Origin of the sequence: Oxalobacter vibrioformis, from assembly GCF_027118995.1 — a bacterium.
Classification (GTDB): domain Bacteria; phylum Pseudomonadota; class Gammaproteobacteria; order Burkholderiales; family Burkholderiaceae_D; genus Oxalobacter; species Oxalobacter vibrioformis.
In genome coordinates this window covers 510,694-626,036 of record NZ_CP098242.1, presented here as the reverse complement: position 1 = coordinate 626,036, position 115,343 = coordinate 510,694, and the positions used below count along the sequence as shown (strand labels likewise).

108 protein-coding genes, 1 tRNA gene and 2 pseudogenes (2 of these 111 only partly in view) are annotated in these 115,343 nt (G+C 49.8%); 63 read left to right on the top strand and 48 right to left on the bottom strand.

The window, feature by feature from the left end; all coding sequences use genetic code 11:
* The 3 genes from NB640_RS03135 to gloB all read right to left on the bottom strand — a co-directional run.
* Positions 1-227 carry the 5' portion of a CBS domain-containing protein gene (locus NB640_RS03135; protein WP_269309702.1) on the bottom strand. Its footprint begins 226 nt before the window's first position, so only the first 227 of its 453 coding nucleotides appear in the window; its start codon is at positions 225-227; its stop codon lies beyond the left edge, outside the window.
* Between the two features lie 96 nt (positions 228-323).
* A complete protein-coding gene (locus NB640_RS03130; RefSeq protein WP_269309701.1) occupies positions 324-779 on the bottom strand; it encodes an OsmC family protein in 456 nt (151 codons plus the stop codon).
* Between the two features lie 99 nt (positions 780-878).
* Positions 879-1,673 (bottom strand): hydroxyacylglutathione hydrolase, encoded by a 795-nt coding sequence (gene gloB, locus NB640_RS03125; protein WP_269309700.1) that lies wholly within the window; start codon positions 1,671-1,673, stop codon positions 879-881.
* Positions 1,674-1,757: 84 nt separating this feature from the next.
* Between gloB and rnhA the strand changes: the two genes are divergently transcribed.
* Entirely contained in the window at positions 1,758-2,198 is a 441-nt protein-coding gene (rnhA, locus tag NB640_RS03120) for a ribonuclease HI (RefSeq protein ID WP_269309699.1), read from the top strand.
* 7 nt (positions 2,199-2,205) lie between these two features.
* Here rnhA and NB640_RS03115 read toward each other — a convergent pair whose 3' ends face one another.
* From NB640_RS03115 to dapC, 5 genes are read right to left on the bottom strand one after another with little or no spacing between them, the layout of a single operon-like run.
* Positions 2,206-4,155 carry an ATP-binding cassette domain-containing protein gene (locus tag NB640_RS03115; protein ID WP_269309698.1) on the bottom strand — a complete coding sequence of 650 codons (1,950 nt, stop codon included), beginning with the start codon at positions 4,153-4,155 and terminating at the stop codon, positions 2,206-2,208.
* An 11-nt stretch (positions 4,156-4,166) separates the two neighbouring features.
* Positions 4,167-5,057, bottom strand: coding sequence for a 50S ribosomal protein L3 N(5)-glutamine methyltransferase (prmB, locus tag NB640_RS03110; protein ID WP_269309697.1), 891 nt, complete (start codon positions 5,055-5,057; stop codon positions 4,167-4,169).
* Positions 5,054-6,184 (bottom strand): succinyl-diaminopimelate desuccinylase, encoded by a 1,131-nt coding sequence (dapE, locus tag NB640_RS03105; RefSeq protein WP_269309695.1) that lies wholly within the window; start codon positions 6,182-6,184, stop codon positions 5,054-5,056. The genes prmB and dapE overlap by 4 nt, the downstream gene beginning before the upstream one ends.
* A 6-nt stretch (positions 6,185-6,190) precedes the next feature.
* Positions 6,191-7,030 carry a 2,3,4,5-tetrahydropyridine-2,6-dicarboxylate N-succinyltransferase gene (dapD, locus tag NB640_RS03100; protein WP_269309694.1) on the bottom strand — a complete coding sequence of 280 codons (840 nt, stop codon included), beginning with the start codon at positions 7,028-7,030 and terminating at the stop codon, positions 6,191-6,193.
* A 30-nt stretch (positions 7,031-7,060) separates the two neighbouring features.
* Positions 7,061-8,260, bottom strand: coding sequence for a succinyldiaminopimelate transaminase (dapC, locus tag NB640_RS03095; protein ID WP_269309693.1), 1,200 nt, complete (start codon positions 8,258-8,260; stop codon positions 7,061-7,063).
* Between the two features lie 251 nt (positions 8,261-8,511).
* Here dapC and NB640_RS03090 point away from each other — a divergent pair, with 251 nt between their 5' ends.
* Together NB640_RS03090 and NB640_RS03085 are read left to right on the top strand one after the other, a co-directional pair.
* Entirely contained in the window at positions 8,512-8,748 is a 237-nt protein-coding gene (locus tag NB640_RS03090) for a hypothetical protein (RefSeq protein WP_269309692.1), read from the top strand.
* A 69-nt stretch (positions 8,749-8,817) separates the two neighbouring features.
* Positions 8,818-9,360, top strand: coding sequence for a cupin domain-containing protein (locus NB640_RS03085; RefSeq protein ID WP_269309690.1), 543 nt, complete (start codon positions 8,818-8,820; stop codon positions 9,358-9,360).
* Positions 9,361-9,379: 19 nt separating this feature from the next.
* On the opposite strand, the gene NB640_RS03080 is transcribed toward NB640_RS03085, so the two are convergent.
* From NB640_RS03080 to NB640_RS03065, 4 genes are all read right to left on the bottom strand, one after another.
* Positions 9,380-11,632: an arginine/lysine/ornithine decarboxylase gene (locus NB640_RS03080; RefSeq protein WP_269309689.1), complete on the bottom strand. Its 2,253-nt coding sequence runs from the start codon at positions 11,630-11,632 to the stop codon at positions 9,380-9,382.
* A gap of 298 nt (positions 11,633-11,930) precedes the next feature.
* Entirely contained in the window at positions 11,931-13,544 is a 1,614-nt protein-coding gene (locus NB640_RS03075; RefSeq protein ID WP_269309688.1) for a GGDEF domain-containing protein, read from the bottom strand.
* A gap of 177 nt (positions 13,545-13,721) precedes the next feature.
* Positions 13,722-14,372 (bottom strand): response regulator, encoded by a 651-nt coding sequence (locus NB640_RS03070; protein WP_269309687.1) that lies wholly within the window; start codon positions 14,370-14,372, stop codon positions 13,722-13,724.
* A 36-nt stretch (positions 14,373-14,408) separates the two neighbouring features.
* On the bottom strand, positions 14,409-15,911 hold the full coding sequence (locus NB640_RS03065) for a PAS domain-containing sensor histidine kinase (protein ID WP_269309686.1): 1,503 nt from the start codon (positions 15,909-15,911) through the stop codon (positions 14,409-14,411).
* A 338-nt stretch (positions 15,912-16,249) separates the two neighbouring features.
* On the opposite strand from NB640_RS03065, the gene NB640_RS03060 reads away from it, so the two are divergent.
* Complete coding sequence (locus NB640_RS03060) at positions 16,250-17,158, top strand: CheR family methyltransferase (RefSeq protein ID WP_269309685.1); 909 nt, start codon at positions 16,250-16,252, stop codon at positions 17,156-17,158.
* Positions 17,155-17,763, top strand: a complete 609-nt coding sequence (gene cheD / locus NB640_RS03055) for a chemoreceptor glutamine deamidase CheD (protein WP_269309683.1) — start codon at positions 17,155-17,157, stop codon at positions 17,761-17,763. Before NB640_RS03060 ends, cheD begins: the two co-directional genes overlap by 4 nt.
* Positions 17,764-17,884: 121 nt before the next feature.
* On the opposite strand, the gene NB640_RS03050 is transcribed toward cheD, so the two are convergent.
* The 5 genes from NB640_RS03050 to NB640_RS03030 all read right to left on the bottom strand — a co-directional run bounded on the left by NB640_RS03050 (position 17,885) and on the right by NB640_RS03030 (position 21,894).
* On the bottom strand, positions 17,885-18,478 hold the full coding sequence (locus NB640_RS03050; protein ID WP_269309681.1) for a lactate utilization protein: 594 nt from the start codon (positions 18,476-18,478) through the stop codon (positions 17,885-17,887).
* A gap of 80 nt (positions 18,479-18,558) precedes the next feature.
* On the bottom strand, positions 18,559-19,335 hold the full coding sequence (locus tag NB640_RS03045; RefSeq protein ID WP_269309680.1) for an EFR1 family ferrodoxin: 777 nt from the start codon (positions 19,333-19,335) through the stop codon (positions 18,559-18,561).
* A 39-nt stretch (positions 19,336-19,374) separates the two neighbouring features.
* Positions 19,375-20,319, bottom strand: coding sequence for a transporter (locus NB640_RS03040; RefSeq protein WP_269309679.1), 945 nt, complete (start codon positions 20,317-20,319; stop codon positions 19,375-19,377).
* A gap of 93 nt (positions 20,320-20,412) precedes the next feature.
* Positions 20,413-20,880 carry a lactate utilization protein gene (locus NB640_RS03035; protein ID WP_269309678.1) on the bottom strand — a complete coding sequence of 156 codons (468 nt, stop codon included), beginning with the start codon at positions 20,878-20,880 and terminating at the stop codon, positions 20,413-20,415.
* A 36-nt stretch (positions 20,881-20,916) separates the two neighbouring features.
* The gene (locus tag NB640_RS03030; RefSeq protein WP_269309677.1) at positions 20,917-21,894 is read right to left on the bottom strand and encodes a 2-dehydropantoate 2-reductase; all 978 of its coding nucleotides are present in this window, start codon (positions 21,892-21,894) and stop codon (positions 20,917-20,919) included.
* A 113-nt stretch (positions 21,895-22,007) separates the two neighbouring features.
* Here NB640_RS03030 and NB640_RS03025 point away from each other — a divergent pair, with 113 nt between their 5' ends.
* Together NB640_RS03025 and NB640_RS03020 are read left to right on the top strand one after the other, a co-directional pair.
* Positions 22,008-22,883 (top strand): LysR family transcriptional regulator, encoded by an 876-nt coding sequence (locus tag NB640_RS03025; protein ID WP_269309676.1) that lies wholly within the window; start codon positions 22,008-22,010, stop codon positions 22,881-22,883.
* Positions 22,884-22,938: 55 nt separating this feature from the next.
* Positions 22,939-23,856: a 23S rRNA (adenine(2030)-N(6))-methyltransferase RlmJ gene (locus NB640_RS03020; protein ID WP_269309675.1), complete on the top strand. Its 918-nt coding sequence runs from the start codon at positions 22,939-22,941 to the stop codon at positions 23,854-23,856.
* Positions 23,857-23,881: 25 nt separating this feature from the next.
* Here the strand turns inward: NB640_RS03020 and NB640_RS03015 are convergent, their stop codons facing one another.
* Both NB640_RS03015 and NB640_RS03010 read right to left on the bottom strand, forming a co-directional pair.
* Positions 23,882-24,634, bottom strand: a complete 753-nt coding sequence (locus tag NB640_RS03015) for an SAM-dependent methyltransferase (protein ID WP_269309674.1) — start codon at positions 24,632-24,634, stop codon at positions 23,882-23,884.
* On the bottom strand, positions 24,631-25,254 hold the full coding sequence (locus NB640_RS03010; protein WP_269309673.1) for a Maf family nucleotide pyrophosphatase: 624 nt from the start codon (positions 25,252-25,254) through the stop codon (positions 24,631-24,633). The genes NB640_RS03015 and NB640_RS03010 overlap by 4 nt, the downstream gene beginning before the upstream one ends.
* A 92-nt stretch (positions 25,255-25,346) precedes the next feature.
* Between NB640_RS03010 and NB640_RS03005 the strand changes: the two genes are divergently transcribed.
* From NB640_RS03005 to NB640_RS02885, 25 genes are all read left to right on the top strand, one after another.
* The gene (locus NB640_RS03005; RefSeq protein WP_269309672.1) at positions 25,347-25,859 is read left to right on the top strand and encodes a YceD family protein; all 513 of its coding nucleotides are present in this window, start codon (positions 25,347-25,349) and stop codon (positions 25,857-25,859) included.
* Positions 25,860-25,949: 90 nt separating this feature from the next.
* Entirely contained in the window at positions 25,950-26,132 is a 183-nt protein-coding gene (gene rpmF / locus NB640_RS03000) for a 50S ribosomal protein L32 (RefSeq protein ID WP_269309671.1), read from the top strand.
* Positions 26,133-26,233: 101 nt separating this feature from the next.
* A complete protein-coding gene (plsX, locus tag NB640_RS02995; RefSeq protein WP_269309670.1) occupies positions 26,234-27,349 on the top strand; it encodes a phosphate acyltransferase PlsX in 1,116 nt (371 codons plus the stop codon).
* Positions 27,346-28,332, top strand: coding sequence for a beta-ketoacyl-ACP synthase III (locus tag NB640_RS02990; protein ID WP_269309669.1), 987 nt, complete (start codon positions 27,346-27,348; stop codon positions 28,330-28,332). Before plsX ends, NB640_RS02990 begins: the two co-directional genes overlap by 4 nt.
* A 45-nt stretch (positions 28,333-28,377) precedes the next feature.
* Positions 28,378-29,310: an ACP S-malonyltransferase gene (gene fabD, locus NB640_RS02985; RefSeq protein ID WP_269309668.1), complete on the top strand. Its 933-nt coding sequence runs from the start codon at positions 28,378-28,380 to the stop codon at positions 29,308-29,310.
* Entirely contained in the window at positions 29,307-30,062 is a 756-nt protein-coding gene (gene fabG, locus NB640_RS02980; RefSeq protein WP_269309667.1) for a 3-oxoacyl-ACP reductase FabG, read from the top strand. Before fabD ends, fabG begins: the two co-directional genes overlap by 4 nt.
* 149 nt (positions 30,063-30,211) lie before the next feature.
* Positions 30,212-30,451 (top strand): acyl carrier protein, encoded by a 240-nt coding sequence (gene acpP, locus NB640_RS02975; protein ID WP_269309666.1) that lies wholly within the window; start codon positions 30,212-30,214, stop codon positions 30,449-30,451.
* Positions 30,452-30,478: 27 nt separating this feature from the next.
* Entirely contained in the window at positions 30,479-31,726 is a 1,248-nt protein-coding gene (gene fabF, locus NB640_RS02970; RefSeq protein WP_269309665.1) for a beta-ketoacyl-ACP synthase II, read from the top strand.
* Between the two features lie 83 nt (positions 31,727-31,809).
* Entirely contained in the window at positions 31,810-32,307 is a 498-nt protein-coding gene (locus NB640_RS02965) for a protein YgfX (protein ID WP_269309664.1), read from the top strand.
* 80 nt (positions 32,308-32,387) lie between these two features.
* Positions 32,388-32,990, top strand: coding sequence for an RNA polymerase sigma factor RpoE (rpoE, locus tag NB640_RS02960; RefSeq protein ID WP_269309663.1), 603 nt, complete (start codon positions 32,388-32,390; stop codon positions 32,988-32,990).
* 21 nt (positions 32,991-33,011) lie between these two features.
* The gene (locus tag NB640_RS02955) at positions 33,012-33,302 is read left to right on the top strand and encodes an RseA family anti-sigma factor (protein ID WP_269309662.1); all 291 of its coding nucleotides are present in this window, start codon (positions 33,012-33,014) and stop codon (positions 33,300-33,302) included.
* Positions 33,303-33,717: 415 nt separating this feature from the next.
* Positions 33,718-34,143, top strand: a complete 426-nt coding sequence (gene ndk, locus NB640_RS02950; RefSeq protein ID WP_269309661.1) for a nucleoside-diphosphate kinase — start codon at positions 33,718-33,720, stop codon at positions 34,141-34,143.
* A 49-nt stretch (positions 34,144-34,192) separates the two neighbouring features.
* A complete protein-coding gene (gene rlmN / locus NB640_RS02945; RefSeq protein WP_269309660.1) occupies positions 34,193-35,338 on the top strand; it encodes a 23S rRNA (adenine(2503)-C(2))-methyltransferase RlmN in 1,146 nt (381 codons plus the stop codon).
* A 127-nt stretch (positions 35,339-35,465) separates the two neighbouring features.
* Entirely contained in the window at positions 35,466-36,635 is a 1,170-nt protein-coding gene (locus tag NB640_RS02940; protein WP_269309659.1) for a RodZ domain-containing protein, read from the top strand.
* A 6-nt stretch (positions 36,636-36,641) separates the two neighbouring features.
* Positions 36,642-37,895: a flavodoxin-dependent (E)-4-hydroxy-3-methylbut-2-enyl-diphosphate synthase gene (gene ispG, locus NB640_RS02935; RefSeq protein WP_269309658.1), complete on the top strand. Its 1,254-nt coding sequence runs from the start codon at positions 36,642-36,644 to the stop codon at positions 37,893-37,895.
* A 37-nt stretch (positions 37,896-37,932) separates the two neighbouring features.
* Complete coding sequence (gene hisS / locus NB640_RS02930; protein ID WP_269309657.1) at positions 37,933-39,321, top strand: histidine--tRNA ligase; 1,389 nt, start codon at positions 37,933-37,935, stop codon at positions 39,319-39,321.
* 17 nt (positions 39,322-39,338) lie between these two features.
* Complete coding sequence (locus NB640_RS02925; protein WP_269309656.1) at positions 39,339-39,983, top strand: YfgM family protein; 645 nt, start codon at positions 39,339-39,341, stop codon at positions 39,981-39,983.
* Positions 39,984-39,991: 8 nt separating this feature from the next.
* Entirely contained in the window at positions 39,992-41,161 is a 1,170-nt protein-coding gene (gene bamB, locus NB640_RS02920) for an outer membrane protein assembly factor BamB (RefSeq protein ID WP_269309655.1), read from the top strand.
* Between the two features lies 1 nt (position 41,162).
* Positions 41,163-42,509 (top strand): ribosome biogenesis GTPase Der, encoded by a 1,347-nt coding sequence (der, locus tag NB640_RS02915; protein WP_269309654.1) that lies wholly within the window; start codon positions 41,163-41,165, stop codon positions 42,507-42,509.
* A 134-nt stretch (positions 42,510-42,643) separates the two neighbouring features.
* A complete protein-coding gene (gene hfq / locus NB640_RS02910) occupies positions 42,644-42,883 on the top strand; it encodes an RNA chaperone Hfq (protein WP_269309653.1) in 240 nt (79 codons plus the stop codon).
* The gene (gene hflX / locus NB640_RS02905; protein ID WP_269309652.1) at positions 42,867-44,036 is read left to right on the top strand and encodes a GTPase HflX; all 1,170 of its coding nucleotides are present in this window, start codon (positions 42,867-42,869) and stop codon (positions 44,034-44,036) included. The genes hfq and hflX overlap by 17 nt, the downstream gene beginning before the upstream one ends.
* A gap of 77 nt (positions 44,037-44,113) precedes the next feature.
* Positions 44,114-45,331: an FtsH protease activity modulator HflK gene (gene hflK / locus NB640_RS02900; protein ID WP_269309651.1), complete on the top strand. Its 1,218-nt coding sequence runs from the start codon at positions 44,114-44,116 to the stop codon at positions 45,329-45,331.
* On the top strand, positions 45,331-46,194 hold the full coding sequence (gene hflC / locus NB640_RS02895) for a protease modulator HflC (RefSeq protein WP_269309650.1): 864 nt from the start codon (positions 45,331-45,333) through the stop codon (positions 46,192-46,194). Before hflK ends, hflC begins: the two co-directional genes overlap by 1 nt.
* A 72-nt stretch (positions 46,195-46,266) precedes the next feature.
* A complete protein-coding gene (locus tag NB640_RS02890; RefSeq protein WP_269309649.1) occupies positions 46,267-47,427 on the top strand; it encodes an ATP phosphoribosyltransferase regulatory subunit in 1,161 nt (386 codons plus the stop codon).
* 10 nt (positions 47,428-47,437) lie between these two features.
* Positions 47,438-48,739, top strand: coding sequence for an adenylosuccinate synthase (locus tag NB640_RS02885; protein ID WP_269309647.1), 1,302 nt, complete (start codon positions 47,438-47,440; stop codon positions 48,737-48,739).
* A gap of 68 nt (positions 48,740-48,807) precedes the next feature.
* On the opposite strand, the gene NB640_RS02880 is transcribed toward NB640_RS02885, so the two are convergent.
* Positions 48,808-49,947, bottom strand: a complete 1,140-nt coding sequence (locus NB640_RS02880) for a serine hydrolase (protein ID WP_269309646.1) — start codon at positions 49,945-49,947, stop codon at positions 48,808-48,810.
* Positions 49,948-50,201: 254 nt separating this feature from the next.
* On the opposite strand from NB640_RS02880, the gene smc reads away from it, so the two are divergent.
* From smc to NB640_RS02850, 6 genes are all read left to right on the top strand, one after another.
* Positions 50,202-53,747, top strand: a complete 3,546-nt coding sequence (smc, locus tag NB640_RS02875; RefSeq protein ID WP_269309645.1) for a chromosome segregation protein SMC — start codon at positions 50,202-50,204, stop codon at positions 53,745-53,747.
* The gene (locus tag NB640_RS02870) at positions 53,744-55,069 is read left to right on the top strand and encodes a cell division protein ZipA C-terminal FtsZ-binding domain-containing protein (RefSeq protein ID WP_269309644.1); all 1,326 of its coding nucleotides are present in this window, start codon (positions 53,744-53,746) and stop codon (positions 55,067-55,069) included. Before smc ends, NB640_RS02870 begins: the two co-directional genes overlap by 4 nt.
* Before the next feature lie 3 nt (positions 55,070-55,072).
* A complete protein-coding gene (ligA, locus tag NB640_RS02865) occupies positions 55,073-57,127 on the top strand; it encodes an NAD-dependent DNA ligase LigA (protein WP_269309643.1) in 2,055 nt (684 codons plus the stop codon).
* Positions 57,111-57,998: a UTP--glucose-1-phosphate uridylyltransferase GalU gene (galU, locus tag NB640_RS02860; protein WP_269309642.1), complete on the top strand. Its 888-nt coding sequence runs from the start codon at positions 57,111-57,113 to the stop codon at positions 57,996-57,998. The genes ligA and galU overlap by 17 nt, the downstream gene beginning before the upstream one ends.
* Before the next feature lie 9 nt (positions 57,999-58,007).
* Positions 58,008-58,535 carry a peptide deformylase gene (gene def / locus NB640_RS02855; protein ID WP_269309641.1) on the top strand — a complete coding sequence of 176 codons (528 nt, stop codon included), beginning with the start codon at positions 58,008-58,010 and terminating at the stop codon, positions 58,533-58,535.
* Between the two features lie 396 nt (positions 58,536-58,931).
* Positions 58,932-59,507: a hypothetical protein gene (locus NB640_RS02850; RefSeq protein ID WP_269309640.1), complete on the top strand. Its 576-nt coding sequence runs from the start codon at positions 58,932-58,934 to the stop codon at positions 59,505-59,507.
* Positions 59,508-59,532: 25 nt separating this feature from the next.
* Here the strand turns inward: NB640_RS02850 and NB640_RS02845 are convergent, their stop codons facing one another.
* The 3 genes from NB640_RS02845 to map are packed head-to-tail and all read right to left on the bottom strand — an operon-like array spanning position 59,533 to position 63,690.
* On the bottom strand, positions 59,533-60,279 hold the full coding sequence (locus NB640_RS02845; RefSeq protein ID WP_269309639.1) for a pseudouridine synthase: 747 nt from the start codon (positions 60,277-60,279) through the stop codon (positions 59,533-59,535).
* A gap of 17 nt (positions 60,280-60,296) precedes the next feature.
* Complete coding sequence (locus NB640_RS02840; RefSeq protein WP_269309638.1) at positions 60,297-62,861, bottom strand: [protein-PII] uridylyltransferase; 2,565 nt, start codon at positions 62,859-62,861, stop codon at positions 60,297-60,299.
* Positions 62,862-62,880: 19 nt separating this feature from the next.
* Positions 62,881-63,690, bottom strand: coding sequence for a type I methionyl aminopeptidase (map, locus tag NB640_RS02835; RefSeq protein WP_269309637.1), 810 nt, complete (start codon positions 63,688-63,690; stop codon positions 62,881-62,883).
* Between the two features lie 141 nt (positions 63,691-63,831).
* On the opposite strand from map, the gene NB640_RS02830 reads away from it, so the two are divergent.
* Positions 63,832-63,922, top strand: a tRNA-Ser gene (locus NB640_RS02830).
* 95 nt (positions 63,923-64,017) lie between these two features.
* Here the strand turns inward: NB640_RS02830 and NB640_RS02825 are convergent.
* The 3 genes and pseudogenes from NB640_RS02825 to NB640_RS02820 form a co-directional block, all read right to left on the bottom strand.
* Complete coding sequence (locus tag NB640_RS02825; protein WP_269309636.1) at positions 64,018-65,007, bottom strand: tyrosine-type recombinase/integrase; 990 nt, start codon at positions 65,005-65,007, stop codon at positions 64,018-64,020.
* Positions 65,008-65,063: 56 nt separating this feature from the next.
* A pseudogene (locus NB640_RS13010) lies at positions 65,064-65,123 on the bottom strand (hypothetical protein); the annotation flags it as partial.
* Positions 65,124-65,166: 43 nt separating this feature from the next.
* Positions 65,167-65,418 carry a hypothetical protein gene (locus NB640_RS02820; protein ID WP_269309635.1) on the bottom strand — a complete coding sequence of 84 codons (252 nt, stop codon included), beginning with the start codon at positions 65,416-65,418 and terminating at the stop codon, positions 65,167-65,169.
* A gap of 66 nt (positions 65,419-65,484) precedes the next feature.
* On the opposite strand from NB640_RS02820, the gene NB640_RS02815 reads away from it, so the two are divergent.
* A complete protein-coding gene (locus NB640_RS02815) occupies positions 65,485-65,808 on the top strand; it encodes a YmfL family putative regulatory protein (protein WP_269309634.1) in 324 nt (107 codons plus the stop codon).
* Positions 65,809-65,816: 8 nt separating this feature from the next.
* Here NB640_RS02815 and NB640_RS13005 read toward each other — a convergent pair whose 3' ends face one another.
* Positions 65,817-66,113: a DUF4145 domain-containing protein gene (locus tag NB640_RS13005; RefSeq protein WP_408637952.1), complete on the bottom strand. Its 297-nt coding sequence runs from the start codon at positions 66,111-66,113 to the stop codon at positions 65,817-65,819.
* A 485-nt stretch (positions 66,114-66,598) separates the two neighbouring features.
* Here NB640_RS13005 and NB640_RS02805 point away from each other — a divergent pair, with 485 nt between their 5' ends.
* The 4 genes from NB640_RS02805 to NB640_RS02790 all read left to right on the top strand — a co-directional run bounded on the left by NB640_RS02805 (position 66,599) and on the right by NB640_RS02790 (position 68,518).
* Positions 66,599-66,823, top strand: coding sequence for a hypothetical protein (locus NB640_RS02805; protein ID WP_269309632.1), 225 nt, complete (start codon positions 66,599-66,601; stop codon positions 66,821-66,823).
* Positions 66,813-67,166, top strand: a complete 354-nt coding sequence (locus NB640_RS02800; protein ID WP_269309631.1) for a hypothetical protein — start codon at positions 66,813-66,815, stop codon at positions 67,164-67,166. The genes NB640_RS02805 and NB640_RS02800 overlap by 11 nt, the downstream gene beginning before the upstream one ends.
* A gap of 447 nt (positions 67,167-67,613) precedes the next feature.
* Entirely contained in the window at positions 67,614-67,835 is a 222-nt protein-coding gene (locus tag NB640_RS02795; RefSeq protein ID WP_269309630.1) for a helix-turn-helix domain-containing protein, read from the top strand.
* Positions 67,836-67,837: 2 nt separating this feature from the next.
* Positions 67,838-68,518, top strand: coding sequence for a hypothetical protein (locus NB640_RS02790; RefSeq protein ID WP_332880235.1), 681 nt, complete (start codon positions 67,838-67,840; stop codon positions 68,516-68,518).
* Positions 68,519-68,532: 14 nt separating this feature from the next.
* Here NB640_RS02790 and NB640_RS02785 read toward each other — a convergent pair whose 3' ends face one another.
* A complete protein-coding gene (locus tag NB640_RS02785; RefSeq protein ID WP_269309628.1) occupies positions 68,533-70,449 on the bottom strand; it encodes an N-6 DNA methylase in 1,917 nt (638 codons plus the stop codon).
* Positions 70,450-70,641: 192 nt separating this feature from the next.
* Here NB640_RS02785 and NB640_RS02780 point away from each other — a divergent pair.
* Positions 70,642-70,740 (top strand): annotated as a pseudogene (locus tag NB640_RS02780) (transposase); the annotation flags it as partial.
* Positions 70,741-70,770: 30 nt separating this feature from the next.
* Here NB640_RS02780 and NB640_RS02775 read toward each other — a convergent pair.
* Both NB640_RS02775 and NB640_RS02770 read right to left on the bottom strand, forming a co-directional pair.
* Positions 70,771-71,715 carry an IS481 family transposase gene (locus NB640_RS02775; protein WP_269309627.1) on the bottom strand — a complete coding sequence of 315 codons (945 nt, stop codon included), beginning with the start codon at positions 71,713-71,715 and terminating at the stop codon, positions 70,771-70,773.
* 300 nt (positions 71,716-72,015) lie between these two features.
* Entirely contained in the window at positions 72,016-72,477 is a 462-nt protein-coding gene (locus tag NB640_RS02770; protein ID WP_269309626.1) for a hypothetical protein, read from the bottom strand.
* Positions 72,478-72,801: 324 nt separating this feature from the next.
* On the opposite strand from NB640_RS02770, the gene NB640_RS02765 reads away from it, so the two are divergent.
* Both NB640_RS02765 and NB640_RS02760 read left to right on the top strand, forming a co-directional pair.
* The gene (locus NB640_RS02765) at positions 72,802-73,038 is read left to right on the top strand and encodes a hypothetical protein (RefSeq protein ID WP_269309625.1); all 237 of its coding nucleotides are present in this window, start codon (positions 72,802-72,804) and stop codon (positions 73,036-73,038) included.
* A 199-nt stretch (positions 73,039-73,237) separates the two neighbouring features.
* Positions 73,238-74,677 (top strand): DEAD/DEAH box helicase, encoded by a 1,440-nt coding sequence (locus tag NB640_RS02760; RefSeq protein ID WP_269309624.1) that lies wholly within the window; start codon positions 73,238-73,240, stop codon positions 74,675-74,677.
* 54 nt (positions 74,678-74,731) lie between these two features.
* Here the strand turns inward: NB640_RS02760 and NB640_RS02755 are convergent, their stop codons facing one another.
* Entirely contained in the window at positions 74,732-75,637 is a 906-nt protein-coding gene (locus NB640_RS02755) for a hypothetical protein (protein WP_269309623.1), read from the bottom strand.
* Positions 75,638-75,782: 145 nt separating this feature from the next.
* On the opposite strand from NB640_RS02755, the gene dnaE reads away from it, so the two are divergent.
* The 4 genes from dnaE (at position 75,783) to NB640_RS02735 (ending at position 83,257) form a co-directional block, all read left to right on the top strand.
* On the top strand, positions 75,783-79,259 hold the full coding sequence (dnaE, locus tag NB640_RS02750) for a DNA polymerase III subunit alpha (RefSeq protein WP_269309622.1): 3,477 nt from the start codon (positions 75,783-75,785) through the stop codon (positions 79,257-79,259).
* A gap of 25 nt (positions 79,260-79,284) precedes the next feature.
* Entirely contained in the window at positions 79,285-80,565 is a 1,281-nt protein-coding gene (locus NB640_RS02745) for an O-antigen ligase family protein (RefSeq protein ID WP_269309621.1), read from the top strand.
* A gap of 46 nt (positions 80,566-80,611) precedes the next feature.
* On the top strand, positions 80,612-82,363 hold the full coding sequence (gene msbA / locus NB640_RS02740) for a lipid A export permease/ATP-binding protein MsbA (protein ID WP_269309619.1): 1,752 nt from the start codon (positions 80,612-80,614) through the stop codon (positions 82,361-82,363).
* A gap of 126 nt (positions 82,364-82,489) precedes the next feature.
* A complete protein-coding gene (locus NB640_RS02735; RefSeq protein ID WP_269309617.1) occupies positions 82,490-83,257 on the top strand; it encodes a polysaccharide deacetylase family protein in 768 nt (255 codons plus the stop codon).
* 47 nt (positions 83,258-83,304) lie between these two features.
* On the opposite strand, the gene NB640_RS02730 is transcribed toward NB640_RS02735, so the two are convergent.
* Positions 83,305-84,081 carry a glycosyltransferase family 25 protein gene (locus NB640_RS02730; RefSeq protein WP_269309616.1) on the bottom strand — a complete coding sequence of 259 codons (777 nt, stop codon included), beginning with the start codon at positions 84,079-84,081 and terminating at the stop codon, positions 83,305-83,307.
* 160 nt (positions 84,082-84,241) lie between these two features.
* Positions 84,242-84,802, bottom strand: a complete 561-nt coding sequence (locus NB640_RS02725) for a hypothetical protein (RefSeq protein WP_269309615.1) — start codon at positions 84,800-84,802, stop codon at positions 84,242-84,244.
* 349 nt (positions 84,803-85,151) lie between these two features.
* On the opposite strand from NB640_RS02725, the gene NB640_RS02720 reads away from it, so the two are divergent.
* Together NB640_RS02720 and galE are read left to right on the top strand one after the other, a co-directional pair.
* Entirely contained in the window at positions 85,152-86,198 is a 1,047-nt protein-coding gene (locus NB640_RS02720; protein ID WP_269309614.1) for a glycosyltransferase, read from the top strand.
* A gap of 32 nt (positions 86,199-86,230) precedes the next feature.
* Positions 86,231-87,250 carry a UDP-glucose 4-epimerase GalE gene (gene galE / locus NB640_RS02715; RefSeq protein WP_269309613.1) on the top strand — a complete coding sequence of 340 codons (1,020 nt, stop codon included), beginning with the start codon at positions 86,231-86,233 and terminating at the stop codon, positions 87,248-87,250.
* A 54-nt stretch (positions 87,251-87,304) separates the two neighbouring features.
* Here the strand turns inward: galE and NB640_RS02710 are convergent, their stop codons facing one another.
* Genes NB640_RS02710 through NB640_RS02695 form a run of 4 tightly spaced genes read right to left on the bottom strand, consistent with a single transcriptional unit; the run spans position 87,305 to position 91,335 of the window.
* Positions 87,305-88,000: a hypothetical protein gene (locus NB640_RS02710; protein ID WP_269309612.1), complete on the bottom strand. Its 696-nt coding sequence runs from the start codon at positions 87,998-88,000 to the stop codon at positions 87,305-87,307.
* 4 nt (positions 88,001-88,004) lie between these two features.
* Positions 88,005-89,093 carry a glycosyltransferase gene (locus tag NB640_RS02705; protein WP_269309611.1) on the bottom strand — a complete coding sequence of 363 codons (1,089 nt, stop codon included), beginning with the start codon at positions 89,091-89,093 and terminating at the stop codon, positions 88,005-88,007.
* Positions 89,090-90,130 carry a lipopolysaccharide heptosyltransferase II gene (gene waaF / locus NB640_RS02700; protein ID WP_269309610.1) on the bottom strand — a complete coding sequence of 347 codons (1,041 nt, stop codon included), beginning with the start codon at positions 90,128-90,130 and terminating at the stop codon, positions 89,090-89,092. Before waaF ends, NB640_RS02705 begins: the two co-directional genes overlap by 4 nt.
* A gap of 26 nt (positions 90,131-90,156) precedes the next feature.
* Positions 90,157-91,335 (bottom strand): nucleotide sugar dehydrogenase, encoded by a 1,179-nt coding sequence (locus NB640_RS02695; protein ID WP_269309609.1) that lies wholly within the window; start codon positions 91,333-91,335, stop codon positions 90,157-90,159.
* Between the two features lie 198 nt (positions 91,336-91,533).
* Between NB640_RS02695 and NB640_RS02690 the strand changes: the two genes are divergently transcribed.
* On the top strand, positions 91,534-93,447 hold the full coding sequence (locus NB640_RS02690; RefSeq protein WP_269309608.1) for an LTA synthase family protein: 1,914 nt from the start codon (positions 91,534-91,536) through the stop codon (positions 93,445-93,447).
* A gap of 21 nt (positions 93,448-93,468) precedes the next feature.
* Here NB640_RS02690 and rng read toward each other — a convergent pair whose 3' ends face one another.
* From rng to NB640_RS02655, 7 genes are read right to left on the bottom strand one after another with little or no spacing between them, the layout of a single operon-like run.
* The gene (rng, locus tag NB640_RS02685) at positions 93,469-94,932 is read right to left on the bottom strand and encodes a ribonuclease G (RefSeq protein WP_269309606.1); all 1,464 of its coding nucleotides are present in this window, start codon (positions 94,930-94,932) and stop codon (positions 93,469-93,471) included.
* Complete coding sequence (locus NB640_RS02680) at positions 94,929-95,552, bottom strand: Maf family protein (protein WP_269309605.1); 624 nt, start codon at positions 95,550-95,552, stop codon at positions 94,929-94,931. The genes rng and NB640_RS02680 overlap by 4 nt, the downstream gene beginning before the upstream one ends.
* A gap of 7 nt (positions 95,553-95,559) precedes the next feature.
* Complete coding sequence (gene rlmH, locus NB640_RS02675; protein ID WP_269309603.1) at positions 95,560-96,030, bottom strand: 23S rRNA (pseudouridine(1915)-N(3))-methyltransferase RlmH; 471 nt, start codon at positions 96,028-96,030, stop codon at positions 95,560-95,562.
* A gap of 8 nt (positions 96,031-96,038) precedes the next feature.
* Positions 96,039-96,629, bottom strand: a complete 591-nt coding sequence (rsfS, locus tag NB640_RS02670) for a ribosome silencing factor (RefSeq protein WP_269309602.1) — start codon at positions 96,627-96,629, stop codon at positions 96,039-96,041.
* Positions 96,630-97,283 (bottom strand): nicotinate-nucleotide adenylyltransferase, encoded by a 654-nt coding sequence (gene nadD, locus NB640_RS02665; protein ID WP_269309601.1) that lies wholly within the window; start codon positions 97,281-97,283, stop codon positions 96,630-96,632.
* Between the two features lie 24 nt (positions 97,284-97,307).
* On the bottom strand, positions 97,308-98,591 hold the full coding sequence (gene purD / locus NB640_RS02660) for a phosphoribosylamine--glycine ligase (protein ID WP_269309600.1): 1,284 nt from the start codon (positions 98,589-98,591) through the stop codon (positions 97,308-97,310).
* A gap of 32 nt (positions 98,592-98,623) precedes the next feature.
* The gene (locus NB640_RS02655) at positions 98,624-99,355 is read right to left on the bottom strand and encodes a YebC/PmpR family DNA-binding transcriptional regulator (RefSeq protein WP_269309599.1); all 732 of its coding nucleotides are present in this window, start codon (positions 99,353-99,355) and stop codon (positions 98,624-98,626) included.
* Positions 99,356-99,508: 153 nt separating this feature from the next.
* Here NB640_RS02655 and NB640_RS02650 point away from each other — a divergent pair, with 153 nt between their 5' ends.
* The gene (locus tag NB640_RS02650) at positions 99,509-100,501 is read left to right on the top strand and encodes a glucokinase (protein ID WP_269309598.1); all 993 of its coding nucleotides are present in this window, start codon (positions 99,509-99,511) and stop codon (positions 100,499-100,501) included.
* 27 nt (positions 100,502-100,528) lie between these two features.
* On the opposite strand, the gene ispH is transcribed toward NB640_RS02650, so the two are convergent.
* Entirely contained in the window at positions 100,529-101,461 is a 933-nt protein-coding gene (gene ispH / locus NB640_RS02645; RefSeq protein WP_269309597.1) for a 4-hydroxy-3-methylbut-2-enyl diphosphate reductase, read from the bottom strand.
* A gap of 153 nt (positions 101,462-101,614) precedes the next feature.
* Between ispH and radC the strand changes: the two genes are divergently transcribed.
* The gene (radC, locus tag NB640_RS02640) at positions 101,615-102,289 is read left to right on the top strand and encodes a RadC family protein (RefSeq protein WP_269309596.1); all 675 of its coding nucleotides are present in this window, start codon (positions 101,615-101,617) and stop codon (positions 102,287-102,289) included.
* Positions 102,290-102,641: 352 nt separating this feature from the next.
* On the top strand, positions 102,642-104,519 hold the full coding sequence (locus NB640_RS02635; protein ID WP_269309595.1) for an EAL domain-containing protein: 1,878 nt from the start codon (positions 102,642-102,644) through the stop codon (positions 104,517-104,519).
* A 63-nt stretch (positions 104,520-104,582) separates the two neighbouring features.
* Here the strand turns inward: NB640_RS02635 and NB640_RS02630 are convergent, their stop codons facing one another.
* Complete coding sequence (locus NB640_RS02630) at positions 104,583-104,948, bottom strand: FKBP-type peptidyl-prolyl cis-trans isomerase (RefSeq protein WP_269309593.1); 366 nt, start codon at positions 104,946-104,948, stop codon at positions 104,583-104,585.
* 144 nt (positions 104,949-105,092) lie between these two features.
* Between NB640_RS02630 and NB640_RS02625 the strand changes: the two genes are divergently transcribed.
* The 4 genes from NB640_RS02625 (at position 105,093) to ntrC (ending at position 110,116) form a co-directional block, all read left to right on the top strand.
* On the top strand, positions 105,093-105,881 hold the full coding sequence (locus NB640_RS02625) for a competence/damage-inducible protein A (RefSeq protein ID WP_269309591.1): 789 nt from the start codon (positions 105,093-105,095) through the stop codon (positions 105,879-105,881).
* Between the two features lie 210 nt (positions 105,882-106,091).
* On the top strand, positions 106,092-107,507 hold the full coding sequence (gene glnA / locus NB640_RS02620; protein WP_269309590.1) for a type I glutamate--ammonia ligase: 1,416 nt from the start codon (positions 106,092-106,094) through the stop codon (positions 107,505-107,507).
* Between the two features lie 78 nt (positions 107,508-107,585).
* A complete protein-coding gene (gene glnL / locus NB640_RS02615) occupies positions 107,586-108,647 on the top strand; it encodes a nitrogen regulation protein NR(II) (RefSeq protein WP_269309589.1) in 1,062 nt (353 codons plus the stop codon).
* Between the two features lie 53 nt (positions 108,648-108,700).
* Complete coding sequence (gene ntrC / locus NB640_RS02610) at positions 108,701-110,116, top strand: nitrogen regulation protein NR(I) (RefSeq protein WP_269310381.1); 1,416 nt, start codon at positions 108,701-108,703, stop codon at positions 110,114-110,116.
* Positions 110,117-110,162: 46 nt separating this feature from the next.
* On the opposite strand, the gene cysK is transcribed toward ntrC, so the two are convergent.
* On the bottom strand, positions 110,163-111,092 hold the full coding sequence (cysK, locus tag NB640_RS02605; protein WP_269309588.1) for a cysteine synthase A: 930 nt from the start codon (positions 111,090-111,092) through the stop codon (positions 110,163-110,165).
* 251 nt (positions 111,093-111,343) lie between these two features.
* Between cysK and NB640_RS02600 the strand changes: the two genes are divergently transcribed.
* Positions 111,344-111,940: a C40 family peptidase gene (locus NB640_RS02600; protein ID WP_269309587.1), complete on the top strand. Its 597-nt coding sequence runs from the start codon at positions 111,344-111,346 to the stop codon at positions 111,938-111,940.
* Here NB640_RS02600 and NB640_RS02595 read toward each other — a convergent pair.
* Positions 111,937-113,556: an NAD(P)/FAD-dependent oxidoreductase gene (locus NB640_RS02595; RefSeq protein ID WP_269309586.1), complete on the bottom strand. Its 1,620-nt coding sequence runs from the start codon at positions 113,554-113,556 to the stop codon at positions 111,937-111,939. The two genes, NB640_RS02600 and NB640_RS02595, sit on opposite strands and share 4 nt — an antisense overlap.
* 208 nt (positions 113,557-113,764) lie before the next feature.
* Here NB640_RS02595 and NB640_RS02590 point away from each other — a divergent pair, with 208 nt between their 5' ends.
* Positions 113,765-115,343 carry the 5' portion of an ABC transporter permease gene (locus tag NB640_RS02590; RefSeq protein ID WP_332880223.1) on the top strand. Its footprint extends 920 nt past the window's final position, so the window shows 1,579 of its 2,499 coding nt (coding positions 1-1,579); its start codon is at positions 113,765-113,767; its stop codon lies off the right edge, out of view.

Below are 115,343 nucleotides of genomic sequence, written 5' to 3'. Positions count from 1 at the left end.
ATGATATCCATGACCTTGATGCTTTTGGGGTCAAGGCTTTCGGCGAGCACAATCACCACAATATCGCGATCCGTGACGATTCCCTGGGGAACACGCATGCCATTGATCTCTTCTACCACAATCAGTGTGCCGACATGATATTGGCGCATCATTTTTGCGGCTTCTAAAATAGTGGTTTCTGCTGAGCAGGTAACCGTATTTGTTGTGCAGATATGGCCAATTTGCATGGTTTTCTCCTATCGTAAAACAAGCTATACGATAACAGGCTTTTGCCTGCTATCGTAAAAAAGAAAGTCCGGATAAAACGGATAGTGTATAACGCATTATTTCAGTTTTTTGCCCGTTCCATCAAGAACAGTTGTCTCAATCGGTATACCTTCCAGTACGCTTCGTGAAACGGTACTGATTCCCTCAAAGCGGGAAAGAATATCTTCCAGTTCGCCGATTTCAGCGGCTGCCTTGCCGGTCTGGATTTCAATGTCGATTTTGACCACACGGAAATGCCGGTTTTCGTTGCGTCCAATGTGGCAGGTTGCCTTGGTTGTCAGGCCGCCTGCATCCTGCTTGGCGCGGTTCACCGCAAACAAAAAACTGGCAGTAACACAGTTTGCCACCGCTGCAATCAGCATATGCGGCGGCGTCGGTCCCTGGTTCGTTCCCAATGGTTCAGGCTCATCAGAGAGAAACGGGCCGAAATCCGGAAACTTGTCTTCAAATTCGATTTCAAAACGATAATCGTTTTTATGGGTGAGTGTGACGGAAAAACTTTCTCCGGCCATGGCAAACCTCCTTGCTGGTTACAGGTGCCGATTTTATTACACCATGAAATAAAACCGGACACCATAATGAAAGACAACAGGGTGAAAAATAAATCGTTTTCACCGGTAAATATTTTTCCATTCCCGCATGGCAGCAAACGCATCCACTGGTTTTTTGTCCTTGATGAGACCCAAAGTCAGCAGGCGTTCCAGTACATCGGGTTCCCTGTTACGCAAAAACGGATTGGTCTTTTTTTCCAGTCCGATGGTTGATGGCAGTGTTGGCTGATTTTTGTCGCGTCTGGCGGAGTCTTCCTGTACCCGCCTGATGATATCCGGATTGTCCGGCTCGATTTCAAGGGCAAATTTCAGGTTGGACAGCGTGTATTCGTGGGCAGCAAACACCAGTGTGTCATCAGGCAGTGCGGCAAATTTGTCCAGTGAGGCGGTCATGATTTCCGGTGTGCCTTCAAACATTCTGCCACAGCCGGCGCCAAACAGCATGTCACCACAAAAGAGCCATCTTCTCATACGGGCATAATAGGCTATATGCCCATGGGTATGTCCCGGGACATCCAGTACCGTAAATGAAAGGCCCAATGCCTCAATCGTCAGCGGATCACCTTCTTCTACCGGGTGACTGACCCCGATAATCTCATCATTTTTCGGGCCGTAAACCGGTACATCATATTCGGAAAGCAGCCTGGGGATACCGCCAATGTGGTCATCGTGCCGATGTGTCAGTAAAATGGCATTCAGTGACAGATTTCGCTTTTGCAGCGCTGTCATCACAACAGCAGCATCACCTGGATCAATAACGACGGCAAGCGTGCCATTGTCGATCAACCAGATGTAATTATCATTAAAAGCCGGCAGTGCCGTCACGTTAAGCGTTTGTTCTGACAGATCAGCCATGTTTGCTCCCGTGGGTGAAAAACTGCATTATAACCGTGCAGGGCAATCGGTGTTGAATGTGGCACAGTTGGAGAATTGATAAAAATGAACGAAGTGGAAATTTATACAGATGGTGCCTGTCGCGGCAACCCCGGCCCAGGTGGCTGGGGCGTCATTCTGATTGCAGGAAAGCATCGAAAAGAACTGTATGGCGGAGAACCGGAGACGACCAATAACCGCATGGAACTGATGGCTGTTATTGAAGCGTTGCGAGCACTGAAACGCCCCTGTCGTATTATTTTGTATACTGACAGCCAGTATGTGAAAAAAGGTATTACGGAATGGATTCACGACTGGAAGCGGCGAGGATGGAAAACAGCGGCAAAAAAACCGGTCAAAAATGCCGATCTCTGGGAAATACTGGATGATGCGCAGTCAACGCATGACATTGAGTGGCGCTGGGTAAAGGGGCATGCAGGCCATCCGGAAAATGAGCGGGCCGATGAGCTGGCGAATCTCGGCGTGGAGGCGGTTCTGGATACGTAAATTCGCTTTAGCGGACGATTTTTTCCAGTTCTTCCTGCCTCTGCAGCCATTCTTCTTCCAGGTCGCCAAGTGCTTTGGCATAGTAAGCCTGGTCAACCAGAAGCTGTTTCAGCTTTTCCTTGTTTTGGGCAGCATAGATTTCCGGACTGCTCATCTGATCGTCAATGGCCGCCTTGAGCGGCTGGAGCTTTTCCATCTCCCGTTCAATCCGTTTGAGCCGTTCTTCGATGGGTTTTTTCAGCGCGGAAAGCCGCTGGCGTTCCTCTGCTTCCTGGCGCCGCTGATCCCGGCGGCTTATCTCGCTTTCTGACGAAGAAGCCACCGTTTGTGCCGGCAGATCAGGTTCCTTTCCCTGCCGTGTCTGGTAAAGCCAGTTTCTGTAGTCATCCAGATCACCATCAAAAGGTTGCAGCGACCCGTTTGACACGATCAGAAAACTGTCAGTTGTCGCGCGCAGGAGATGGCGGTCATGAGATACCAGCACCAGTGTTCCTTCAAACTGCGCCAGGGCATCGGTTAAGGCTTCACGAGTCTGAAGATCCAGATGGTTGGTCGGTTCATCCAGTAAAAGCAGGTTGGGGCGCTGCCAGACAATGATGGCCAGGGCAAGGCGTGCCTTTTCACCGCCTGATAAAGGTGCTATCGGAGTGGTCGCCATCGTGCCGGGAAAGAGAAATCCGCCGAGAAAATTACGCAGGTCCTGTTCTCTTGCTTCCGGTGCGATCCGGGCCAGATGCCAAAGGGGAGATTCATCGTTGCGCAGCATGTCAACCTGGTGTTGCGCAAAGTAGCCGATATTCAGTCCTTTTCCTGTGGTGAAGCGCCCTGTCAGGGGAAGCAATTCACCGGCAATGGTTTTGATGAAAGTCGATTTGCCGGCGCCGTTGACGCCAAGCAGGCCAATCCGCTCACCGGTTTGTAGTGAGAAATTGATGTCAGTTAGAATCGTTGTTGCTGCGCCTTTTTCATCTGATGCAGGATATCCGGCGTTGATGTCTTCCATGACGAGCAGTGGATTGGGTGAACTTTCCGGTTCACGGAATTCAAAGGAGAATTCCGCCGCAGCCCGCAAAGGTGCCAGCGCTTCCATTTTTTCCAGTGCTTTCAGTCGGCTTTGTGCCTGGCGCGCCTTGGTGGCCTTGGCGCGGAAGCGCCGGACGAAGGATTCCAGATGCGCGCGTTTTTTTGTCTGTTTTTCAATCGCGCTTTGCATGAGAACAAGCTGTTCTGCGCGCTGGCGCTCAAAGGCGGAATAATTGCCGTTGTACCGCCGCAGCTTCTTGTCGTCTATATGTAAAATGACGTTGACGATACCATCCAGAAAATCCCGATCATGGGAGATGATGACTAACGTGCCGCTATAGCGTTTCAGCCAGTCTTCCAGCCAGATGATGGCATCAAGATCCAGATGGTTGGTTGGTTCATCCAGCAGCATCAGGTCAGATGGTGCAATCAGTGCCTGTGCCAGATTCAGGCGCATACGCCAGCCCCCCGAAAAGGTGGAAACAGGCTGGCCCAGTTCCTCCTGCGTAAAGCCCAGCCCAAGCAGCAATTGCTCTGCGCGGGAGTGGACGGTGTAGGCATTCGCTTCTTCCAGGCTGGTATGCAGTTCGGCTATTCTCAGGCCATTGCCGGTGCTGTTTTGTGCGGTTTCGAGCCGGGCCAGTTCTGATTGAAGTTCCCGCAAGTGGGTATCGCCATCAATGACATATTCCAGTGCCGGCTTTTCAAGGGCCGGAATTTCCTGCCTGACGTATGAGATGCGCCAGCTTGCCGGAAAATCCACTTCTCCCTGATCCGGATGCAACTCGCCATTCAGGAGGGAAAAAAGGCTTGTTTTCCCGGCACCATTCGGCCCGATCAGGCCGATTTTTTCACCTGGATTGAGGATGGCGTCGGCCTGCTCCAGCAGGGATTTTGTCCCTCGCATCAGGTTGACGTGCTGAAAGCGGATCATGATCGTCGGCGTTAACGCAATTGGGAGGCTTCAACAAGAAAAACGCGATCATCACCACCGCTGGTAGAAATCCAGGTCAGCGCCAGATCAGGGAAGGCGGCTTCGGCATGTGCGGCTTCATTGCCGATTTCCACAATCAACAGGCCTTTTTCATTCAGATGCTGTCCGGCTTCACGTACGATTTTCCTGACGAGATCCATACCATCATCGCCGCCTGCCAGTGCCATTTGCGGCTCATGCTGATATTCAGGCGGCAGCTTTTTCATGGACGCGCTGTTGACATAAGGCGGGTTGGTGACAATCAGATCGTATTTTTTTTGCCCAATCGCCTGGTACAGGTCAGAGTGGATCAGGTTGATCCTGTCGGCCATTTCATATTCGGCCACATTGATCCGTGCAACATCGAGTGCCTCAGTTGAAAGATCAACGGCATCAATCACCGCATGCGGGAAAGCATCTGCCATCATGATGGCAAGGCAGCCTGATCCGGTACACAGTTCAAGAATGTCATGCGGTGTTTGAGGATCGTCAACCCATGGCGCAAACTGTTCCATGATCAGTTCTGCGATAAATGAGCGCGGGATAATGACGCGCTGATCCACGTAAAAGCGATAGCCCTGCAACCAGGCTTCTGTTGTCAGATAGGCAGCCGGCATGCGCTCGGAAACACGCCGGTCAATCAGCCTGCGGATGCGGCTGATTTCTTCCGGTGTCAGTCTTGCATCCAGAAAAGGTTCCAGTGTGTCAAGCGGCAGGGACAGGCTCTTTAAGATGAGGTAAACCGCTTCATCAAAAGCGTTGCTGTTGCCATGACCGAAAAAAAGCCGGGCCTCGTTGAATCGTGTCACGGCCAGGCGCAGCATGTCACGAATGGTATGAAAAGCGGGAGATGCAGTACTCATTTTAAAAGCAGGTTTTCCAGTGTGCGTCGATAAATATTTTTCAGTGGTTCGATGTCGGCGATGGGCACATGTTCGTCAATCTGGTGAATCGTTGTCATCAGTGGGCCGAACTCTGCCACCTGGGGGCAGATTTGCGCGATAAAGCGCCCGTCCGAGGTGCCCCCTGTGGTAGACAGTTGAGGTATGACACCCGTTTCATCGGTAATGGCCTTAGACAGCGCTTCACATAAAGTGCCTTCCGGCGTAAGGAATGGCAGGCCGGACAGGCTCCAGTCCAATTCATATTCCAGTGCATGCCTGTCTAAAATGGACTGAACGCGTTGTTGCAGACTGTCTACCGTGTTCTCGGTAGAAAAACGGAAGTTAAAATCAATCACTACCTCGCAGGGAATCACATTATACGCTCCCGTTCCCGCATGGATATTCGAGATTTGCCAGGAGGTGGGATCGTAATACGCATTGCCGCTATCCCATTTTTCCATGGCCAGTTCGGCCAGCGCAGGCAGTGCCAAATGAATCGGGTTTTTTGCGATAGCAGGATAGGCAATATGTCCCTGAATACCCTTGACAGTCAGTCTGCCAGATAATGATCCGCGACGGCCATTTTTGATAATGTCACCCTGTTTCTGCAGGGAGCTTGGTTCGCCAACGATACAGAAATCCGGTTTTTCCCCGCGTTTTTTCAACAGGTCGCAGACAAGGATTGTACCGTCTGTTGCCGGCCCTTCCTCATCGCTGGTGATCAGAAAAGCAATGGAACCTGTGTAATCGGGGTGTTTCTCAATGAATTCTTTTGCGCCAACAACCATGGCTGCAACCGGTACTTTCATATCCGCCGCACCGCGTCCGTACAGTTTGCCGTTGCGTTCTGTCGGAGAAAAAGGATCAGAAGCCCACTTATCCAGCGGGCCGGATGGCACCACATCCGTGTGTCCGGCCATGATAACGAGCGGGGCGGTGTTCCCGTGTTTTGCCCACAGATTGGTCACGCCATTGGACATGATGGTTTCACAGGTAAAACCCAGCGGTTCAAGCACTTCAACCAGCAGTTTCTGGCAGTCATGATCATCCGGTGTGACAGAAGGCTGCGCAATCAGTTTTTTGGCAAGTTCCAGCGTGGTGCTCATGGTTTTCTATGCCTCCCGCAAGAGATCATTAATCGCGGTTTTGGCGCGTGTTTTCGCATCGACCCGTTTCACAATGACAGCGCAGTACAGGCTGTATTTGCCATCTTCAGACGGCAGGTTGCCCGGGACGACGACAGACCCCGATGGCACCCGTCCATAGAGGATACGGTCATTTTCGCGATCATAAATGCGGGTGGACTGGCCGATATAGACACCCATTGAAATCACGCTGTTTTCTTCGACAATCACGCCTTCGACAATCTCGGAGCGCGCACCGACAAAACAGTTGTCCTCAATAATGGTCGGATTGGCCTGCATGGGCTCCAGCACACCGCCTATACCGACACCGCCTGACAGATGCACATGCTTGCCGATCTGCGCGCATGAGCCGACAGTAGCCCAGGTGTCGATCATGGTGCCCTCGTCCACGTAAGCGCCGATATTGACGAAGGACGGCATCATCACCACATTTCTGCCAATAAAGCTGCCTCGGCGCGCGACAGCCGGAGGCACCACCCGGAAACCTCCGCGGGCAAAATCCGCATTCGTATAGGTGGCAAACTTGCTGGAAACCTTGTCATAAAAATGCATGGCATGCGCACCGGATACACCGACAGGCATGGAGACGTTTTCCTCCATCCGGAAAGAAAGCAGGACAGCCTGCTTGGTCCATTGATTCACGATCCATTCGCCATTGTGTTTTTCGGCAACACGCAGACTGCCCTGATCCAGGCGGGTAATGACTTCATTAATGGCTTCGCGGATTTCGGTGGAAGATGACAGAGCGGCCAGGTTGATACGGTTTTTCCAGGCATCTTCAATGGTTTTTTGCAGGTCTTGTGTCATGGGGTTTACTGGTTATTACAAAAAAAGTCATTATAAACGTCTGACGAAGTCTGTGATGCGGTTCATCGCTTCCAGGCATTCATCCTGTTCGGCTACCAGTGCTATCCGGATACGGTTGCTGCCCGGATTGATGCCATGTGCTTCCCGGGCAAGGTAACTTCCCGGCAAAACAGTCACATGGCAATCCGCATACAGTTTTCTGGCAAATGCGGTATCGGTCAGTCCCGTTTTTTCGAAGACCTCAGCCCAAAGATAAAAGCTGGCGTCCGGCAGGGCAACATCAAGCACTTCCTGAAGCAAGGGTGTGGCCTTGTCGAATTTTTCCTGGTACTTTGCACGGTTTTCCCTGACATGATTTTCATCCTGCCAGGCAGCAATCGAGGCATTTTGCACCGTCAGGCTCATGGCGCTGCCATGATAGGTCCGGTACAGGAGAAATGATTTCAGGATGGACGCATCGCCTGCGGCAAACCCGGATCGCATACCCGGCACGTTGGAGCGTTTGGACAGGCTGGAGAGCATGACCAGCCGCCGGTAATCGGTTCTGCCGAGGCGATGTGCCGCTTTTAGCCCGCCCAAAGGCGCGTTGTCACCGAAGTAGATTTCAGAGTAGCACTCATCCGAGGCAATGATAAAGCCATAGCGGTCTGACAGCGCGAACAGTTTTTCCCACTGCGAAAGCGTCAGAACCGCGCCTGTCGGGTTTGCTGGCGAGCACAGATAAAGCAGCCGGGTTTTTTCCCAGATGGCCTCTGGCACACTGTCGTAATCACCATTGAAGTTGCGCTTCGGGTCGGCGTTGACAAAGTAAGGGGTTGCACCGGCCAGCAGCGCAGCACCTTCGTATATCTGATAAAACGGATTCGGGCAGACAACGATGCCATGCTCTGCCGGATCCAGCACCGCCTGTGCCAGCGAAAAGAGTGCCTCCCGGGAACCAAGCGTTGGAATGATCTGTGTCGCATGATCGGGCATCGGAATGTCATAACGTTGTGTTAACCAGTGGGCAATCGCCAGTCTCAGGGTTTCCTGTCCGATGGTGGCCGGGTAAGCCGCAAGTCCATCCAGATTGTCGCAGATTGCCTGCCGGATAAAAGCGGGTGTCGGGTGCCTGGGTTCACCAATACCCAGATTGATGTGCGGGCAGGAGGTATTCGGCGCCGTATCAGAAAAAAGCTGACGCAGCTTTTCAAATGGATAAGACTGCAGCCGGTTCAAGTATGGATTCATGGTGATGCCTGGAAACAGAGGGGGAAAACAGGCAGATATTATGAGGGATGAAAAAGGATTATGCATCCTTCCCGTGTTTTTCATTAGGGCAAAGACGCAATGTCATCGGGTCCTTTTCTCATGTCATCACATGCAGCCTTGTCACGCGCCTGTAATAATCAGCCGGTATCCTGAATGTATCGGAAAACGCTGTTCAAAAGACAGCCGGGTTCCGAAACATTGATCTTTTATACTCACGAAAGGAAATGATCATGAGATATTCGGGTATAAGCCGGAAGGCGGGAAAAACAGCCGTATTTATTGCACTTCCGGTCTGTATTTTTGCGACCGTGTTATTCCGGAGTCCGGCAAATGCGGTGATAACGGCAGATATGCCTGGCGGCACCAGCCGCTATTCGAACAAAAGCCGTGAGGTTCGTACACTGTCGGAATATGTGCATGGAGAAACCGGCGTTCAGAAAAACGGTTTTTTTGCCAAAGACGCATAACGGCATGTTATGTTGATACAGCCTGATATCCGGTATGCTGTCCGGATAAGGGAAAACCAGGGAAAGCATATGATCTGGCATCATCAGGAAAAAAAAGCAGAAGAAATTATTTCACATTACCGGTTAACCCCTCATCCTGAAGGCGGGTTTTACCGCGAAACCTACCGGTCATCCGAGGTGATACCGGTTCATTGCCTGCCGGAAGGCTTCATGGCCGCCCGAAATGTTTGTACGGCCATTTTGTATCTGCTTGAAAAAAATGATTTTTCGGCGCTTCACCGCATCCGGCAGGATGAGATGTGGCATTTTTATCTCGGGGGCGCTTTACATCTGGTGATGATTTCGCCCGAAGGCCGCTTTACCGAAGTGCTCCTTGGGCAGGATATAACAGCGGGTGAATATGTGCAGTATGTTGTGCCGGCCGGCTACTGGTTTGGCGCCCGGCCTGTGGAAGGTTGCGCATTTTCTTTTGTCGGATGCACGGTGGCGCCGGGTTTTGATTTTGATGATTTTGAACTGGGCAAGCGGGCAGAATTACTTGACAGCTTTCCCCGACACAAGAACCTGATTGTTGCCTATACCCGGCAGGAGGAAGGGACCTCATCAGTTTGATGCTGATGAGGCCAGCTATTCAGTCAATCACACAGTCAACAAAATAACCGCGCTTGCCATCGACTTCACGCGATATCAGGCCGTGAACATCGGTTTCAAATCCCGGGAACTTTTCGTTGAAATCCCGGGTGCATTTGAGATAGTCCACAATCGTTTTGTTGAAACGCTCTCCAGGGATGAGAAGGGGAATACCCGGCGGATAGGGTGTCAGCAAAATGGCGGTTACCCTGCTTTCCAACTCATCGATGGGCACCCGCTCGATTTTCCGGTGTGCCATTCTGGCAAAAGCGTCAGCCGGTTTCATGGCCGGCACCATATCGGAAAGATACATTTCGGTTGTCAGACGGGCGACATCATATTCCCGGTAAAAATCGTGGATGCTCTGGCAAAGGTCTTTCAGACCCAGCCGTTCGTACCGTGGTGAGCTTGCCGCAAATTCCGGCAGGACCCGCCAGATGGGCTGATTTTTATCGTAGTCATCCTTGAATTGCTGCAATGCGGTCAACAGCGTGTTCCAGCGGCCCTTGGTAATGCCAATGGTAAACATGATGAAAAAGGAATACAGGCCGCATTTTTCGATAATCACGCCATGTTCGGCCAGATAGGTTTTGACAATAGAGGCCGGGATGCCGGTTTCCTTGAAGTCGCCATCCAGTGAAAGACCGGGAGTGATGATCGTTGCCTTGATGGGATCAAGCATATTAAAGCCGGGGGCAATATCACCAAATCCGTGCCAGTTGTCTTCTGCACGAAGTAGCCAGTCTTCGCGCTCTCCAATATCATCTGCTGCAAATTTGTCCGGGCCCCAGACTTCAAACCACCAGTCCTGACCGAATTCCTGAGAAACCTTTTTCATGGCACGTCTGAAATCCAGTGCCTCGAGCAGGGATTCCTCAACCAGGGCGGTTCCGCCTGGGGGTTCCATCATGGCAGCTGCCACATCACAGGAGGCAATGATGGCATACTGTGGTGAAGTGGAGGTATGCATCAGGAAGGCTTCATTGAAGACATCCTGGTCCAGCTTGACCGTTTCTGACTCTTGAACCAGGATCTGCGAAGCCTGCGAGAGACCGGCCAGCAGTTTGTGTGTCGACTGTGTCGAAAAAATCATGGATTTTTTGGCGCGGGCCGAGTCTTTCCCGATGGCATGCATATCCTTGTAAAACGCATGGAAAGTGGCATGTGGCAGCCAGGCCTCATCAAAATGAAGCGTGTCAATTTCGCCGTCCAGCATTTCCTTGATCGTTTCCACGTTATAGATGATGCCGTCATAGGTGGACTGCGTCAGCGTCAGCACGCGCGGCTTCCTGATCTGCGCATCGCGCGCAAAAGGATTGGCTTCGATCTTGCGCCGGATGTTTTCCGGCTCGAATTCTTCTTTGGGAATCGGGCCGATGATGCCGTAATGATTGCGTGTCGGCATCAGGAAAACCGGTATGGCGCCTGTCATGATAATGGCATGCAGAACGGATTTATGGCAATTGCGGTCCACCACGACAATATCACCGCTGGCGATGGTCGAGTGCCAGACGATCTTGTTGGAAGTGGAGGTGCCGTTTGTGACGAAGTAGCAATGGTCTGCATTAAAGATGCGCGCCGCATTGCGCTCACTTTGTGCAACCGGACCGGTATGGTCAAGGAGCTGTCCCAGTTCTTCCACCGCATTGCACACATCGGCACGCAACATGTTTTCGCCGAAAAACTGATGGAACATCTGTCCTATCGGTGATTTGAGAAAGGCCACACCACCTGAGTGTCCCGGGCAGTGCCAGGAATAAGAGCCATCCTGGGCATAGTGCATGAGGGCACGGAAAAAGGGCGGGGCCAGCCCGTCCAGATAGGATTTGGCTTCCCGGATAATATGGCGCGCAACAAATTCAGGCGTATCCTCAAACATATGGATAAAACCGTGCAGTTCCCTCAGCAGGTCATTGGGGATATGGCGTGAGGTGCGGGTTTCACCATACAGATAAATCGGGATGTCTGCATTCTTATAGCGGATTTCTTCAACGAAAGCACGAAGCGGCTTTAAGGCATCATTGCTTTCGGCTTCGGTTCCTTCGCCGAATTCTTCGTCATCAATCGAAAGAATGAAGGCAGATGCCCGTGACTGCTGCTGGGCGAATTGGGAAAGATCGCCATAGCTCGTGACACCCAGCACTTCCATACCCTCATCTTCCATGGCTTTGGCCAGCGCCCGGATGCCAAGTCCTGAGGTGTTTTCGGAACGGTAGTCTTCGTCAATGATGACGATTGGAAAGCGGAATTTCATCGCGGTCTCCAGGTGATAGGGGGTGCAAAAAAACAGGAGAATTTTCTGGTGATCTCTCCTTACGCTTCATGGGGTCAGGTCGGTATGAAAAAAGAACTGCGTATGCAGGGTACCCTCTGCGTAGACAGTTCAGTTTGACGCCGGCTTTTTGCCATTATCGGCAGACAGGCTGCACGGTTTTGTTTTTCCGGTTTTTCTGACGGAAAGGATTTACTAAAAAAAGCGCATTCTCGCAGAAATCTGCGGTTTTGGGGGGGTTCTGAAATTTTTTTTCGGTCTGCCGGTATTGGCCGGCAGGTTATTCAGCAGCAAGCACCCGGTTTTTACCGGATTTTTTTGCGGCATACATTGCCTTGTCTGCGCGGTGAGTGACGGTATCCCAGTCCTCATTGGGCTTGTGCAGGGCGACACCGGCGCTGAACGTAATCAGGATACGTTCGTTGTTGTGCATAAAGAAATGCTTGGTCAATTCTCTTTGCAGTCGCTGCATGGTGAATATGGCATCGTTGAGCTGCGTTTCCGGGAAAAGGATGACAAATTCCTCGCCGCCATATCGCGCAATGACATCAGTCGGCCGCAGTGTCTGCTTGACAACACGAACCAGGTGTATCAGTGCGTCGTCCCCGGCCAGGTGTCCATGGGTATCATTGAGTATCTTGAAGTTATCCAGGTCCAGCATTGCCACACACAACGGCGTTTGCTGTCTTTCCGCGCGGGCAATTTCGCGGTCAAACGCATCTTCCAGCCCACGGCGGTTGAGACTGCCGGTCAGCATGTCTTCGCGAACCAGTTCACTCATCTGTTCCAGTTGGCCTTCCAGGTCTCTGACACGCGTTTCGGCTTCTTCCACCCTTTTGCGGGTAGACTGCATCTGATTGAGGGAAACCAGCGTATCCGTCTGGATGGCGTTGGTTTCATACATAATGGTTTCCAGCAGGGAATTTAACTCAATGACATTATCGGTTTTGCTGATTTTTTCAGAAAGCCCCTTGATACGGTCATGGTAGTTGCCTGTGCTTTCTGTCATGAAGCCCAGGCGTTCTATGAAACTGATCATCATCTGTTTCATGCTTTCCTTGGCTTCATTCAGGCTATGCTTCAAGAGGCCCTGCTTGTAGATGACCTCTTTCAGATTCGTCTCGGTATCTTCCAGTGCCCGGAAACTGACCGGGCCTGATATCAGTTCCTGCATGACGTCAATCTGGCCCCTTAACCAGTTGTCATCTTCCAGCAGCTCCCCGATGTTATTGAGTAACAGCCGGAAAAGACGCAGCAGCAGTTCCTGTTGTTCCGCGCTGGTGGCACCTTTCATTTCAACCTTGAAACAAAGCTGATTTAAGCGTTTGCTGATGCCTTCAAACGCTTTTTCGTCCTGGGCGGTTTTTAATGCCTCTCCCAGGTTTTCGGCTTCATTGGCGAGTTCAGGGGCGTCATGCAAAAGGGTGGCCAAACCGAAGGAAAGCGTCCTGACCAAAAGCTCCCGCAATTCATAGGTGATATTTTTTGCCGGCTCCTGGTCAACAAGCGGTGTTCCTCTGGAAACCGGTTTCAGATATTTTTCAGCCAGATCACCCAGTGTTTTTTCGTATTTTTTAAAATCTTTTTCCTGTATGGCCATCAGGAGATGGTGCCCACAGTCGGCAATTTCATCATGCAGCCGGATCAGTCGCTGTGCAAAATCCTCCAGGACCGCAGTGGCTTCGGTGTATTTCTGATCGTTTTCCTTCTTCTTTTCTGCCGGTTTCTTTATGGCTGGCGTTTCTTTGGGCGATTCGATTCCTGCAACCTCATAAAAGGCTGTCTTATAGGCGTCGGGAGTCGGGGCAGCACGTCTTGAGCCAAGCAGACGAAAAGCCTCTCTGGCAATATCCGCAATGGATTTTTCTGATTGTGGCGGTGCTTTCTTGTTCATTTTTTTACGATTCAGGGGGCAGCCGTCCGAACTTGTCATGAACGGGGATAAAGTTTCTTTTCATCCACACATGGGCAAAATACATTATTTCATGTTTTGAAGGAATGATGAATGTTTTTGTCTCCATTTGCATACAGCCCCGCTATCACGGAGGGCATGATGAAGAAAAACGAAGGGTCATTCCGTAACCAGCTTGTGCCGTATGGCGTAATGCATCAGTTCGGCATTGTTTTTCAGGCTCATTTTTGACAGGATACGGGAGCGGTATTCGCTGACGGTTTTGACTGACAGGGAAAGCTCGGTTGCGATATCCGATACGGATTTGCCGCCGGCTATCATCATCAGCGTCTGGAATTCCCGGTCTGACAGGGATTCATGCGGCGCTTTTTGCGTGTCTTCTGTCACATGGCGGGCCAGTTCCTGGGCTAAAACAGGGCTGATGTATTTGTTTCCTGATGCAACCTGCCGTATCGCCTTGACCAGTTCATTCGGCGCACTCTGTTTGTTAAGGTATCCTACCGCACCGGCTTTGAGAGAACGGATGGCATACTGGTCTTCGCGGTGCATTGACAGCATCAGGATGGCAAGCTCGGGTTTTTCCTTGTGAATCTGTTTCAGGACTTCAATGCCGTTTTTATCGGGCATGGTGATGTCCAACAGCATGATATCGCCTTTTTCTGTTCTGGACAGCCTGATTGCTTCCAGCCCGTTTTCTCCTTCGGCTGTGACAACGATATCATCCGTATCCGCGAGAATCTGTTTTAATCCTTCCCGGACAATGGCATGATCATCAACGATCATGACGCGGATGGAGTTTTTTTCGTTCACGGTATTCCCGTCAAAAGGTCGATAGAAAAAATATACTCAGTTTTTCACCGGCAGGCTTATTTCTGAATCAAACAGCATGTCGGTAAACGGTATCACGACAGTAATGGCATTCCTTTTTTTGGGGACCGAATCGAAAGACAGTTTTCCTCCCAGCGAGTGCGCCCGCTCTATCATGCCACGAATGCCGAAGGATTGCGGTTTCATGCGATCGGCCACCGTGATGCCTTTTCCGTTATCGATAATTTTAAGCTGAACATGCGCCTTGCTGGCGGTCAGTTGGATGGATACTCGGCTGGCTTCAGCGTGCCGTGCAATATTGGTCAGGGCTTCCTGTGCAATGCGGAAAAATGCAGTGGATTGTGCCGGTTGCAACTGTATATCCGGAGCTGTTGATTCAAATTTGCAAAGGATGCCTGACTGGCGGGAGAATTCATCCGCCTGCCATTCCAATGCAGCCACAATGCCGATATCCAGAATACTCGGACGCATGTTGCTGGCAATACGGTGGGCGGCTTCAATGGTCCTGTCCACCAATTGGTCCACATATTCTGCTTTTTCAGCCAGCTCCGGCTGATTGTGGGGAAGGCGTTTTGCAAGCAGTGCCAGTGCCATTTTGATGGCCGTCAGGTTGCCGCCCAGGTCATCATGTATTTCACGTGATATTTGCGTTCGTTCCTGCTCCTTGACTTCTTCAACGTGTGCAGACAGTTCGGCAAGCCGGTTTTTGGAGAGCTTGATCTCCATTTCTTCCTGTTTGCTCTGGGTGATGTTCGTCATGATACCTTCCCATTGCACACGGCCATTATCAAGCTGGTGGGGAGCTGCCAGCAGGTTGATCCAGCGGATTTCCTTGATGGAGTCCACCCAGATCCGGCCTTCCCAGTTCCAGCTTTTCATATAAATGGCGGAATCGGTCATGGATTCAATATACGAATCGCGATCCTGCGGGAGAACCAGCGAAAGGAAAAGGTCCGGATTGGTGTGAAGCTGGTCCTGGGTGATACCCAGAAGATTTTCGCATCCGCCGCTCAGGTGGGGAAAGGACACGCTCCCATCATTTTTCCGGATGATCTGGTAAACCAGCCAGGGCGTGTTGATATCTGAGGGGATATCGCTGGTTTTGAAAGGATTGGAGACGGGGCCGGTTTCTTCATCCCCTTTTTTTGAGGCGCTTTGTGGTTGCCCAACGGCGATGATGGCGGATATCTGATTAATTTCACATTTTTGCAGACGAAAAAGAATGGGATAAGCCGTTCCGTTTTTTCTGACCAGAACCGCGCTGAAACTCACTGGCTCCTTGTCTTTTTCCTTGTTGCGTGTTTGTCTGTTTAATGATCGCAGGCGACGCTCAAGCTGTGTTTCTGCCGATGATGCCGCCAGAGCAGGAAAGGGCAGGCCCCGCAATTCCTCAAATGGTCTTTGCAGATTGGCACAGGCTGACTCACTGGCATGAATAATGCGTGATGTCTGGGCATCAATGACGTAAATTTCATCAAATGATGTCTGTAGAATAGCTGTGAGCCACTGACTGTCTCTCATCGATATATGCTTATAAAGAAAAAAGGGTAATTGGCCGAATATTTTTCAGGGCATGGCGGCAAATTGTGCGTTTTTTTCTGAAAGCGCTCTGGCATAACATGGTTCGTGCCGCCCAAGGCTTCATTTTAACGGGTTATAACCACAAATATCTGCCTTTATTTTTATTTTAAAGAAAATAAATGAGCAACTTTTAACCAATTCCTGAGAAACAGGTTAAGATGTTAAAAAGTTGGCGTTAGGCAATATTTTGGAAAAAGCCGTACAATAAGTGTAAAGCCTGTCGAAAAATATTTTTGTTATGAGACAGATTCCTGAGCTGATTAAGAGACTGACAAGAAATGACGAAAGAAGACAGCAGCAATAACCTGCGTACACCAAAAGAATTTGATTTCACGACCGGTGATTTCAGACGTATCCGTTCGCTGATATACAAGCGCGCAGGCATTACCCTGGCTGACAGCAAGGAAGAAATGGTTTACAGTCGGATCGCGCGGCGGTTGCGTGCAACGGGTTACAAGGATTTTGGCACTTATCTTGATCGGCTTGAAGGCGGCAAGATGGAAAATGAGTGGGAGTCATTTACCAATGCGCTGACAACTAACCTGACTTCGTTTTTCCGCGAGTCACAGCATTTCCCGATTCTGGCTGAACATGCGCGGAAAAAACGGGGAGATGGACTTTTCACCGTATGGTGTTCCGCAAGTTCAACCGGTGAAGAACCCTATTCCATTGCCATTATCCTGTGTGAAGCTTTCAATTCATTAAAGCCCCCGGTGCAGATTATTGCAACAGATATTGATACAAACGTACTGAAAACAGCAGCAAACGGGGTTTATACCAGCGACAAAGTTGAAAAAATGGCGCAGGATCGTCTGAAGAAGTTTTTCTTAAACGGCAAGGGCAAGCAGGCGGGAATGGTACGTGCACGCCAGGAACTGCGTGATCTGATCACTTACCGCCAGGTGAATCTGCTTGAAAATAACTGGCCGATAAGAGGACCGTTTGATGCGATTTTTTGCCGGAATGTCATGATTTATTTTGACAAGCCGACACAGGGAAAAATTCTTTCCCGATTTGCTCCACTGATGAAGCCGGACGGCCTTCTGTTTGCCGGGCATTCCGAGAATTTCACTTATGTGACCAATGATTTCAAACTGGCCGGAAAAACCGTCTATAAACTGTCATCGCCTTCCGCTGGTGCCAGCGGAAGGCCGGTAGAGAATACGGAGAAAAGCGCCGATACATGAGTACAACTGCAGAAAATCAGTTTGCGACCAATATTTATTACGATCGATCATTTGATATTGATGCCGCAAAGATTCTCCCGGGAGAATACTTCTTCACCCCGAAGGACATGGTGATTGTCACGGTACTGGGTTCCTGCGTGTCTGCCTGTATCCGGGATCGCATCAGTGGTGTGGGGGGGATGAATCACTTCATGCTTCCTGATGGCGGTAATGATGGTGATGGACTGCTTTCTGCTTCAATGCGCTATGGTACCTATGCGATGGAGGTGCTGGTCAATGACCTTCTCAAGGCCGGTGCCCGCCGGGAAAACCTCGAAGCAAAGGTATTTGGCGGGGGGCATGTGCTGAGCAGTTTCAGTACCATCAATGTGGGAGAGCGCAATGCCCAGTTTGTGCGTGACTACCTGAAAACGGAACGGATCAGGGTCGTTGCTGAAGATCTTGAAGATGTCTATCCACGAAAAGTCTACTTTTTTCCCCGAACAGGCAGGGTGCTGGTCAAGAAGCTGCGCCGCCTGAACAACAATACGATTGCCAACCGCGAACAGGATTATGCAAACCGTCTGAAGCGCGAGCCGGTTTCCGGATCTGTCGATCTGTTCTGATACGACTACACAAACAGTAAAAATTCCGGGATGTCGCTTATTTCCCGTTTTGTGTTGCTTCGGCTTGCCGGCAATCAGGAAAGCCGAAGCGCAAACTTCTGCTAGGTATTGTCAGAACGAGTTACAGTCCCAGGTCCTGATCAATAAAAATAACTTCCGATTGCATGCCATAAGGTGCCCGCTCGGTAATCATCGTCATGCGGCAGATTCTTCCTGGCACATTGCAGTCATAGCATTTGTCACCCAATACGGCACAAGGTGTTTCGGACTTGACGCGCTGGGCGTTTTTGGGCCCGGCCACATGCTTGGCTCGATGGAGGGCTTCGGCCACATTTTTCGTGATCTTGTTTTTGCCCACGATGTAGTAACAGTTTCTCGGGCCGAAGGCCGTCATGGCGACACGATTTCCGATCCGGTCAATATTCACAATTTCGCCCGTTTCAGTTACCGCATTCACGCTCGTGATATACACGTTGGCATGACTTGCAAGACGCCTGACATACATTGAAGGGGTTTTCATGTGCCATGCGATAGTGTTTTTTTTCTCCAGTGCTTCATACAGCCCCAATTCCTGTAATGTCATGCTGCTGCCGAACCCGATAGTTGTTCTCTGAACGGTCTCAGCCAGATAAGCTTTGGCTTCTTCGTTTGTTGCAAAAAACTGTGTTGAGAACCCATGACTTTCAAAGTTCTTTCTTATAGTCTCGTAGTCCATGTCCTGATCTCCTTTCCGGGGTTATTTCGTCCTTGATACCTGATCCAGATGTGATGATTGCGTTATCGTCAGGTAATGCCTTACATAAAAAATTCGGGTTCTTTGCGTTCGCTGTTCATCTCGGCAAACTTGGTGCTGAATTCCGTGTATTCAGGCATATGGAACCCCTGCGCTTTCTCCGGGCATACGGCAATACAGGCTGTACAGCCGATGCACAGATCATAATCTTTCGTTTTCGGATTATCCGGCGGGATTGCCGCAACAGGGCATACCGAAGCACAAATTCCACAAAGCGTGCAATTGTCATTTACCGTTGGCTTAAGTGTGGGGATCTCATATTCCCGGTAAGGGAAATTGCCCTTGACTTCAATTGCCGGAAGCGGTTTTTCCGGAAATGCCCGGAGTTTTTGAGAACACTGTCTCGCAAAGGTTGTCAGCGCTCGTTTATCCTGCGTGTCAGGCCGGTCTGTTCCAACGATGGGAAACATCGAGTGTTGGGTCACAACCGCTCCTGCGGCCAAAAGGACAAACCCGTTTCCTTCGAGGATGGTTTTCAGTTCGAGCAGGGCATCATCATATTCTTCATTGCCATACGTCACTACGGCGATGGCAGGGGTATTTTTCCCTTTCAGATGGGCGAGTTTTTGCGCGCAGAGATCCGGAATCCGTCCGGAGAAAACCGGCATGGCGACAATTGCAAGCGTATTGGATGGAATAACCGTCTCTTCATCCAGCGGGTCCCACATCAGATTGAATTCGTTTTTCTGTCCAAAAAAAGCCTTGCTTAACTCATCGACAACCGCCTTGGTTGTGCCTGAGGGACTGAAGTAGATTTGTTCAATGCTATCGGTTTGCATGGTTATTCTCCTTTGTCGGGATTCAGGATACGTGGCACATCAGCCGGAAACCAGGTGCCGGGCTTCTTTGCTGTGTGCTTTCTTTTCTTCTGCTCTTCTTGCCATCCAGAGTTGCCAGGCATTGAAGAGATTCTGCGAGACAAGCTGGGCGCTGACGGCAATCGAAACTATTGGTGTCAGGTAGGTATCGGCCATCCAGACGCCTAAAATGGCGTTTTTCTGTCCCAATGCCTGTCCTGCTGTGATGCGTTCGTTATAAAACCGGCCCAGCTGTTTTCCGATAAAGAATTGAAGACCGGAAGCGCTCATGGCAATCAGGCCCAGCCAGATGGCGGTTATGCCGCCTGCCGGATCATGAACGAGTGAATTGACGGTTTTTGCGACCACAATCATCAGGGCGATCGACCACATATAAAACGCCCATTCCTGCAGGTTGCTCAGCTTTTCATTCAGCACCGGTGTAAAACGGCGGAGAAACATGGCAAGGATAAAAGGCAGGATCACAAGAGGAAATACTTTCTGCAGGATGGTAAAAAAGGTAGCCAAAAATCCGATATCGCCGTCGCCCGGATGAACCAGCGGGAAAAGAAGCGGGACCGCAACCGCGACGCCCAGATTGGAGAGAATCGAAAAACTGGTGAGGCTTGCCGCGCTGCCTCCCAGCTTTCGGGTAATAACGGCAGCAGCCGTTCCTGTTGGCGCAATGATGCAGACCATGGCGGCTTCAGCCAGAAGGATATTAAACGGGCTGATCAGGAAATAAGCCAGTATGCTCCCGCCAAGCTGAAGCGCCAGCAGCCAGAAATGCATGGCAGTAAAGCGTATTTCACTCAACGGAATGCGGCAAAAAGTCAGGAGCAACATCCCGAAAATAAACCAGGGCAGCAGAAAAGAAAAATAACCCAGAACAGGAAAGCCGGCGGTACCAATAACGATCGCCATCGGCAGGGTCCAGTTCTTTGCAGAATCGATAATGCTTTTCATGATAATTCTTCAGGAAGTGATGCTGTCACTAACAGCGGCTGGTTTTCCTCACTTCCCGAAATTCCTTTTTCCTTAAATGGATGTGATGGCTGACTACAGCCCCAGGTCCTGATCGACAAAAATGATTTCTGACTGCATGCCATAAGGCGCCCGGTCCATGGCATCTGTCAGCGTTGGCATGATCTTGTTTTTGCCCACCACGTAATAGCAGGATCGCGGACCAAAAGCGGTCATGGAAATCCGGTTGCCGGTGCCGTCGATGTTGACGATCTGTCCTGTTTCCGCCAGGGCATTCACACTGGTGATATAGACACTGGCCGTGTTTGCCATGCGCCTGATGTCATGGGATTCCACCTTGACCTTGTTGTGCCATACCACCGCATTTTTTTCCTGCAGGGCTTCAAACAGTCCCAGGTCACGCAATGTCACGCTTCCGCCAAAACCGATCGTCTGACGTTCCAGCGTCTTGACCAGATAATCCCTGGCTTCTTCTGCGGTAGGGAAAAACCGGGTGGAAAATCCGTGATTTTCAAAGTTGTGTCTGATTGTCGTATAGTCCATAGCACTGTCTCCTTGTGAGTGTGGTTTTACAGTCACTCACTCATAAAGTCCTTCTTTGCGTCCCAGCTCCTGCACCAGTATCAGCAGAACATCCACTGTCGGTGTGGGTACACCGGTAAGCCGCCCCAGTTCCTGCACTGCTGTGACCAGCGCGTCAATTTCGAGTGAACGATGGCGCTCGATATCCTGCAGCATGGACATTTTGTGTCCTACGGCAGTTCCGGCAACATCCAGACGGCGTATCATCATTTCCTCAGGGATATTAACGCCGAGTGAGCCAGTCACCGCCCGGGTTTCAGTCATGGCCTTGATACACAGTTCGCGAAGGGGCCCCTGGGTAATCCGGTCAAGCGTCGTATGTGTCAGGGCACTGATCGGATTGAAACAGACATTACCCCAGAGCTTTAACCAGACATTCCAGCGAATGGCATCCCGGATGGGGGCATCAAATCCGGCCTTTTTGAAAATATCAGCCAGTCTGGTTATCCGTTCGGATTGACTGCCATCAGGCTCGCCAATAATGAAACGGTTGAATTCATGGTGTTCAATCACCCCCGGAGCAATGACTTCTGTTGCCGGATCGACAACACAGCCAATTGCTCGTTGTGGACCGATATGTTTCCACTGCATGCCGCCCGGGTCGACGGATTCCAGATGGCGGCCTTCAAACTGGCTGCCTTCCTTGTAAAAATACCACCAGGGAATGCCGTTCATCGCGGTAACCATGGCTGTATCAGGTCCGAGCAGCGGCGCAAATTTTTTGGCATTTTCATGGGACTGGTGTGCCTTGAGCGCGCAGATCACATAATCCTGGGGACCAAAATCGGCCGGGTTATCGCTGGCAGGGATGTTGACATTTTTTTCTTTGCCATCGATCAGAAGCGTCAAACCGTTTTTCTGCATGGCCTTGAGATGTTCACCCCTGGCAATGGCACAGACATCTGCGCCGGCCTCTGCCAATTGCACTGCCATGTATCCGCCAATGGCACCTGCTCCATAAATACAGATTTTCATGATTTTCTCCCTGGTCAGTTTGTAAAGTTGAAATACCCTGATTGCAGTGTATCGATTTTCGATATATATTAAAAATACTTTTTTTATTTGTTATTTATACATTTTAAATATATATGGATTTAAAACAGCTCCGTTATTTCTGTGCCATTGCCGAAGAGGGAAATATCAGCCGGGCAGCGGAACGCCTCCATATTTCCCAGCCGCCTTTAAGTCTGCAGTTAAAACTCCTTGAGGAAGAGCTGGGTGTCAAACTGGTTGAGAGAAATACCCGGCATTTGAGACTCACGCAGATCGGACACACGTTTTATCATCGGGCGACACAGATTCTGGATCTGATCGGCACGACAGCCGAAGAAATCCGCAATATGGAACATGGCATTCATGGTGTGCTCTCACTTGGCGGTCTGCCTGCCATGGGCGGCCTTTATATTCCGGACCGCATCAAGATTTTCAGTGAAAAATATCCGCATGTGCGTTTTAACTGGCGGGGAGGAAACACCTACCGGATTCTGGAGCTTCTGGATGCGCATGTGATTGAATTCGGCATTGTCAGGCTGCCAATTCCTGCGGGTGCCTATGAATCCATTCCGCTTCTGACAGAGGCGTGGGTGGCTGTTGCCCATGCACAGGATGAAAAGTGGATGGATCAGGATGTGATTACCCTGAAGGAACTGTCGGAGGCGCCGCTGATTCTGATGCATCGCCAGGATGGGGCGCGCAGCCATGATATGGTGCTTGATGCCATGCGTCAGGCAGATTTGGCACCCAATATTTTCTGTGAAAGTGACCAGGTTTCCGCATTGCTTTCACTGGTGGACCGGCAACTGGGTATTGCCATCCTGCCCGAATCGGCGCTGTCCATCCGGCCGCCGGAGGATTTTCACCGCATGGCCATAGCGGATTGCAATCTGCAATCGTCTTCTGCCATTATCTGGCGTTCAGGAAAGCGATTGTCGGCCGCAGCAAGACTGTTTCTCGAACTTTTTTAATTCCTGCCGTATTCCGGGTTAAGATGACGGACAGTTATTTTTACAGGGATTCACCATGTTCAGTTACCGGCATGCCTTTCATGCAGGAAATCATGCAGATGTTCTCAAGCATGCCGTTTTGCTTGCGATTTTACAGTATGTCTGCCAGAAAGAGGCAGGGGTTTTTTATATTGATACCCACGCCGGTGCGGGCATGTATGCGCTTAACAGGGCAGAGGCGCAGAAAAACAGGGAGTTTGAGTCAGGTATTGGCAGATTATGGAGCCAAAATGATTTGCCGCCCCAATTGCAGGCGTACATGACGCTCATCCGGGAACTCAATCCTGATGGGGTTTTACGCCGTTATCCCGGATCTCCCTGTTTCGCTGAAAAAATATTGAGGAGCCAGGACAGGCTTCGTCTTTTTGAATTGCATTCGACAGAAAACCGGATTTTGTCCGAAAATGTTGCCCGGATGGCGGCCCATGCGGCTGCCAATGGCCAGAAGAGCAGTGGGCGCGGCAAGCGGGTCATGATTGAAAAGCGGGACGGGTTTGCTGCTTTAAAAGGCCTGTTGCCCCCGCCATCAAGACGAGCCGTTGTTCTGATTGATCCCCCTTATGAAGACAGGCAGGACTATCGCCATGTGACAGCCATGCTTGCTGATGCGGTCAAACGGTTTGCCGGGGGCATTTATATGGTGTGGTATCCCATTGTCCAGAGACCGGAGGCGCGCCGTTTCCCTGAGCAGTTGAAACGTCTGCCGGTAAAGGAGTGGCTTGAGGTGACACTGACTGTCAGCAAGCCTGCCGCAAATGGTTTCGGGCTGTATGGCAGCGGTCTGTTTATTATTAACCCGCCATGGAAACTGCGGGAAGATCTTGAAGAGATGATGCCGGGCCTCTTGTCTTTGCTGAAACAGGATGCTTCGGCTCATTATGATATGTCGACAGGCCAGGGCAAGCTGCCCGTAAAGAACCGCGATGATGATTGACCCTTCGGTTGTAGCCAGCCTGTAGTCAGGCTGCCAGTAAAAGAAAAATACTGGGTTTTTTCTGGATATCCGGCATGTTTTTCCCGGCAATTCTTTTTTTCCACTGGCTGGCTGAAAGCGTTTCAATGGATTCTGTCGGCAGGGTCAGATCGGTTGCAACACACACGCGGGTATCTCCCCTGCAATTGTCACACAGCGCTTCAAGCAGTGCCTGGTTGCGGTAAGGGGTTTCAATAAAAATCTGGGTTTGTCTATCCTGGCGGGATCGGTTTTCCATTGCCCGGATCTGTTTTGCCCGGTCTGTCGGATTGGTGGGAAGGTAGCCGTTGAAGGCAAAGCTTTGTCCATTAAGCCCGCTTCCCATCAGGGCCAGCAATATGGATGAAGGACCAACAAGCGGTTTGACCGGAATGCCTGCCCGGTGAGCCATTTCAACCAGGTCAGCACCCGGATCGGCAACCGCGGGAACACCTGCTTCGGAAATCAGGCCGCCATCCTCACCAGCAAGAATGGGCTCCAAAAGCGCTGGCAGTGATTCTTTTCCGGTGCGCACGTTGAGTTCGGCAATCCGGATCTGCTGGATTGGCCGGTTGAGTTCCCGCGTTTTGGCAACTTCTTTTAAATGGGCACGTGCTGATTTGGCGTTTTCTGCAATAAAGTAGGCAAGCCCGGCGGTGATTTCCTTGACCTGTGCGGGAATAATGTGCGCCAGTGTATCACCTTCTTTTTCAGATGCGCCAAGGGAGACAGGGATCAGATAAAGTGTGCCGGGTTTCATGCAGACGGATTTTCCGGAAAAAAAGTGATGCCGCAATGGCGCAGCATGCTTGTCAGTGCAATCAGCGGGAGTCCTGTCAGCGCGGTTGGATCCGTACTTTCAATTTTTTCAAGCAGGATGATTCCCAGTGCCTCGTTTCTGGCGCTGCCGGCACAATCATAGGGTTGTTCTTTTTGCAGATAGGCTTCAAATTCGGCTTCGGGTAAATCACGAAATGTCACGGCAGTCTGCACATTAGCGGTTTGTGCGGTTTTCTCCGGTTGCGGCTGTCGTCCATCCCAGACACAGAGCGCCGTGTGAAAAATAACACATCGTCCCCGCATGGTCATGAGCTGCTGCATGGCGTTGTCATGTGTGCCGGGTTTGCCGATTTGCCGGTTATCCAGTGTTGCGACCTGGTCTGATCCGATCACGATGGAACCCGGATGCTTTTTTCCGACAGCGGCTGCTTTTTCAAGAGCCAGTCTCAGTGCCGTTTCCTGGGGTAATTCTGATGGATGAGACGCCTCATCAATGTCCGGAACAACGACATCAAACGGCAGGCACAGGCGATCAAGCAACTCACGCCTATAGATGGAACCGGATGCCAGAATCAGGCGGGGAGAAGGGGTTGCAGGCATAAAAAATAAAAAAATAACAAAAAAGAGACTAATTCTTTGACTACAAAGGGATATAATTGCTATTATCGCAGGTTTTACACCCAATCTAATATATGGATGCTGTTCTTGATGATCCGGGCGAGTTCTGCCGAAAAAACCAGCAGCGTGAAGGCAGGGTAAAGGTTGCGGATCTGGAGCGTCTTTCGGTAGTTTGTGCCAGCAAATCCGGTGAGTTGCAATGGGCAGTGACAGGAAGAATAAGCCCGTCCGGCCATTCCCAGCTTGATTTGACGGTAAAAGGCCGTATTGATCTGATATGCCAGCGTTGTCTGGAGGCTTTTTCTTTTGATCTGGATTCCAGAGCTGCCATTATTCTGGCTGGCAGCGAGGAAGCCGCGGACGAAATTGAAGATGCGCTGGACGATGATGATCCGACGGAGGTTATCGTCGGGGGTGAAAAAATCGATATTCTGGTTCTGGTGGAAGATGAAGTGCTCCTGACAATACCATTGTCACCGCGGCATGATATCTGTCCGGATACCAGCCGCCTTGTTTTTGGGGAAAAACGGGAATCGCCCTTTGCGGTTCTCAAAAACCTGAAAACGGACGGGAATAAAAAGAACTGAAGAACATCAGCGGAAAACGGGAAGCCGAATTTCCGCAATATGGATACACGAATGTGTTAGAATTTCCGAAATTTTGAATCAGGAGTAATTATGGCAGTCCAGCAAAATAAAAAATCACCATCAAAACGTGGTATGCATCGTTCACACGATGCGCTCACGGCGCCCAATCTGTCGATTGAGCCGACATCCGGTGAAAAGCATCGTCGCCACCAGGTCAGCCCGAATGGCTATTATCGTGGCAAGAAGGTCATGAAGACCAAGAGTGATGAATAAGTAATTCAGACGCTTTCATGTATGGCGCAGCTGGTTTAACCTGTGCGCCATTTTATGTTGTACCAGACTGAAAATCGTTGGAGGGCGGACCGAAAATCCGTATGAGCGTGGCTCGGAGTGAACCAGATAGTATAAAAATTTCAATTGACTGTATGGGCGGTGATCACGGGATATCTGTGACCATTCCTGCCTGTATTGCTTTTCTCAAGCAGACTCCCGATGCGGAACTGGTGCTGGTCGGCATGCAGGATCAGATCGTTGACCAACTGAAAAGGCTTCGTGCAGAGAATCATCCGCGCATTTCCATCAAAAATGCAACCGAAGTGGTGACAATGGAGGACCCGCTGGAAATTGCCTTGCGCAAAAAGCGTGATTCTTCCATGCGGGTTGCCATTGAACAGGTCAAAAGCGGGGAGGCGCAGGCGTGCGTTTCTGCGGGTAATACCGGTGCGCTGATGGCGATTTCCCGTTATCTTTTGAGAACGCTGCCGGGTGTTGACCGACCGGCGATCTGCGCCATTTTGCCTAACCAGAAAGGCGGTCCGACGTATGCGCTGGATCTTGGTGCCAATGTGGATTGCGAAGCAGAGCATCTGCACCAGTTTGCCATTATGGGATCACTTCTGTTTTCTGCAGTTGAGGATGTGCCGAATCCACGGGTTGGCCTGCTTAATGTGGGAACAGAAGAAATCAAGGGAAACGAGGTTGTAAAAGAGGCTGGTGAATTGCTGAAAACAGAGGCCCGCAAAGGCTCACTGAATTATCTGGGTAACGTCGAGGGCAATGATTTATTCGAAGGTACCTGCGATGTCGTCGTTTGCGATGGTTTTGTGGGGAATGTGACGTTGAAATCAGTGGAAGGGCTGGGCCGGTTTTTCCGCAATGTCCTGGTTTCAGAACTCAAGAGCAGTCCGTTGAATATGCTGGGTGCCCTGCTGGCCAGAAAAGCCTTGAAGTCGATTCGCGAAAGGCTTAATCCGTCACGTTTTAATGGTGCGAGTCTTTTGGGCCTGAAGGGCCTTGTCTTTAAAAGTCACGGCAGTGCGGATGCTTTTGCCTTTGAATGGGCAATCAGACGCGCGTACGATGCCGTCAACAGCAATGTAATGTTACGTATATCAACCATGATGGCTGAATTTCTGCAGAAGTCGGAAAACGGAAATGATGCGGATGGTACTGCAGCGCAATCGGAAATACAGGAACAGAAATCAGCATGACAGTTTATGCAAAAATAATCGGTACCGGCAGCTATCTGCCTCCAAGGCGTGTTACAAATGAAGAGCTTGTCACCATGCTGGCCGCAACCGGTGTGGAAACGTCGGATGACTGGATTCGCTCACGCAGCGGTATTGCTGCCAGGCACTTTGCCGACAGCAACATGCAATCAAGTGATCTTGGTACGGAAGCGGCGAAAAAAGCGCTGGAAATGGCCAAGGTTGATCCCAATGAAATTGAGTTGATCATTCTTGCCACCGCAACGCCTGATTTTCTGGGCGGATTTCCCAATACCGCTTCAGTCGTACAGTCGAAACTGGGTATCATGAATGGCTGCGCCGCCATGGATGTCCAGGCGGTATGCAGCGGTTTTGTTTATGCGCTCAGTGTTGCTGACAGCTTTATCCGCTCTGGCACCTACAAGAAGGTTCTGGTTATTGGTGCCGAGGTGTATTCCCGTATCCTGGATTTCAAGGATCGTACCACCTGCGTTCTTTTTGGCGATGGCGCCGGTGCTGTTGTGCTGTCAGCGTCTGACGAGCCGGGTATCCTGGGCGCACGCCTGCATGCAGATGGCACCTATGGCGATATCCTGTGTATTCCTGGCAAACTGAATCATGGCGCGATTGAAGGGCAGGCTTTTCTGTACATGGATGGCACGGCCGTTTATAAACTGGCGGTGACGCTGATGGACCGGGTTGGCACGGAAGTGCTGGAAATGACAGGCACACCGACTTCAGAAGTGGACTGGCTGATTCCCCATCAGGCCAACATCCGCATCATGCAAAGTTCTGCGAAAAAAATGGGCATTACCTCAGACCATGTGGTTGAAACGGTTGACCAGCATGGCAATACCTCAGCTGCCTCTATTCCGCTTGCGCTGGATACGGCCGTTCGTGACGGACGTGTCAAGCCCGGCCAGAATGTGTTGATGGTTGCGCTGGGTGGCGGCCTGACCTGGGGTGCCGTCCTGGCAAGAATGTAGCCTGTTTTCTTTTTATTAACGTTAACCCGCACGTAGATATCAGACATGCCTAAATTTGCTTTTGTTTTTCCCGGCCAGGGGTCGCAAGCTGTAGGAATGCTAAACGGTTTTGCCGGCAATCCTGTTGTATCCGAAACGCTTGCTGAAGCATCTGATGCTATTCAGATGGATATTGCCAGATTGATTGCCGAAGGTCCGAAAGAAGATCTGGATCTGACGACCAATACCCAGCCTGTCATGTTGAGTGCCTCGGTGGCATTTTATCGTGCGTGGCTGGCCGCTGGCGGCGCCAAACCGGAAGTGGTGGCCGGTCATAGCCTGGGAGAATTTTCTGCACTGGTTGCTGCCGGTGTTATTCCTTTTGCCGATGCCGTTCGTCTGGTGCGCTTTCGTGCACAGGCCATGCAGGAGGCTGTTCCTGTCGGACAGGGCGGTATGGCAGCTATTTTAGGGCTTTCTGATGAGGATGTGATTGCAGCCTGCTCGGAAGCGGCACAGGGAGAAGTCGTTGAGCCGGCCAATTTCAATGCGCCGGCTCAACTGGTGATTGCCGGCCACAAGGGAGCACTGGAGCGCGCCTGTGAGGTGGCCAAGGCCAAAGGGGCCAAACGGGCGATCATGCTGCCGGTTTCCGCGCCATTTCACTCTTCTCTGTTGTCCCCGGCATCGGAACGCCTGAAAGAATATATGGCGTCACTGACCTTTTCCACCCCGGAAATTCCACTGATTAATAATGTGGATGTGGCTGTTCTGAATGATCCTGAAGCGATCAAGGATGCGCTGGTCAGGCAGGTGGCCAATTCGGTGCGCTGGGTTGAAACGATCAGGAAAATGGCATCCATGGGAATTACCCATGTGGTGGAATGCGGTCCTGGTAAGGTGCTGGCGGGTCTTTGCCGCCGTATCGATGGATCGGTTACCGGTGAAGCCATTGTTGATCAGGCATCTCTCGAAAACGTGCTGGAGACTTTACAATGACATCACAGGATTTGCAGGGCAAGGTTGCGCTTGTTACCGGCGCATCGCGCGGTATTGGTCATGCCATTGCGCTGGAATTGGCGCGCCAGGGCGCAACCGTGATTGGTACGGCGACATCTGAGTCCGGTGCGGTAGCGATTACTGACGCATTGAACCGGATTCGTCCGGATGCGGGTAAAGGAGTCGTTTTAGATGTGAGTGATGCCGGGCGCAGTCTCGCTGTGATTGAAGAGGTGCAAAAGGAATACGCAACCATCCATATTCTGGTGAATAACGCGGGTATTACGCAGGATAACCTTGCCATGCGCATGAAGGACGAGGAGTGGGACCAGGTTATCGAAGTGAATCTGAATGCGGTTGGCAGGCTGTCCCGGGCCGTATTGCGAGGCATGATGAAACAGCGCGAGGGCCGGATTATCAATGTCACGTCAGTTGTCGGATCAATGGGTAATGCCGGCCAGATAAATTATGCGGCGTCAAAAGCGGCTGTGGAGGGCATGAGCCGTGCGCTGGCCCGTGAAATCGGTAACCGCAACATTACCGTCAATTGTGTTGCCCCCGGATTCATTGATACTGACATGACAAAACAGTTGAGCGAAGAACAGATTGCCACGTTGCTTCGCCAGGTTCCGCTGGCCCGTTTCGGGACACCGGAAGATGTGGCTTATGCCACGGCTTTTCTTGCATCACCCCAGGCATCCTATATTACAGGCGCGGTATTGCATGTAAATGGCGGCATGTTTATGAATTGATCGCCAGAATGTGATTTTTTGAGCCGTTTTTTTACTATAATTAGCTTTCGACTTTGGAAACAAAAAACCAAAAATGGAATTTTCAAGCGCAAATCTGCTAAAATGCGCGCACTTTTCTTTACCAATAATTTTATAACTGGAGCCAACAAATGTCCGATATCGAACAACGTGTGAAAAAGATCGTCGCCGAGCAACTGGGTGTTGCTGAAGACGAAATCAAGCTGGAATCATCTTTCGTAGATGATCTGGGTGCTGATTCACTCGATACAGTTGAGCTTGTCATGGCCCTCGAAGATGAATTTGAAATCGAAATCCCCGATGAGCAAGCTGAAAAGATCACCACGGTGAAACAAGCCGTCGACTATGCTACTGCCAACATGCAGTCATAATCCCCGAATCAATTCAAGGAGAACAGTTTGAGCCGTACACGACAACGCCGGGTCGTTATTACCGGCCTGGGATGCATCTCGCCTGTAGGAAATAACGTTGCCGATATGTGGAGTGCGGTAACCGCTGGAAAATCCGGCATCGGACCGATTACCCGGTTTGATGCATCTGGTTTCAGCACCACGTTTGCCGGCGAGGTCAAAGATTTTCAACTGGAAGATTATATTCCGGCAAAAGAAGCCCGTCATATGGATACCTTTATCCACTATGGCATGGCCGCCGGTATTCAGGCTATTGAAGACAGCGGCCTGGTGGTGACAGAGGAAAATGCTCGCCGTATTGGTGTCAATATCGGTTCCGGCATTGGCGGGCTGCCCATGATTGAGCATACTCATGCAGAGTATATGAATCGTGGTCCCCGCAGAATCAGTCCGTTTTTTGTGCCTGCTTCCATCATCAATATGATTTCCGGTTCCCTTTCCATCCGTTACGGCATGAAAGGCCCGAACCTGTCGATTGTGACCGCCTGTTCCACCGGGCTGCACAGTATCGGGTTTGCCGGACGAATCATTGCGTATGGTGATGCTGATGTGATGATTGCCGGCGGTGCGGAATCGACGATTTCACCGCTGGGACTTGGTGGTTTCGCCTCAGCGCGTGCGCTTTCGAGCCGCAATGATGATCCGGCAACGGCTTCCCGCCCATGGGACAAGGATCGTGATGGTTTTGTTCTCGGCGAAGGCGGCGGTGTCATGGTGCTGGAGGAATATGAGCATGCCAAGGCCCGTGGCGCGAAGATTTATGCGGAACTGGTTGGTTTCGGCATGAGTGCGGATGCCAATCACATGACAGCGCCTCTGGAAGACGGCAGTGGCGCCAGCGACTGTATGCTCAATGCATTAAATGATGCCGGTATCAATCCGGATCAGGTCGATTATGTGAATGCCCATGGCACATCCACCCCGCTTGGCGATATTGCGGAGACCGTGGCTGTGAAGCGGACGCTGGGTGACCATGCCAAAAAGGTGGTGGTCAGTTCATCCAAATCGATGTTTGGCCATTTACTGGGTGGTGCTGGCGGGCTTGAAGCGGTTATTACCGTACTGGCCCTTCATAATCAGGTCATACCGCCAACTATCAATATCTTTAATCAGGATCCGGCGTGTGATCTGGATTATTGCGCCAATACGGCAAGAGACAGCAAGATCAATTATGCGCTGAAAAATTCTTTCGGCTTTGGTGGCACAAACGGATCACTGCTGTTCGGCAAGATCTGATTACACGATTTTATTATGCTAAAACCCCGTTCATTGCGAAGTGAATGGGGTTTTTTCATATATGGCTTTCTTTGAAGCGATAAATGATGTCAATTGCCGTATCTGTCCAGGTTCAGCCATCCCGTTTTTTTTCACTTCTGACTGTCGGAATGGCTGTGCTTTTGCTACTGACCGGCCTTCTGGTCATTTCGGGGTATGCGGGGTCATTTGGTTTTTGGGGCAGGATATCTGTTCTGGTCACCAGCCTGATTTCATCGCTTTTTTTTATTTTTTTGCATTTCCACTCCAAAAAAACCTTCCGGATTGATATATCCGGAAGCGGACAAATACGGTTACGCGAAGATACCCATAATGTATCCACGCAGATCTTCCATCAAAAGCAGGCTGCACCGGATGCAGAAGCGTTTTACCTGGTAAATGGTTCAACCATTTGGCCGACATTGCTTCTACTGCGTCTGGTGTCTGATTCAGCCCGGAAAAGTTTTTTGCTTGTTTTTCCTGATTCAGTCAACGCGGAACAATTCAAGGCGCTTTACATCGCATGCCAGTGGTTGACCGTTCACCAAAATGAAACGCAGTAAATAGATTTTTTGAACTAATTGCAATTCGGAAACTCTAATCATTGGTTTCCGGCAATTGCCTGGATACAGGGTATTTCATTTTGGCAACTGAGCGAGAAATTGACAGGGTGCTTGTCGAACGTGTGCAGCAGGGTGACAAGACGAGTTTCGACATACTGGTGTCGAAATACCAGCGGAAACTGTTCAGACTGGTGTTGCGCTTTGTTCATAATCAGTCTGAAGCGGAAGATGTTGTGCAGGAAACTTTTATAAAAGCTTATCGGGCGCTTCATCAGTTTCGTGGAGATGCGGCATTTTATACCTGGATTTACCGGATCGGAATCAATACCGCAAGGAATTTTCTGGATAACCGGGGAAGACGGGTGCCGACTTCTACGGATATGACGGCAGAGCAGATGGAATCTTTCAGTGAAGGAGAGAACCTTCGCGATATTAATACGCCGGAATCGGTTTTGGCCTCAAAGCAGATAGCCGAGACTGTCAATCTGGCAATGAATGAGTTGCCGGATGATCTGAGATCAGCGCTGATGCTGCGGGAAATCGAAGGGTTGAGTTATGAGGAAATTGCCATTGCTATGGCGTGTCCGATAGGAACGGTAAGAAGCCGTATATTCCGGGCAAGAGAAGCGGTTGCCGTACGGCTGCGTCCCTTGCTGGGAACGGATGTCGACAGGCGGTGGTAAATGCAGGGAGTATGGATAAAGATGGAAAAAAGTGCAGTAAAGGAACAATTATCAGCCATGCTGGATGGTGAACTTGAGGGCGAAGCGATAGATAGGGTTTTGCATGAATTCGCTGATAGGGATTTATATGAAACCGCCGGACTTTATTTACAGATCGGAGATGTCTTACGGCAGGGAGAGGCCTTCATGGCGCCTTCTTGTGATCTGGCTGTTTTAATCCGGGAATATCTGAAATCGGAAAGCTACCTTTCTGTTGATCTGGATGAAACAGAGGATATCCGGCAAAAGAAGAGGCTGATAATAGAGATTTGACTATCAGGCAGAAAAACATACCCCGGATGTCTGGACGTTAAAAAGCAATCGTCACAGAAGATGGTATTTTTTTATCGTGATGATCGTGCTTTTTTATTCCGTTGATCCTGGGCTCATCCCTCATTCATTTGCCTGCTGCAAAGCGGCTTTTTCCCGCCTGTCGTCGTTACCGTGCCAAAATTGAATTCGCCATATGCCCGATACGGCTTCGTCCACTATTGGGCCGTCGCCTTGACAGTCAGGAAAAATCAGTCTTTCGCCCACGACAATTTAATGAGGGCTGAGCCTGGCCTGATAAACAAAGAAGACAGGGTGGTATGGATAAAACAAGCCCGGATTTTGGTATTTTCCATGATAAAATATAAGGCTATCTAAAAAAGTAATCCGTCTTAATTTTTTCATTGGAGTTTGTCTCATGGCAATCGAACGCACCCTGTCGATTATTAAGCCCGATGCAGTGGCAAAAGATGTAATCGGCCAGATTTATTCCCGTTTTGAAAATGCGGGCCTCAAAATTATTGCAGCACGCATGGTCAAGCTGTCCCGCGCTGAAGCAGAAGGATTTTATGCCGAGCATCGTGAGCGCCCGTTCTTTAAGGATCTGGTCGATTTCATGATGTCAGGTCCTGTTATGGTTCAGGTGCTGGAAGGTGACAATGCCATCGCAAAAAACCGCGAACTGATGGGGGCGACCAATCCGAAAGAAGCAGACAAAGGCACCATTCGCGCTGATTTTGCCGACTCCATTGATGCCAATGCGGTACATGGTTCAGACAGTGCGACAGCGGCAACCAAGGAGATTGCGTTTTTCTTTCCGGAAACCCAGACCTACTCCCGTTAATGATGTGACCTGCCCATAAAAGCGGGCGGGCCTTCTCTTTTCTGTATTTATGACGACAGCCCGGACAAATCTGCTTGATCTGAATCCGGTTCAACTGGTGGAATATTGTTTGCGCCTGGATGAAAAGCCTTTCAGGGCCAGGCAGTTGCAACGCTGGATTCACCAGTCAGGTGTCAGTGATTTTGACCAGATGACCGATCTGGCCAAGTCGTTGCGTCACAAGCTGTCGCATTGTGCGCAGGTGGTTGCCCCTTCTGTTATTGCTGACCATACCTCAACGGATGGCACGCGAAAATGGCTGATGGATGTCGGGCAGGGAAATGCCATTGAAACGGTTTTTATTCCTGAAGGGAACCGCGGTACCCTGTGTGTTTCAACGCAGGCGGGCTGTACGGTGAATTGTGTATTCTGCTCAACCGGGAAACAGGGGTTCAGCCGTAATCTGACGACAGGTGAAATTATCGGCCAACTGTGGATGGCCGAATTTGCCTTGCGGATGATGAATGAAGGTGAGGACCGGCCGGTTCGGCAGATTTCCAATGTTGTCCTGATGGGAATGGGTGAACCGCTCTTTAATTTTGAGGCCAGTGTCAGTGCGTTAAAGCTGATGCTCGATGACAATGCCTATGGGTTGTCCCGTCGGCGGGTAACGGTATCTACCAGTGGCGTGGTGCCGATGATTGACAGGCTGGCAACGGAATGCCCGGTTGCGCTTGCGGTTTCTTTGCATGCTTCTAACGATACGCTTCGCAACAGGCTGGTTCCGCTGAACCGCAAGCATCCGTTATCGTCGCTGATGGCCGCCTGTCGTCGTTATCTTGATTACGCGCCAAGAGACTTCATCACGTTTGAATATTGCATGCTGGATGGCGTGAATGATTCTGATGAACACGCAAGGGAACTGGTGGAACTGGTGAAAAATGGTCCTTCTCCCGTCTCGTGCAAATTCAATCTCATTCCGTTTAATCCGTTTGAGGCCTCCGGTTTGCGCCGTTCAAAGGCCGGGCGGATACAGTCTTTTTCACAGATTCTGATGGATGCAGGAATCGTGACAACGGTGCGTAAAACACGGGGCGATGATATTGACGCTGCCTGTGGCTTGCTGGCCGGCGAGGTTCAGGACAGGACAGATATCAGGAAAAGAATCATGCAAATGCAGGTCTGTTATACCGAATCCGGGGATGAATTGCATTAATCGACATGATTTTCTGGAAAAATATGACGATTACGAATAATATTGAATGATTTGGAAACAAAAAGCCGCTTTTCATGGCGTTTATGTTGCACATTGACATGCAAGCAGCGCTCACGTGGAGTTTTGAATGAACATCGATGAAATGAAAGAAGAAGAAAAAGATGCTGCTGAATCTGGTGCGAACGTATCAGAAGAAAAAAACTCAAATGAGCCCCAGGTTACCTCCCCGGCGGATGCGCAGGGGTCTTTGAATATGGATGCAGAAGAAAAAACCTCCGCTGGGGAGGAAGCTGAAAAAGCTGCCGAACCCGTCAGCGAGCCGTTAAAGCCTGGTGCTCAGCTCGCGGTATTTCGTGTGGCTGCCGGTGTCGATCAGGAACAGGTTGCAGCCAGTCTGAAGATGACGGTACGGCAGGTTCGCGAGCTTGAAGCGGATAACTATGAAGCATTGCATGGCATTGCCATTTCAAGAGGGTTTATCCGTGCCTACGCAAAGATGCTGCAGGTTGATCCGGAACCGCTGGTTGCCATGTTTAAATCAGAAGAGCCTGCGAGCAAGCAACTGGATCAGATCCCCAGGCAGAATACTTCCGAACGCTTCATGCAGAGCAGCCAGTCTTTTGGAAAAAAACGGCGCTTTGGAAAAACCGGCTGGTTTATCCTGATTGTCATTGTGCTGGCTTTGGCTTATGCCGTGCACAGCATGAAATGGTTTTCTGGCGGTTTTTCACTGAAGAAGAAATCGGAGCCGGTTGCTGAGGTAAAAAAACAGGAGGCATCAAAATCTGTTTCGACCGTGATTGATACACCCAAAGTGGTGATCTCCGAACCGGAAAAAGCCCCCGCTTCTGCAGAAAATGCTGCTGGCAAGGATGAGAAAGTTCCGGAAGCAGATGCTGCAAAGAAAGAAGGAGACAAACCCGCAGCAGAAGCAGCGTCTGCGGATGCCGGTAAACAGAATGCAGATAAAGCGGATTCAGCATCACCGCAGCAGGACAAACAGGAAAAAGCCGCAGAGCCTCAACCGGAAAAGGCCGCTGAAGCGGCTCCTGCCGTACCGCAGAATTTCCTTGTTGTCCGTTTTAACGGCCCATCAAAAGTTCAGGTGTTAAAAGCAAATGGCGCTACCCTGCGTCAATTTGACGGGAAGGCAGGTGACGTGCAGAAGCTGGAAATCAATGAGCCGGTTACGGTTGTTGCAGAAAAGGCAGCCAATGTGCAGGTGGAATTCCGCGAACAGCCGCTGGTGCTGAAAACCGCCAGAAGAAGTGCTGAAGCCAGAGTGGAGTTGAAGTAATCCATCATGAAACGTGAAGAAAAGCCGATTTCGTCAGGATCGGCCCCCCGCAGGAAGACGCATGCGGTTGCGGTACCCGGTAACACGGGACCGGTTATCATCGGTGGAGATGCACCTGTTGTGGTGCAATCCATGACAAATACTGATACCTCTGATGTCGAACAAACTGTCTGCCAGGTAATGGAACTTGTTCAGGCCGGCTCTGAGCTTGTCCGTATGACAGTCAATACACCAGCGGCCGCCCAGGCGGTTCCGTTGATACGTCAGCGGCTTGATGATGCGGGTATCCATGTCCCCCTGATCGGGGATTTTCATTTTAATGGCCACGTTCTGCTGCAGGACTTTCCGGCGTGTGCCAGGGCGCTGGCAAAATACCGTATCAATCCCGGAAATGTTGGTATTGGAGAAAGCCGGGACAGCCAGTTTGCCACCATGATTGACATTGCCTGCCGGTATGAAAAGCCGGTGCGTATCGGAGTGAACTGGGGAAGCCTGGATCAGGCGCTGTTAAAACGTATCATGGATGAAAATGCGGGCCGCTCAGCGCCATGGCCTGCGCCAAGTGTCATGTATGAGGCATTGGTGACATCTGCAGTGGAGAGTGCTGCCCAGGCAGAGGCGCTGGGTATGCCCGCCGACAGGATTGTTCTGTCATGCAAGGTTTCCGGTGTGCAGGATTTGATTGCGGTTTACCGTGAGCTGTCGGTACGGTGTGATTATGCGCTTCATCTCGGTTTGACGGAGGCCGGTGTCGGCAGCAAGGGGATCGTGGCGTCCTCGGCGGCCCTGTCGGTATTGCTTGAGGAAGGAATCGGGGATACGATCCGGATTTCCATCACGCCGGATCCGGGGAGCTCCCGTGCCCGTGAAGTCGTGGTTGCGCAGGAGTTGTTGCAGAGCATGGGGCTGCGCAATTTTGTTCCGATGGTGACGTCATGTCCGGGGTGTGGAAGAACATCATCGACGCTCTTTCAGGAGCTTGCCAGCAATACCCAGCATTATCTGCGCGAACAGATGACGGTATGGAAAAACCGGTATCCGGGCGTGGAAAGTATGAATGTGGCGGTGATGGGATGTATTGTGAATGGCCCCGGAGAATCACAGCATGCCAATATCGGCATCAGTCTGCCGGGAAATGGCGAAACTCCCATGGCGATGGTATTTGAAGATGGTAAAAGAAAAACCATGCTGCGGGGTGATAATCTCGACGAGCAGTTTCAGGCATTGATTCTGAAATATGTTCAGTCGCATTATGGCTAACATAAGACTGCAAAGCAGGAAATGAGTGGCATCCATTATGTCTGAAAACAAAAAAACAAATAAAAACAGAAAGATACCCGGCATCAAGGGGATGAACGATATTCTCCCGGAGGATGCACCGGTATGGGAACTTCTGGAAAACACGGCAGAATCCGTGCTGAAAAGCTATGGTTATCAGCGCATTCGCACACCGATTGTCGAGGAAACGGCGCTTTTTGCCCGTGGTCTGGGCGCGGTGACTGATATTGTGGAAAAGGAGATGTACTCTTTTGAGGATGCGTTAAATGGTGACAATCTGACGTTGCGTCCGGAAAGCACGGCCGGTGTGGTTCGTGCGGTTGTGGAGCACAATCTCACCTATAACGGGCCAAAACGGTTATGGTATTGTGGCCCGATGTTCCGTCATGAGCGCCCCCAGCGTGGACGCTACCGGCAGTTTCACCAGATTGGCGCAGAGGCGCTTGGATTTGGCGGCCCGGATATTGATGCCGAACTGATCCTGCTGTGCCAGCGGTTGTGGGATGATCTTGGGCTGGAAAACATTCGCCTGGAGATTAATTCCATTGGCAATGCCGAGGAAAGAAACCGTCACAGGGCGGACCTGATTGCTTATTTTGAAAAACACAGCGATATCCTGGATGAGGATGCCCAAAGGCGTCTGTATTCCAATCCGTTGCGTATTTTAGATACCAAAAACCCGGCCATGCAGGAAATGGTCAATGCGGCACCGAAACTGCTTGATTATCTGGATCAGGAATCCCTGCAGCATTTTGAAGGGTTGCAGAAGATCCTGCAGCATAACAATATCCCGTTTACCATCAATCCGCGCCTGGTTCGCGGCATGGATTATTACAACCGTACCGTGTTTGAGTGGATCAGTGAGGAGCTGGGTTCGCAGGGTACGATATGCGGTGGCGGCAGGTATGATCCGCTGTTTGAAATGTTTGGCGGCCGTCCGACACCTTCCTGTGGTTTTGCCCTGGGTGTCGAGCGGCTGATTGATCTGATGAAAACACAGGGAAGCGCCAATTTTGCGGAAAACGTGGATGTCTATATCGTTCACCAGGGTGAAGATGCCCTGCTTGAGGCATTTGCTCTGGCAGAAGCCTTGCGTGGCACGGGACTTGATGTAATACTGCATTGCTCACCTGCAGCGGCAGGCAGTAGTTTCAAGGCGCAGATGAAACGTGCTGATGACAGCGGCGCACCCTTTGCCATCCTGCTTGGAGAAGATGAGTTACAAGGGGGAAATGCCAGCGTCAAGGCACTGCGCTCCCCTGATATGGAAAACAACCAGCGCCTGGTTCCTCTGGCAAAGGTTGCAGATTATCTGGTTGACCAGATAATCGGGGAAACGGAACATGAGGAAACCTGCGCGTGTGGTTGTGGCAGCTTAGGCGCTGCGCCAACTCATGGCATTCATTAAAAAAGACAGAAATTATCATGGCATACGATCTTGAAGAACAGGAACAATTAGCGGCTATCAAGGCCTGGTGGAAGCAATACGGCAATCTGGTGCTGTGGCTTGTCATCATTGCGTTGACTGCTTATACCGCCTGGACGCTCTGGGGCAATTATCAGCGCACACAGGCTGAGCAGGCATCACAACTGTATTACGAAATGCAAAACGCCGTTCAGTCGAATGATAATGAACGGGCGCAGCGCATTGCATCCGATATGCAGGAAAAATTCGGTTCGACCCCTTATGCTTCCATGACCAATCTGATTGCTGCGCGCATTGCACATGATTTCAAGGAAAATGACATGGCAAGGGCGCGCCTGAAATGGATTGTCGACAATGGCAAGGGCGATGGATACAAGGCCATCGCACGTATCAGGCTGGCAGGGATTTTGCTGGATGAGAAAAAATATGATGAGGCACAGGGGGTATTGAGCGCGAAATTTCCTGAAGCCTTTGCCAGTATTGCAGAAGACAGAAGAGGCGATGTGTATTATGCGCAGGACAAACTGGACGAAGCCAGAAAAGCTTATCAGGCTGCGTTGACAAAAGCTTCACCTGATGACCCGGGCAGGGCGCTTATTCAGCTCAAGCTGGACGATCTGGGTGGTGATGCTGCTGCAAAATGAGAGATTCAATGAGATTGACACGTGCCATTATCGCTGTTTTGACAGTAGGCCTGACGCTGCTGTTGTCAGGCTGTTCCTTTTCATGGATTGATTCCATCAATCCGTTTTCCAGGGGAACACCAAGAAATCTGCCGGCAGACCTGGTGGAGTTTGAACAGATCCGGTCAGTTACCGAATCCTGGTCACTCAATGTGGGTTCATCAGATAATTTCATTTTCACGCCGGTTGCAACGTATGACAGCATTTATGCTGCTTCTGCCAAAGGCACGATTGTGCGTGTTGATCCGCAAACGGGCAGTGAAGTCTGGCGGATTGATGCCGGTATTCCCCTGACAGCCGGTGTGGGTACGGATGGTCATACCATTGTTGTTGCCGGAAAAAACGGCGTGTTGCTGGCGTTTGATTCTGATGGCAAGGAAAAATGGAAGGCGCAGATGTCGAGTGAAGCGCTTTCGGCCCCGGCCGTTGGTGGTGATATGGTCGTTGTACGTACGCTGGATAATCATATTTCCGGGTTTGAGGCAGATTCCGGTGAACGAAAATGGATGGTGACACGGCGTGCGCCGCCCCTGATGTTGCGATCAGCCCCTGGTATTGCCATTGTTGGTCCTACCGCGATCGTTGCCTTGCCTGGCGGCCGGATGATTTCCCTGATGCTGGCCAATGGCGGCACGAACTGGGACGTGGTTGTCGGTGATCCGCGTGGAACAACCGATCTGGAGCGAATTGCGGATACCTCAGGCATGCCTGCCGTACTGGGCAGGCTGGTTTGCGCCGCCTCTTTTCAAGGCCGGGTAGCCTGCTATGATGTGGTCAGTGGTGGTGGTGTCTGGGCAAAAGAGCTTTCCAGTGATGTGGGGGTCAGCGTTGACGATGACTTTGTTTATGCCGCAGATGAGGCAGGTGCGGTGTATGCCTTTGTCAATCTCCGGGGACAAAGCGTCTGGCGCAATGAACGCCTGGCATACCGTGCGCTGTCAACGCCGGTTTCTTTTGAGAGGACGGTAGCGGTAGGTGATCTGCAGGGATATGTGCATTTTCTTTCAAAGGAAGATGGCGGATTCATCTCGCGCACCGCAACCGATGGCTCTGCCATCAAGGCAACCCCGCTGGTGGTTGGCGAGAAGCTGATTATCCAGACGACAGGCGGGCGTCTTTTGGCATTAATGATCAACTGACATGAAACCTGTTATTGCGCTTGTGGGACGGCCTAATGTGGGCAAGTCCACACTATTTAACCGACTGACCCGGTCCCGGGCAGCACTGGTGGCCGATTTTCCGGGGCTGACCAGGGATAGGCACTATGGGGAAGGCCGGATTGGAGAGCGTCCCTTCCTGGTGATTGATACTGGCGGGTTTGAGCCGGTTGCCAAGGACGGTATCCTTCAGGAAATGGCCCGGCAGACGAAGCAGGCTGTTGCCGAGGCGGATGTCGTTGTTTTTATGGTGGATGGCCGCCAGGGCATGACACCGCATGATAAGTCCATTACCGAATACCTTCGCAGATCCGGGCGCCCGGTCATTCTTGTGGTCAACAAGGCCGAGGGAATGAAATATACCGCAGTTACCGCCGATTTTTATGAGCTGGGGCTGGGTGAGCCCCTCGTTATTTCTTCTGCCCATGGGGATGGTGTGCACACCATGGTGGAAAGCGCGCTTGATGCGGTTTCTGCTGTTGAGGTGCCGCCAGAAGATGAGGAAACCGCAGATCGTCCGATTCGCCTTGCTATTGTTGGGCGCCCCAATGTGGGCAAGTCCACGCTGATTAACGCGCTCTTGGGAGAGGAAAGGGTTATTGCCTTTGATCTTCCCGGTACAACCCGGGATGCGATTGAGATTCCTTTTGAGCGTGACGGCAAGCATTATACGCTGATTGATACAGCCGGCCTGCGTCGTCGCGGGAAAGTGTTTCAGGCCATTGAAAAATTTTCTGTCGTCAAGACATTGCAGGCCATATCCGATGCCAATGTGGTCCTGCTTTTGCTGGATGCCCAGCAGGATATTTCAGATCAGGATGCGCATATTGCCGGTTTTATCCTGGAAAGCGGCAGGGCACTCGTTGTCGGGATCAACAAGTGGGACGGTTTGCCTGTTGATACCCGGAATCTGGTGAAAAGTGAGGCCGAGCGCAAGCTGCATTTTCTGTCTTTTGCCAAATTCCATTACATCTCGGCATTAAAGCAGACCGGTATTTCATCGCTCATGCGTTCCATCAATGCCGCTTATTCCGCGGCGATGGCCAATCTTTCCACCCCAAGGTTGACCCGTGTATTAAAAGATGCAACGGAACACCAGCAGCCACCACGGGCCAAGGGTGCGATTCGCCCGAAACTGCGTTACGCGCATCAGGGCGGAAAAAATCCGCCTATTATTGTGATTCACGGGAACGGGCTGGACCATATCAGCCAGGATTACCGCCGTTATCTGGAAAGACACTTCAGGGATGCGTTTTCACTGACCGGTACCCCATTGCAGATTGAGTTCAGAACCGGCAAGAATCCGTTTGATCCGGAAAAGGGAAAATGATCTGGTTCAGATCAGATGAAAAAGTCATAAATACGGTATAGTAAAGCTGTCTTTGATTAGATTTTTTATGCTCTACTTGAAAAAGACCGGTTTATCTCCAACTTCAAATAACAACTACTATTAATGGAGTCACTATGAGTACTGGCAAAGGACAAATGCTGCAGGATCCTTTCCTCAATATCCTGCGAAAGGAACATATTCCTGTTTCGATTTATCTGATCAACGGGATCAAGTTACAGGGACAGATTGAATCTTTTGACCAATATGTCGTATTGTTGCGTAACAGCGTAACGCAGATGGTATACAAGCATGCCATTTCAACGGTCGTGCCTTCCAGACCGGTCAACCTGCATTCTGATGCACAAAACGCCTGATATCCCGAAAAAAAAAGTGGCAGGACAGGGTGAAGTGTTATCTGCCCTTCTTGTCGGAGTGGATTTCGGGCAAAGTGATTTTGCTTCCAGTATGGAAGAGCTGGCGCTTTTAGCCAAATCAGCCGGTGCGCTCCCGGTTGCCACCATTACCACAAAGCGATCGAGTCCCGACGCAGCTCTTTTTATCGGCAGCGGAAAGGCGGATGAAGTACAGGCTGCGATTGAACAGTATGCGTGTGATCTGGTTATTTTCAATCACGCCCTGTCACCTGCGCAACAGCGAAATCTTGAGCGTAAACTGGAAACCGGGGTGGTTGACAGAACCAGCCTGATTCTGGATATTTTTGCACAGCGCGCCAAAAGCCATGAGGGCAAGGTACAGGTTGAGCTGGCGCAATTGCAGCATCTTTCCACCCGCCTTGTCAGGGGATGGACCCATCTTGAGCGGCAAAAGGGCGGTATTGGCCTGCGTGGACCCGGTGAAACCCAGCTGGAAACGGATCGCCGCCTGATTGGTGAACGTGTCAGAATGCTGCGTTCCCGTCTGGACAAGCTGCAAAGGCAACGAGAAACCCAGCGCCGCTCACGCAGCCGCAATCACATTTTTTCCTTTTCGCTCGTCGGGTATACCAATGCCGGTAAATCCACGCTTTTTAATGCCCTGACAAAAGCAGGAACCTATGTGGCGGATCAGTTGTTTGCCACGCTTGACACCACGTCACGCCGTGTTTATCTGGAAGAGGCGGGAAATGTCGTTGTGTCAGATACGGTGGGTTTTGTGCGGGAATTGCCCCACCAGCTTGTGGCGGCTTTCAAGGCCACGCTTGAAGAAACGATTCATGCGGATTTGCTGCTGCATGTGGTGGATGCTGCCAGCCCGACACGGCGCGACCAGATAGAGCAGGTCAATCTGGTGCTGAAAGAAATCGGTGCAGATGATGTTCCGCAACTGCTGGTATTGAACAAGATTGACCTGGCAGACTTAAATCCGGGCATGGAGCGGGATGAATATGGTAAAATTCAACGCGTTTTGGTCAGTGCGCATACCGGAGCAGGCATGGATCTGCTCAGGCACGCGGTGGCCGAATATGCTTTGGAAGCCAAAAGACAGCACATGCAGCCGGATACGGCTGATGCAGGGAGTGCTTCCTGAGAAAATATCATCAATTTGAGATCAGTAACGAACGAATGGCTCGGTTTTCATTAAACGGTTTACGCAGATTATTGCCCATGTTCCACGACCTTTTTGGCCGTGGTTCGGGTGATTATGATCACAATGACCCGCCTGAAATAGACAGGATGTGGAACAAATTCAATGAGCGGTTGAATCGTTTGTTCAAAAGGAAGAAAAAGGGTGGAGAAGATCCGGGGGATGACAACGACTCCGGAGGTGATAACTATGATGATGAACTGAATAAACGCAGGGGATTGCGTTTCGGGCTGATCATGCTGGCTGTGGTTGCCTTCCTTTTCTGGATGGGGACGGGTTTTTTCATCGTTCAGGAGGGGGAAACCGGTGTTGTGATGACATTCGGCCGGTATAGCAAAATGACAGGGTCCGGCGTGAACTGGCGCCTTCCCAGCCCTTTCCAGAGCCATGAAGTTGTGAATGTGTCGCAGGTGAGAACCGTTGAGATCGGGTACCGTTCTTCACTGAAAAACAAGCAGCCCAAAGAAGCGCTGATGCTGACAAACGATGAAAATATTGTGGATATCCAGTTTGCCATTCAGTATCGCCTGAAAAATGCGGCAGACTGGGTGTTTAATAACCGCGATCAGGAAGACATGGTGCGCCAGGTTGCCGAGACGGCGATTCGTGAAATTGTCGGCAGAAACAAGATGGATTTTGTGCTGTATGAAGGGCGTGACCAGATTGCGCTGGATGCCCATGGCCTGATGCAGGAAATATTTGACCAGTATCAGTCAGGTGTCCAGATTACCAATGTCACCATGCAGAATGTACAGCCACCGGAAGATGTGCAGGCGGCATTCGATGATGCGGTCAAGGCAGGCCAGGATCGTGAACGTCAGAAAAACGAAGGGGAAGCCTATGCCAATGACGTTATCCCACGGGCAAGAGGAACGGCTTCGCGCCTGATACAGGAAGCGGAAGGCTACCGGGATCAGGTCATTGCGAATGCAGAAGGTAATGCATCCCGTTTTGACATGATCGTGGCTGAATATCAGAAAGCACCCGGTGTCACGAGGGACAGGATGTACATTGAAACCATGCAGGAAATCTTTTCCAATACCACCAAGCTCATGATGGATGTCAGAAGCGGCAGCAATCTGCTGTACTTGCCGTTTGACAAGCTGATATCGCAAACCGCAGCTCAACCCGAATCAGCAAATACCGAGGCACAGACGTCAAGTGGTGTGTCACAGGTGCCGCCTGTTTCTACGGATTCAGGGCGCGGGCGTGAGTCAAGAGACAGGGGAGGCAGATAATGCGTTTCATTATTTCTGCAACAGGTCTTTTTCTTGTTCTGATCACCTTTATTACGGGCATCTTTGTTGTTGACCAGAGACAATACGCCATTGTGTTTGCACTGGGTGAAGTCACGAATGTTATCGAGCAGCCCGGCTTCAATATCAAGCTCCCTGCACCTTTCCAGAATGTGATCTTCCTTGACAAGCGGATTTTGTCCAGCGAAACGCATGAGCCGGACCGGATTATCACCGCCGAGAAAATGAATATCCTGGTGGACTGGTATGTGAAGTGGCGTATTGTTGATCCCAAGCTGTATTACGTGAGTTTTGGCGCGGATGAACAGCGCACACAGGACAGGCTGGCACAGATCGTCAAGGCGTCCTTGAATGATGAAATCACAAAACGGACATTACGGCAGGTGATTGCCGGGGATCGGGACAGCCTGATGGCTGCCATCAAGAAAAAAATGTCTGATGAAGCCAAGCAGATTGGCATCCAGATTGTGGATATTCGTATCAAGCGACTGGATTATGTGGAACAGATCAATTCTTCGGTGTATGAAAGGATGAAGTCTGAGAGGACCCGTGTCGCCAATGAGTTACGTTCAACCGGTGCGGCAGAGTCGGAAAAGATACAGGCGGATGCAGACAGGCAGCGGACGGTTATTCTGGCTGAGGCCTATCGTGAGGCAGAAAAAATCCGGGGTGAGGGAGATGCCAAGGCTTCGCGGATTTATGCGCAGGCTTTCGGAAAGAATCCTGAGTTCTACAAGTTTTATCGAAGTCTTGAAGCTTACAGGGGCAGCTTTAACAGTAAGAAAGATGTTATGGTTGTTGATCCGTCCTCTGAGTTTTTCCGTTATATGAAAAATCCCAGATAAGAGAATCGATGAATGCAGGTGTTGTGATGATGCACGCCTGTCATATTGAATTGTTCCGACTATAGAAACATCATGTCCAACAACTGGCTTCTTCCCGAATTTATTGCTGATGTCCTGCCTGCTGAAGCACGCAAGATGGAGGAATTGCGCCGACTGATTCTGGATAAATTCCGTATTTATGGCTATGAGCTGGTTATGCCTCCCATGCTGGAGTATGTCGAGTCGCTTCTGACAGGTACCGGTCAGGATACGGATCTCTTTACGTTCAAGCTGGTTGACCAGCTGTCCGGCCGTACAATGGGCTTGAGAGCGGATATGACGACGCAGGTGGCAAGGATTGACGCTCACCTGATCAATCGGGCAACGGTGACAAGGTTGTGTTATGCGGGCAGCGTACTCCACACACGTCCGGCAGGATTGCAATCGACCCGCGAGCCTTTCCAGATTGGCGCCGAAATCTACGGGCATGGCGGGCTGGAAGCGGATGCCGAAATCCAGGCGCTGGCGCTGGCCTCACTGAAAGCCGCCGGAATTTCAGGTATGAGCCTGAATCTGTCCCATGCAGGGCTTCTACGCTCACTGGTAGCGGATGATCCTGTTGCCAAAGGGAATGCGCCCGCGCTTTTTGATCTGCTGGAAACCAAGGATATGCCTGGGCTGGATGAACTGACTGCCAGATTTCATCCACTGACCAGAAGGGCGCTGATGGCGCTGCCTGATTTGTATGGTGATATCAATATTTTGAAGGAAGCCAAGAAAGTATTGCCTTCCAATGCCGGTATTACCCTGGCCTTAAATGATCTGGAGTATCTTGCACGTGTTGCGGATTGCGAACGTGTCACAATTGATCTGGCTGATCTGAACGGATACCACTATCATAGCGGTATGATGTTTGCGGCTTTTGTGCCCGGTCTGCCAAATGCGCTTGCTCGTGGCGGGCGTTACGACCATGTCGGGGAAGCGTTCGGGCGTTCACGTCCGGCGACCGGTTTTTCCATGGATTTGAGGGAACTGTCCCGTTTGCTGCCGCCAGCGAAAAAGCGTCCGGCCATTCATGCGCCATGGAGTGACAATGTGTTGCTGTGCGAAAAAATCCGGCAACTGAGAAACGCAGGAGAGGTTGTCATCTGTGATTTGCCCGGCTCCCGCGCCGGGTATGACGAATTTATTTGTGACCGGGAACTGGTAGCAGATGGCGATAACTGGATACTGAAAACTGTAGATAAGGAATAACGGAATAGACATGGCCAGAAATGTAGTGGTAGTCGGCACGCAGTGGGGTGACGAAGGAAAAGGAAAGATTGTTGATTGGCTGACGGATCATGCACAGGGCGTCGTGCGTTTTCAGGGAGGCCATAATGCCGGTCATACACTCGTCATCGGCGGGCAGAAAACCGCTTTGCAACTGATTCCCTCCGGTATCATGCGTCCTGGTGTTGCCTGCTATATCGGTAATGGCTGCGTGCTGTCCATTCCGGATTTGCTGCGCGAAATCGACAAGCTTGAACAGGCTGGTATTGAAGTGGTTTCACGTCTGAAAGTGTCTGAATCCTGTCCGGTTATTCTCCCTTATCATGCCGTTTTAGATCAGGCTCGTGAGGCCGCGCGTGGCGATGCAAAAATCGGTACGACCGGAAAGGGTATTGGCCCTGCTTATGAAGACAAGGTTGCCAGAAGGGCGATCCGTGTTTCCGATCTGCTGAATGAAAAGCGCTTTACTGAAAAACTGCGCGAAAATATGGATTACCATAATTTTGTCCTGAAGGGGTACCTGCATACCGAGCAGGTGGATTTTCAGAAAACGCTGGATGATGCCCTGGCAATGGTGCCGCGAATCCGGCCGCTTGCTGCGGATGTCTCAACGGCCTTGCACGAAGCCTACAAGGCAGGGGCCAATCTGCTCTTTGAAGGTGCGCAGGGAAGCCTTCTGGATGTCGATCATGGCACTTACCCTTATGTGACATCAAGCAATTGTGTTGCCGGTAATGCGGCTGCCGGTGCAGGTGTCGGACCAGGCATGCTGCACTATATTCTGGGGATCACCAAGGCGTATACCACGCGTGTCGGTTCCGGGCCATTTCCCTCGGAATTGCCGATGGATGATGGTATTGGCAAGCATCTTTCTGAAGTCGGCATGGAGTTTGGTACGGTTACCGGGCGCCAGCGCCGCTGCGGCTGGTTTGATGCGGCGCTTTTGAAGCGCTCTATCCAGATTAATGGGGTGAGTGGTATTTGTCTGACCAAGCTTGATGTGCTGGATGGACTAAAAACCATTAATATCTGTACAGGCTACAAGCTTAATGGACGCCTTATTGATATTTTCCCCTCCAATGCCGATGATGCGGCCTTTTGTGAGCCGGTTTATGAAGAGATGCCAGGATGGAAAGAAAGCACGGTTGGCACCAGATCGATGGATGCTTTACCTGCCAATGCCCAGGCCTATGTACGCCGGATTGAGGAGTTGGCAGGCATTCCTGTTGACATGGTATCCACCGGCCCGGATCGTGAAGAAACACTGGTATTACGCCATCCGTTCCAGGGCTGACAGAGATAACTGGCACAAAAAAAGGAACCTGATTTAGGTTCCTTTTTTATTGACGCTTTTTTGAACGATCAGACTTGTGGTTTGTTTTCAGCAATCGTGTTGGAGCGCTGGATCCAGTTTCTGATTTTCATGACATCCGCAATGCGGGAATCCTTGCCTTTTGCATCAAGGAAGACCATGACGATGGGGCGTTCCTCAATAATGGCCTGCATGACGAGGCAATTGCCGGCAGCTGAAATGAAACCCGTTTTCTGTAGCTCGATATTCATGTTGGGATTGTGCACCAGCCTGTTGGTATTGGCATAGTGAACCGGCTGGATACCATCGTTGATGACATAACCGGTATCTGTTGAAAATTGCCGCAGGATCGGGTACTGGGCTGCGGCCATCACCAGCTTGGCCAGGTCTTGTGCACTGGCGATATTGTTGCTGGAAAGTCCGGTTGTATCCACATAATGGGTATGTGACATGCCAAGCACACGTGCCTTGATATTCATGGCAGCGATAAAGGCCGGATAGCCACCCGGATAATTACGCCCCAGTGCCGCTGCGGCACGGTTTTCAGAACTCATCAGCGCAAGGTGAAGCAGGTTGCCGCGTGTCGTTTTTGTTCCCACCTTGAGGCGTGAACTGATGGCTCTGCTGGCGTCGTCCTTGGTGATTTCAATCACTTCGCTCATATCCTGCATGGATTCGACCACAACCAGGCCTGTCATCAGCTTGGTAATCGAGGCCATGGGCAGGGCAACATTCGCATTTTTCTGGAAGAGAACACCCAGTGTGGACTGGTCCAGTACATAAGCGGCACTGGAACTCAGTGATAACGGGTCTGCCGTCTTATCCAGGCCAGCCTGCTGGGCAACAGAAAAAGTGGTTCTGCTTGAGGGTGGCGTGAACTCGGGAAACATGATTGGCGCCAGTTTTGCCGAACCCCGCTGATAGTTCACGAGAGTATGTCCCTGATCCTGTGCAAGAAGCTGTCGTGTTGCCGTGACCCGGCGATCCACAACAATCTGGCCTGAGGCCGAGCGTGTGGCATACACCCGGTTATTGACGGATGCCTTGCCCTTTTTCTTTGCAACGGTTGTTGTCTTTTTGGTTGTTGTTTTTTTGCTTGTTGCCGGTTTTTTGGGCGCAGCGTGGACAGACATCCCTCCCAATGCAAACAGCACGAGAAAAGAGGCCAATCCAACCTTCAATTTACGCATAATATTTTCCCTAAAGAAATTTTCCCACTTATTATACCGCAACTTTCCGCAAGGCAACATTTTGTTTGTAAGGAAATATTACATGAAAAAATCGCTTACATGATGAAATGTAACAAAAAAACCGCACTATTTATTCTTTTTATAACGGTTTTTTTACGGCAGGCTTGAGGAAGTCCTTCTTGTTTTTTGTGAAAGTGATTCTGGCTGAATGGTATTATAAGCGTTTTGCTGTTCATCACTCTATTTTCTGAATCGTGCGGCTGACTTCGATCAAATTATCCGGGTTCAAATCATTTGTTGATCCGACGACCATCCAGATACAAGGGCAACTTGTAGGGGTTGTTGGTCCCAATGGATGTGGAAAATCCAACATCATTGATGCGGTAAGATGGGTTCTGGGTGAGTCACGTGCCTCGGAATTGCGGGGTGAATCCATGCGCGATGTTATTTTCAACGGTACCACAGAGAGAAAGTCATCCGGCAGGGCGTCTGTCGAACTGGCTTTTGATAATGATGATGATCGTGTTTTCGGACAGTGGGGCCGATACGATGAACTGGCTGTCAGGCGTGTTTTGACGCGTGAGGGCGGGTCTTCCTATCATATCAACAACATGAATGTCCGGCGCCGGGATATCCAGGATATTTTCATGGGGACGGGGCTTGGACCGCGCGCCTATGCCATTATCGGCCAGGGAATGATTGCGCGTATTATTGAAGCGCGCCCTGAAGAGCTGCGTGTTTTTCTGGAAGAAGCGGCAGGTGTATCCAAATACCGGGAGCGTCGCCGGGAGACAGAAAATCGCCTCCAGGATACGCGGGAAAACCTGACCCGTGTATCGGATATCCTGCGTGAAATCAATCAGAGCCTGGAAAAACTCGAAGAGCAGGCAGTGGTTGCTGAAAAATACTATGCCCTGCAAAAAGAGCAGGATGAAAAACAGAAGCTCTTCTGGCTGCTTGAAAAAAAGAATGCCGAAGAAGAACACGCGCGCCTGACCATTGAGGCAGAAAAAGCCAAAACCGCGCTTGAAGCCATGAATGCGGATGTCGTCAGACATGATGGTCTTCTGGAAGCGCTGCGCCAGCAGCATGCAGGCGCCAGTGATGAACTCCATGCAGCGCAAGGGGCGTTGTACCAGACCAATGCCAGTATCGGCAGTCTGGAAGCGGAAATCCGCTATGTGATCGAATCACGCAACCGCCTGCAGGCGCAGATTGGTTCTTATACCCAGCAGAAAGAGCAATGGCAGAGCCAGGAACAAACGTATCTTGCCGAGTTGGAGACGGCTAATGCCCGACTTGTTGATCTGGCTGTCTCATGTGAAGCGGCCCGCCGGATTGTGGTGCAACTCGCAGGGGATTTGCCCGGCGTGGAGGAGACATGGCGCCAGGCGCAGGCAACATGCAGTCAATTGCATGACCAGGCTTTGCAGGTTCGCCAGCAGATTGCACTTTCATCGGCCAGCCATAAAAATATTACCGGTATCCTTACCGATCTTTCCGTGCGACGCGAGAGACTTGTCCAGGAAAAAAGCGGTATGGATGCGCCGGATGAGGCCGTTTTTCAGGCGTTGCAGGAAGAGCTGGCCGAAAAGGAAATCCACCTTCAACAACAGCATGAGCGGCTTGCCCTGTTGCAGGACAGCCATCCTGATCTGGAAGAAAAACGACGGGTTTCACAGGAACAGGTTGAGCGGCGTTCAGCAGAGCTGGCGCAGACGGATGCCCGTCTTTCTGCCCTGATCCAGATACAGGAGCGCTCGCAGGCGCAGGGTGAAACGGAATCCTGGCTGAAAAAATATGAGCTGGCTGATTTGCCACCTGTCTGGCGAAGACTACAGGTTGAGCAGGGTTGGGAAATGGCGCTTGAATCGGTTTTGAGCGACAGGATTTTTGCGCGTGAGATGTCGCGCCTGGAGTGGGTCGATTCATTTATGAGTGATCCCCCGGCATCAAAACTCAGCTTCTTTACCACAGCGCAAGCCGGCGATACCCTGTCTTCAACGGTCGGTACTGAAAAAGATAAAGCCGGGCTCACGCCCTTCTTTTCCCTGCTCAGATTGCAGGATCAGCGGCTCGCGCCGGTCCTGTCAGGCTGGATGCGTCATGTTTTTGTTGCTCATGACATGAAAGACGCTCTGGCACGGCGCCAGATATTGCCGGAAGGCGCGTGTTTTGTTCTACCGCAGGGACATCTGGTTGATCGCCAGAGTGTCCGTTTTTATGCGCCGGAATCGGAAAAGGAAGGGATGTTTGCCCGCCAGCAGGAGATTGAAAATCTTTCTGCACGACTTCAGGATGGCCAGAAACTGCTGCAGGATGAGCGGATACGGCTCATGCAGTGTGAGTCAGATGTGACACAGTGTAATCGCGAGATGCAAGGCATCCACCAGCGCGCAACGGAGCTGACGAGGGAATTGCATGCCATTCAGCTTCAGGTTGTTCGCCAATCGGAACTGCGCGATCGCTACCTGCAGCGTCATACGCAGATTGAATCTGTTCTTGCCGGGATAACCGGCCAGGAAAATGAGCAGCGTGAAATGCTTGCTGTGGAAGAAGTGCGGATGGAAGAACTGGATGCGTCTTTAGCCGACATGCAGTCCCGGGAAGAGGCAGCCCGTGACATTTTGCTGGAAAAAGAGAGTGATCTGGCGGCTTTCCGCGTGCGTATCCGGGAAAGCGAAAGAGCTGCCCAGGAAGCGGAGTTTTCCGAAAAATCCCTGAAAAACCGGATCGGTGAGCTCACAAAGCATATTGAAACCGCCCGGGAACAGGCAACACAGATGTCAGCCAATGTACAGCAGGGGCAACTGACATTGCAGGACTTGAATGACAAGGTTGCGCAGGATAATCTTCAGGTTTTGCTTGATCAGCGTCTGGACCAGGAAAAGGGGCTGGCTAAATTACGACAAAATCTGGAAACGGTTGCCCAGCAGTTGCGTGAGGCGCAGGAGCAGCGCATGGGGGCAGAGAAAAATCTTCAGCCTCAGCGGGATCTCATTGTCAGTATGCAGCTAAAGGAACAGGCCGCCCGGATAAATGTCGAACAGTTTTCCCAGAAACTGGAAGAATCCGGTGCCGATATTGCCGCGCTGGGAGAAATGCTCCACCCAGGCCTCAGGTCATCTTCTCTTCAGGGTGAGGTAACACGCCTTTCCAATGCCATTGCCGCTTTGGGAGCGGTTAACCTTGCAGCGGCTGGTGAGCTTTCCGAGACGCAGCAGCGGCGTAATTTCCTTGAAGAGCAGCATGCCGATCTGAATGCGGCCATCGAGACGCTGGAAGATGCCATCAGACGGATTGACGGGGAGACGCGTGCCCTGCTGCAGGGTACATTTGACCAGGTAAACGGCCATCTTTCTGAAGTTTTTCCCATGCTCTTTGGCGGCGGACAGGCCAGCCTTATCATGACAGGGGATGAGATTCTGGATGCCGGTGTGCAGATCATGGTGCAGCCGCCAGGCAAGAAAAATGTCACGATTCATCTGCTGTCCGGTGGAGAAAAAGCCCTGGCGGCGATTGCGCTTGTATTTTCGCTTTTCCAGCTGAACCCGGCACCTTTCTGTTTGCTGGATGAAGTTGATGCGCCGCTGGATGACGCCAATACGGAGCGTTTCTGCAATATGGTGAAGCGCATGTCCGCCAAAACACAGTTTGTGTTTATCTCCCATAATAAAATTGCCATGGAAATGGCACAACAGCTGATTGGCGTTACCATGCAGGAAAAGGGTGTTTCACGAATTGTGTCAGTCGATATTGAAAAAGCAACAGAATTTTCTAACGAGGTTCAAACAGCATGACAGAATTGCAGATCAGTCTGATCGTAATCGGTGCAGTGATTATTATTGGCGTCATTGCCTATAATAAATGGCAGGAATTCCGGGCACACAAAAAAGTGGAACGTGCTTTTGCTGATGCGCCTGAAGATGTTCTGATGCAATCTGCGTCCGTTGAAGACAGTGATTTTCGCAGGGAGCCGGTTTTTTTTCAGAATACGGTGGCAGGTGTCAGGCTGGAAGATCCTGCCATGAATACGTCCATTTCCATTACCGGCCTGGATCATCCCTTAGATGAAGAAGCTGAGGCTGATGACCCGCTGGAAGCGGTTGCAGAGATTGATGATGAAAAAGCGGTTGAATACCTGGTAACCGATGAGGAAGTCGAAGCAGTTGATGAGGGGTATCAGGAGCCCGCCATTGATATGGACGAGGCAGAGCCGACACCGGATCCTGCGCCTGCTGATACTCCCGGGGAAGAAAAAGTTACGCCCGTTGTGCCTGAACCGGTTACATCCACCACACCTTCTGTCCCGAAAAGCCTACCGGTTGATGATTTGATTGATTATCCTGTGGAATTGAACCTGGAGGAGCCGGTCAGGGGAGAAAAATTCCTGCCGCTGATGCAGTCCCTTCGCTATACCGGTAACAAACCGGTTCATTTTATTGGGCTGGTCAGGAAACCGGATACTGGAGAAGAATCGTGGCAACCCGTTATGCATGGCGGCATTTATCATCAGTTAAAGGCAGGGGTACAGTTGGCAAACCGGACTGGCGCCTTGAATGAAATTGAATATTCCGAACTGATTACCCGTCTCAGGCAGCTGTCCGACGGTATCGGTGCCGAGCCGGAAGTGCCGGATATGACGGATGTGCTGAAAGTTGCACGCGATTTATACCGCTTTGTTGCAGAGCATGATGCCAGGCTGGGTATCAATGTGCGTACCGGGGGGGCACCATGGTCAGTTCAGACCCTGATAACCGTGCTGGAGCGCCAGAAATTTGATTTGCGTCCGGACGGTTTTTTTGTCAAACACGATACTGATGGAAGTGTTCTGTTTTTGCTTACTGTTGACACAGCACCTGGATCAGATACGGCAGCACGCATGACGCTGCTTTTGGATGTGCCTTGTGTTGCGCAGGAGAAAAACGGATTTGGTGTCATGGTTCAGTGCGCCAAATCCCTCTGCCAGCGGCTCAATGGCATCCTGGTCGACGACGATGACAGAATGCTGTCTGACCCCATGCTTGATGATATTGCCGGCCAGGTGAATGTTTTTTATGAGGAAATGAAAGCAGTATTGATTCCTGCCGGCTCGGTTCGTGCCATGAGACTCTTTAACTGATTTATGCAGGAAGATCTTTTCAACGAGAGTGCCGGTAATCATCGTCTGCGAGAAAGGGTTGACTGGCTGCGCCAGGAAATCAACCGGCATAATCATGCCTATTACACACTGGATAATCCAACCATTCCCGATGCCGAATATGATCGGCTTTTTCGCGAATTGCAGGAGATAGAAGCCGCCCATCCTGACCTGGTCACACCGGATTCGCCTACCCATCGCGTCGGCAGTGTTTCCTCCACACAATTTGAGCCGGTAACGCATCAGGTGCCCATGCTTTCCCTGCAGAATGGCCTGGCGAAAGAGGAAGTCGAAGCATTTGACAATCGGGTTCGGGAACTCCTGGGTGTCGAGCAGGTTGAATATGAGGCGGAGCTGAAATTTGATGGCCTTGCCATCAGTCTGCGATATGAAAATGGCATTCTGGTTCAGGCGGCAACGCGTGGGGACGGGTTTACTGGCGAAGATGTAACAGCCAACATCCGGACAATCCGAAGTATTCCCCTGACACTGACGCTTCCTGATAACCCTGATGTGCTGGATGTGCGCGGTGAAGTGCTGATGTTCAAGCCGGATTTTCACCGGTTAAACGAAATGCAGCGTGCGGCGGGGCAGAGAGAATTTATCAATCCCCGTAATGCAGCGGCAGGCAGCTTGAGGCAGAAAGACGCTACCGTGACAGCCGGCAGGAAACTCAATTTTTTTGCCTATGGCATTGGTGCGCTTGAGGGGGAAAAAATGCCCGAAACCCAGTCTGCCATGCTGGATTGGCTGGTAAAGGCCGGGCTTCCTGTCTGTACGGAACGTAAGGTGGTGCAGGGAATTAATGGACTGATGTCTTTTTTTCAGGCCATTGAAGCGCAGCGGGACAGCCTGCCTTACGAGATTGACGGGCTTGTCTACAAGGTCAACAGCCTGGCTGAGCAGAACAGGCTGGGTTTTGTCTCACGGGCACCGCGCTTTGCCATTGCCCATAAATTTGCTGCCCAGGAAGCGTTAACGCGTGTACTGGATATTGATGTTCAGGTGGGGAGAACAGGCGCGCTGACTCCTGTTGCGCGCCTGGAGCCGGTTTTTGTTGGGGGTGCCAATGTCACCAATGCGACCCTGCATAACGAAGATGAGGTTCACCGAAAAGATATTCGTGTTGGCGATACGGTGATTGTACGTCGTGCGGGAGATGTGATTCCCGAAGTGGTGGCGAATGTGCCGGAAAAAAGACCGGAAGGAACACAGGTATTTCATTTGCCTCACACCTGTCCGGTTTGCGGTTCACCGGTCGTGCGGCCTGAAGGTGAAATCATTGCACGTTGCTCCGGTGGATGGATTCGCTGTCCTGCACAGAAGAAAAACGGCTTGCAGCATTTTGCCTCGCGCAAGGCGATGAATATTGATGGCCTGGGTGAGCAGCTTGTGGAACAGCTGGTAGATAAAGGCATGGTGAATACCGCCGCGGATTTATATGCATTGAGTCTTGCCGATATTGCCGGTCTTGAGCGCATGGCGGAAAAATCGGCACAGAATCTGATACAGGCGCTCAATACATCCAAAAAGACGACGCTTGCCCGTTTTTTATACGCACTTGGTATCCGGCATGTAGGGGAATCAACCGCGCGGTCATTGGCACAGTATTTCGGGTCAATGCAGGCCCTTGCGGATGCAACAGAAGAGGCGTTGCTTGAGGTAGAGGATATCGGCCCGATCGTTGCCGCCTCCCTCCGGGAATTTTTTGCTGACTCACTCAATCGTGATCTCATCAGCGCGCTTGAAGCCCATGGTGTCAGCTGGCCGGAGCAGGGAGGGGCCGCAGAGGAAATGTTGCCGCTTTCCGGTAAAACATTCGTGCTGACAGGCACCCTGGAAAGCATGTCGCGCGAAGTGGCGGGGGAGAAAATACAGGCACTGGGCGGCAAGGTTACCGGTTCAGTTTCAGCGAAGACGGCATACCTTATTTCAGGTCAAAATCCGGGCAGTAAACTGCAGCGTGCCGAGCGGTTAGGTATTACCATATTGGACGAGAAAAATTTTTGCGAATTAATACATCATGAAAAAAGTGACTAAGGCCGTTTTTCCGGTTGCCGGTCTGGGCAGCCGTTTTCTTCCTGCAACCAAGGCGCAGCCAAAGGAAATGCTCCCGGTTGTTGACAAGCCGCTGATTCAGTATGCCGTTGAAGAGGCCGTCTCTGCAGGTATCACCGAGATGATTTTTATTACCGGCCGTAACAAGCGGGCGATTGAGGATCATTTTGATAAAGCCTATGAGCTGGAATCCGAACTTGAAGCGGCAAACAAGGACGACCTGTTAAAGCTGGTTCGGGAAGTGGTGCCTTCCCATATTAATTGCATTTATATCCGCCAGCAGCAGCCGCTTGGTCTTGGTCATGCCGTGTTGTGTGCAAGGCCGGTTGTGGGAAATAATCCTTTTGCGGTTATTCTGGCGGATGATTTTATGGATGTGCGTCAGGGCCAGCCGACAGTCATGCAACAGATGGCTGAAGTGTATGAACGTGAAGAAAAAAGTATTCTGGCCGTTCTGCATGTTCCACGGGAAAGCACGAAGCAATACGGTATCGTTGCCTCATCACCGTACATGCAGAATCTGGAATTTGTGAATACCATTGTGGAAAAGCCAAAGCCGGAAGACGCACCTTCCAATATGGCCGTTGTCGGACGTTATATCCTCAATGCTTCCATTTTTGATCATCTGGATGGGCTTGGAAAAGGCTCGGGTGGTGAGATCCAGTTGACGGATGGTATTGCCGAGTTGATGAAGCATGAGAAGGTATTGGCCTATCGCTATCATGGGCGCCGTTATGACTGTGGTTCAAAGTTGGGGTATCTTAAAGCGACAGTTGCCATGGGGTTAAAGCATCCTGAAGTCATGAAAGAGTTCATTGACTTCATTGCAGAACTGAATGTGGCGCAACGATAAGGAGAGGGTATGAGTGTCAGACCGATTCTGAAAATGGGCGATCCGCGTCTTTTACGCCCGGCACAACCGGTGACGGAATTCGGGACGCCGGAACTGCAGGCGCTTTTGGACGATATGTTTGAAACGATGGCTGCGGCTGATGGCGCGGGCCTGGCGGCACCACAGATCGGGGTGCCGCTTCAGGTGGTTATTTTTGGTTTTGAAAATCAGCGCGATGTTCCTGACGCGTTTGCCATTCCCAAAACCATCCTGATCAACCCGGTTATTCGCCCTGTTGGCGAGGAAATTGAAGACGCCTGGGAAGGCTGTCTTTCCCTGCCGGGGATGCGTGGCGTGGTCCCTCGCTGGGCAAAGGTTCACTATGAAGGATTTGACCAGCATGGTGAGCCTGTCAGCCGTGAAGCCACCGGCTTTCATGCCAGGGTGGTCCAGCATGAATGTGATCATCTGAATGGCATTTTGTATCCGATGCGCATGGATGACCTGTCGTTGTTCGGGTTTATCGATGCCATGAATGCCGCTGTTCCTGAAGAATAATTTTCCAGACGGTTTTACCTGAAAGCAGGCGTTTCATCACCATGGGGCGCCTGTTTTATTATCCGGTGCGATATGTTATAGTAGTGACATAAGGTACAGGATCATCATACCTAATCAGCGGGTAATGCCACCTTATCATGTTGTACCTGATCAAAGGTACAAAGTCTCCGATCCCGAGCACCTAATCAGCGGGTGCCAAATCACTGTATTCGTGACCTGATTTGAAATGTCCGGTTATTACGGTATTTCGTTCAGGGTTTAAAACCGACATGTCTTGATCATGCAAGACATGAATAATACATTCCCAGTGCAATTTGGCATCCTGAGTCTGGTCGTCTGCCTCAATGTCGAATCCGGTTTTCTGCCACCTCTGCACGGGAAGTGAAGGAGATTGTGATGAGTTTCGATATCTATGAAATGCCCATTCCTGCCGCCCATTCTGAACAGCAAATTGATCAGATCATCAGTCACGCATCCTTCGGATATGGCAGTGCAGCCGAATCTGAAGGCAATTGTGCGACTGCCGCGACATCCGGTAATGCCAGTCAATCTTATTCCTCCGGTTATTACAGCCGGGCTGCAGCCTCCGGGAACAACAGCATAGCCGAAGCGATGGGCAATTGCAGTGCAGCTGCGGCTGCAGGCAATAATTGTGTTGCTGAGGCGATGGGTTCCTACAGCAAATCCGCGGTTTCCGGTAACGGCAGCATGGCTTCAGCTTCCGGCAGGGAATCCATTGCGGTGGTGGCGGGGCTTTATGGAAAAGCAAAGGCAGGTGAAAATGGCGCTTTCGCGCTGCCATGGCGTGATGGCAGGCAGATCCGGATTACTGTGGGTGTTGTCGGTGAAAATGGTATCAAGCCTGATACCTGGTATCGGGTAAACAGCCTGGGTCAGCTCGTTGAAGTGACGGATTATACGCTTGATGTCATGTATGTGCCCGACGCAGCGTATGCTGCTTATGACTGCTGATGATTGTTTCTGAAAGGAACAGTCTCTAGAATTTCTCGTCCGGATGGAGGTAGCGCCACTGTCCGGGCGGGAGGTCACCAAGCTTGACCTTGCCGATGCGCACACGTTTCAAGCCGACAACTTTCAGACCAACGGCTTCACACATGCGACGAATCTGTCTTTTTTTGCCTTCCTGAAGGACGATACGAAGCTGATCGTCATTTTGCCAGTTGACCTTGGCGGGAAGCAGGGGCTTGCCATCCAGTTTCAGGCCGTGTCTCAGCTGCTTCAGTTTTTCATCCGGTAATTTGCCTGGCAGGGTGTGCCGTACCCTGACCAGGTATTCTTTTTCTACCTCTGTTTCTTCTCCAATCAGCCGTTTTGCCACGCGCCCGTCTTGTGTCAGTACCAAAAGACCAACAGAGTCAATGTCGAGCCTTCCTGCAGGCACAAGACTTTTTAACTGGCGGGGATGGAAATGTTCTTCTGTTTTATCTGCTGTCCAGCGTGTTTTCTCATTGACAAGGGTTACAGCCGGTTTATGCCCGTCTTCTGCCTGCCCGCTGACAAATCCCATCGGTTTATTGATGAGAATCGTCACTTTTTTTGCCTGCTCCGACTGGGCTTTTTTCTCAATCGTGATTTTCTGGTCAGGATGGATTTTGGTTCCCAACTGGGAAATGATCTGGCCATCAACACGTACCCATCCGCGCTCGATCCACTCATCTGCCTCACGGCGTGAGCAGATTCCCAGTTCGGACATGCGTTTTGACAAGCGGATAGAATCAGTCATAGGAAATAGAGAAAAAATTAAATGCGGAGAACTTCAAGCAGGTCGGTTTCCAGTTGTATCTGGTTTTTCGGGTTTTTGAGAAAGTCGCCACCCACCAGAAAAACATCTTCCACCCGCTCGCCCAGTGTCATGATTTTTGCGGTATGCAGATTGATATGGTATCGCCTGAGAACCTCCGCAATGGCGTAGAGCAGGCCGTTTCTGTCATTGGCGATCAGGGATAACACAAACAGATCACCACTGGCATCCGGACGTAAATCAATGCCTGGTGTAATCGGGAAGGATCGGGATTTTCTCGAAAGCCGACCGATTGATGGCTCAAGCAGTGGTGCATCCGCTTTCAGGGCCTCCGTCAGGTTATGTTCAACCAGGTTGATGATGTCCCTATAATTGCGTGAAAAAGTCTGTTCAGTCACTAAAAAGGTATCAAGCGCATAGCCATGATTGGTGGTGTGAATTTTGGCGTCCAGAATACTGAAATTCCTGCGGGAGAAATAGCCGCATATTTGCAGGAAAAGATCGGGTTCGTCCCTTGTATAAACAGTTACCTGGAGCCCTTCGCCAATAGGAGAAAGCCTGCATTTGACGACGGGCTCAATGGTATCTGTGCGGTAATAGAGCATGCGCGTTTGCCAGGCAATGTCCGATGCGTCATGTCTTAAAAAATAACCGACATCAAGGTGTTTCCAGAGGGTTTCATGTGCGTGCTCCGGCAAGCCATACAGCCTGAGCGTGGCCAGTGCTTCCTGTTGCCGCTGTGCCAGTTCATGATCAACAGAGAGCACTTCTCCGCCAAGCACACGCAGCGACATGTAATACAGGTCTTCAAGCAGTTTGCTTTTCCAGGCGTTCCAGATTTGCGGATTGGTTCCACGGATATCTGCTACGGTTAACAGGTACAGTGCTGTCAGACGGCGTTCGTTTTTGATCAGATCGGTAAATTCCCGGATGACAGCCGGATCGGAAAGATCTCTTTTCTGGGCGATATGCGACATGGTGAGATGGTGCTCAACCAGAAAGACAATCAGTTCGGTGTCTTCTTCGGAAAGTCCATGCGACTGGCAGAATTGTCTGGCATCAGCCATGCCCAAAAGGGAGTGATCGCCGCCGCGTCCCTTTGCGATATCGTGAAAAAGTGCCGCAATATACAAAAGCCATGGACGGGAAAAATTGGCAATCAGCTGACTGCAGAAAGGATATTCGTGCGCATATTCTGTCAGGGTAAAGCGGTGCAGATTGCCAATAACGATGAGGATATGCTGATCCACTGTGTATTGGTGAAAAAGGTCATGCTGCATCTGGCCAATGATTTTGCCGAAATTGGGCAGATAGCGTCCAAGGATACCAAGCTCATTCATATGCTGCAGTGCACGTGCCGAAAAGCGGGGTGCCTGCAGGATACGGAGAAAAAGCGAATGATTTTCCGGGTCCTGGTTGAATTTTTTATTGATATGTACGCGTGCATGCCACAGTGCACGAAGTGTGCGTGCCGTCATGTTTTTCAGGTCGGAACGCTCAGCCAGCAGCAGAAAAACTTCAAGCAGGGATGAGGGATGCTTTGTGAAGGTATCCTCTGTGGCGATATCAATAAAGTCACTGACCTTGTTGAAGCGTTCGTTAATGGACTCAGGCTCATGTGTTTGGGGGAAAAGCCGTGCTTCCAGGTTTTGCAGCAGGATGATATTCAACTGTCGTACGATTCTGGCCGCAAGATAATAATGCTGCATCAGGTATTCGCTGGCGTCCCGTGCATCAAGCGGTTTTTTGGCTTTTTTGAAATGAAAAGCTTCTGCAAGGGGTATCTGTACATCAAATAAAATCCGGTCTTCCGCACGTTGTGTCTGGATATGCAGGCGGATGCGGATGTTTTTCAGTGTTCGTTCGGTTTTGCGGAGTTGTCCCGCCTCGGTTCGGGTAATCAACTCCCTCCTGGCGAGTTCTTCCCATGAATTGCCGAATCCGGCTGCTTTTGCCACCCATAAAATCACCTGCAGATCGCGCAGTCCGCCCGGGCTCTCTTTGCAGTTTGGCTCCAGGCTGAATGGGGTGTCTCCGAGCTTTTGATGGCGTTGGCGGGTTTCAAGTGTCTTGGCGAGAAAAAAATCCCGGGCATTCATCGCTATGTCATAGCGTTTGACAAGCTGTCTGAAGAGATCGCGGCTACCGGTAACCAGGCGTGCCTCTAGCAGGCTGGTCTGTATCGTGATGTCATTGGCAGAGGCATGGAGGCATTCTTCAATGGTCCGTACACTGTGACCGATCTGCAGTCCCAGATTCCAGATAGTCTGGATAAACGATTCCAGCTTTTTCTGGAGCGCTTCATCGGGTGATCGCTGCAGAAGAATCAGCACATCAACATCAGAATAGGGAAAAAGTTCGCCTCTTCCATATCCTCCGACTGCGATGAGCGTATTTCCTGCCGGTATACCTGTGTCGCGCCAGGCCTGCATGAGTGCTGCGTCAACATGGCGGGCAAGGGCTTTGAGCAGGCGTTCCGGTTTCGGATCATTCTGATAAGCCGTAATCGCTTCCTGCCGCTGCTTGGAGAGTTGCTGCTTCAGTGATGGTTTGCTGGTTGACACGGCGGTATGATGAAAAGTATCAGGTATTGGTCACAAATGCCGGGGGTGGCGGCATATTGGGGGATACAGTTAGGATTTCATAGCCGGTTTCTGTCACCAGGAGGGTGTGCTCCCACTGTGCGGAGAGGCTGTGGTCTTTTGTCTTGATTGTCCACCCGTCATTCATTGTGCGGATTTCCCTGCGTCCGGCATTGATCATGGGCTCAACGGTGAAAATCATGCCGGGCCTGATGATTTCCATTGTGCCTGGTTTGCCATAATGCAGCACGTTGGGCTCTTCATGGAATGATTTACCAATGCCATGGCCGCAGAATTCACGAACGATACTGTAACCGGCTTTCTCTGCATGTGTCTGGATGACATGGCCGATATCACCCAGATGGGCGCCCGGTTTGACCTGCATGATGCCAAGCCACATGCATTCATAGGTGATGTCGGAAAGCCGCTTGGCCATGATACTCGGCTGACCGGCAAAAAACATCCGGCTGGTGTCACCGTAATAGCCATTCTTGATGACGGTAATGTCGATATTCATCGCATCCCCGTTTTTCAGGATTTTCCCGCCGGGAATGCCGTGACAGACAATATCATTTAAGGAGATGCAAGTGGCTTTCGGATAAGGCGTATGATCACGTGGCGCGTAGTTCAGCGGTGCCGGAATGGTGCCCTGCACATTGGTCATGTATTCATGGCACAGGCGGTCAAGTTCACCCGTCGTGATGCCGGGTTTGATAAAAGGTTCGATATAGTCGAGTACTTCTGCCGCCAACTGACATGCGGTTCTGATGCCCTTGAGGTCTTCGGGAGAGGTATATTGCCTTGCTGCCATGATGAAATGTTTTTCAGGTGTAAAGAAGCTCCCATTATAATCGACAGCTGTGGTTTACATTCAAAATGGCATATTCAGGCGAAATGAAAGTGACTATTCCTGTTATAATTTGGCCTCGCGAAATATCAGGTTTTCCGGAACGGAAAGGTGGCAGAGAGGTCGAATGCGCCGGACTCGAAATTCGGTATGGGTTAATAGCTCATCGTGGGTTCAAATCCCACCCTTTCCGCCAATAAATCAATAAGTTACCGACATTCATAATGCCGCTGAAAAGTGGCATTTTTTCATGGGGGTGTGCATTTTTTTGCCATTTCTGCACAAAAAAATTTATCCCAGCTTGCGAATAAACTCATTCATTGTTTTCTTCGCCAGGTGCGCATACCGCTGGGTGCTGCGCGGGTCTTTGTGGCCAAGCAGCAGTCCGACCTTATACAAGTCTGAATCATCATTTATCAGGTTGGATGCTGTGCTATGCCTCAGATCATGGAAGGTAATGTGCTCAAACCCTGCTTCATCCATGGCGCGCCGGACAATCTGCTGCATCCATGTTACTGAGTAGGGGATAGGCAGATATTTCAGCAAAACCTTCAGCTTTGGATGCATCGGTACAAACCGATCCTCACCGTTTTTCGTGTCGTACAGAATGAAACCATCCTCAACAATTTCGGTATAGCGGCCGAGACGATCTTTATTGTCTATCCTCATGATTTCGCTGATCCTCATCCCGGAGTAAAATGCAATGCGCACCATTGCACGGGCGTATCGCCATGCGCCATTTCTCTGTGTTTTGCAACTGCGCGCAACCTGGATCATTTCATGCCGGACAAGGTATTCCTTGCGTTCATTCCTCACCCTCGGAAGGTCAATGTCAGGAACGTTATCCATACCGTGATATTTTTGCGCGTACCGGCAGGCAGCGCGCAGGTACGATAGCTTGTTTCTGAGGGTTGCCGGTGTTACGCGGTCACATTCTGCTTCGATATATTCACGAGCAACTTCCGGCAATTCATCAATGAAACGGCCGTCATAATATCCGTGAAGCCTTGCCAGTTCCTTTTCAATTTCCTCACCTTCTTTCAGGCTTGGGCATCTGTGCTGGCAGTAGGCAACAACCGCGTCGCCTATGAGAGAGCGTTGCTTGATCGTACCAGTCGCAGCCCCGAATAGCTTTGCCGTTTCTGACTGGTCGAACGCCTGGGCTTGGTTTCTATTCCACGCTTTCGGAAGTAATTTTGTGACGCGGATTCTGTGGCCATTGACAACCTTGTTGAACGTAAAGCGCCAACGACGTTTTCTTTCATCGTAGTAAATTGGCATGATTCCCTATATTCCCTGATTTCGTTTTCATCAAATCGGATGCACTTTGCCCCAAAACGATAACATGGAATAGGGCCGTTTGGCGCTGCGCGGTCATAGACTGTCCTGGGCTTCATTCCAAGTATTTCGGCGGCTCGTTTCGCTGTGATCAGATCGTCCTTATTCATGGCGAGGTCTCCTGGCAACGCTTTTTCCCAGTTTTATGGGCCGTGACATTGAGCGCGCCTGGTCAACCCGCATGATCAAGTCAACCTTTCGCTGAAGCTCGGCAATCTGGTCAGCCAGCGTCAGAATGGTCGGGTCACCGTGGATCTCGCAGAATTTCACTGGCTGGGTAAATTCGCCAAAACGATGCAGACGCTGGTCACAAGTGCATGTGGTTGGCTGCTGAAACTCTTGTTTTTCAGTCATGGTCAGCCCCTGCCTCTTCCTGTTGATCATGCTGGGAGCACGGGCGGATACGAAAACAGGCAAACCATGAACGTCAACATGGCCATGACCTTGCAGTCGCTGTCAGAAACCACTTACTTTGCCCAGGCTGTAGCCCATGAATCCGGCGGCGTTTTCGTCAAGCTACCAGCTGCTGAAGAGGTCGGAAACGATGAGCTTCTTAAAAAGTGGAATGATCTGTATACGCAGCTGGGCGCTATGTCCGGCACATTCAATGCTGCCACTGTGGACGGCGAGGTTGATGCAAAAGAGAAAAAGCAGCTCCAGGCTCATGGCCATGAGGTCAATCGCCTGGTACAGGAACTGCTGGCGTTGACTTTTATGGTTTATGGCCGTCAGGAGAAAAAATGAGTATTGGGCTATTTTCCAGCTTGGCGCATTTTCGCGATGCGGTTGGGGTAGGAAAAAAGCAAGTCGACCAAAAGAACGGTCAGGTCATATGCTTGTTTGGCGTCTTCTTTGGTTATGGGGGTGTCATCACCATGCACTGCGTCATTGCCGAGTTGCCTCAGGTCATGCGCCCAGTCAGAAAGCGCCTTTGTGGTTTCCATATTCGCAAGAACCGCATCGATGAGGTCGTACAGGTTTTTTCCATTGGCGGCGTCTCCAAGTTTAGCCTTGCACGCGCGTTCGAGAACACGGCGGCAGCCGATCATGGCATATCGAGGTCGATCCAGTATGTCCACAAGGTCGGTGATTTCCTGATTCAGATCACTTGGGATGTCGTCAGCATTGGGGCGTTGTACTCTGGATTCTGGGAAGCGGGCAACAACAGTGTAAATCCCGTTAACAATCAATCCGGGTTCGTCCGACCGAACTGTGCGAGCGGACTGTCGTTTCCCTCCGCTAAAAAGCACTTCATCCGTTCTGAGTCTATTCAAAAAAAGAGAGTGGTTATAAAAATTTTGACTGATTGTTTGTCCTTGAAAGCCTTCATTTGGCCTCAGCGACATCATGCTTGGTTGGTTGCAGATGCTGCAGGTAACAAATACCCGAATATTTTTTCCATCTTCCCACGAGGCAATGCCGTTTATAGCCTGGACTGGCATCGTTTCTACAGCTGCATGAAGAATGCGTTGATCAGTAGTAGAGGCGTTGCAGTGGGAGCAGGGTTGTCCACGAAGTGTGTGCAGGAGCATATATGAGCCTATTAGCTAATTTTGACGATGTGGGTGTCATTGTGAATGGCATTTTGGATTTAAGCATAAGTGAAGTTGCGCGGGTGCGTCAAATCAATCATCTTCTGAGGGATTATCCAGCAGAGATCGTTATAGCATGTCTTGCGGAACGGGTATTCTACCAAAAAAAACATGTCGATGCGGTAGACAGGGTTATTGCGAGATTGCAGTCTGAAAATGCGAAATAAGCCTCCATATTCCCATCCATCGGCGATCCGTGTTCCAGTGCTGAAACGCCGGAAAAAGCCCAAGCGTACCCGGCTACGAAAACACCAGTTGACGCCGCTGACGCTGACCGAGGTTGTCAGGCGGATCCTGATCCGGGTCTACCGCCAGCACCAGGTGTTCGGGGTTTTTATCATTAATGACCAATTGGTCATGTCCGGTGCTGCCGGAAAGCGTTTTAACAGCCTGTCCACACGATGGCCAGGCTGTTTTATTGGCGCGTATGATCGTAGTGTCAGCGTGGTTGACCTGGTTGATGATCTGAAGGGATATTTCAAGGATGGGGCATTGAATGTCCCGAATTGACCGCGTTGTTGACCAGATGCAGACGCATGGCCTGCCACCGCTGCCGGACGGGCATCCTGTTCTGGATGGCCTCTGCTGTTGAGGCAACAGAAGAAAGATATCCGGCATTTTGCGCACTGGACGTAGGAAATCTTCTTCATGTGGCGCGTCGGGTGCGTGAGGTATCGTCTACTTTCATCCCAGGATCTGCTTCTTTCAGTATTGATACACGATCTATCTGATGCTCAGTAAATCGGCTCTTCTTCATTTAAGTCTCCTGTGTCAAAGTTTTACAAAAAATTTCAATTTGGCCGGTCTCATATTACGGGAAGTCGACGGACACAAACAGCTAAGGCAAAACGAGGTTGAGTATGTGTATCGGAAATTTGTGCCCAGCTTGCCACTTATAGTCTGTAGACATATAGTCATCACGCGCCTAATCTAACAGCCACTAATGGGGGGCTGGTCATGGGGTCATCAAAACTTCTTGGCGGGGAAATACGCCGTAGGCGTTTAGAGCTGGGACTTTCTCAGGAAGAACTTGCTACGCTTTGTGATCTTCATCGCACTTATATCGGAAGTGTTGAGCGGGGAGAAAGAAATGTTTCCCTGCAAAATATCGTTTCTATTGCGTATGCCCTCAAATACAAACCAAGCCAGCTAATGGCCGTTCTTGATGAGGCAAGTTGACGATGGGTCTGTGCAAAAAAAACCTTCCTGTTCGAGGGAAGTATAAAGATATTTCAGAAAAAAAGTGTTACAGAGAGGATGGGCACGAAGGTGAATGTAAGGAGTTTCCGTATCTTTCTGATTTGTCAGTGTCCCATCCAAGGGTAACTAATAAGATCAAGCGAGACGCGACAAAAACGACAGGTGCGGCATGGAAAAGTGAGGATGCTGGTCCCAACAGAATTGATAGATGGGTCATGCTTCAAAGCGATGATGTGTTGAAGAATTATGGACTTGACATGGTGGCGCTAAAGCCTGGCGTTGTTGCAAAGTTGCGAGAAAAAGCTGCGACGTATGATGACTGCATGGATGTTGCGGCACGGCTTACTTTGCTTGCCTATCAGATGCCCGATGCTCCGCCTTGTCCTGCAGACACTAGGACATACCTCGAATCCCGCTTTTCTCCAATGGTAGAAGGAAGCACGACTTGCATCGTTTGCAAGGAGCCTTTAAGCTTTTCCTTGTTTGAGAATGCGCAGCGGGGTAAGGCGGAAATCGAGACAGCACATAGCAATCCACGTGAACACAATCAGAATAATGTTGGTTTCGCACATCGTGAGTGTAATATCGCTCAGGGAAACAAAACAGTAGAGGAATTCTATGGCTGGATTTCTGGCATTTTAGATAGAATAGATAGAACGTAGTTCTAAAACTATTTCTATAGTTCGACACTACCCTCCTCAAATCGAGAGAGCACATTAAGCCATTTTGCTCTTTCCTTCAATGCATCGGTAAAGGCGGAAACCATGGCGGAAAACTCTGCATTTTGCTTTTTGGGGACAGGGATTTTTATTTCTTTGATTCGATTTCCCAGTGAACCAAGTGTAGATTGGATAAACACTAGGCTGCGAATGTCTCGTTGAACGCTAGATAAGCTAAGTAAGTAAAGCAGTTCAAATGAGCTGATTGGTGCCTCTTTGCTTACATTGATGATTCGCAGATGGCTCTGGGCTATGCATTTGTAGTTGAACTCGTGAAGAATTGCGCAGCGACCAATACGATATCGACCATCTACAACCATCAATATGGTACCCGGGTTTAGATTTTGTTCACTTCTAACAGAATGAAAAACATCTTCACTAACAGATTTTGTTGGATCTATAGAGACTTCAAAATTCGAAATATCAGATGTGCGAATGAAAGGTATGTCCCCACTTCCGTAGGCTTCTGAGCCAACTTCGTGCCCTTTCTGCACAGAAACCCAACCACGCTCTATCATTTCTTGAAGTGACATGATCTTAGCATTGAGTCGTTCGGCGTCCCGTTCCAGTAACAGATTAGTTTTTCGATCGTAATATCGTGGCACTAAGTAATACTTGTTAGAAATTTCTGATTCGAACCAATATTCATGTTTCTTCGCTGACCAGTCTGTTGCGATCGCTGCAAAATCATCTGGAAAGGGTGTGCCATCATTTTTCGTCGTTCGCCCTCTGCGATCATGACCACAGGTGAGGGCAACAGCAATCTTCACAGAGTTGTTGTTTGGTTTTACGGTTTTTTTGAAGAACAAAATGTTTGTTTTTGTATCTGTGCCGGGCTGAAATGATGTTCTTGGACAATCTATCAAACCTATAATTTCTCCATTACTTCTCAAATAGTCCATAACAAAGCCAGACCCTGAGTTTCCAAAAACGCCCTCGGGAAGAACGATTCCAAGCATCCCATTTGGTTTGAGTAACCTTACGCATAGTTCAATAAAAAGAATCTGCGGATCTCGGGACAAAGAAATCCGAGTTGTTTTTTTCCAACTATTTGTTTTTTTGGAAAATTCCCAGTTATGGCCCAGATCGAATTGAGATAGAATTTCTTTTTCCTTAATGGGGATTTTTGCGCCGAAAGGAGGGTTTGTAAGCACGTAATCTGCATCAAAAGGACTGAGGAATTCATCAAGCTTAAGCAGTGCTTTAATGTCTAATGAGTTTGCGTTAAGGACGCTACTGTTTGGCGCTGCGAGTTCAGCAAGAGCAGATGCAAAAACGAACAAATCATTGTCTTTGTCTATGCCAATGAGTTTGCCTCGTTTTCGCCCTTTTGATTCCCAGTAGGATGCCGTTTCGATCAAAAAACCTGCCGTACCACATGCAGGATCAACTACTTTCGCGCCTGCTTTTGGTGAAAGAACTGCAATCATGCACCTCACAATACTTTTTGGCGTAAAAAATTGACCTTTATCACCTCGGAGATTTGGGCCAATCAGCGCCTGAAATGCATCACCTAGCAGGTGAGATTTTGCTTCATGTAAATCTAAATTTGCGATTACTGATAGACCATAGCGGAGGGAGGTGTCATCCAAATGGAATTTATCATCATGGCCAAAGACGTCGGTGTAGCTTGCTTTCAATATCGGAAGAAGAAGCGTATTTGCACTTTCTTTTCCGTCCAAATACTCATCAATTGCTTGAGCGCTTTGCAATTTATTGCCTCTGCATAATGCGATGAAGAGAAGCTTTGATAGGTCACCAATGATTCTCTCTGCTCTACTCGCATTACTGTTTGAATAGAGGTGATAATATAGTTTACGGAACGCGTCAAAATAGTTTGATGTGTTTGGGCTTTTAATTTTGAGTTGGCTCATAATTGTCACGTTAATAAGAACACTATAAGTATAATAACACGATGTGTCAAATTGCGGGTGTCAAGTAAGGTTGCACTCATTGACGCACCAGAAAGTCTCAGAGAGCATCAACTTTTACTGACGATGGCAATTGTTCTTGGACTTCCCCTATAACCATAGACAAATCGGACTCATGATTTGAGCATAGGGAGGCTGAGTTCACAAAGATTTACACTGGAATTTAAAGAAGACGCGGTTCGTCAGATAACCGAAAGAGGTTATTCCGTTTCCGAGATTTTGGCCAGATTAGGTGGCCGCGTGAGGTTCGACTTTGTCTACGAACTAGCTGTTAAGTTCCAATACGTTATTCCCATTTACGGATAGCCATTTAGCTGGAGAGATTTTTCCGAGAGCTGAGAGAGATCGGATGCTGTTATACCAGTTGATCCACAAAGCCAGGGCAGCCGTTCTCTCATGAGAATGAGTATACACCCTGGCATACGCCCATTCATTCATGGCAGTGCGGATAAAGCGCTCTGCCTTTCCATTGGTCTGCGGCCTATAAGGTCTGGTTCGTCTGTGCTTGATACCAAGTTCAGCGCAGGCATCACGCCAGGCAAAAGATTGATAGCAGGCACCATTGTCAGTCAGAACCCGCTCTACCCGGATGCCAGGACGCTGGTAATAAGCGATGGCCTGACGTAAGAATAAAACAGCAGATTCCTTTTTCTCATTGGGCAAGATGGCTGTAAAAGCCATGCGCGAGGCATTGTCCACACAAACATGCAGATACTCCCAACCTGCATGGCGCGGCTTGGCAGCCGCCCAGCCAAGGATGCGGTGTCCAACGCCATCAATCCTGCCCAGCTTCTTGATATCGATGTGGAGCATCTGGCCGGGCTTGTCCCACTGATAACGGACAACCGGCTCTTTGGGATTTAATGCACGAAGCCGTGATAAGCCATGACGCTTCAGGACGCGAAATACACTGCTTCTGCATAGACCGAGGCGGTGTGAAATCATATCTCCTGTCAAACGCTTTTGACGCAAGGAGAGAATCTGCTGAACTTCCTGTAAACGAAGCTTGCTACGACAGCGTAAAGGACGGGAAGAAGCATCTTTCAGGGCGGATAGACCACCAAGTCTGTAGCGTCTTGCCCATTTCCTGGCAGTTCTGACGCTGACGCCAAATCCGGCTGCCACAATGGATGCCGGTTGGGTCTGCATCCGTTTGACCATTTCTTCTCGACCTTTGGGCGTAAGTTTGGCATTCTTATGGATGTTCACCTTTCTTCCTTTCCTGTTTGCTGAGTGTCGTAACTCCAGCTTAACGGGGATTCGAAAGGTGAACAACCTATTGGGACTTTACAACTAGGGAGGTCATCCCTGCGTCTTATTTTCCTGACTGCCGGGCAGAGGCGTAGCAAACATGCGGATTATTATCGTTATTTTGTGTAAATGATAGAGACGAAAACACAAATAGGGGTATGTTTGGGGGTATTTATATAATCGAAAATGTATAAATGCTCTATTTTTAATGAGTTCAATTAATTGTTAGACTTCCACCCTTCCTTATTTCAGGGTTTGTTACTCCGCTGGCCTGACAGAAAAATGGCTTAATCCCATATCTGCCTGCATGCCATAAGTCAGCTTCAATCCCTTGTATACCATTGAGATGGGCTCATCCTTGTGAGGGTTGTATGCCGCAACCAGACGGCTTATGTCCTTTTTTGCCTGTACCGGTATGATTTCAGGCTCATAGCCGGCCGCCATGCCGGTTGCATGCACAATAATATTTTCCATACCCTGCTCATCATTTCCCCTCGCCACCAGCATGGCATTGACAACATACCCGCTTTTTTTATCGATTGTGCCGATGATGGTGATCTGGTGGGTGGAATTGCTTTGAAAGGTATCCTGGTTGGGGCCAACTTTTACTTTCGGGACGTCTTCAATCCGGAAACGCTGGCTGAGTTTTTCCATGCATCGGTTAAAGCGTTCTGCAAACTGTCCCGGTTCAACTCGAAACCGGCTTGAGTCAGTGCTCATTTTGGATGCAGATTCGGTATTTCTCTCATCAGGTTTCTTTTCTGGAGAATGATTGTCCGAACAGCCTCCGATAAGCAAGAGACTGCAGAAAACAAGGGGAAAATAACGGACTTTCATAACGGCTTTCCATACAGGGGATTTTTTATATCAGGGATTCAGGATTTTGCCATGTGGCAAAGACTGTGCCCCATCTGTTTTTATTATCGTATTAATTCGGAAAGATGTTTCTTGTGTGCAATGCTGTTTTTGGCAGGGGGTGTTGTGGTATGGTTTTTATAATCGCATGATGCCGGTACCGGATGAACAGAGGGTGTTATGAAATTGATGATGGCGATTTTGTATGACGAAAAGAGCCGACTGGAAAAAAAGCTTCAGTCAACTGAAAAAATGGACGTTTCGGAAAAAGCGGATGATGAAAAACAACTGGCAGTTGTGAACAGCGATATAGAGCGAATGGAAATGTATATTGACAGGCCAAGCATGCAGACCTGGTCCGAGCTGATTTTTATTGATGATATCCGGGAGCGCGCCAAAAGAATACAGGCGCAAAAAGAAAATTGATATGTCAGAGCCGCTGTCATCTGATCCGGTGCATGGTTTTATTGGTCTGGACAGGAACGGATTCAACGCTGTTAACCCAAGTGTCGTACAATGTACGCTTATTTTGGAAAATAACTTGATTTGGACCCGGATATTATCTTCGGGGGGCGTAGGCATCACCTCTCAAACTGCTGTATAACGCTGTAATATTGATTGAATTATGTCAGATAATCAAAAGATGGCCGACAAGGCTGTACCCGTTTTGCGCTTTGAGGATTTTGGCCTGGCGGAAAAAATTCTGCGGGCATTGAACGATCAGGGATATACCTCACCCACTCCCATCCAGCAACAGGCGATTCCTGTTGTCTTGCAGGGGCGCGATGTGATGGGGGCTGCCCAGACGGGTACCGGTAAAACAGCCGGTTTTTCCCTGCCGGTTATTCAGGTACTTTTGCCCACTGCCAATACCAGCATGTCTCCTGCCCGTCACCCGGTTCGGGCGCTTATCCTGACCCCGACCAGGGAACTTGCAGACCAGGTTGCCGATAATGTGCGTAATTATGCGCACTATACCGGCCTGCGTTCTGCTGTTGTATTTGGCGGTGTTGATATGGCGGCACAAACAACGGCGCTTCGGGCCGGTGTGGAGATTCTGATCGCTACCCCTGGACGCCTTCTGGATCATGTGCAGCAAAAATCGGTCAATCTATCACAGACCAGCATCCTGATCATGGATGAGGCAGACCGGATGCTGGATATGGGTTTTTTGCCGGATTTGCAACGCATTATCAATCTGTTGCCTCAAAAACGGCAAAACCTGATGTTTTCCGCAACGTTTTCCCCTGAAATCAAAAAACTGGCAGCGACTATCCTGAATAACCCGGTTACGATTGAAGTCGCCAGAAGCAACGCGACAGCAGATAACGTCTCACAAGCCGTTTATCAGGTGGATGAGGCTGACAAGAGCGGTGCAGTAGCACATATCATCCAGAGCCAGAATCTGAAACAGGTCCTGGTTTTTACCAACACACGGATTGGCGCCTCCCGTCTGACCCGTCTGCTGGAAAAAAAGGGCATTCGCTCAACCGCAATTCATGGCGATAAGACACAGCCTGAAAGGATGGCTGCGCTTGAAGCCTTCAAACAAGGAGAAATCGATGCGCTAGTTGCAACTGACGTGGCCGCCAGAGGACTCGATATTGCCGAGTTGCCGTGTGTAATCAACTACGATTTGCCCTTTACGGCAGAGGATTATGTTCACCGTATTGGCCGAACCGGCCGGGCAGGTGCCTCAGGAGATGCCATTTCGCTTTATTCTGCCAAGGATGAGCGTAGTCTTGCCGATATCGAAAAGCTGATCAAGCGTAAATTGCCTCGTACGTCCCTGACCGGTTTTGACGGGAAAAAGTCTTTTTCAGAACGGTCAGTGCAACGCCAGCGGGAAGGTGGTCACGGTATGACTTCATCCGGAAAGCGTTCCGATCGCAGCCCTTACAAATCCGTGGTGCTTGAACGCAAGGGCAAGCATGATCCCTGGTTTGACAAGCCCTATGAGCCTTCTTCATCGTCGAGTGCAGAAGTAAAAGAAGACAGCAAGAGTGTAGAGAAGTCGCCTAAAAAGAAAGTAGCCGCGCTTTTAGGCGGGTTGCCAAAGAAATAAGCCTTAACCCGTTCTGTTCCTGATGTTTATGTCAGGAACAGATGCACACGACACCTACTGACGGTTTACCAGGTTGGGTGCCAGTGTCATGGATACGACCCAAAATCCTTTTCCGGGAAAAGACTGCACAACAACTTCATTCTGATAGGCTGCTAAAACAGCTGCCTGGCTGCGGCCGTTCATGTTTGCTCTTTCGAGCGCTCTGGCAAGCGGTACGCTGACATAGAGTTCTCCGGATGTTTTTTTCAGTTGCATACTGTAATAAACATAGCCATGTGACATCAGCGACTCATGGACGGCGGAAGGTGTTTTTCCATGCGTGCCTTTTGCCACCATTTCCATATGCCTGAGCCTGCTTTCAGGTGCATCTCCTGTGAATTCCAGGGCAAGGCTCCAGGAACGGTTTCCCCACATGAGTGTTGTTTCCAGCTCATTTTTCTTCTTGTCTGCCTTTGCTCCCAGGGCGATGGCTTCAGCCATTGTTGTTGTTCCGACACCAAAAGGGACAGATCCCAGTATCTGGGTAAACCGCCAACTGGAGTTGTCTCCGGTAATATCCCCTCTCTTGCGTTCTTCAAATCTCAAAACCGGTACAGAATCTTTCCTGACCATCAGGGCAAGGGAGGTATTCTTTTCATGGGAAAAATCCGTGAAGGGAAAAGAGAAGCTTCCTTTGCTGTGTTCAATTTCCATTCGCATTTTTTTGCATTCAGGTCGGGAGATAGTAATTTTCTCTCCCGGAGCAAGACTGGTGCCGGTATGGATCTGGATCAATCCATAAGGGGCCAGAACAACCTTGGTTACTCTGGTGTCGCTTTTATTGGTCAGCGTGAATTTATAATTAACCGGCTCTTGTGAAAGCGCGGCTTTCGGGATGAACAGCAAACAGGCAAGCAGAACCAGCCATCCGGCAACAAAACGGTGAACCGACAGGTTTCGTGTTGATGGATGCTGTTTCATATCTTTCTCCGGATTGGTAGAGGTCTTCCTTATTTTACGGTAAGGATGCGCGTTCTGCCAGCAGAATGCGGAGGGAGCGGGGAAGTTGTAAAAAACGTTTCTTCTCTACGGGTTTTTCAGATGAGAGACAAGGTAAAATAGCGGGATGATGTCACCGCAATTTATTCATCTTCGCCTTCATTCAGAATATTCCATTGTCGACGGGCTTGTACGTATTGACGATGCTGTCAAAACGGCAGCAAAGGATGCACAGCCCGCATTGGCATTGACGGACTTGTCCAACCTTTTTGGCCTGATCAAATTTTATCAATCCGCCAGAAAGGAAGGGGTAAAACCGATTGCGGGCTGTGATGTATGGATTACCAATGAGCAGGAAAGAGACAAGCCCTCCCGTCTTTTGCTGCTGGTAAAGAACCAGCATGGCTATCTCCAACTGTGCGAGTTGCTTTCGCGGGCATGGCTGGAAAACCAGCATAGAGGAAAAGCTGAAATCCGGATTGAATGGCTGGAAGCGTTGACGCAAAGCAGCGCAGGAAACGGACTGATCGCCTTGTCCGGTTTTCGTGATGGTGATATCGGCATGGCCTTTGGAAAAGGCAACCCTGATATTGCGGATAAGCATGCGTTACGCTGGACAACCATTTTTCCGGACAGTTTTTATATCGAGGTACAGCGGACAGGACAGCAGGGAGCCGAACAGCTGTTGAGACAGTCAGTGGCACTCGCAACCAAATTGCAATTGCCTGTGGTTGCAACTCACCCGGTTCAATTTCTTTCTCCTGAAGAATTCACGGCACATGAGGCGCGAATCTGTATTTCCGGCGGAGAGATTCTTTCGAACAAGCGGCGAACACGCCTGTTTAATGAGCAGCAGTGTTTCCTTTCGCAGGCGGAAATGGTCAAATTGTTTGAGGACCTTCCCGGGGCATTACAGAATTCTGTTGAGATCGCCAAGCGTTGCAATCTTCAACTGGAGCTGGGAAAGCCGCGTTTGCCGGATTTTCCGACGCCGGCAGGTATGACACTGGATGAATTTCTGGTCCATGAAGCAAGGCGCGGACTCGAGCATCGGCTTGTCCAGCTTTATCCTTCTGAAACAGAGCGGGAGGCGGCGCGTCCCCGATACGAAGAGCGGCTGAATTTTGAAACCGACACGATCAACAATATGGGGTTTGCCGGCTACTTTCTTATTGTGGCTGACTTCATCCAGTGGGCGAAACAAAATGGCGTTCCTGTGGGACCGGGGCGGGGTTCCGGAGCGGGTTCACTGGTTGCCTATTCCCTTTCCATTACCGATCTGGATCCGCTTGCCTACAATCTGCTCTTTGAACGCTTTTTGAATCCGGAGCGGGTTTCCATGCCTGACTTTGATATTGATTTTTGCCAGGAGGGCAGGGATCGTGTCATTCAGTATGTGAAAGAGCGCTATGGGAAGGATGCCGTTTCACAGATTGCGACATTCGGTACGATGGCGGCAAAGGCTGCTGTGCGCGATGTCGGCAGGGTGCTTGATCTTGGTTATAACTTTTGCGATGGGATTTCCAAGCTGATCCCCTTCAAGCCTGGCAAGCTTGTCACTATATCGGAAGCCAAAAAAGAGGAGCCTTTACTGGCAGAGCGTGAAGCCAATGAAGAAGAGGTAAAGCAGCTGCTTGCCCTGGCAGAACAGGTTGAAGGCATAACACGTAATGTGGGTATGCATGCGGGTGGTGTGCTGATTGCACCTGGCAAATTGACAGATTTCTGTCCCCTGTATACACAGGGAAATGACGGGGGCGTCGTTTCCCATTTTGATAAAAAGGATGTGGAAGAGATTGGCCTCGTCAAGTTTGACTTTCTTGGGCTGGCCACGCTGACTATCCTTGATCTGGCTGCACGGTATATTCGTGAACTGGATCCTGCCATGGCGGATTTTACGCTGGAATCGATTCCGCTTAATGACAAACCCACATACGATCTGCTGACAAATGCAAAGACGGTTGCCGTGTTCCAGCTGGAAAGCCGGGGCATGCAGGGCATGCTGAAGGATGCCAGGCCGGACCGTTTTGAAGACATTATTGCGCTTGTTGCCTTGTATCGTCCGGGACCGATGGACCTCATACCGGATTTTTGCCGGCGTAAGCATGGTGAGCGCTTTGAGTATCCGGATCCGAGAACAGAAGGTATTCTGTCTGAGACTTACGGCATCATGGTTTACCAGGAACAGGTCATGCAGATGGCACAGATTATCGGCGATTATTCGCTCGGTGGCGCCGATCTGTTGCGTCGTGCCATGGGTAAAAAAGATGCGGATGAAATGGCGGCACACCGGCAGATTTTCCGCGAGGGTGCGGCGAAAAATGATCTTTCTGAAGAAAAGGCCGATGAGATTTTTGATCTCATGGAAAAATTTGCCGGTTATGGTTTCAATAAATCCCATGCGGCAGCTTACGCCTTGCTGGCCTACCAGACAGCCTGGCTGAAAACCCATCACCCGGCAGCTTTCATGGCTGCCAACATGTCGTTGGCTATGGATGATACGGAGAAAGTCCGTATCCTGTTCGAAGATGCGCTGGATGTATGCGGGCTGACGTTGCTGCCACCTGATATCAATTTATCCGAATACCGTTTCAAGCCGGTTGGTGAGCCCCCCAGCGTAAGTGACCAGCCTGTAAAAGAAATCCGTTATGGATTGGGAGCTGTGCGCGGGTCAGGTGAAGCGGCTATCGAAGCCATTGTCAATGCCAGAAAAGAAGGGCCTTTCACGGATCTGTTTGACTTCTGTTCGCGCATTGATCGGCGCCAGGTGAATCGGAGGACGATTGATTCACTTATCCGTGCAGGGGCATTTGATGGCTTCGGTGAAAACAGGGCTATCTTGCTGGCATCTGTTCCATTGGCAATTGAGGCTGCAGAGCAGGCCGATGCATCTGCCAATCAGGGGAGTCTGTTTGGTGGTGAAGAAGCCGTCATGCAGGCGGTGGAATATGTTAAAGTGCCGCACTGGACAGAAAAGCAGAAACTGCAGGAAGAAAAGGATGCGCTTGGTTTTTGTATGTCCGGGCATCTTTTTCACGCTTATGCAGAGGAAGCAAAGCAGTTCGGGCACACCCGAATCGCTTCTTTGGCATCATCCCGTGAACCGAAATGGGTGGCCGGTATTATTTCCTCCATTCGCAACCAGATGTCACAGCGTGGCCGTATGCTGGTGGTGACACTGGATGATGGCAGCGGCACGGTGGAAGTGACGGTCTTTTCGGAATTGCTGGAGCAGAAAAGATCGGTGTTTGTCGAGGATGAGTTCCTGCTGGTTTTTGGCAAGGTGTCGGAAGACAGGTTTTCAGGCGGGTTGCGCATCAATGCGGATGAGGCGCTGGATATTGCGGGAGCTCGGATGCATTTTCATGAATATCTGTATTTTGAGTTGCCAGAAAAGTACGATCTTGATGAGTTGAGAGAAGCACTGAGTCCTCATTGTTTCCCGAAAGGATTGCCTGTCATTGCGAGCTATCGATCCGGAGTAAATATCTGTAAAATCGCTCTTGGCGAAGACTGGCAGTTGATACCGACAGATGAAAGTATGCAAATGCTTGGAGAGCTCTCAAATAAAGCGATATCAGAAAAGCGCCATGTCGTTTCTTGAGCAGCATTAGGATACTGTGCGAATAATGGATAATTTTTCACGGCAAGAAAAAAGTGTTGTATTTTACCGATGGTTATTTGGCATAACTGTTATCCTGTTTCCTGTTGTGGTATTTATTTCAAAAAGAGCGAATGATGCCTTTTTTTATCTGTTTCTCGTCCTGTGTCTGTCAGCGTTCTTCATCTATAAAAATTCTCGGCAGCAATCATTCAGATCTTTTTTCTCGGATTACTGGCCGCTTTTTCTCACAATGGCCTGCCCATTCGTTGCCGAAATCCTGAATCAATTATTTGTCAGTGGTTTTCGTCTCGCTTTTTTCGATTTTTCACTGCGCTTCCTGCTTATTCCTGTTTTGATATATGGATTGTTGAGTATCCCCTACAAAGTTTTGTCGCGGTTACGATGGGGATTGGTCGTTGGCACACTCGCCTGTTCGCTTCTTTTCTTTTATATGGTTTATCAGAAGGGTGGAGTTAGGCCAAATACTGAGCACTTTATTCAGCTTCGTCTGATTAATTATGCCAACATGACGTTGCTGTTGGGATTTCTGGCGTTTTTATCTCTTGGCTGGAAAAGGATGGATAACAGAGTCATTTCTGTCTTGAAGGTGATTGCATTTGTTGCTGCTCTGGCAGTATCCATTGTGTCATTGACACGGGGAGGATGGCTGGCGTTTCCTTTTTTTATCTGGATTGGAGCACGACTCTTTAAAATAAAAAGAAAAAACCTGCTGATTTTATGCGGCATAATCGCGCTGTTTTTTTCCAGCCTGTTTTTTTTCAGCAGCAATATCCAGAGCCGTTTTACAACAGCAATAGATGATATCAGCCAGTATGAAGGAGGAAAAAACAAGGATACTTCTGTTGGTATTCGTTTTCAGCATTACAAGGCAGGAATTGCTTTGTTCAAAAAAAGTCCCTTATTCGGCGTTGGCCGGGGTAAATTCAGGGAAAAAATGCAGGGTCTGGCGTCAGAAAATATAATTTCTGAAAAGGCGGCTGATGCTGGTTCCTGGCATCTGCATAATGAATTCATGTACCAACTTGGAACTGGCGGTATCCTTGCCGCCTTGTCTGTTATCCTGTTTAGCTTGGTTCCATTTTGCTATTTTTTCCGGGCGGTTTATTCTGATGATGCGGAACTCAGAACTGTTGCTTGTATGGGAGCAGCAGTCAGTATAGCGCTCTTTGTTTTTGGTTTGACTGAAGGTGTATTTCTGCCAAAGCAGATCGTGAACTTTTATGTTTTTATCCTATCAATTTTAATGGCTCTTCTCATCCAAAGGAGAAGAAGTCTGGAGACGTAAGTCGTTTCATGCATGGTTTGTCTATTTGTTTTCACGGTATTTTTTCATGATTCCAGCCCTATTCAAGCGCGTTATTGTTTTACATAAGCCCTACAAGGGGCGGATTGTCATCGCACTGCTTGCCATGGCGGTAACCGCTGCAGCAGAACCGGTTATTCCTTTTTTCTTTCAGTTGCTGCTGGATTATGGTTTTCAGGATGGTGTCGATTTTCCATACTGGTATGTACCGGCAATAGTGATTGGCCTTTTTGTTGTTCGCGGTTGTGCTACGTTTACCAGCACTTACATGCTGACCTGGGTATCGTCCCGTTTTTTAACGGTGATACGTCAACAGATGTTTGACCGTATGCTGGATATGTCCGCCGGTTATTTTGAATCGTATTCCGTTGGCAGAATCCTTAATACGATTATGTTTGAGGTTCGGCAGATTATTAATATGGTGACCGACATACTGACCTCCATTGTCAGGTCGTTTCTCACGGTTGTCGGTTTGCTGGCATGGCTTTTCTACCTGAACTGGAAACTTTCCCTGATTACCCTTGTGCTTCTTCCTCTGACATCGCTGGTCATTCGTTACACAGGACGGCGCCTGAAAAAACTGAATCAGGAGACACTGGCATTAAATAACGCATTGACACAGGAGCTTGAGGAGTCTACTCGTGCTCACCTTGTCACCAAGGTTTTTGATGCACAGGAATTCGAGAGAAAACGCTTTGCGCGGGGAACAGAAGAAATCAGGCGTTATACCATGCGTACCACCCGGACATTCGCCTCTACTGTGCCGATAACGCAACTGATGACAGCCTGTGCTGTTGCCGTTATTGTGCTTATTGCCCTGTATCAGTTCCGGCATGGGCAGATAACGGTTGGCAGCTTTGTTTCCTTTTTGACGGCCATGCTTATGCTTTTGGCGCCCATGAAAGATCTGGCTCAGGCAAATGGTCCCCTGCAAAGGGGGCTGGCAGCAGCAGAAGCAGTTTTTGACCTGATTGATGCCCCGATAGAAAGAACAAACGGGATAACTCTGGATCGACGGGCGACAGGACAGATAGAGTTTGCCAATGTGAGTTTTTCCTATCCGGGGTCATCCGGCTATGCCCTTAAAGATATCAATCTTCATATCAAGCCGGGAGAAACCATTGCGCTTGTCGGTATGTCAGGAGGCGGAAAGACGACAATGGTAAATCTGCTTCCTGAATTTTATGCACCATCCAGCGGGCAGATATTACTTGATGGGATTTCGATACAGGAGATATCTCTTTCCAGCCTTCGTAAGCAGATTGCGATGGTAAGCCAGCATGTTGTCCTGTTTAATGATACGGTTGCTGCCAATGTGGCATATGGCGATATGAATCCGGATATGTCCCGGATAGAAGCTGCTGTCAAGGCCGCGCACTTGTCTGGTGTGGTTGCTGGTCTGGAAGACGGGTTGCAGACCAATATCGGCCATAACGGGTTACGGTTGTCTGGAGGACAGCGGCAGCGTCTGGCCATAGCGAGAGCCATATACAAGGATGCGCCGGTACTGATACTGGATGAAGCAACTTCTGCGCTTGATACGGAATCTGAACGTGAAGTGCAGGCGGCACTGGATGAATTAATGAAGGGGAGAACCACTTTGGTTATTGCGCACAGGCTTTCTACAGTAGAAGGTGCTTCTCGGATTGTAGTGCTGGCAGGAGGGGAGATTGTTGAAATTGGTACGCATGAAGAGCTGCTCAAAAAGGATGGCGTTTATGCGGGCCTTTATAAATTGCCTTCGAGTGAATTTGTTGAGTCATTACATATCAGCCAATAACAAAGTAAACATGATCAGATGATGCATGAAAGTGCGGCAGCTTCTGCAGGAGGGTTTTCCGTAGTGGAAATAACTGACAGAAGTGACAGGGCCAGAAGTACAATGTAAAGAATTTGCAGGATTTGGATGATGATAACAAGACCACCTTTAGCGCCTCCTATTTCAATATTGATGTACCACCAGGTGGGACGTTTCAATAATCCCAGAAAGCATCGTGCCGTATATTGTGATGTCGGCCGGTTTGAACGGCAGATGGCATGGCTTCACTGGCGTGGTTACAATGTCATCAGTCTTGCCCAGGCCTATGCCGGTTTGTATGAAGGTCAGCCGATTCCTGAAAAAGCTGTCGTGCTGACATTCGATGATGGCTGTGACAATTTTCGCGAGTATGCCTGGCCGATTCTGAAAAAATACCAGTATCCGGTCACCATGTTTCTAGTGGCAGGGATGTTGGGGGGAACAACGCAGTGGATGGATGATGTTCCTGAAGAGGCCAGCCTGATGGATATTGCCACGATACGTGAACTTCGCAAGGAAGGCGTCAGTTTTGGCGCACATTCTGTCAATCATGTCCGGCTGTCAGAATGCCCGCCACAGGTCGCACGGGAGGAGATTTTCGGAAGCAAGGCAAAGCTGGAGGATGTGCTGGGGGAGGCCGTTCCTGATTTTTGCTATCCCTATGGCTACTATAATCAGCAGGTTGCTGATATGGTTGAAGAAGCAGGGTACAAAACCGGCCTGACGTGTCTTCGGGCTGCGGCCAATTACGCCAGAAGTCCTTTTGAGCTTCCCAGAAAAGCTATTTCATATGGAGATACCCTGCCGGGGTATCTGTGGAAAATTCATATGAAAAACGTGCCGAAAAAATCTCTCTCAAAAGGACCCAAGGGGTAGGGTATCAGTCTGGTTTACCAGAGAAAAACGGGTTTTGGATCACCATATTACATCCTTTTTTGAGGCGGTGGCTGTTTTCTGATATCCATGGAAATGCGCCTGAATACATTTGAAAATATACTCATGTAATGCTTCAGGTAATATGAGAGGTTCCTGATCTTGTTTTTCCGGATATGTTCATCTCTTCCCCCTATGGCATTGATGGAGGAGGGGAATTGATCTTTGACATAGGCGCAATAAGGTATAACGGCTTTAACGTTGATGAAATCCTGGTGAAGTTCCCATTTATCGATAATGGTATAGAGGGGAAAAAGTGAATCCAGCATTTTTTTTGCAGCCCTTTTGGTAATCACATAACAATAGGCGGAACCACCACGATAATAGTCATGTACCACATGGGTTTCATCCAGTGGCTGGCTTTCCTTTGTACTGACATAGCGTTTGATATGACTGAACAGTGTGACAGTCGGTGTATTCTCATCATATAAAAGTTCAACTTTTTCCAGCAATTTCCGGAAGTGGTTCGTCTGGATATAAATGTCATCCTCCATAACCAGGGCATGGGAAATATTTTCGTCCTGCATTTTCCGGTAAATTTTAAGGTGGCTCAGCGCACAACCAATTTCTCCTGCGGTCATTTTGCGATGGCGTTCACGAATGGCCTTAGTCTCATTGTAAACGTCGGTAATATTGCCATTCTGCAGCAGTTCCGCACCATTTACTGCTTCAATGAAGGCAAACTCAATTCCCGCTTTCTTCAATTCTTCTGAAATGGATTGTTTTCTATCAGTGTCTTTGGCAAGATTAATAACAAAACACTGCATAAGGTCTGCTCGCTTTCAAGTGATTTCTAGGAAATTAGTCAAAATAAATTTGGTGTGGGTATTAGCAGAAAATAGGATGAAATTGTTGGGAAATCCAATTTTTTCGGCTGACATATTTCATATGGTAATTTAATGTCTGATTATTGCATTTTTTAAACATCTAAATATGCAGTATTTTATTTTCATCAATCAATCGCTGTACATATTTTTTTTCTTTTTCCCACGGATGTCCATCCCATCCTTCAAATGTAAAGTTGTGCATGATGATTTTTGCATCTTTATATTTTTCAAGGAAATAGTAAATTATGATAAAACCAGAGCTGGGTTCCTTATCAGTTTTCAAAACATCAGATGCAATTTTATTTATTAAATTGAAATCAAAAAATTTATATTTGAAATGATGCAGATTGTTTCTTAGTATAAAAAATAAGAATCTATACAAGTATTTTATTATTTTAAAAATTTTTTGTTTTTTAAGTAACGAAAAAACACCTTTTAATGAAAAACGGTATATAACGAAAGTGTTTTTCTTGAGATATTTTTTGTTAATATTCATTTTTCTTGATCGAACATTTTCGTATGCATTTGCAATAAACAGAACATCTGCTCTCAATGAGCAAGAAGGATTTGGAGAGTTAAATCGAACAACAATATCTTCCTTATTTACCAAATGATCAATATTTTGTTTGTTTGGGGCATTGCCAATAATCCAGATTTTCATGACTTTTGATAATTAAAATAGATGATTTAAAAAGTAATGTGAAATATTACTTGAATATGAGTCATTCTAAATATTAGTTAATGGTAAAATGTTTTGCATCTGAATTTTAAATAAGGAAATCAATAAAATGCCAAGTGAAAGTTATACAAACTCGCTCAACTGATTCGAAATATTCTCAGGACGGTAGATTGCTGACGTTAAATATCTTGATACGATACCATTTTTTTGTAACTCAATAAATATTTTTCTGCTGAGCCCTTTACTGCCATAAACCCCTGAAATATCTTAAACACAACAAAGCAGATGTTCCTGGTTGACTTTACTAACATGAGGACGTACTGTACTGCTCATGCGTATTATCCAGGTTATTCGCAGTCTTACATTTGGTGGTGCTGAAAATCATGTGCTGTCGCTTTCGCTTGGTTTGCGGGAGATGGGGCATGATGTTCTCGTTGTGGGTCCGAAAAATTCGTGGATCAGTGACCAGTGCACCATTCACCAGTTACCCATGGAGCTCGCGCCGATGCGGGGGATTGCTGATGTGACGTCTTACTGGAAGTTGCATCGTCTGATCAAATTCTGGAAAGCGGATATTGCACATGCACACCAGGTACGTCCATCCCAGTATGTCGGGATAGCAACGATGGGCACAAAGGCTGTTCCGGTCAGCACTGTGCACTCCACGAGTTCCAGCAAGCATATGCGCCGGTGCAGACATCTGATTGCTGTGGCTGATGCGGTAGAGGCAAACCTGGTAAGGCATCATTATCCCAAAGAGATCATTACACGTATCTATAACGGCGTGCCTGACATGATACGTGGTGAGCGTGATCTTTTGCGTCAGGAACTGGCGATTCCAGATGAACAGTTTGCTGTCGTGCTTGCCGGACGTTTTCACCGGGACAAGGGGCAGGATCTGCTTGTAGAAATTGCCAGGTTGTCTCCAGAAAATGTTCACATCTATTTTCTGGGAGATACTGAAACAGGGTTTGGACATCAGGTGATTGCTATGGCAGAAGGTCATCCCCGTATCCATTTTCTGGGGTATCGCAATGATGTGCAACGGATTTTGCCAGCCTTTGATGTCTATGCGGCGCCCTCACGCCGTGAGGCATTTTCATTGTCGCTTGTGGAGGCAGGGGCAGCATCTTTGCCTGTTGTCGGCATGCAGGTTGGGGGCATTCCTGAAGGGGTGTTAAATGGCGAGACCGGTATTCTGGTTCCACCAGGTGACATATCTGCTTTTGCTGATGCAATACAAAGACTCGCCTTTGACAAAGCCTTGTCCGCAAAATTAGGGACACAGGCACGCCAGCGTTATAAAAAAGAGTTTACTGTTGAACATATGCTGGAGCAGACTGAGCGGGTTTATAAAAAGCTCCTGGGAAAAGTCTGATTTTTTAAAATGACATATAACTGGGTATCAACATGACAACATCAATTCTTGTAACAGGTGGTACAGGTTATATCGGCTCTCATACCGTTGTACAACTCATGCAGCGGGGCAATCAGGTGGTGATACTGGATAATTTGAGTAACAGTAACCGCAAGGTGCTGGATCGTATTGAACAGATTTGCGCAAAGCGCCCGGTTTTTATCGAAGGCGATATTCGAGACAGGAAAGTCTTGAAGAAAATTTTTCATGAGCATGCTATCAGTGCCGTCATCCATTTTGCCGGTCTTAAAGCGGTGGGGGAAGGGGAGGAAAAGCCCTTTCTGTATTATGAAAACAATGTTGCCGGAAGTGTAGTTCTGTTTCAGGAAATGGCTGAAGCTGGCATATATACACTGATTTTTTCTTCTTCTGCCACGGTTTATGGCGATCCAGGCTATGCGCGTTTTGATGAGCAAACACCGGTTTCGGCTGTCAATGTGTATGGCCGTACCAAGCAAATGGTTGAAGATATCCTGCGTGATGGTAAAAAGGCACTGTCGCTCTGGAATGTGGCGCTCTTGAGATATTTCAACCCGGTAGGAGCGCATGTATCCGGATTGATGGGAGAAGACCCGACAGGAATCCCGAACAATCTTATGCCGTTCATTTCGCAGGTTGCAGTTGGCAAACGGGAAATGGTTTCTGTTTTTGGTAGTGACTATCCAACGGAGGACGGGACTGGCGTACGTGATTATATTCACGTTGAAGATCTGGCATCTGCACATCTTGCAGCGCTCGACAAGCTGATGAAAGAAAAGGAAGCTTTTATCACGGTCAATATCGGGACAGGGCGTCCGTACAGCGTGCTGGAAGTGATAAAAGCCTTTGAAAAAGCATCAGGAAAAACCGTTCCCTACCAGATCACCGACAGGCGGCCTGGAGATATCGCAGCCTGTTATGCGGATCCGACACTGGCAAAAGAATTACTGGGGTGGCAGGCACAATATGATATCCATCGGATGTGTGAGGATACCTGGCGCTGGCAGGAAAACAATCCGACGGGTTACCAATAAGACCAAGGCAAAGGCAGCCTGTTTTTCCAGTAAAAAAGCGCTTTATTTCCGTCATCAGGGGCGGGAATCTTCCAGGCGAATTCTGAGCCGGGCAAACTGGATGGCCGCAATCATGATGAGAACCGGCAAGAAAGCTTCATAAATTTCTTCAAATGAAGAAATGCCCGTATCCCAGAAATTACTGAGGGATACGCCTGTATAACGTTTGTAGTTGTCTGCAAAACGATCAACGAATTTGACAAAAACGGTCAGCATACAGGTTGTGCCGATGGTCCATACCGTGGCATTCAGCCTGAAAAATTCCCGGAACAGGAATCGGGTGTAACGCTTGAACAGGTAAATGGCGATGACAAGCCACATCAGCAGGAAGAGTGCGGTTATGATTTTTTCATGAATCGGATTATTAGGATTCAGAAAAAACCTGATTTTGATGGCGGTGGTATCTGTCTGTGTCAGCCAGTGTTGTATGCCCAGTTCGCGCAACAGCATACCGAGCGTAATAAATTCAAAGAGCCAGAAATTGATGTTCTGCTTCGGGGTATTGTCCTTTGGCTTGCAGACATAAAGGACAATCATCGCCAGGACATAAAGCACAGGGGTGATGTAATCATCCCAGACAAAAGTCATCCAGATGGCGGTATCACGGTCCAGCAGGAGCCAGTTGGCCAGTGGGATGATGCCCATGATAATAATAAAAACAGGCGAAAACAGAGGGTGGTAAAACCAGTTTCTTTTTGATGAGTTGTTCATTGCTTCAATTTGAGTGGTTCAGTACTTTTCTGTAGACATCCAGGTTACCCAGTGTCATTGTTTCAACAGAGAAGTCGGTCATTATACGCTTCCTGCCCGCAGAGCCAAGAGTATGCCTGAGATCAGCATCATCAATCAGTAGTTTGAGCGCAGCGGTCAGGGCATGGGTATCACCCGGTTCGATGAGGATACCGGTCGCGTTTTCCAGAACGGCTTCGGGCAGCCCGCCCGCCCTCGTTGTAATAATTGGCACAGCGGCTGCGGAAGCCTGCAGTAGGGATACTCCGAGTCCTTCCATGTCTGCTGGGTGTGCAAGGATATCCAAACCGCCTAACCACTTGGGAAGATCAGTCCGGAAGCCGGTGAACTGAATAATGTCAGAAAGGTTTTTTTGCTGTACAGCAGATTCAAGCTGGGAACGAAGCGGTCCTTGTCCGAAGCAGAGCACACGGAGGTGCGGGTATTCCCTGCTCAGGGTTTTTATGGCTTCAATCAGGTAGGCATGTCCTTTTCTGGGGATAAGCTGTGCAACAATGCCAATGACGATGGCGTTATCCGGCAGGCTGAACTCTTGCCGCATGGCGGTCCGGTCAACAGCGTGAAGATAGGGGGCTGGATCTACGGCACTACGGACACAGGTGACTTTTTCAGGAGGAACACCTTCCGAGAGAAGAACCTGGCGGATGGCTTCAGAGATGGTAATAACATGATCATAGAGCCGGTATTTCATCGATACCAGCAGTCGTGATTCAGGATTGTCCACTCTCCTTGAAAGGATGCAGGGAGTTTGTGTCAGTTTTGCCGCAATACCTCCCCAGATATCTGCCCCCCTGCGGCTGTGCAAATGGACAATATCCGGTTTGTCGCTTCGTATGACAGCAGTCAACCGGCTGACCAGCCCGATATCTGCATCGCCTTTCATGGGCATTTCATATACCTGTGCGTATTGTGACACTTCCCTGGCGATATCAGCACCGATAGGACATGCGAGGATATTGCTGACGCCCAGCCCAGACAATCCCTTGATGATATACGCTACCTGGCGGGCGCCGCCATAAAAATGCTTGCCGGATTCGACATGGAGTATTTTCATGATTCGCTCTTCAGTGCCGATTCCAGCGTTGTCATGACATTTTCAGGCGTAATTTCCCTCAAACAGTCAAATCGGTCATTACAGGTCGGTTTACGGCGACAGGGAGAGCAGGGGAGTCCCAGCCAGATGACTTTCGCATTGTCGCGGGTTGTATTGGTATAAGGGCAGGTCGAGCCAAACAGGGCAACGGTAGGAATATCAAAAGCAATGCCCATATGGGTCAGGCCGGTATCAACACCAATTAATGCGCCTGCATGAGCAACGATCGCAACCGCCTCAGCCAGCCGGGTTTGCCCGACAAGGTTGATAATATCCTGTGCACCAGAATGAATTTCCTCTGCTGCGACTTTATCTGCCGGGCCACCCAGAAGAATCGGGATTAATCCGGTTTTTTCTTTGACCATTGGTGCCATGTTTTGCCATGCATCGGCAAACCAGTGTTTTTGGGGTCTGGTGGTAAAAGCAGCGAAAACGACATATTTTCCCGGATGCAAACCATGCGCTGCCAGTTTTTCCAGTGCCAGCTTTTCTGATTGGGAGTTAAGGGAAAGCGAGGGAGTGAAGTGATTGTGGTCGAGCTTTAACTGTTCGGCAAGGTATAGGTATTCCGAGCTGATCCGGTGAGATTCTCCAGCCCTGGAAATCACTTTGTTCATCAGCCATTGGCTGCCTTCTCTGGATCCCAGGCCAATACGTACAGGAGCTGAACTCATCCATGCAAAAATACCGCTTTTGAGCAGTCCTTGCAGATCAATGGCAACGTCAAAATGACGGGCCTTCAATTCAGCGCCAAATGCACGTATCTTTTTGATAGCCTCAAGTTTTTTTCCATTCTTCCACAATGATTTCCATTCCGATACGGGCATGACAATGCATTCATCCACATAGGGAGAATCAGCCATGAGCACTTCATTTCCCTTTTCCATGAGCCAGGAAATGTATGCATCCGGATAGGTTTTTTTGATAGCCTCTGCAAAAGGTGAAGCAAAGACAATATCACCTATGGCGGATGCACGGACTATCAGCACTTTTTTCACAGGTTCTCCGTTACCTAGGTGTGCTGTTAATTATCCCCAAAGAGATCTCTGCTGTAGACCTTGTGTTCCACATCCCGGATTTCATCGGTTACACGGTTGGCAACGATGATATCTGCTTCTTGTTTGAAAGCATCCAGATTATTGACTACCCGGGAATTGAAGAACTGTGGTTCCTGCAGGACAGGCTCATAGACAATAACTTCAATGCCTTTGGCCTTGACACGTTTCATTACGCCCTGAATACTGGATGAACGGAAATTGTCCGAGCCGGCTTTCATGACGAGACGATAAATGCCGACAACATTGGGCTTTTGTTCAACAATACGGTCAGCAATAAAATCCTTGCGGGTGCGATTCGATTCGATAATGGCCTGGATCAGGTTCTGGGGAACCTGGCTGTAATTGGCCAGTAATTGCTTGGTATCTTTGGGAAGGCAATAGCCGCCATAACCGAATGACGGATTGTTGTAGTGATTGCCGATTCGGGGATCCAGTGCAACACCTTCGATAATCTGCCGGGAATCAATGCCAAATGAGGCGGCATAGGTATCCAGTTCATTGAAATAGGCTACCCGCATTGCCAGATAAGTGTTGGCAAAAAGTTTGATCGCCTCTGCCTCGGTTGATTCTGTCAAAATAACAGGAGTATCTTTGTCGATCGCACCCTCTTTCAGCATGTTGGCAAACTTTTCTGCGCGCTCAGAGCGTTCGCCGACGACGATGCGGGACGGATGCAGGTTGTCATAAAGTGCTTTGCCTTCACGGAGAAATTCCGGTGAAAAAACCAGGTTGTTACATTTCAGTTCGCTGCGCATTCTGGTGGTATAACCCACGGGAACCGTCGATTTGATAATAATCAGCGCGTCCGGACAGTAATGGATAGCATCGCGTATGACGCTTTCGACGGAATGCGTATTAAAGTGATTGGTTTCCGGGTCATAGTCCGTCGGCGTTGCGATAATCACATAATCCGCATTTTTGTAAGCATCTTCCTTGTTGAGGGTGGCCCGGAGGTTGAGTTTCCTATTTTTGAGATAATCTTCAATTTCAGCATCAACAGTGGGTGATACTCCTTTGTTGAGCATTTCAACTTTTTCCGGAATGACATCCAGAACCACGACTTCATTATGCTGGGCAAGCAGAACGGCATTGGACAAGCCAACAAATCCCATTCCTGCAACGGTGACTTTAACGGGTGAATTCATTTGGACGATTACTGAATAAGTGGATGGGCCGATTTTGCCGGCATTCTCTACAGAATGGTAAGTCTGCCATTATAAAACAAAAGGTTGCATAAAACAGCGTGGGTTTTTCAGGATTGGGGAGTCTTCGGTATGACTGGTTGCCGTCTTTTTATGCAGGGAATGACGATATAATCAGTTCTTTTCTCATTATCTGTTTTCATGCGCCAGCCACTTCGCTTACGTTTATATCGTCTTATCCAGGTGACAGTGATTACCTGGGCCATGTTTTTGCTGATGCGCCTGTTTGACTTCTGGTGGAACAGACCGGAATTTGCGGATTATGCCTGGAAGGAAATCCGGCAGGCACTTATGCTGGGCTTTCGTTTTGATGCGTCCGCCCTGGCACATTTGATGGTGGTGCCGGCTTTACTGGTTATTCTTCCTTTACCCAAAATCCTGGATAAAAGACGCTGGTATCTGGCAGTGCTGGTACTCTTTTTGACAGCTGCCCCGCTTTTTGCGATGGGATGGATTGATATTGAACTGGTTCGGTTTGTCAAAGCCAGAATGACCGTCAGTACGCTTTTTCTTTTCAGGGAGGGAAGCTTCAGTTTTTCGGACTTGATGGGAAATTATGCTTTCCTCATCGTGTCAGGCTTTTTTTTCTGGTGTTTGTGGGCTTATTGTCTCTGGAAGATAGCGCAAAAAGCCACAGTGGAGAATGAAACAGACCGGCTGCGTTTTTCCCTTTACTGGGTATTATCGCTGCTTGTGATTATTGCCTGCCTGGTTATCGGTATCAGAGGCGGGATCAAAAACTCAAAGCCCATAAGAATTGTGGATACCTACCCCGATCTGCAGCTCGGAAACTGGGCATTGAATACACCTTTTACCTTCATTAAGGAGTTGCGCTCCACTCCTGTGACGGGAAAAGTGTATTTTGGTGACATGGAGAAGCTGACTCCTTATCTGAATGGCTCGGTTGAGACATCTTCTGTTATGGAGGGACATCGTCCCACCAAACCACAGAATATCGTGGTTTTCATGATGGAAAGTCTTTCGCAGGATCACATGGGGAAGGTGAATGGCCAGAAAGGATTTACCCCTTTTATTGATGAGCTGGCTGAAAAATCACTTTTTTTCCATGAAGGGTATGCCAATGCGAATCGTTCGATTGAGGGGATACCTGCTGTTTTGGGGGGGATACCAGCATTGGGAACCGATCCTTTTCTCGTTTCTCCCTATGCAAATGCCGAATTTGAGGGATTGGGCAATGCGCTTTCCGAGCAGGGGTATTCCACTGCTTTTTTTCATGGCGGGAAAAAGGGAACCATGTTTCTGGATAAATTTGCGGTCAGGGCTGGGTTTCAGCAGCATTTTGCCAAGGAAGACTATCCCAATCCCGCTGATATGGATACCTCATGGGGTGTTTTTGATGAGCCGTACTTTCAGTATGTCGCAGGTAAACTGGATGAAATGCACGAACAGGGCAAGCCATTTGCTGTCGGGGTGTTTTCCCTCACGGCACATTTTCCGTTCAATATACCGGAACAGTACAAAGGCAAACTGCCTGAGGGTCCCATTCCAGTGTTGCGATCACAGGCTTATGCGGACCTTGCCCTGCGCCGTTTTTTTGAAACAGCAAAAAACAAGCCATGGTACAAAGATACGCTTTTTGTAATTACTGCAGATCATGGTACGCACATGCATCTGGAAAATTACAGGAAAGATCCTTTAGGGAGTTGGCGGATTCCTATCCTGTATTTTCATCCGTCTGTGCAATTGCCACAGGTAAATACAGCACAGCCGACACAGCAGATCGATATATTGCCTTCGATTCTGGATTTTCTGGGTATTTCCTCAGACAGGATGAACCCGCTTGGCCGGTCAGTATTCAAGCCCGGGCCACGCACTATTGTTGTAAGAACCAATGCAGGCATGTACAGCATATCGGAAAATGCCGTGATTTTTGAGGCGAAAAATGGTGAGAAGCCGGTTGGTTATAACAGGGGAACAACAGACCTACTTCAGGATGTGCCTGAAGAACTCCTTTTGCGTGGACATGCTGCCATTGAGTTTTACAACACCGGATTAAAGCAGAGGCGCCTTTATCTTCCCAAGGACAAAAAATAGCGGTTGATATTTTGCTCGAGGTTACATCAGGATGACATCATACTGATCCTGCAGGAAAGTGTTTTCAACCTGCAGGGAAATAGGTTTGCCGATGAGGTCCCCCAGCGTGGCAAGATACTGGGATTCTTCTTCCAGGAACATATCGATAACAACCTGGGATGCGAGAATCCGGAATTCCCGGGGACTGAAGCGCTTGGCTTCGCTCTGAATATCCCGCATGATTTCATAGCAGACAGTCCGGGGTGTTTTGACCTGCCCGCGTCCCTGGCAGACAGGGCAGGATTCGCAAAGGATATGTGCCAGTGATTCGCGGGTGCGTTTGCGTGTCATTTCAACCAGGCCCAGCGCGGAAAATTCACTGACAGATACTTTGGTCCGGTCATTGGCCAGTGTTTTTTTCAATTCTTCCAGAACAGCATGGCGATGCTCCTGGCTTTCCATATCGATGAAGTCCAGAATGATAATGCCGCCCAGATTACGCAGGCGGAGTTGCCGTGCGATGGCATGGGCGGCTTCCAGGTTGGTTTTGAAAATGGTGTCATCGAAATTGCGCCCCCCCACAAAACCACCGGTATTCACATCGATCGTTGTCATGGCCTCTGTCTGGTCAATGATCAGGTAGCCGCCGGATTTCAGGTCTACCCGCTTTGCCAGCGCCAGTTGGAGTTCATCTTCTACGCCGTGCAGATCAAAAAGTGACCGATCACCCTCGTAGTAGGTGAGGCGCTGAAGGATGTCCGGTGTATAGTTGCTGGCAAACTCGCGCAAATGGAGATAGTCCTCATAAGAATCGATCTGGATGCTGCGGGTTTTTTCATGAACAAAATCCCGGAAAACCCGCTGGGCGAGACTCAGATCCTGATAAAGGAGGCAGGGGGAAGCACTTTTATATGCAGTATCCTTGATGGAGCTCCATAATTTTCGCAGGAAATCAATATCGTGTTTGAGATCGTCATCTGAAGCGACTTCAGCCATTGTCCTGACGATATAGCCGCCTTTTTCATCTTCCGGCAGCAGCGTTTGTACGCGGCTTCGTAAAAGCTCGCGTTCGGTTTCATCCTGGATGCGCTGGGAGATGCCAATATGCGCTTCCTGTGGAAGGTAAACCAGCATCCTGCCGGCAATGGATATCTGTGTGGAAAGGCGCGCACCTTTTGTGCCCAGTGGGTCCTTGATCACACGGACCATGACGGATTGTCCATCGGAAAGCATTTTTTCTATCGGGGCAGGTTTTTCTGCCGAGCCGTCAGCATGGTTGGCATCCCAGATATCGGCAATGTGAAGAAAAGCGGCACGTTCCAGTCCGATGTCAATAAAGGCGGATTGCATGCCTGGCAGAACGCGAACGACCTTCCCGAGATAGACATCGCCAGCCAATCCGCGCGTCTGCGTTCTTTCAATATGCAGTTCCTGGGTGGCGCCCTGTGAAACAACAGCAATCCGCGTTTCTTGTGGGGTGATATTGATCAGGATATCTTCAGTCATGGGATATCAACACCTGCCTCTCGTAACAGTTTTGTCGTTTCATACAGCGGGAGGCCGACGATGCCGGAGTAGCTGCCGGAGATATGGGTGATAAATTTTGCTGCCAGACCCTGTATGCCATAAGCACCGGCTTTATCGTAGGGCTCCAGCGTATCGCAATAGTGATTGATGATTTCATCAGACAGCACCGCAAAGGTAACTTCCGACTCCTGCAATTCCTGCAGTAACTGGTCGTTTTTTCTGATTGTCACGCAGGTGAGGACTTTATGGGTTTTTCCGGATAATTTATGCAGCATGGTTGCCGCCTCGTTTTTATTCTGGGGTTTACCCAGTATGCTGTTATCAAGAACAACCGTGGTATCCGCTGTCAAAACGGGGCGCGGAAGAAGGCGCCGCTGTTCCAGGGAGTGCCAGGCGAAATCCGCCTTTTCTTTTGATATGCGCCGGACATAGTCCTGCGGTAATTCACCGGGAAGGACGTCTTCATTTACCACATCAGTGTTTTTTGGGTCTTTTGAGCCCAGAAAAAGCAGCTCAAAATCGATGTCGATCTGGCGCAATAATTCGCGGCGGCGGGGACTTTTTGATGCAAGGTAAATTTTTCTGTCCGTTTGCCGCATGAATCAATCAGCTCCTATGGTAAGGGTGGTTTTTGGTGATGGACCAGGCACGGTATAGCTGCTCGGCAAGCAGTACCCGTACCATGCCGTGAGGCAGGGTCATATTGGAAAGCCGGAACAGGTCATCGGCTTCTTTTTTAAATTCGCTATCCAGGCCATCAGCGCCACCAATCACGAAAACAACATCACGGCCTTCCTGCTGCCATTTTTCCAGTTCCTGTGCCAGTTGCATGGTTGTCACATTTTTTCCATGTTCATCCAGCGCTATGACGCGGGCGTTTTTCGGCAATGCAGATTTTATCCGCGTGCATTCCGCAGCCATAACGGACTCTGCCGACCGGTTTGATGAACGGTCGACAGGCCTGATTTCTTTCAGGTTGAGCTTGCATTCGGAAGGCATACGTTTTTCGTATTCCTTGTATCCGCTTTCGACCCAGTCAGGCATTTTGTTTCCAACGGCAATAATAAACAACTGCATGGATAGTGTTATTCAGCTGGCTTTTTTCTGGTTCCTGTTTTTTTCGGTGCAACAGCAGGACTTTTCACTGTCTTTTTGGGAGCAGCGGCAGTTTTTGATAACGCAGCAGTAGATTTTTTTGCTGTTTTTGGCTTTTCTGCCGTACTGGTAGCGGCTTTCTTTACTGGCGTAGCACGTTTTTTCGGTGCAGCGGCTTTCCCTGCAGGTTTAGCAACTGCTGTTTTGCTTTTTACGGTTTTTGGCTTGGCTGTTTCTCTTGCCTTATCCAGGTCAATTTTTTTGCCGCCCCATATTTCTTCCAGTTGGTAATAGGCACGGATAGGGGGTTGCATGATATGGACCACAATATCCCCCACATCAACAAGCACCCATTCACCGGCATCTTCACCTTCCATGCCAACGACAGTGCCTCCGGCCTGGCGCACCTTGTCGCGAACAGAGGCGGCAAGTGCCTTCGTCTGACGGTTTGATGTGCCCGATGCAATCACCAGACGATCAAACATGCTCGTCAGTTTGCTTGTGTCAAACAAGGCGATATCAACAGCTTTGACATCTTCCAGTGCTTCAATAATGATAGTCTGCAGTTTCTTGATATTCATTTAATCCCTGTAAAGATTATTTTTCACGATATAGTCTAGCACTTTGGCCGGGACAAGCGGATGATATGTGTCTGAACGCCAGGCATTTTTCCGAATTTCGCTTGCTGAAATATCAACATCCATGCTTTCGGCAAGACAGGTATGTCCACAGGGTGTGTTTCTGATTTCATCAGGATCTGCAAGGCGGCTGAAGAACAGGTCATACACCTCTTGCGGGAGGGTGGAAGGTTCAAGCGTAAATCCGGGGCGTGAAGCAACAGCAATATGGGCAAAGTCAACAAGCTGTTTCCATTGATGCCAGGTATTCAGGTTAAGCAACTGGTCTGCGCCTACAATGAAAACCAGTGAAATGTGATTTCCGGTTTCAGTACGAATAGCGCGAAGGGTATCGATCGTGTAACTTGGGCCTGAGCGTTCTGTTTCTTGCCGGTCTATGGTGACAGAAAGCAGACTGGCTTCAAACGCCAGCCTGAGCATGTCAATTCGCTGTATGGCAGAGGCGTGAAGTGCAGGCTTTTGCCAGGGATTCCCTGCTGGAATCAGCCTGAGCATTCTGGTCTGAAACAGATGACAGAAATATTCTGCTATGGCGATATGTCCCGCATGAACCGGATCAAAGCTGCCGCCTAAAATGACGATGCAATCAGCTGACAAATAGCCCCCGTCGGTTTGTTTTCATTATCCCTTCGCCGGCAGTTTTTTCGTCGCTCTCCAGCCGATATCCTTGCGGTACTGCATGCCATCAAACCGGATCTCATCAATCGCATCATAGGCGATTTTCTGGGCCATGCGCATGGTGTCAGCCAAGCCAACAACACACAGTACCCTGCCGCCCGAAGTCAGGAGTTTGTCCTGGATATATTGTGTTCCGGCCTGGAAGACCACACAGTCTTCGTTTTCCTTTGGAATGCCGGTGATTTCCTTTCCCGTAACAGGCGTATCCGGATAACCTTCAGATGCCAGCACGACACCCAGCGCCGTTCGCCGGTCCCATTGCAATTCAATTTTATTCAGCGTTCCATTGACAGCATGTTCCATGACATGAAGCAGGTCACTTTTCAGGCGTGCCATGATGGGCTGGGTTTCCGGGTCACCCATGCGACAGTTGAATTCAAGCGTCTTTGGGTTGCCGTTTTTGTCAATCATGATGCCTGCATAGAGAAAACCGGTATAGGTGATGCCATCCTTTGCCATGCCATTGACGGTAGGCAGGATGATTTCGCGCAAAATACGTGCATGCAATGCCGGTGTGATGACCGGGGCGGGGGAATAGGCACCCATGCCCCCCGTATTGGGGCCCTGATCCTGGTCTTTCAGGCGTTTATGGTCCTGGCTTGTCGCCAGCGGCAGGATGTTTTTTCCGTCCACCAGTACAATGAAGCTCGCTTCCTCACCTTCCAGAAATTCCTCAATGACAACCCGTGCACCCGCTTCTCCGAACTTGTTATCCGAGAGCATCATGTCCACTGCTTCATGCGCTTCATCTTCCGTCATTGCCACGATGACGCCTTTTCCGGCTGCCAGTCCGTCAGCTTTGATAACAATCGGAATACCCTTGTCACGAATATACTGATGAGCTGCTGCCGCATCGGTAAATGTCTGGTAATCAGCAGTTGGAATGCCATGCCGTTTCATGAAAGCCTTGGAAAAATCCTTGGAGCTTTCCAGTTGTGCTGCTTCTTTGGTCGGGCCAAATATCTTCAGTCCGGCATCCCGAAAAATGTTGACAACCCCAGCAGCCAGAGGGGCTTCAGGACCGACAATGGTCAAACCAATACCTTCTTCCCTGACAAACTCAACCAGTTTTTCCGGGCTGGTAATGTCAATGTTGACCATGTGCGGATGGCGTGCAGTGCCACCATTGCCTGGAGCGACACATACCACCTGGGTTCGTCTGGACTGGGTCAGTTTCCAGGCCAGGGCATGTTCACGGCCACCAGAGCCGATTACCAGAATTTTCATCAGTTTTTTTATAAAAGAATTAAAAGGTTTTTTTACTCATCATTTTCAATGACGGCATTGGTATACACTTCCTGCACGTCATCAATATTTTCAAGGGCGTCCAGGAGTTTCTGCATTCTTTGCGCATCATCTCCGGAAAATTCGGTTTCCGTTTCCGGGCGCATGATAATTTCCGCCACTTCCGGCTTGAAACCGGCATTTTCCAGCGCTTCTCTCACCTGGGTGAAATCAGCCGGGGTACAGAGGACTTCAATACCGCCTTCCTCATCCGTAATGACATCTTCTGCACCGGCATCCAGCGCGGCTTCCATGAGTGCGTCTTCATCGGTTCCCGGCGCAAAGAACAATTGGCCGCAGCGCTTGAAAAGAAAGGCAACAGACCCTTCTGTTCCCATGTTTCCGCCAAACTTGTTGAATGCGTGGCGCACATCGGCAACGGTTCTGACGCGGTTGTCTGTCATGCAATCAACGATAATGGCAGCGCCATTGATGCCATATCCTTCGTAGCGGACTTCTTCGTAATTTACCCCTTCCAGATTGCCGCTGCCGCGTGCGATTGCCCGGCTGATGTTTTCCTTTGGCATATTCGCATCGGTTGCCTTGTCAACGGCAATGCGTAACCGTGGATTGGCATTTGGATCACCGCCACCCATCCGGGCGGCAACAGTGATTTCCTTGATGATACGTGTCCAGATTTTGCCGCGTTTTGCGTCAGCAGCGGCTTTTTTATGCTTGATATTTGCCCATTTACTATGACCTGCCATTGTTCCTCTTTCGCTGAAATGTTAGGTGTAACCGGTTGGAAATTTTAACATAATGCCACCATCAAATCAGCCGGTTTTCAATAAAGTGCAGGGTGATACGTTATCATTTATCCTGTAAAAAGCATCAATCCGGATTTGAAAATAGGAACAGGGATGAATATAACCGGTATGACTGACCATTTTCCCCGCCTGCTGGCTGATATCGGCGGCACCAATGCGCGTTTTGCCATTGAGACAATGCCAGGCGGTATTGAAGTCATGTCGATTTATCCGAACCGTTCATTTTCAGGCCTGGAAGAAGCGCTGGAGAAGTTCCTGTCACAATCCGAAGCGGTTGCTGCCGGTTCGAAGCACATACGGCATGCCGCCATGGCCATCGCCAACCCCGTTACGGGGGACCGGATCAAAATGACCAATTCGGCGTGGGCTTTTTCGATTGAAGCCGTCCGGAAAAAATTTGATTTTGACACGCTGCTTTTCATCAACGACTTCACGGCGCTGGCAATGGCGCTGCCTTTTATGGCACCGGAAGCATTAAAGCAGGTGGGAGGAGATGATCCCGTTGCCGACCAGCCAATTGGTCTGCTGGGTGCCGGAACCGGTTTGGGCGTTTCAGGCCTGATTCCCTGTGGTGAGGTCTGGGTGCCGCTTGAAGCGGAAGGAGGGCATGCGACATTTTCGCCTTTCAGTGAACGGGAAATCGAGTTGTTGCGTCTTGCCAAAAAACAGTATCCACACGTATCAGCGGAACGTTTCATATCCGGGATGGGACTGGAGCTGATTTATCGCCTGATCATGGAAAGCCGGGGCAGGGATGCTGATCCGCTTCGTGCAGCCGATATTACGGCCAAAGCGCTGTCAGGAGAATGCCGCTGGTGCGAAGAGGTCGTCGAAACATTTTGCCAGATGCTGGGCACGGTGGCCGGCAACCTGGCGCTGACACTGGGTGCAAGAGGCGGAATCTATATCGGGGGAGGGATCGTGCCACGATTGGGGGAACGCTTTTTTGCATCAGGATTCAGGCAGCGTTTTGAAGAAAAAGGGCGTTTTTCATCCTACCTGTCCCATATTCCCGTTTACGTCATACAGGATACGTTTGCGGCATTGACAGGTGTTTCAGCGATGCTTTCGCGGCACCTTGGCTGATTACTTTCTTAGGGGTGTTAACACACCCTATCGCCTTCCCAGTCCGCGTGGTACCGGAAATGACAGGTTTTCCGTGATGCCTTCCAGTTCTTCTATGGCTGTGACGCCGTGTTTCTGAAGCATTTCAATGACTTCCTGAACGAGGATTTCCGGTGCGGATGCGCCCGCTGTCACGCCGATTGCTGTGTGCCCCTCAAGCCATTGCGGATCAATTTCCGAGGCGTTATCCACCATATAGGCTGTTACCCCCTTCCTTTCAGCAACTTCTCTTAACCGGTTGGAGTTTGAGCTGCTGGGACTGCCGACAACAATAATCAGGGTGGCGATTTCGGCAAGCTGTTTGACTGCGTTCTGGCGATTGGTTGTGGCATAACAGATATCGGCTTTCGGCGGCTCGATAATGGCGGGGAAATGGGCCTTGAGGGCCGCAATCACATCCGTTGTATCTGCAACGGAAAGCGTTGTCTGTGAAACGTAGGCAAGCCGGTCCGGGTTATTGACATCCAGTTCAGGGATGTCTTCAACGCTTTCGACAAGGTACATGCCGGTGTCAGATTGTCCCATCGTGCCTTCCACCTCAGGATGGCCGCTGTGTCCGATGACAATAATTTCCCGGTCTTCCTGCCGCATCATGGAGACTTCCATGTGGACTTTTGTCACCAGCGGGCAGGTTGCGTCAAATATCCGGAATCCCCGTTCTTTTGCTTCGCTCTCAATAGCTTTTGAAACACCATGTGCCGAAAAAATAAGGGTGCTGCCATTCGGAACATCATCCAGCTCTTCGATGAAAATAGCGCCTTTTTGTTTGAGGCTGTCCACGACATGGGTATTGTGGACAATTTCATGGCGGACATAGATGGGCTGGCCAAAAAGTGCCAGTGCACGTTCAACTGTGGCAATCGCACGATGCACACCGGCGCAGAATCCTCTTGGCTGTGCCAGAAACAGTTTTTTATTCATGATCTTTCTGCAACAGGGATAAACAATATCGGGGGTATTTTCACGAAAGCCATTTACAATAGGCGCAGCATTGGCTGATGCTGCCGAATAACGACATCATAATCGAATGGCGGCCAGGGCAATATCCTAACAGATAAGGAGCTGAAAACCGTTATGGCAATTACAGACTGGCCGGAAGGCGAAAGGCCAAGAGAGAGGTTGATAAACGAAGGGCCCCGTCATTTGTCGGATGCCGAACTGCTGGCAATTTTTCTGCGTACCGGATCACATGGCAAAAGTGCTGTGGATCTGGCGCGGGAGATCATGAAACATTTTGGTTCCTTAAAAGAGCTTTTCGCTGCGCGTCTGCCCGATTTCAAAGAGGTAAATGGCATCGGGCCCGCTAAATATGCGCAGTTACAGGCCATTCTCGAATTATCCTGCCGTCTTTTATCCGAAGATATGGAGTCCGGTATTGTGCTGAGTTCGCCCAAGTCGGTGAAGGATTATCTGCAGCTGTCGCTCTGTGAGCGCTCCTATGAGGCTTTTATCGTGCTGTTTCTGGATGTGAAAAACCGCCTGATAGAAAGTGTGGAGCTTTTCCAGGGGACGCTCTCTCATACAAGTGTTTATCCCAGGGAATTGATCAAGGCTGCGCTCACACGAAATGCCGCCAGCGTGATACTGGCGCATAATCATCCCACCGGTACGACCGAACCCAGTGAGCAGGACAAGTTGCTGACAAAATCACTAAAGCAGGCGCTTGACCTGGTTGAGGTGCGTCTTCTCGATCATTTTATTGTTGCCAGTTCAGGTATTTATTCCTTTGCCGAGCATGGGCTTCTCTGAATGACCGGGCACAGCCCCTGTCCGTTCAATTAAAAAACAGCGGTTTCCAAGCTGATATTTCATATCAGCTTGAAGGAAATGTGAGAGTGCTTTTCCTGGGGAGGGCTTTTTTGCGAAAGTCTTTACGACATCTGATTGAAATGTAACTTTCCTGAAAGAAGGATGGTGCCGCGGCTCATCCCTGCGACGGCTTTTTCCAGTTTTTTCGTCAATACACGCTTTTGTCATTATTTTGTCTTATTTGAGGAATATATATAGGAACGCACCTCATTGATATTGACAAATAGCAATACGGCTTTCTCATAGCCCACACTGCAAAAATGCAAAGATAAAAATAATCAAAGGAGTAATCATGAAACCTCAGGTCAGGGTTCAAAACAGCGTTCTGGATGCTGGTGGCGTCAAACCCGTGTCATTGCTGACAGAGAGAAAAAATTTTGCTTGTGAAGCATTCAGCATTGTGCCCGGTAAAGAATCAGGAGAAATTCTTGCAGAGACACAGTATCGGATTATAGACAGGATTATTGAGGGGAAATATATCCATCCGGTATATCAGCCGGTCGTATCGCTGGCAGACGGAAAAATTTTTGGTTATGAAGCGCTTAGTCGGATATCCAGCAAGGAACTGGAAATGAATATTGAGCAAATGTTCAGAGTGGCAGACAGAATGGGAAAATTATGGGAGTTGGAAACACTGTGTAGGGCAAAAGCCATGGAAAATTTTGCTCACAAGGACGGCGAAAGAAAACTTTTCCTTAATGTCAATCCCAATATTATTTACGATAAAAAGTTTACCCAGGGATTTACAAAAAGCTGCCTGGAAGAATTCGACATGAATTCAAATGCAATTATATTTGAGATAACCGAGCGGGCCTCAGTTATTGATAATAATGCGTTTCTGGGAGCAATTAACCATTATAAAAAGCAGAATTATGGGATAGCTATAGATGATGTTGGCGCGGGTTATTCCGGGCTCAATCTGATTGTGGACGTAAAACCGGGTTTTATGAAACTGGACATGAATCTGGTCAGAAACATTGACCGGGATAAAACGAAGTTTTTATTGTGCAAGGCGATGGTCGATTTCTGCAAGGGTTCTGATATTAAACTGGTTGCAGAAGGAATCGAAAGCGAGGAAGAATTAAAGACACTGATAAAACTAAGGGTGGATTACGGACAGGGGTATTTTCTGGGCATTCCGCGAGAACTGTTTGACGGTATTGCGCCGGAAAAAACAGAGATGATCAAGAAATACCACTCAAAAAGGTACAGTGAAAATGTAAAAAGCTCGATTTATCCCATCATCGGATATTTATCCCAGCCTGGATATACTTTTTCTTCCGACGAACGTGTCGAAAAAATTTACGATGTGCTGAGAAATAACCCTGCCATTACTGAATTTTCTGTTGTTGAAGAGGATCGTGCCATCGGTTTTGTAACAAGAACATACCTGAATGAAATGTTTGGCGGCAGATTTGGCTATAGCCTCAATTCAAAAAGAAACATTCAGGATCTGATGATGTCGAATTTTTTGAGGGTGAACTACTATATGCCAATAGATCTGGTGTCACAGCTTGCAATGCAGAGGCCTTATGACCAGTTGTACAACCCGATTGTCGTGGAAAAGGAAGGCGAATATGTGGGCATGGTTACCATCAAGGAATTGCTTGATGCCTGCACAAAGATAGAGATTGATGTGGCGGTGCACTTGAATCCCCTGACGAGACTGCCCGGCAATCTTCTGATCGAACAGGAAATCCTGCATCGGATATTTGACAACAAGCCATACTGCATCACGTATTACGACATTGATAATTTCAAGGCATACAATGACGCATACGGTTTTGAAAACGGTGATTTAATGCTTTCGCTTGTTGCCGATACGCTTAAGGAATGTGCGGTTAAAAATGAATTTATCGGGCATATCGGAGGAGATGACTTTATCGTCATCGGTGATTATCACGAAGGCGAAAATTATTGCGCTTCCGTAATAGACCGGTTTTCTTCAAGGGTTACTTCGCTTTATCGTGATGAAGACCTGAAAAACGGGTGCATCATATCCAAGAACCGGCACGGCATGACAGAAAGCTTTCCCATTGCAAGCCTGTCCATTGCCGGAATCTCAAATAAAAAATATGTGTATCAGAATATCGACGAGTTTTCGCAGGATATTTCCCACCTCAAGAAAAAGTGTAAAAGGAAGGTGGGAAATTATTTCGAGATATTATGATGAGGACAGTCGGGGTTTGTGATGGCAGTTTGAGGCAGTGTCTCAGGAAGTGACCAGCAAATTTCAGACTGTCAGTTTCAGCAGTTCTATCTCAAAGACCAGATCTGCATGCGGGGGAATGACGTCGCCTGCGCCGTGTGCGCCATACCCCATGCTGGACGGAATCCGAAGGGTGCGCTTACCGCCTACCTTCATTCCCTGGAAGCCTTCGTCCCATCCGCGAATGACATAGCCAGCGCCCAAAGGGAAGACAATCGGTTCGTTGCGTTCCCGGCTGCTGTCAAATTTTTCACCTGGCGAGCCGTCCGGATTCAGGAGCCATCCGGTATAGTGCACTTCGACAGAAGCGGCTTTGGTTCCTGCTTCGTCACCTTCTCCCACAACGTCATCCCGGTATTCCAGTCCGTTTTCCATTTTGATAAAAGTCATTTTCTCTCCTTGCATTTTGTTTTTTTCCTGATGCGAAGTATATACGCTGTTGTTCATGATAGTCTCTTTTTTCGGATTTATGCCATCATGTCGGTTTGGGAAACAGGAATATGTCCCGGTCAATAAACAAGGGGAGTAAAAATAATGGCTATCGGGCTCATCATCATTGGCGATGAAATCCTGTCGGGAAAACGCACGGACAGGCATTTTTCTGCGGCTATCGGGATGTTGAAAAAAAGAGGAATGCAGCTGGACTGGGCAGAGTATCTGAGCGACGATCCCCAAAAAATTACGGCAACATTACGCCGTACGTTTGCAACTGGTGATATGGTGTTTTCCTGTGGAGGAATCGGTGCCACACCGGACGATCACACCAGGCGATGCGCCGCACGGGCATTAGATGTGCCGCTGGTATTGCATCCTGAAGCCAGGGAAAAGATCCTTGAGCGTATCAGGGATTTTGCTCTCCAGCACGGACGTCCGGTCGATTATGATGCGCCGGATAATCTGCAGCGGCTCAGGATGGGGGAGTTTCCCGAAGGCGCAGCGATTATTCTCAATCCGGTAAACAAGATACCGGGGTTTTCTGTCGGCACGCATTACTTTTTTCCGGGATTTCCGGAAATGGCACACCCCATGATGGAATGGGTTCTTGATACTTACCATCAGGCGGATTTTTTCCGGATTGAGCATGTGGAAAAATCCGTTACGGTTTATGGCGCAGTAGAGGCCATGATGACGCCCATGATGGAGGAAATAGAACGGGAGTTTCAGCAGATCAGGGTTTTCAGTCTCCCTCATATCGGAATGCCCGGTGGCCGTAGTTATGTCGAATTGGGGGTGAAAGGTGCCTCTGCCGAAGTGGATGAGGCATTCGCCCGGCTGCAGGAAGGTTTGCGACAGATCCATGCAGAATATGAAATAAACCCTTAAAACCGCACTAAAATGGTGCGGTTAATTGGTTGTGCGCCAATTTGGTGCGAGCTGATTCAGGCAAAGCGGGTTTCAGTACAAAAACAGTGTCATTGGGGACTGGAAAACTGGCATGATTTTTGCTTATATATAAAACAGAACGTCACGCCTGGTGTGTGATGAACGATAAAGTGCTGACCCAGCGTTACATATATTTTTAGGAGATTGAAAATGGCTAAAACGCCCGAAAAGATCATGGACATGATCAGGGAAAACGAAGTCCGTTTTGTGGACTTCCGTTTTACAGATACCCGAGGTAAGGAACATCATGTCAGTGTGCCGGTGTCTGCTTTTGATCTGGACAGCTTTGAAAATGGCCATGCTTTTGACGGCTCATCTATTGCAGGATGGAAGGGGATAGAGGCATCCGATATGCTGCTGATCCCTGATCCGGCATCAGCCAATATGGACCCGTTCATGGAAGACGCGACCCTTTTCATGCAGTGTGACGTCATCGAGCCTTCGGATGGTAAAGGGTACGACAGGGACCCACGTTCCATCGCCAAGCGTGCAGAGGCGCATTTGCGTTCGTCCGGCCTGGGCGATACGGCTTTTTTCGGGCCCGAGCCGGAATTTTTCATCTTCGATGGGGTGCGCTGGGGGGATGACATGTCCGGCTGCTTTTTCAAGATCGACTCGGATGAAGGCTTCTGGTCAACGGGCGTGAAAACGGAAGGCGGCAATATGGGGCACCGTCCGAGGGTAAAAGGGGGATATTTCCCGGTACCGCCAGTGGACAGTTTTCATGATATGCGCTCGGAAATGTGCCTGCTGTTAGAGCAGATGGGTATTCCGGTTGAAGTGCATCATCATGAGGTGGCCGGTGCGGGCCAGAATGAGATTGGCACTCGCTTTTCCACATTGGTGGAAAGGGCCGATTGGACACAGAATCTGAAATACATTGTCTGGAATGTTGCGCATACATACGGCAAGACAGCGACTTTCATGCCCAAGCCCATTGTCGGGGATAATGGTTCAGGTATGCACGTGCATCAGTCTGTCTGGAAAGATGGACAGAATCTTTTTGCCGGTGATGGCTATGCCGGCCTTTCAGAATTTGCCCTGTACTACATTGGCGGCATTATCAAACATGCCCGTGCATTGAATGCCATCACCAATCCGGGCACCAACTCTTACAAACGGCTTGTCCCGGGCTTTGAGGCGCCGGTGAAGCTGGCTTATTCAGCCCGCAACCGTTCGGCATCCATCCGTATTCCGCATGTGACCAATCCGAAAGGACGACGTGTCGAGGCGCGTTTCCCTGATCCGCTGGCTAATCCGTATATGTGCTTTGCCGCCCTCTTGATGGCAGGGCTGGACGGGGTGCAGAACCGTATTCATCCGGGTGAGCCGGCATCCAAAGACCTGTATCATTTGCCACCGGAAGAGGATGCGATGATTCCGACCGTCTGTTCCTCCCTGGAACAGGCGTTGGAAGCGCTCGATAATGACCGGGAATTCCTGACCCGCGGCGGGGTATTCAGCAACAGCATGCTGGATGCCTACATTGAACTGAAAAAGCAGGAAGTCGAGCGTTTGCAGATGACCACGCATCCTGTGGAGTTTGATATGTACTACTCCCTCTGAAGGAAAGCATACCAGTGGGCCAGAACAGGTGGAACCGGACAGGATTCCGCCTGTTTTTTTTGAGACAGTGATGTTTTTATGAATACATTGAAAGGACTGGATTTACTGGCAACCGCCATATTGATTCTGGATCAGTATGGCAGGCTCAGTTATGTCAATCCGGCTGCAGAAGATATGCTCGAAGCCTCTGCGAAGGTATTGCTTGGGCAGGAACTGGAAGCGGTTTTTACCCACAGTGGTGAACTGGAAGCAATCTGCTGCCAGATCCGGCAGCGTGACATAGTGGAAAAACGCCAGGAATTGATACTGGAGCGTTCGGGGCGTGTGCCTTTGCATGTGCATTGCATCGCATCAGCCGTTGATTCGCCTGACAATGCCATCCTGATTGAGCTGAGGGAAAATGTGCAGCAATTGCGTCTTGACCGTGAGGAGCGCCTGATTGATCAGAGCCAGGCCAATCGGGAACTGATACGCAATCTGGCGCATGAGATCAAGAATCCGCTGGGCGGTATCCGGGGTGCTGCGCAACTGCTTGAAATGGAGTTGCCTAAGCGGGACCTTCAGGTTTTCCGGGAATACACGCAGGTGATTATCCGTGAGTCAGAACGCCTTCAGGCACTGGTCGACCGGCTTTTGGTGCCACACCGGCGTGGGCCTGTCATGGAGGATATCAACGTCCATGAAATTTGCGAGCGCGTACGAAGCCTGATACTCGCGGAATTTCCGGAGGGGCTCATTATCCGGCGGGATTATGATCTCTCCATTCCCGAGTTTGCCGGTGACAAGGAGCAGCTTATCCAGGCCGTATTGAATGTGACGAAAAATGCAGCGATCGCGCTGGCAGACCGCATCATGAACGGGGATGCCGAAATTGTATTCAAAACCCGTATTGCAAGGCAGATTACGATTGCCAAAGTGCGATACCGTCTGGCATTGACTCTGCATGTTATTGACAATGGTCCCGGTATTTCACCGGACATGATGGAACGGATTTTCTATCCCCTGGTGAGCGGTCATGAAGGGGGGAGTGGCATGGGGCTGACACTGGCGCAGACATACATCCAGCAGCACAGGGGCATGATTGAATGTGACAGTTGGCAGGGGCATACGGAATTCCTGATCCGGATTCCGCTATGGTAGAGCGGATGAACAACCGTTTTGCTGATGTGAAGATCGGGAAAAGGGAGAATGAGATGAAATCAGTCTGGATAGTGGATGATGATGATTCGATCCGGTGGGTGCTGGAAAAGGCCATCGACCGGGAGCATATGCCATACAAAAGCTTTTCCAGTGGTGCGGAGGTGCTCAATGCACTGGAAAATGAGCAGCCCCGGGTGCTGATTTCGGATATTCGCATGCCCGGCGTATCCGGGCTGGATCTGTTACAGGATGTCAAATCCCGTTTTCCTGCTTTGCCGATTATTATCATGACGGCACATGCCGACCTGGAGTCAGCAGTTTCTGCTTATCAGGGAGGGGCTTTTGAGTATCTTGCCAAGCCTTTTGATATCAGCGAAGCGGTTGACCTGATCAGGCGTGCCATGAAAGAAAGCGAGGAGAAAGAGAGAGAAGAGCCGGTATCGGCCACTGCTCCCGAGATACTGGGCAAGGCTCCTGCCATGCAGGAGGTATTCAGGGCGATTGGCAAACTGTCGCATTCCAGTGCGATGGTGTTGATTACAGGGGAATCCGGGACAGGAAAGGAACTGGTGGCAAGGGCCCTGCACCAGCACAGCCAGCGCAAAAAGCATCCTTTCATTGCACTGAACATGGCGGCTATTCCCCGGGATTTGCTGGAGTCCGAGCTTTTCGGGCATGAAAGAGGGGCTTTTACCGGCGCCCAGGCCTTGCGGCGCGGACGTTTTGAACAGGCAGAGGGCGGTACCCTTTTCCTGGATGAAATCGGCGATATGCCGCTTGATCTGCAAACCCGGCTTTTACGGGTACTCTCAGACGGGCATTTTTACCGTGTCGGGGGCAACCAGTCTATCAAAACCGATGTGCGGGTTATCGCAGCGACCCATCAGGATCTGGAACAGCAGGTGAAAGAGGGCAGTTTCAGGGAAGACCTTTTTCACCGGCTGAATGTGATTCGCCTGCGTTTGCCAAGCCTGTCCGAAAGAAAAGAAGACATGCCGATACTGATACGGCATTTTCTGGCACAAAGTGCAAAACAGCTGGGTGTCGAACCGAAGCGGCTGTCAGACGATGCGCTTGCTTTTCTCATGCAGTGTGAACTGCATGGCAATGTGAGGCAACTGGAAAACCTGTGCTACTGGTTTACCGTCATGGTGCCGGGACAGCTTGTCGAAATCAAGGACATGCCACAGGATTTGCTCAAGAAAAGCGTGTCACAGCACGATAACACCACAGATGTGCACCAGCCATGGGATGCCTTTCTGGAAAAAGAGGTATCTCAACGGCTGGAAAAGGGGGAAAACAGCCTGATGGGGATATTCAGCCGCCGCTTTGAAACCGTCATGATCCAGGCTGCCCTGCGTCATACGAAGGGACGTAAAAATGAAGCGGCAGGGTTACTGGGGATCGGGCGCAATACCATTACCCGAAAAATCCAGGAATTGGGCATAGCGGAAGAAAACAGCGATTGACAGATACCTGTAGCCCCATTTCGGGTTGCAGGTATCTGTGCTGCTTTTATTTCAGATTAGCGTAAAGCTCGGTGCTGATATAACGCTCGCCGAAGGAGGGGATGATGACCACAATCATTTTTCCTGCGTTTTCGGGCCGTTTTGAGAGTTGCAGGGCTGCCCACAATGCGGCGCCTGACGATATCCCGACCAGAAGCCCTTCCTCTGTCGCAGCTTTTCTTGCGGTTTCAAAGGCATTGTCATCCGTGACGCGGATCACTTCATCATAAATACCGGTATTGAGCACTTCGGGTATGAAGCCCGCGCCGATTCCCTGGATTTTGTGCGGGCCTTTTTCTCCGGTGGAAAGCATTGGCGAACCATCCGGTTCCACAGCGACACAGCGGATGGCAGGATTTTTCTGTTTCAATCCTTCTCCTGTTCCTGTGAGGGTGCCGCCGGTTCCAACTGCGGCAACCAGGATGTCAACCTTGCCATCGGTATCCCGCCAGATTTCTTCCGCCGTGGTTTTGCGGTGCATGGCAGGGTTGGCCGGATTGCTGAATTGCTGGGGCATAAAGTAACGCGGATCAGATGCAACCAGTTCCTCCGCCTTTCTGATAGCGCCTGACATCCCTTCGCTGCCCGGTGTCAGAATCAGTTCGGCGCCATAGGCCTTGAGCAGGGTGCGGCGCTCCTGGCTCATGGTTTCCGGCATGGTCAGAATACAGCGGTATCCTCTGGCAGCGCAAACCATCGCCAGGGCAATACCGGTATTGCCGCTTGTCGGTTCGACAATGATGGTGTCCGGCCGGATTTTTCCGGCTTTTTCTGCTGCCTCAATCATGGCAAGGCCGATACGGTCCTTGACGCTGTGTGCCGGGTTGAAAAATTCCAGTTTGCCGACAATGTCAGCCTGCCCGTTTTCATTCAGTTTCCGTATCCGTACCAGGGGGGTGTTGCCTACCAGTTCGGTAATATCGTTTGCGATTTTCATGGTTTTCCTTTTGGACTGTCGCTGTGCAGTTATGCTACCAGATTGCCGGGAGCAGGAAAAAGAAACAAAGCAGATAAAAAGCGGTTGTCATGAAAAATAATCCGGTTTCCTTTCAGGGGGGCTAAAACCCGATGAAACGCAAAAATCCCTTAAAATACATAGGCTTTTTGTTATAAACGTAACTTTTACTTTGACAAAATGGCTGTATTCGCTTACATTCATGCCAATAATTGTGAAAAAAAGTTATATCAATGACAAGAAAAAAGCCGACTTTCGTCCGTTCATTCCTCATGACAGCCTGCCTGGCTGTGTCACTTGCCGGGTTGTCTTCTCCTGCATTCAGTGCAGATGAAGATGAAAATGTCTCCCTCTCCTATGATCATGCACAAAGGGCTTCCGAGCTGGCCATGCAGGCCATGAGTGTCATTGATGCGCAGTACCGGTATGGCGGCAATACACCGAAAACCGGCATTGATTGCAGCGGGCTGGTGCGTTATGTCTACAAAAAGGCATGGGGGGCGGAGTTGCCCAGAACCGCGGCAGCTATCAGTGAAGTGGGTGAGCGTATTGAAACGGCGCAACTGCAGCCCGGCGATCTGGTTTTTTACAACACCCAGAGACGCCAGTTTTCCCATGTCGGTATTTATCTGGGCGATAACAAATTTGTGCACGCACCTTCCAAGGGCGGTAAAGTCCGTGTTGAAAACATGGATGGCAAATACTGGCAGATCCGCTTCAATGGCGCACGCAGGATAACCGATCCGCAAAAGGAAAGAATGGAAACCGAACGGATGATCCAGGCTTTCCGCGACGACGCCAAACCAAAAACACTGGCTCGCAGCCGTTAAATCTTTTGTTTTTCAGCGCCGGCAATCGCCTGGGCTACGGCTTCGGCTGCCTGAATGCCGTCCACGGCTGATGACAGGATGCCGCCCGCATAGCCGGCACCTTCGCCAGCAGGATACAGTCCTTTAATATTCACACTCTGACAATCATCCGGATTACGTGTTATCCGGACGGGAGATGACGTGCGTGTCTCGATGCCGGTAAGCACCGCATCGTGCATGGTAAACCCGGGGATCCAGCGCTCAAATGCCGGTAAAGCTTCCCGGATGGCTTCAATGGCATACTCGGGCAGGGCGCTGCTTAAGTCACAGGGTGTAACACCGGGCTGATAGGAAGGGATCACGTCCCCCAGTTGCGTGGATGGCTTTCCTTCCAGGAAGTCACCCACAAGCTGGCAAGGTGCGTTATAGCTGCTGCCACCCAGCTCAAATGCTTTTTCTTCCAGACGGCGTTGCAGTTCCATGCCGGCAAGCGGGTGCCCGGGAAAATCATCAGGAGAAATACCGACAACGATGGCCGCATTGGCATTACGCTCATTGCGGGAATACTGGCTCATGCCGTTTGTGACGAGACGTCCGGGCTCGGAAGCCGCGGCAACTACCGTGCCGCCGGGGCACATGCAGAAACTGTATACTGAGCGCCCGTTTTTGCAGTGGTGAACGAGCTTGTAATCGGCTGCCCCTAACAGCGGGTTGCCGGCATTCGGCCCCAGACGGCACTGATCAATAAGTGATTGCGGGTGCTCGATCCGAAAGCCGATGGAAAAAGGCTTGGGTGCCATACTGACACCCTTGTCGTACAGCATCTGAAAGGTATCACGTGCACTGTGACCGACAGCCAAAATGACATGTTCGCTTTCAATTGAGGTGCCATCACCAAGGATAACGCCGCGTATTTTGCCGTTTTCGACCACAAGATCATCCACCCGGCTTTCAAAGCGGAACTCACCGCCAAGTGACTCAATGGTCTGACGCATGTTTTCAATCACTTTTACCAGGCGGAATGTGCCGATGTGCGGCTTGGCGGCATACAGGATTTCCGGCGGTGCGCCTGCGGTCACAAATTCAGTGAGGACCTTTCGGCCAACATGTTTCGGGTCCTTGATCTGGGTATGAAGCTTGCCATCTGAAAACGTGCCGGCGCCTCCTTCGCCAAACTGCACGTTGGACTCCGGGTCCAGCTTGCGGGTGCGCCAGAAGCCGAAGGTGTCTTTGGTTCTTTCCCGGACCGCTTTGCCCCGTTCCAGGATGATGGGGCAAAAGCCGCTTTGTGCCAGTATGAGTGCGGCAAAGAGGCCACAAGGCCCGCATCCGATAATGACAGGGCGCAAGACGGGCGGTTTTGCCAGCTCTGCGACAAAACGGTATGTCATATCGGGTGCTGGCCTGACATGCGTGTGGTCTTTCAGGCGTGCAAGAACCGACGCTTCATCTTCGACGGTAACATCAATCGTATAGGTAAAGACAATGGCATTTTTTTTTCTCGCATCATGACTGCGGCGAAAAATGGTATAGGACACGAGCGCATTGCCAGGGATACCCAACCGGTCAAGGATCGCGGCTCGCAACGCCTCTTCATGATGATCAATCGGAAGACGGATTTCAGTCAGTCGCAGCATACAGGAGAAAGGAACAGGTATTGTTCATGAAGGGAAAATCAGCGTGACGGGATGTTTGGCCATCTGTCAGTATGATTGCATATTTTTATCTGTTTTGTCTGCATCCGATCATCATCGTGATTCATGAATGATACACAATTTGTGACAATTAATTCAGGTTCATGGCGGGCACAACCTGTCATTTTACGATAGGCTGTATTTCATGTTGATGCAATCACTTCGAATGACATGGCGTGACTGGCGGGCAGGCGAATTGCGTTTTCTGCTGCTTGCGCTGGTTGTGGCCGTCGCGGCGCTGGCGTCAGTCGGTTTTTTTGTTGACCGGATGCAGGCTGGTTTGCAGCAGGATGCCCATCAGCTTTTGGGCGGTGACATGGTGATTGCTTCGGACAAGAAGCTGGCCGATGACTGGTTTGATGAAGCAAAAAGGCTGGACTTGACGTGGGGGGAAACCCGTATTTTCCCCAGCATGGCGTCCATTGTCAGCGATAACGGAGAACCGCTGACCCGTCTGGTTTCCATCAAGGCGGTCTCAAAGGAGTACCCCTTGCGCGGCACCCTTAAAACAGCAGTGCAGCTTGAAGGAGAGGGGGAAGCAACACGGGATACGCCTGTAAATGGAACGGTCTGGGCAGACAAGGCGCTTCTTCTGGCACTGGATTTGTCAGCAGGAGACAAAATCACCCTGGGTAACACGGTTTTTACGATTTCACGGATACTGGTTTCCGAGCCGGACAAAAGCCTTTCCTTTGTGAATTTTGCACCGCGGATCATGATGTCCCTGCCGGATTTGGAGGCAACCGGGCTGGTTCAGCCGGCCTCACGCGTTTCTTATCGGCTGATCCTTTCCGGTGAGGCACATGCCATCGAAACCTACCGGAAATGGGCGAAGAGCCGGCTTGATAATGAAGCCAACAAGGGAATCCGGCTGGAGACGCTTGAGTCCAGCCGCCCGGAAATGAATACCACCTTAAACCGGGGGGAGCAGTTCTTGTCGCTCGTTGCCCTCTTGTCAGCCATGCTGGCTGCCGTAGCGATCGCGATGGCAGCCCGTCGCTTTGTTGTGCGGCATCTTGATGCCTGTGCCATGCTGCGTTGTCTGGGAATGACGCAAAATGAAGTGACGGCGCTTTATCTGACAGAGTTTTTGCTTGTCGGTCTGGTTGGTACGGTCATTGGTGCCATGCTGGGTTTTGCCGGTCATTTTGTCCTGCTGGAAATTCTGGGAAGCTTTGTCCTGAGGGATGTTCCCCTGCCAGGCTGGCTGCCGGCAGTCAAAAGTATTGCGACGGGACTCATTTTACTGGTGGGATTTGCGCTGCCGCCCGTTCTGCAATTGCGTAATGTGCCGCACAATCGGGTAATCCGTCGTGAGCGCGAGGCGCCCAAGCCGCTGACCTTGCTGACTTACTGCTGCGGGCTGGCCGTTTTTGTCTTACTGCTTTTATGGCAGGCAGGTGATCTGAAGCTGGGACTGTATACTGCCGGCGGTTTTATGGGGGGACTGGCTGTTTTTGCTTTGGTTGGCTGGCTGAGTCTCAAGGGGTTGCATGTGTTGCGGCGCAATCTCAACAATCCGGACTGGCGTTTTGCGCTGACGTCGCTTGAGCGACGGCCTGGCACTACCCTGGTACAGATCGTGGCATTGTCATGCGGGTTGATGGCGCTCCTCTTGCTTACCGTTGTACGGGCTGATCTGGTCAGCGAGTGGAAAAAGGCCACACCGCCTGATACGCCCAATCATTTTGTCATCAATATCCTGCCGGAACAAAAAGCAGATATGGCGG

Excerpts from the sequence above, each read along its gene's own strand:
- NB640_RS02965 (WP_269309664.1), top strand. The coding sequence starts at position 31,810 with ATGATGTCAATTGCCGTATCTGTCCAGGTTCAGCCATCCCGTTTTTTT.
- rsfS (WP_269309602.1), bottom strand. The coding sequence starts at position 96,629 with ATGAATATCAAGAAACTGCAGACTATCATTATTGAAGCACTGGAAGAT.
- dapD (WP_269309694.1), bottom strand. The coding sequence starts at position 7,030 with ATGACACAAGACCTGCAAAAAACCATTGAAGATGCCTGGAAAAACCGT.
- rng (WP_269309606.1), bottom strand. The coding sequence starts at position 94,932 with ATGACTGAAGATATCCTGATCAATATCACCCCACAAGAAACGCGGATT.
- rlmN (WP_269309660.1), top strand. The coding sequence starts at position 34,193 with ATGACGACAGCCCGGACAAATCTGCTTGATCTGAATCCGGTTCAACTG.
- ispH (WP_269309597.1), bottom strand. The coding sequence starts at position 101,461 with ATGAATAAAAAACTGTTTCTGGCACAGCCAAGAGGATTCTGCGCCGGT.
- fabD (WP_269309668.1), top strand. The coding sequence starts at position 28,378 with ATGCCTAAATTTGCTTTTGTTTTTCCCGGCCAGGGGTCGCAAGCTGTA.
- NB640_RS02870 (WP_269309644.1), top strand. The coding sequence starts at position 53,744 with ATGACAGAATTGCAGATCAGTCTGATCGTAATCGGTGCAGTGATTATT.
- NB640_RS03085 (WP_269309690.1), top strand. The coding sequence starts at position 8,818 with ATGATCTGGCATCATCAGGAAAAAAAAGCAGAAGAAATTATTTCACAT.
- NB640_RS03025 (WP_269309676.1), top strand. The coding sequence starts at position 22,008 with ATGGATTTAAAACAGCTCCGTTATTTCTGTGCCATTGCCGAAGAGGGA.
- ndk (WP_269309661.1), top strand. The coding sequence starts at position 33,718 with ATGGCAATCGAACGCACCCTGTCGATTATTAAGCCCGATGCAGTGGCA.
- NB640_RS03045 (WP_269309680.1), bottom strand. The coding sequence starts at position 19,335 with ATGCAAACCGATAGCATTGAACAAATCTACTTCAGTCCCTCAGGCACA.
- NB640_RS03050 (WP_269309681.1), bottom strand. The coding sequence starts at position 18,478 with ATGGACTACGAGACTATAAGAAAGAACTTTGAAAGTCATGGGTTCTCA.
- NB640_RS02805 (WP_269309632.1), top strand. The coding sequence starts at position 66,599 with ATGAGCCTATTAGCTAATTTTGACGATGTGGGTGTCATTGTGAATGGC.
- NB640_RS02815 (WP_269309634.1), top strand. The coding sequence starts at position 65,485 with ATGAACGTCAACATGGCCATGACCTTGCAGTCGCTGTCAGAAACCACT.
- NB640_RS03060 (WP_269309685.1), top strand. The coding sequence starts at position 16,250 with ATGACGAAAGAAGACAGCAGCAATAACCTGCGTACACCAAAAGAATTT.
- NB640_RS03015 (WP_269309674.1), bottom strand. The coding sequence starts at position 24,634 with ATGAAACCCGGCACACTTTATCTGATCCCTGTCTCCCTTGGCGCATCT.
- NB640_RS02745 (WP_269309621.1), top strand. The coding sequence starts at position 79,285 with ATGGATAATTTTTCACGGCAAGAAAAAAGTGTTGTATTTTACCGATGG.
- NB640_RS02925 (WP_269309656.1), top strand. The coding sequence starts at position 39,339 with ATGGCATACGATCTTGAAGAACAGGAACAATTAGCGGCTATCAAGGCC.
- NB640_RS03035 (WP_269309678.1), bottom strand. The coding sequence starts at position 20,880 with ATGGACTATACGACAATCAGACACAACTTTGAAAATCACGGATTTTCC.
- NB640_RS02705 (WP_269309611.1), bottom strand. The coding sequence starts at position 89,093 with ATGAAAATACTCCATGTCGAATCCGGCAAGCATTTTTATGGCGGCGCC.
- NB640_RS02650 (WP_269309598.1), top strand. The coding sequence starts at position 99,509 with ATGAATATAACCGGTATGACTGACCATTTTCCCCGCCTGCTGGCTGAT.
- NB640_RS02850 (WP_269309640.1), top strand. The coding sequence starts at position 58,932 with ATGAGTTTCGATATCTATGAAATGCCCATTCCTGCCGCCCATTCTGAA.
- hflC (WP_269309650.1), top strand. The coding sequence starts at position 45,331 with ATGCGTTTCATTATTTCTGCAACAGGTCTTTTTCTTGTTCTGATCACC.
- NB640_RS03020 (WP_269309675.1), top strand. The coding sequence starts at position 22,939 with ATGTTCAGTTACCGGCATGCCTTTCATGCAGGAAATCATGCAGATGTT.
- NB640_RS03005 (WP_269309672.1), top strand. The coding sequence starts at position 25,347 with ATGGATGCTGTTCTTGATGATCCGGGCGAGTTCTGCCGAAAAAACCAG.
- hfq (WP_269309653.1), top strand. The coding sequence starts at position 42,644 with ATGAGTACTGGCAAAGGACAAATGCTGCAGGATCCTTTCCTCAATATC.
- NB640_RS03115 (WP_269309698.1), bottom strand. The coding sequence starts at position 4,155 with ATGATCCGCTTTCAGCACGTCAACCTGATGCGAGGGACAAAATCCCTG.
- ntrC (WP_269310381.1), top strand. The coding sequence starts at position 108,701 with ATGAAATCAGTCTGGATAGTGGATGATGATGATTCGATCCGGTGGGTG.
- msbA (WP_269309619.1), top strand. The coding sequence starts at position 80,612 with ATGATTCCAGCCCTATTCAAGCGCGTTATTGTTTTACATAAGCCCTAC.
- NB640_RS02600 (WP_269309587.1), top strand. The coding sequence starts at position 111,344 with ATGACAAGAAAAAAGCCGACTTTCGTCCGTTCATTCCTCATGACAGCC.
- dapC (WP_269309693.1), bottom strand. The coding sequence starts at position 8,260 with ATGAATCCATACTTGAACCGGCTGCAGTCTTATCCATTTGAAAAGCTG.
- NB640_RS13005 (WP_408637952.1), bottom strand. The coding sequence starts at position 66,113 with ATGATCGGCTGCCGCCGTGTTCTCGAACGCGCGTGCAAGGCTAAACTT.
- NB640_RS02695 (WP_269309609.1), bottom strand. The coding sequence starts at position 91,335 with ATGAATTCACCCGTTAAAGTCACCGTTGCAGGAATGGGATTTGTTGGC.
- NB640_RS02800 (WP_269309631.1), top strand. The coding sequence starts at position 66,813 with ATGCGAAATAAGCCTCCATATTCCCATCCATCGGCGATCCGTGTTCCA.
- acpP (WP_269309666.1), top strand. The coding sequence starts at position 30,212 with ATGTCCGATATCGAACAACGTGTGAAAAAGATCGTCGCCGAGCAACTG.
- hisS (WP_269309657.1), top strand. The coding sequence starts at position 37,933 with ATGTCTGAAAACAAAAAAACAAATAAAAACAGAAAGATACCCGGCATC.
- radC (WP_269309596.1), top strand. The coding sequence starts at position 101,615 with ATGGCAATTACAGACTGGCCGGAAGGCGAAAGGCCAAGAGAGAGGTTG.
- NB640_RS02680 (WP_269309605.1), bottom strand. The coding sequence starts at position 95,552 with ATGCGGCAAACGGACAGAAAAATTTACCTTGCATCAAAAAGTCCCCGC.
- NB640_RS02710 (WP_269309612.1), bottom strand. The coding sequence starts at position 88,000 with ATGAACAACTCATCAAAAAGAAACTGGTTTTACCACCCTCTGTTTTCG.
- NB640_RS02845 (WP_269309639.1), bottom strand. The coding sequence starts at position 60,279 with ATGACTGATTCTATCCGCTTGTCAAAACGCATGTCCGAACTGGGAATC.
- NB640_RS02820 (WP_269309635.1), bottom strand. The coding sequence starts at position 65,418 with ATGACTGAAAAACAAGAGTTTCAGCAGCCAACCACATGCACTTGTGAC.
- NB640_RS02770 (WP_269309626.1), bottom strand. The coding sequence starts at position 72,477 with ATGAGCACTGACTCAAGCCGGTTTCGAGTTGAACCGGGACAGTTTGCA.
- NB640_RS02595 (WP_269309586.1), bottom strand. The coding sequence starts at position 113,556 with ATGCTGCGACTGACTGAAATCCGTCTTCCGATTGATCATCATGAAGAG.
- prmB (WP_269309697.1), bottom strand. The coding sequence starts at position 5,057 with ATGAGTACTGCATCTCCCGCTTTTCATACCATTCGTGACATGCTGCGC.
- hflX (WP_269309652.1), top strand. The coding sequence starts at position 42,867 with ATGCACAAAACGCCTGATATCCCGAAAAAAAAAGTGGCAGGACAGGGT.
- glnA (WP_269309590.1), top strand. The coding sequence starts at position 106,092 with ATGGCTAAAACGCCCGAAAAGATCATGGACATGATCAGGGAAAACGAA.
- NB640_RS02890 (WP_269309649.1), top strand. The coding sequence starts at position 46,267 with ATGTCCAACAACTGGCTTCTTCCCGAATTTATTGCTGATGTCCTGCCT.
- purD (WP_269309600.1), bottom strand. The coding sequence starts at position 98,591 with ATGAAAATTCTGGTAATCGGCTCTGGTGGCCGTGAACATGCCCTGGCC.
- NB640_RS02785 (WP_269309628.1), bottom strand. The coding sequence starts at position 70,449 with ATGAGCCAACTCAAAATTAAAAGCCCAAACACATCAAACTATTTTGAC.
- NB640_RS02720 (WP_269309614.1), top strand. The coding sequence starts at position 85,152 with ATGCGTATTATCCAGGTTATTCGCAGTCTTACATTTGGTGGTGCTGAA.
- NB640_RS02725 (WP_269309615.1), bottom strand. The coding sequence starts at position 84,802 with ATGAAAATCTGGATTATTGGCAATGCCCCAAACAAACAAAATATTGAT.
- dnaE (WP_269309622.1), top strand. The coding sequence starts at position 75,783 with ATGATGTCACCGCAATTTATTCATCTTCGCCTTCATTCAGAATATTCC.
- rlmH (WP_269309603.1), bottom strand. The coding sequence starts at position 96,030 with ATGCAGTTGTTTATTATTGCCGTTGGAAACAAAATGCCTGACTGGGTC.
- NB640_RS03010 (WP_269309673.1), bottom strand. The coding sequence starts at position 25,254 with ATGCCTGCAACCCCTTCTCCCCGCCTGATTCTGGCATCCGGTTCCATC.
- NB640_RS03040 (WP_269309679.1), bottom strand. The coding sequence starts at position 20,319 with ATGAAAAGCATTATCGATTCTGCAAAGAACTGGACCCTGCCGATGGCG.
- NB640_RS03075 (WP_269309688.1), bottom strand. The coding sequence starts at position 13,544 with ATGAACAAGAAAGCACCGCCACAATCAGAAAAATCCATTGCGGATATT.
- NB640_RS03130 (WP_269309701.1), bottom strand. The coding sequence starts at position 779 with ATGGCCGGAGAAAGTTTTTCCGTCACACTCACCCATAAAAACGATTAT.
- plsX (WP_269309670.1), top strand. The coding sequence starts at position 26,234 with ATGAGCGTGGCTCGGAGTGAACCAGATAGTATAAAAATTTCAATTGAC.
- NB640_RS02880 (WP_269309646.1), bottom strand. The coding sequence starts at position 49,947 with ATGCGTAAATTGAAGGTTGGATTGGCCTCTTTTCTCGTGCTGTTTGCA.
- fabG (WP_269309667.1), top strand. The coding sequence starts at position 29,307 with ATGACATCACAGGATTTGCAGGGCAAGGTTGCGCTTGTTACCGGCGCA.
- galU (WP_269309642.1), top strand. The coding sequence starts at position 57,111 with ATGAAAAAAGTGACTAAGGCCGTTTTTCCGGTTGCCGGTCTGGGCAGC.
- NB640_RS02765 (WP_269309625.1), top strand. The coding sequence starts at position 72,802 with ATGATGGCGATTTTGTATGACGAAAAGAGCCGACTGGAAAAAAAGCTT.
- NB640_RS03065 (WP_269309686.1), bottom strand. The coding sequence starts at position 15,911 with ATGAGAGACAGTCAGTGGCTCACAGCTATTCTACAGACATCATTTGAT.
- rpmF (WP_269309671.1), top strand. The coding sequence starts at position 25,950 with ATGGCAGTCCAGCAAAATAAAAAATCACCATCAAAACGTGGTATGCAT.
- hflK (WP_269309651.1), top strand. The coding sequence starts at position 44,114 with ATGTTCCACGACCTTTTTGGCCGTGGTTCGGGTGATTATGATCACAAT.
- der (WP_269309654.1), top strand. The coding sequence starts at position 41,163 with ATGAAACCTGTTATTGCGCTTGTGGGACGGCCTAATGTGGGCAAGTCC.
- NB640_RS02730 (WP_269309616.1), bottom strand. The coding sequence starts at position 84,081 with ATGCAGTGTTTTGTTATTAATCTTGCCAAAGACACTGATAGAAAACAA.
- NB640_RS02885 (WP_269309647.1), top strand. The coding sequence starts at position 47,438 with ATGGCCAGAAATGTAGTGGTAGTCGGCACGCAGTGGGGTGACGAAGGA.
- NB640_RS03080 (WP_269309689.1), bottom strand. The coding sequence starts at position 11,632 with ATGAAATTCCGCTTTCCAATCGTCATCATTGACGAAGACTACCGTTCC.
- NB640_RS02795 (WP_269309630.1), top strand. The coding sequence starts at position 67,614 with ATGGGGTCATCAAAACTTCTTGGCGGGGAAATACGCCGTAGGCGTTTA.
- gloB (WP_269309700.1), bottom strand. The coding sequence starts at position 1,673 with ATGGCTGATCTGTCAGAACAAACGCTTAACGTGACGGCACTGCCGGCT.
- NB640_RS02690 (WP_269309608.1), top strand. The coding sequence starts at position 91,534 with ATGCGCCAGCCACTTCGCTTACGTTTATATCGTCTTATCCAGGTGACA.
- rnhA (WP_269309699.1), top strand. The coding sequence starts at position 1,758 with ATGAACGAAGTGGAAATTTATACAGATGGTGCCTGTCGCGGCAACCCC.
- NB640_RS03090 (WP_269309692.1), top strand. The coding sequence starts at position 8,512 with ATGAGATATTCGGGTATAAGCCGGAAGGCGGGAAAAACAGCCGTATTT.
- NB640_RS02940 (WP_269309659.1), top strand. The coding sequence starts at position 35,466 with ATGAACATCGATGAAATGAAAGAAGAAGAAAAAGATGCTGCTGAATCT.
- dapE (WP_269309695.1), bottom strand. The coding sequence starts at position 6,184 with ATGAGCACCACGCTGGAACTTGCCAAAAAACTGATTGCGCAGCCTTCT.
- NB640_RS02825 (WP_269309636.1), bottom strand. The coding sequence starts at position 65,007 with ATGCCAATTTACTACGATGAAAGAAAACGTCGTTGGCGCTTTACGTTC.
- glnL (WP_269309589.1), top strand. The coding sequence starts at position 107,586 with ATGAATACATTGAAAGGACTGGATTTACTGGCAACCGCCATATTGATT.
- ligA (WP_269309643.1), top strand. The coding sequence starts at position 55,073 with ATGCAGGAAGATCTTTTCAACGAGAGTGCCGGTAATCATCGTCTGCGA.
- NB640_RS02635 (WP_269309595.1), top strand. The coding sequence starts at position 102,642 with ATGAAACCTCAGGTCAGGGTTCAAAACAGCGTTCTGGATGCTGGTGGC.
- NB640_RS02630 (WP_269309593.1), bottom strand. The coding sequence starts at position 104,948 with ATGACTTTTATCAAAATGGAAAACGGACTGGAATACCGGGATGACGTT.
- NB640_RS02990 (WP_269309669.1), top strand. The coding sequence starts at position 27,346 with ATGACAGTTTATGCAAAAATAATCGGTACCGGCAGCTATCTGCCTCCA.
- cheD (WP_269309683.1), top strand. The coding sequence starts at position 17,155 with ATGAGTACAACTGCAGAAAATCAGTTTGCGACCAATATTTATTACGAT.
- NB640_RS02655 (WP_269309599.1), bottom strand. The coding sequence starts at position 99,355 with ATGGCAGGTCATAGTAAATGGGCAAATATCAAGCATAAAAAAGCCGCT.
- bamB (WP_269309655.1), top strand. The coding sequence starts at position 39,992 with ATGAGATTGACACGTGCCATTATCGCTGTTTTGACAGTAGGCCTGACG.
- map (WP_269309637.1), bottom strand. The coding sequence starts at position 63,690 with ATGGCAGCAAGGCAATATACCTCTCCCGAAGACCTCAAGGGCATCAGA.
- def (WP_269309641.1), top strand. The coding sequence starts at position 58,008 with ATGAGTGTCAGACCGATTCTGAAAATGGGCGATCCGCGTCTTTTACGC.
- cysK (WP_269309588.1), bottom strand. The coding sequence starts at position 111,092 with ATGAAAATCGCAAACGATATTACCGAACTGGTAGGCAACACCCCCCTG.
- NB640_RS02760 (WP_269309624.1), top strand. The coding sequence starts at position 73,238 with ATGTCAGATAATCAAAAGATGGCCGACAAGGCTGTACCCGTTTTGCGC.
- galE (WP_269309613.1), top strand. The coding sequence starts at position 86,231 with ATGACAACATCAATTCTTGTAACAGGTGGTACAGGTTATATCGGCTCT.
- NB640_RS03030 (WP_269309677.1), bottom strand. The coding sequence starts at position 21,894 with ATGAAAATCTGTATTTATGGAGCAGGTGCCATTGGCGGATACATGGCA.
- ispG (WP_269309658.1), top strand. The coding sequence starts at position 36,642 with ATGAAACGTGAAGAAAAGCCGATTTCGTCAGGATCGGCCCCCCGCAGG.
- NB640_RS02790 (WP_332880235.1), top strand. The coding sequence starts at position 67,838 with ATGGGTCTGTGCAAAAAAAACCTTCCTGTTCGAGGGAAGTATAAAGAT.
- NB640_RS02955 (WP_269309662.1), top strand. The coding sequence starts at position 33,012 with ATGGAAAAAAGTGCAGTAAAGGAACAATTATCAGCCATGCTGGATGGT.
- NB640_RS02625 (WP_269309591.1), top strand. The coding sequence starts at position 105,093 with ATGGCTATCGGGCTCATCATCATTGGCGATGAAATCCTGTCGGGAAAA.
- NB640_RS02735 (WP_269309617.1), top strand. The coding sequence starts at position 82,490 with ATGATGATAACAAGACCACCTTTAGCGCCTCCTATTTCAATATTGATG.
- NB640_RS02755 (WP_269309623.1), bottom strand. The coding sequence starts at position 75,637 with ATGAAACAGCATCCATCAACACGAAACCTGTCGGTTCACCGTTTTGTT.